This is a genomic window from Streptomyces longwoodensis, from assembly GCF_001514125.1.
Taxonomy (GTDB): Bacteria; Actinomycetota; Actinomycetes; order Streptomycetales; family Streptomycetaceae; genus Streptomyces; species Streptomyces longwoodensis.
The window spans coordinates 1-112,517 of record NZ_KQ948553.1; the positions used below are offsets into that span (position 1 = coordinate 1).

Annotated in this window: 110 protein-coding genes (1 of these 110 running past the window's edge); 35 read left to right on the forward strand and 75 right to left on the reverse strand. The window is 72.8% G+C overall.

The features are described from left to right. Positions 1 to 201 precede the first annotated feature (201 nt). The gene (locus tag AQJ30_RS14950) at positions 202 to 1,209 is read right to left on the reverse strand and encodes a stage II sporulation protein M (RefSeq protein WP_067233626.1); all 1,008 of its coding nucleotides are present in this window, start codon (positions 1,207 to 1,209) and stop codon (positions 202 to 204) included. A gap of 149 nt (positions 1,210 to 1,358) precedes the next feature. On the opposite strand from AQJ30_RS14950, the gene AQJ30_RS14955 reads away from it, so the two are divergent. Beyond that, positions 1,359 to 2,315: an RDD family protein gene (locus AQJ30_RS14955; protein WP_067233627.1), complete on the forward strand. Its 957-nt coding sequence runs from the start codon at positions 1,359 to 1,361 to the stop codon at positions 2,313 to 2,315. A 22-nt stretch (positions 2,316 to 2,337) separates the two neighbouring features. Here AQJ30_RS14955 and AQJ30_RS14960 read toward each other — a convergent pair whose 3' ends face one another. The 8 genes from AQJ30_RS14960 to AQJ30_RS14990 all read right to left on the reverse strand — a co-directional run bounded on the left by AQJ30_RS14960 (position 2,338) and on the right by AQJ30_RS14990 (position 10,823). Then, a complete protein-coding gene (locus tag AQJ30_RS14960) occupies positions 2,338 to 2,952 on the reverse strand; it encodes a hypothetical protein (protein WP_067233629.1) in 615 nt (204 codons plus the stop codon). 177 nt (positions 2,953 to 3,129) lie between these two features. Next, a complete protein-coding gene (gene ahcY, locus AQJ30_RS14965) occupies positions 3,130 to 4,587 on the reverse strand; it encodes an adenosylhomocysteinase (protein ID WP_067233631.1) in 1,458 nt (485 codons plus the stop codon). A gap of 295 nt (positions 4,588 to 4,882) precedes the next feature. Beyond that, positions 4,883 to 5,863, reverse strand: a complete 981-nt coding sequence (locus tag AQJ30_RS14970; protein ID WP_067233632.1) for a cation diffusion facilitator family transporter — start codon at positions 5,861 to 5,863, stop codon at positions 4,883 to 4,885. 144 nt (positions 5,864 to 6,007) lie between these two features. Continuing rightward, positions 6,008 to 7,159: a mannose-6-phosphate isomerase, class I gene (manA, locus tag AQJ30_RS14975; protein WP_067233634.1), complete on the reverse strand. Its 1,152-nt coding sequence runs from the start codon at positions 7,157 to 7,159 to the stop codon at positions 6,008 to 6,010. 44 nt (positions 7,160 to 7,203) lie between these two features. After that, positions 7,204 to 8,337: an SIS domain-containing protein gene (locus tag AQJ30_RS14980; protein ID WP_067233636.1), complete on the reverse strand. Its 1,134-nt coding sequence runs from the start codon at positions 8,335 to 8,337 to the stop codon at positions 7,204 to 7,206. Positions 8,338 to 8,497: 160 nt separating this feature from the next. Further along, a complete protein-coding gene (locus tag AQJ30_RS36925; protein ID WP_079084056.1) occupies positions 8,498 to 8,668 on the reverse strand; it encodes a Trm112 family protein in 171 nt (56 codons plus the stop codon). A 182-nt stretch (positions 8,669 to 8,850) separates the two neighbouring features. Continuing rightward, positions 8,851 to 10,215: a phosphomannomutase/phosphoglucomutase gene (locus AQJ30_RS14985; RefSeq protein ID WP_067234688.1), complete on the reverse strand. Its 1,365-nt coding sequence runs from the start codon at positions 10,213 to 10,215 to the stop codon at positions 8,851 to 8,853. 191 nt (positions 10,216 to 10,406) lie between these two features. Continuing rightward, complete coding sequence (locus AQJ30_RS14990) at positions 10,407 to 10,823, reverse strand: DUF3499 domain-containing protein (RefSeq protein ID WP_079084057.1); 417 nt, start codon at positions 10,821 to 10,823, stop codon at positions 10,407 to 10,409. Between the two features lie 294 nt (positions 10,824 to 11,117). Between AQJ30_RS14990 and AQJ30_RS14995 the strand changes: the two genes are divergently transcribed. After that, positions 11,118 to 11,567, forward strand: a complete 450-nt coding sequence (locus AQJ30_RS14995; protein WP_079084058.1) for a metallopeptidase family protein — start codon at positions 11,118 to 11,120, stop codon at positions 11,565 to 11,567. Positions 11,568 to 11,629: 62 nt separating this feature from the next. On the opposite strand, the gene AQJ30_RS15000 is transcribed toward AQJ30_RS14995, so the two are convergent. The 3 genes from AQJ30_RS15000 to AQJ30_RS15010 form a co-directional block, all read right to left on the reverse strand. Next, positions 11,630 to 13,195, reverse strand: coding sequence for a DUF5719 family protein (locus AQJ30_RS15000; RefSeq protein WP_067233640.1), 1,566 nt, complete (start codon positions 13,193 to 13,195; stop codon positions 11,630 to 11,632). Continuing rightward, positions 13,192 to 16,908, reverse strand: coding sequence for a glycosyltransferase family 2 protein (locus tag AQJ30_RS15005; protein WP_079084059.1), 3,717 nt, complete (start codon positions 16,906 to 16,908; stop codon positions 13,192 to 13,194). The genes AQJ30_RS15000 and AQJ30_RS15005 overlap by 4 nt, the downstream gene beginning before the upstream one ends. A gap of 215 nt (positions 16,909 to 17,123) precedes the next feature. Next, positions 17,124 to 17,387 (reverse strand): WhiB family transcriptional regulator, encoded by a 264-nt coding sequence (locus AQJ30_RS15010; RefSeq protein WP_003975777.1) that lies wholly within the window; start codon positions 17,385 to 17,387, stop codon positions 17,124 to 17,126. A 725-nt stretch (positions 17,388 to 18,112) separates the two neighbouring features. On the opposite strand from AQJ30_RS15010, the gene AQJ30_RS15015 reads away from it, so the two are divergent. From AQJ30_RS15015 to AQJ30_RS15030, 4 genes are all read left to right on the forward strand, one after another. Further along, complete coding sequence (locus AQJ30_RS15015) at positions 18,113 to 18,607, forward strand: cysteine dioxygenase (RefSeq protein WP_067233642.1); 495 nt, start codon at positions 18,113 to 18,115, stop codon at positions 18,605 to 18,607. Positions 18,608 to 18,731: 124 nt separating this feature from the next. Beyond that, positions 18,732 to 19,691 carry a 2-phospho-L-lactate transferase gene (cofD, locus tag AQJ30_RS15020; protein ID WP_067233644.1) on the forward strand — a complete coding sequence of 320 codons (960 nt, stop codon included), beginning with the start codon at positions 18,732 to 18,734 and terminating at the stop codon, positions 19,689 to 19,691. Further along, positions 19,688 to 21,025, forward strand: coding sequence for a coenzyme F420-0:L-glutamate ligase (locus AQJ30_RS15025; RefSeq protein ID WP_067233646.1), 1,338 nt, complete (start codon positions 19,688 to 19,690; stop codon positions 21,023 to 21,025). Before cofD ends, AQJ30_RS15025 begins: the two co-directional genes overlap by 4 nt. Positions 21,026 to 21,112: 87 nt before the next feature. Beyond that, on the forward strand, positions 21,113 to 22,120 hold the full coding sequence (locus AQJ30_RS15030; RefSeq protein WP_067233647.1) for a DNA-3-methyladenine glycosylase family protein: 1,008 nt from the start codon (positions 21,113 to 21,115) through the stop codon (positions 22,118 to 22,120). A gap of 103 nt (positions 22,121 to 22,223) precedes the next feature. Here AQJ30_RS15030 and manB read toward each other — a convergent pair whose 3' ends face one another. Both manB and AQJ30_RS15040 read right to left on the reverse strand, forming a co-directional pair. Continuing rightward, positions 22,224 to 23,306, reverse strand: coding sequence for a mannose-1-phosphate guanylyltransferase (gene manB, locus AQJ30_RS15035; RefSeq protein ID WP_067233649.1), 1,083 nt, complete (start codon positions 23,304 to 23,306; stop codon positions 22,224 to 22,226). 124 nt (positions 23,307 to 23,430) lie between these two features. Then, positions 23,431 to 24,924 carry a peptidoglycan recognition protein family protein gene (locus AQJ30_RS15040; RefSeq protein ID WP_067234693.1) on the reverse strand — a complete coding sequence of 498 codons (1,494 nt, stop codon included), beginning with the start codon at positions 24,922 to 24,924 and terminating at the stop codon, positions 23,431 to 23,433. 122 nt (positions 24,925 to 25,046) lie between these two features. Here AQJ30_RS15040 and AQJ30_RS15045 point away from each other — a divergent pair, with 122 nt between their 5' ends. The 4 genes from AQJ30_RS15045 (at position 25,047) to AQJ30_RS15060 (ending at position 31,096) form a co-directional block, all read left to right on the forward strand. Continuing rightward, positions 25,047 to 25,808, forward strand: a complete 762-nt coding sequence (locus AQJ30_RS15045; RefSeq protein WP_067233651.1) for a TIGR03089 family protein — start codon at positions 25,047 to 25,049, stop codon at positions 25,806 to 25,808. A gap of 358 nt (positions 25,809 to 26,166) precedes the next feature. Continuing rightward, positions 26,167 to 27,324 (forward strand): LCP family protein, encoded by a 1,158-nt coding sequence (locus AQJ30_RS15050; protein WP_067234695.1) that lies wholly within the window; start codon positions 26,167 to 26,169, stop codon positions 27,322 to 27,324. A 242-nt stretch (positions 27,325 to 27,566) separates the two neighbouring features. Beyond that, positions 27,567 to 29,324 (forward strand): LCP family protein, encoded by a 1,758-nt coding sequence (locus AQJ30_RS15055; protein WP_067233653.1) that lies wholly within the window; start codon positions 27,567 to 27,569, stop codon positions 29,322 to 29,324. Positions 29,325 to 29,455: 131 nt separating this feature from the next. Continuing rightward, positions 29,456 to 31,096 (forward strand): LCP family protein, encoded by a 1,641-nt coding sequence (locus tag AQJ30_RS15060; protein WP_067233654.1) that lies wholly within the window; start codon positions 29,456 to 29,458, stop codon positions 31,094 to 31,096. 24 nt (positions 31,097 to 31,120) lie between these two features. On the opposite strand, the gene AQJ30_RS15065 is transcribed toward AQJ30_RS15060, so the two are convergent. Next, positions 31,121 to 32,167: a glycosyltransferase family 2 protein gene (locus AQJ30_RS15065; RefSeq protein ID WP_067233656.1), complete on the reverse strand. Its 1,047-nt coding sequence runs from the start codon at positions 32,165 to 32,167 to the stop codon at positions 31,121 to 31,123. A 135-nt stretch (positions 32,168 to 32,302) separates the two neighbouring features. Between AQJ30_RS15065 and AQJ30_RS15070 the strand changes: the two genes are divergently transcribed. After that, positions 32,303 to 33,781, forward strand: a complete 1,479-nt coding sequence (locus AQJ30_RS15070; RefSeq protein WP_079084060.1) for an LCP family protein — start codon at positions 32,303 to 32,305, stop codon at positions 33,779 to 33,781. Between the two features lie 33 nt (positions 33,782 to 33,814). On the opposite strand, the gene AQJ30_RS15075 is transcribed toward AQJ30_RS15070, so the two are convergent. Continuing rightward, positions 33,815 to 35,098, reverse strand: coding sequence for an LCP family protein (locus tag AQJ30_RS15075; protein ID WP_079084115.1), 1,284 nt, complete (start codon positions 35,096 to 35,098; stop codon positions 33,815 to 33,817). Between the two features lie 119 nt (positions 35,099 to 35,217). Here AQJ30_RS15075 and AQJ30_RS15080 point away from each other — a divergent pair, with 119 nt between their 5' ends. Continuing rightward, positions 35,218 to 35,775, forward strand: coding sequence for an acyl-CoA thioesterase (locus tag AQJ30_RS15080; RefSeq protein ID WP_067233659.1), 558 nt, complete (start codon positions 35,218 to 35,220; stop codon positions 35,773 to 35,775). A 74-nt stretch (positions 35,776 to 35,849) separates the two neighbouring features. Here AQJ30_RS15080 and AQJ30_RS15085 read toward each other — a convergent pair whose 3' ends face one another. Beyond that, a complete protein-coding gene (locus tag AQJ30_RS15085; protein ID WP_067233660.1) occupies positions 35,850 to 37,007 on the reverse strand; it encodes an acyl-CoA dehydrogenase family protein in 1,158 nt (385 codons plus the stop codon). 223 nt (positions 37,008 to 37,230) lie between these two features. On the opposite strand from AQJ30_RS15085, the gene AQJ30_RS15090 reads away from it, so the two are divergent. Then, the gene (locus AQJ30_RS15090) at positions 37,231 to 38,577 is read left to right on the forward strand and encodes a UDP-glucose dehydrogenase family protein (RefSeq protein WP_067233662.1); all 1,347 of its coding nucleotides are present in this window, start codon (positions 37,231 to 37,233) and stop codon (positions 38,575 to 38,577) included. A gap of 361 nt (positions 38,578 to 38,938) precedes the next feature. On the opposite strand, the gene AQJ30_RS15095 is transcribed toward AQJ30_RS15090, so the two are convergent. After that, positions 38,939 to 39,442 carry a CGNR zinc finger domain-containing protein gene (locus tag AQJ30_RS15095; protein WP_067233664.1) on the reverse strand — a complete coding sequence of 168 codons (504 nt, stop codon included), beginning with the start codon at positions 39,440 to 39,442 and terminating at the stop codon, positions 38,939 to 38,941. 125 nt (positions 39,443 to 39,567) lie between these two features. Between AQJ30_RS15095 and AQJ30_RS15100 the strand changes: the two genes are divergently transcribed. Together AQJ30_RS15100 and AQJ30_RS15105 are read left to right on the forward strand one after the other, a co-directional pair. Then, complete coding sequence (locus AQJ30_RS15100) at positions 39,568 to 39,927, forward strand: VOC family protein (protein WP_067233666.1); 360 nt, start codon at positions 39,568 to 39,570, stop codon at positions 39,925 to 39,927. A 25-nt stretch (positions 39,928 to 39,952) separates the two neighbouring features. Then, positions 39,953 to 40,351 (forward strand): VOC family protein, encoded by a 399-nt coding sequence (locus AQJ30_RS15105; RefSeq protein WP_067233667.1) that lies wholly within the window; start codon positions 39,953 to 39,955, stop codon positions 40,349 to 40,351. Between the two features lie 31 nt (positions 40,352 to 40,382). Here AQJ30_RS15105 and AQJ30_RS15110 read toward each other — a convergent pair whose 3' ends face one another. The 4 genes from AQJ30_RS15110 to AQJ30_RS15125 form a co-directional block, all read right to left on the reverse strand. Beyond that, a complete protein-coding gene (locus AQJ30_RS15110; RefSeq protein WP_067233669.1) occupies positions 40,383 to 41,498 on the reverse strand; it encodes a dipeptidase in 1,116 nt (371 codons plus the stop codon). 137 nt (positions 41,499 to 41,635) lie between these two features. Further along, on the reverse strand, positions 41,636 to 42,814 hold the full coding sequence (locus AQJ30_RS15115; protein WP_067234701.1) for a dipeptidase: 1,179 nt from the start codon (positions 42,812 to 42,814) through the stop codon (positions 41,636 to 41,638). A 5-nt stretch (positions 42,815 to 42,819) separates the two neighbouring features. Continuing rightward, positions 42,820 to 43,347 carry a 5-(carboxyamino)imidazole ribonucleotide mutase gene (gene purE / locus AQJ30_RS15120; protein ID WP_245726935.1) on the reverse strand — a complete coding sequence of 176 codons (528 nt, stop codon included), beginning with the start codon at positions 43,345 to 43,347 and terminating at the stop codon, positions 42,820 to 42,822. Then, on the reverse strand, positions 43,344 to 44,483 hold the full coding sequence (locus tag AQJ30_RS15125) for a 5-(carboxyamino)imidazole ribonucleotide synthase (protein ID WP_067233673.1): 1,140 nt from the start codon (positions 44,481 to 44,483) through the stop codon (positions 43,344 to 43,346). The genes purE and AQJ30_RS15125 overlap by 4 nt, the downstream gene beginning before the upstream one ends. Positions 44,484 to 44,618: 135 nt before the next feature. Between AQJ30_RS15125 and AQJ30_RS15130 the strand changes: the two genes are divergently transcribed. Further along, positions 44,619 to 45,122, forward strand: coding sequence for a GtrA family protein (locus AQJ30_RS15130; RefSeq protein ID WP_067233675.1), 504 nt, complete (start codon positions 44,619 to 44,621; stop codon positions 45,120 to 45,122). 79 nt (positions 45,123 to 45,201) lie between these two features. Here the strand turns inward: AQJ30_RS15130 and AQJ30_RS15135 are convergent, their stop codons facing one another. Then, complete coding sequence (locus AQJ30_RS15135; protein ID WP_067233677.1) at positions 45,202 to 46,476, reverse strand: ATP-binding protein; 1,275 nt, start codon at positions 46,474 to 46,476, stop codon at positions 45,202 to 45,204. A 70-nt stretch (positions 46,477 to 46,546) separates the two neighbouring features. Continuing rightward, complete coding sequence (locus tag AQJ30_RS15140; RefSeq protein WP_064533465.1) at positions 46,547 to 47,224, reverse strand: response regulator transcription factor; 678 nt, start codon at positions 47,222 to 47,224, stop codon at positions 46,547 to 46,549. Positions 47,225 to 47,739: 515 nt separating this feature from the next. Between AQJ30_RS15140 and AQJ30_RS15145 the strand changes: the two genes are divergently transcribed. After that, a complete protein-coding gene (locus tag AQJ30_RS15145) occupies positions 47,740 to 49,245 on the forward strand; it encodes an oligopeptide:H+ symporter (protein WP_067233678.1) in 1,506 nt (501 codons plus the stop codon). A gap of 115 nt (positions 49,246 to 49,360) precedes the next feature. On the opposite strand, the gene AQJ30_RS15150 is transcribed toward AQJ30_RS15145, so the two are convergent. Together AQJ30_RS15150 and AQJ30_RS15155 are read right to left on the reverse strand one after the other, a co-directional pair. Next, positions 49,361 to 49,840 carry an ATP-binding protein gene (locus tag AQJ30_RS15150; protein WP_067233680.1) on the reverse strand — a complete coding sequence of 160 codons (480 nt, stop codon included), beginning with the start codon at positions 49,838 to 49,840 and terminating at the stop codon, positions 49,361 to 49,363. 360 nt (positions 49,841 to 50,200) lie between these two features. Further along, entirely contained in the window at positions 50,201 to 50,578 is a 378-nt protein-coding gene (locus AQJ30_RS15155; RefSeq protein ID WP_067233682.1) for an STAS domain-containing protein, read from the reverse strand. Positions 50,579 to 50,815: 237 nt separating this feature from the next. On the opposite strand from AQJ30_RS15155, the gene AQJ30_RS15160 reads away from it, so the two are divergent. From AQJ30_RS15160 to AQJ30_RS15170, 3 genes are all read left to right on the forward strand, one after another. Beyond that, on the forward strand, positions 50,816 to 51,706 hold the full coding sequence (locus AQJ30_RS15160) for an RNA polymerase sigma factor SigF (protein ID WP_067233683.1): 891 nt from the start codon (positions 50,816 to 50,818) through the stop codon (positions 51,704 to 51,706). Positions 51,707 to 51,861: 155 nt separating this feature from the next. After that, positions 51,862 to 53,409, forward strand: coding sequence for an RICIN domain-containing protein (locus tag AQJ30_RS15165; protein WP_067233685.1), 1,548 nt, complete (start codon positions 51,862 to 51,864; stop codon positions 53,407 to 53,409). Between the two features lie 122 nt (positions 53,410 to 53,531). Beyond that, the gene (locus tag AQJ30_RS15170; protein WP_067233687.1) at positions 53,532 to 54,530 is read left to right on the forward strand and encodes a DMT family transporter; all 999 of its coding nucleotides are present in this window, start codon (positions 53,532 to 53,534) and stop codon (positions 54,528 to 54,530) included. Here AQJ30_RS15170 and hutI read toward each other — a convergent pair. The 4 genes from hutI to hutU all read right to left on the reverse strand — a co-directional run bounded on the left by hutI (position 54,470) and on the right by hutU (position 59,974). Continuing rightward, positions 54,470 to 55,645: an imidazolonepropionase gene (gene hutI, locus AQJ30_RS15175; protein WP_067233689.1), complete on the reverse strand. Its 1,176-nt coding sequence runs from the start codon at positions 55,643 to 55,645 to the stop codon at positions 54,470 to 54,472. The genes AQJ30_RS15170 and hutI overlap by 61 nt on opposite strands. A 68-nt stretch (positions 55,646 to 55,713) precedes the next feature. Continuing rightward, positions 55,714 to 57,057, reverse strand: coding sequence for a formimidoylglutamate deiminase (locus AQJ30_RS15180; RefSeq protein WP_067233691.1), 1,344 nt, complete (start codon positions 57,055 to 57,057; stop codon positions 55,714 to 55,716). Further along, a complete protein-coding gene (locus tag AQJ30_RS15185; protein WP_079084116.1) occupies positions 57,054 to 58,256 on the reverse strand; it encodes an allantoate amidohydrolase in 1,203 nt (400 codons plus the stop codon). Before AQJ30_RS15185 ends, AQJ30_RS15180 begins: the two co-directional genes overlap by 4 nt. Positions 58,257 to 58,309: 53 nt before the next feature. Beyond that, the gene (gene hutU, locus AQJ30_RS15190; RefSeq protein WP_067233694.1) at positions 58,310 to 59,974 is read right to left on the reverse strand and encodes a urocanate hydratase; all 1,665 of its coding nucleotides are present in this window, start codon (positions 59,972 to 59,974) and stop codon (positions 58,310 to 58,312) included. 187 nt (positions 59,975 to 60,161) lie between these two features. Between hutU and AQJ30_RS15195 the strand changes: the two genes are divergently transcribed. The 5 genes from AQJ30_RS15195 (at position 60,162) to AQJ30_RS15215 (ending at position 63,891) form a co-directional block, all read left to right on the forward strand. Beyond that, on the forward strand, positions 60,162 to 61,565 hold the full coding sequence (locus AQJ30_RS15195; protein WP_067234703.1) for a type III PLP-dependent enzyme domain-containing protein: 1,404 nt from the start codon (positions 60,162 to 60,164) through the stop codon (positions 61,563 to 61,565). Positions 61,566 to 61,732: 167 nt separating this feature from the next. Continuing rightward, positions 61,733 to 62,125, forward strand: coding sequence for a hypothetical protein (locus tag AQJ30_RS15200; protein ID WP_079084061.1), 393 nt, complete (start codon positions 61,733 to 61,735; stop codon positions 62,123 to 62,125). 2 nt (positions 62,126 to 62,127) lie between these two features. Further along, on the forward strand, positions 62,128 to 62,961 hold the full coding sequence (locus AQJ30_RS15205; protein ID WP_067234706.1) for a hypothetical protein: 834 nt from the start codon (positions 62,128 to 62,130) through the stop codon (positions 62,959 to 62,961). Between the two features lie 34 nt (positions 62,962 to 62,995). Further along, complete coding sequence (locus tag AQJ30_RS15210) at positions 62,996 to 63,502, forward strand: roadblock/LC7 domain-containing protein (protein ID WP_067233698.1); 507 nt, start codon at positions 62,996 to 62,998, stop codon at positions 63,500 to 63,502. A gap of 14 nt (positions 63,503 to 63,516) precedes the next feature. Further along, positions 63,517 to 63,891 carry a roadblock/LC7 domain-containing protein gene (locus AQJ30_RS15215; RefSeq protein WP_067233700.1) on the forward strand — a complete coding sequence of 125 codons (375 nt, stop codon included), beginning with the start codon at positions 63,517 to 63,519 and terminating at the stop codon, positions 63,889 to 63,891. Positions 63,892 to 63,898: 7 nt separating this feature from the next. On the opposite strand, the gene AQJ30_RS15220 is transcribed toward AQJ30_RS15215, so the two are convergent. Next, positions 63,899 to 64,492 (reverse strand): hypothetical protein, encoded by a 594-nt coding sequence (locus tag AQJ30_RS15220; protein ID WP_067233702.1) that lies wholly within the window; start codon positions 64,490 to 64,492, stop codon positions 63,899 to 63,901. A gap of 113 nt (positions 64,493 to 64,605) precedes the next feature. Beyond that, positions 64,606 to 65,442 carry a MurR/RpiR family transcriptional regulator gene (locus AQJ30_RS15225; protein WP_067233704.1) on the reverse strand — a complete coding sequence of 279 codons (837 nt, stop codon included), beginning with the start codon at positions 65,440 to 65,442 and terminating at the stop codon, positions 64,606 to 64,608. A 178-nt stretch (positions 65,443 to 65,620) separates the two neighbouring features. On the opposite strand from AQJ30_RS15225, the gene AQJ30_RS15230 reads away from it, so the two are divergent. After that, complete coding sequence (locus tag AQJ30_RS15230) at positions 65,621 to 66,055, forward strand: hypothetical protein (RefSeq protein ID WP_107119592.1); 435 nt, start codon at positions 65,621 to 65,623, stop codon at positions 66,053 to 66,055. 333 nt (positions 66,056 to 66,388) lie between these two features. On the opposite strand, the gene AQJ30_RS15235 is transcribed toward AQJ30_RS15230, so the two are convergent. Further along, the gene (locus tag AQJ30_RS15235; protein WP_067233707.1) at positions 66,389 to 67,777 is read right to left on the reverse strand and encodes a cystathionine beta-synthase; all 1,389 of its coding nucleotides are present in this window, start codon (positions 67,775 to 67,777) and stop codon (positions 66,389 to 66,391) included. A 149-nt stretch (positions 67,778 to 67,926) separates the two neighbouring features. Here AQJ30_RS15235 and AQJ30_RS15240 point away from each other — a divergent pair, with 149 nt between their 5' ends. The 3 genes from AQJ30_RS15240 (at position 67,927) to AQJ30_RS15250 (ending at position 71,399) form a co-directional block, all read left to right on the forward strand. Continuing rightward, positions 67,927 to 68,949 (forward strand): SGNH/GDSL hydrolase family protein, encoded by a 1,023-nt coding sequence (locus AQJ30_RS15240; RefSeq protein WP_067233709.1) that lies wholly within the window; start codon positions 67,927 to 67,929, stop codon positions 68,947 to 68,949. Between the two features lie 167 nt (positions 68,950 to 69,116). Continuing rightward, positions 69,117 to 70,337: an acetyl-CoA C-acetyltransferase gene (locus AQJ30_RS15245; protein WP_067233710.1), complete on the forward strand. Its 1,221-nt coding sequence runs from the start codon at positions 69,117 to 69,119 to the stop codon at positions 70,335 to 70,337. A gap of 291 nt (positions 70,338 to 70,628) precedes the next feature. Then, positions 70,629 to 71,399 carry a hypothetical protein gene (locus AQJ30_RS15250; protein WP_211279006.1) on the forward strand — a complete coding sequence of 257 codons (771 nt, stop codon included), beginning with the start codon at positions 70,629 to 70,631 and terminating at the stop codon, positions 71,397 to 71,399. A gap of 78 nt (positions 71,400 to 71,477) precedes the next feature. Here the strand turns inward: AQJ30_RS15250 and AQJ30_RS15255 are convergent, their stop codons facing one another. Continuing rightward, the gene (locus AQJ30_RS15255; protein ID WP_067234709.1) at positions 71,478 to 71,789 is read right to left on the reverse strand and encodes a hypothetical protein; all 312 of its coding nucleotides are present in this window, start codon (positions 71,787 to 71,789) and stop codon (positions 71,478 to 71,480) included. 102 nt (positions 71,790 to 71,891) lie between these two features. Between AQJ30_RS15255 and AQJ30_RS15260 the strand changes: the two genes are divergently transcribed. Further along, positions 71,892 to 72,122 carry a DUF4287 domain-containing protein gene (locus tag AQJ30_RS15260; RefSeq protein ID WP_067233714.1) on the forward strand — a complete coding sequence of 77 codons (231 nt, stop codon included), beginning with the start codon at positions 71,892 to 71,894 and terminating at the stop codon, positions 72,120 to 72,122. Between the two features lie 144 nt (positions 72,123 to 72,266). Here the strand turns inward: AQJ30_RS15260 and AQJ30_RS15265 are convergent, their stop codons facing one another. The 27 genes from AQJ30_RS15265 to AQJ30_RS15395 form a co-directional block, all read right to left on the reverse strand. After that, positions 72,267 to 73,169, reverse strand: a complete 903-nt coding sequence (locus AQJ30_RS15265) for a Bax inhibitor-1/YccA family protein (protein ID WP_067233715.1) — start codon at positions 73,167 to 73,169, stop codon at positions 72,267 to 72,269. Between the two features lie 622 nt (positions 73,170 to 73,791). After that, a complete protein-coding gene (locus AQJ30_RS15270; protein ID WP_067233716.1) occupies positions 73,792 to 74,460 on the reverse strand; it encodes a class I SAM-dependent methyltransferase in 669 nt (222 codons plus the stop codon). Between the two features lie 61 nt (positions 74,461 to 74,521). Continuing rightward, on the reverse strand, positions 74,522 to 74,983 hold the full coding sequence (locus AQJ30_RS15275) for a glycine-rich domain-containing protein (protein WP_079084062.1): 462 nt from the start codon (positions 74,981 to 74,983) through the stop codon (positions 74,522 to 74,524). A 172-nt stretch (positions 74,984 to 75,155) separates the two neighbouring features. Beyond that, on the reverse strand, positions 75,156 to 76,289 hold the full coding sequence (locus tag AQJ30_RS15280; RefSeq protein ID WP_067234713.1) for a methyltransferase domain-containing protein: 1,134 nt from the start codon (positions 76,287 to 76,289) through the stop codon (positions 75,156 to 75,158). Between the two features lie 21 nt (positions 76,290 to 76,310). Beyond that, positions 76,311 to 77,249 carry a radical SAM/SPASM domain-containing protein gene (locus tag AQJ30_RS15285; protein ID WP_067233717.1) on the reverse strand — a complete coding sequence of 313 codons (939 nt, stop codon included), beginning with the start codon at positions 77,247 to 77,249 and terminating at the stop codon, positions 76,311 to 76,313. Between the two features lie 441 nt (positions 77,250 to 77,690). After that, positions 77,691 to 78,251, reverse strand: coding sequence for a DUF6415 family natural product biosynthesis protein (locus AQJ30_RS15290; RefSeq protein ID WP_067233719.1), 561 nt, complete (start codon positions 78,249 to 78,251; stop codon positions 77,691 to 77,693). Next, a complete protein-coding gene (locus tag AQJ30_RS15295; protein ID WP_067233720.1) occupies positions 78,241 to 78,801 on the reverse strand; it encodes a hypothetical protein in 561 nt (186 codons plus the stop codon). Before AQJ30_RS15295 ends, AQJ30_RS15290 begins: the two co-directional genes overlap by 11 nt. After that, entirely contained in the window at positions 78,801 to 79,040 is a 240-nt protein-coding gene (locus tag AQJ30_RS15300) for a hypothetical protein (RefSeq protein WP_067233722.1), read from the reverse strand. Before AQJ30_RS15300 ends, AQJ30_RS15295 begins: the two co-directional genes overlap by 1 nt. Positions 79,041 to 79,144: 104 nt before the next feature. Next, entirely contained in the window at positions 79,145 to 80,416 is a 1,272-nt protein-coding gene (locus AQJ30_RS15305; RefSeq protein ID WP_079084063.1) for a helix-turn-helix domain-containing protein, read from the reverse strand. Positions 80,417 to 80,583: 167 nt separating this feature from the next. After that, positions 80,584 to 80,970 carry a hypothetical protein gene (locus AQJ30_RS15310; protein ID WP_159052330.1) on the reverse strand — a complete coding sequence of 129 codons (387 nt, stop codon included), beginning with the start codon at positions 80,968 to 80,970 and terminating at the stop codon, positions 80,584 to 80,586. A gap of 774 nt (positions 80,971 to 81,744) precedes the next feature. Next, the gene (locus AQJ30_RS15315; RefSeq protein ID WP_245726939.1) at positions 81,745 to 82,098 is read right to left on the reverse strand and encodes a hypothetical protein; all 354 of its coding nucleotides are present in this window, start codon (positions 82,096 to 82,098) and stop codon (positions 81,745 to 81,747) included. 79 nt (positions 82,099 to 82,177) lie between these two features. Then, positions 82,178 to 82,477 carry a hypothetical protein gene (locus tag AQJ30_RS15320; RefSeq protein WP_245726940.1) on the reverse strand — a complete coding sequence of 100 codons (300 nt, stop codon included), beginning with the start codon at positions 82,475 to 82,477 and terminating at the stop codon, positions 82,178 to 82,180. A gap of 13 nt (positions 82,478 to 82,490) precedes the next feature. Then, positions 82,491 to 83,429 (reverse strand): peptidoglycan recognition protein family protein, encoded by a 939-nt coding sequence (locus AQJ30_RS15325; RefSeq protein ID WP_245726941.1) that lies wholly within the window; start codon positions 83,427 to 83,429, stop codon positions 82,491 to 82,493. A gap of 26 nt (positions 83,430 to 83,455) precedes the next feature. Continuing rightward, on the reverse strand, positions 83,456 to 83,692 hold the full coding sequence (locus AQJ30_RS15330; protein ID WP_067233728.1) for a hypothetical protein: 237 nt from the start codon (positions 83,690 to 83,692) through the stop codon (positions 83,456 to 83,458). Between the two features lie 55 nt (positions 83,693 to 83,747). Continuing rightward, positions 83,748 to 84,062, reverse strand: a complete 315-nt coding sequence (locus tag AQJ30_RS15335; RefSeq protein ID WP_067233730.1) for a hypothetical protein — start codon at positions 84,060 to 84,062, stop codon at positions 83,748 to 83,750. 12 nt (positions 84,063 to 84,074) lie between these two features. Continuing rightward, a complete protein-coding gene (locus AQJ30_RS15340) occupies positions 84,075 to 84,908 on the reverse strand; it encodes a hypothetical protein (protein ID WP_159052331.1) in 834 nt (277 codons plus the stop codon). Between the two features lie 12 nt (positions 84,909 to 84,920). After that, positions 84,921 to 85,589 carry a glycine-rich domain-containing protein gene (locus AQJ30_RS15345; RefSeq protein WP_245726942.1) on the reverse strand — a complete coding sequence of 223 codons (669 nt, stop codon included), beginning with the start codon at positions 85,587 to 85,589 and terminating at the stop codon, positions 84,921 to 84,923. A 126-nt stretch (positions 85,590 to 85,715) separates the two neighbouring features. Continuing rightward, complete coding sequence (locus AQJ30_RS39815) at positions 85,716 to 86,192, reverse strand: hypothetical protein (protein WP_067233735.1); 477 nt, start codon at positions 86,190 to 86,192, stop codon at positions 85,716 to 85,718. Further along, complete coding sequence (locus tag AQJ30_RS15355; RefSeq protein ID WP_067233736.1) at positions 86,192 to 87,223, reverse strand: hypothetical protein; 1,032 nt, start codon at positions 87,221 to 87,223, stop codon at positions 86,192 to 86,194. The genes AQJ30_RS39815 and AQJ30_RS15355 overlap by 1 nt, the downstream gene beginning before the upstream one ends. Before the next feature lie 2 nt (positions 87,224 to 87,225). Then, entirely contained in the window at positions 87,226 to 88,554 is a 1,329-nt protein-coding gene (locus tag AQJ30_RS15360) for a hypothetical protein (protein WP_067233738.1), read from the reverse strand. Positions 88,555 to 88,563: 9 nt separating this feature from the next. Then, positions 88,564 to 92,769 (reverse strand): phage tail protein, encoded by a 4,206-nt coding sequence (locus AQJ30_RS15365; RefSeq protein WP_067233739.1) that lies wholly within the window; start codon positions 92,767 to 92,769, stop codon positions 88,564 to 88,566. Positions 92,770 to 92,861: 92 nt separating this feature from the next. Next, on the reverse strand, positions 92,862 to 93,092 hold the full coding sequence (locus AQJ30_RS15370; RefSeq protein WP_067233741.1) for a hypothetical protein: 231 nt from the start codon (positions 93,090 to 93,092) through the stop codon (positions 92,862 to 92,864). A 26-nt stretch (positions 93,093 to 93,118) separates the two neighbouring features. After that, positions 93,119 to 93,634, reverse strand: a complete 516-nt coding sequence (locus tag AQJ30_RS15375) for a hypothetical protein (protein ID WP_067233743.1) — start codon at positions 93,632 to 93,634, stop codon at positions 93,119 to 93,121. 98 nt (positions 93,635 to 93,732) lie between these two features. Further along, the gene (locus AQJ30_RS15380; RefSeq protein WP_067233745.1) at positions 93,733 to 94,113 is read right to left on the reverse strand and encodes a hypothetical protein; all 381 of its coding nucleotides are present in this window, start codon (positions 94,111 to 94,113) and stop codon (positions 93,733 to 93,735) included. Next, complete coding sequence (locus AQJ30_RS15385) at positions 94,110 to 94,700, reverse strand: hypothetical protein (RefSeq protein WP_067233747.1); 591 nt, start codon at positions 94,698 to 94,700, stop codon at positions 94,110 to 94,112. The genes AQJ30_RS15380 and AQJ30_RS15385 overlap by 4 nt, the downstream gene beginning before the upstream one ends. Further along, positions 94,691 to 95,380 carry a hypothetical protein gene (locus AQJ30_RS15390; RefSeq protein ID WP_245726943.1) on the reverse strand — a complete coding sequence of 230 codons (690 nt, stop codon included), beginning with the start codon at positions 95,378 to 95,380 and terminating at the stop codon, positions 94,691 to 94,693. The genes AQJ30_RS15385 and AQJ30_RS15390 overlap by 10 nt, the downstream gene beginning before the upstream one ends. Positions 95,381 to 95,587: 207 nt before the next feature. Continuing rightward, positions 95,588 to 96,235 (reverse strand): hypothetical protein, encoded by a 648-nt coding sequence (locus AQJ30_RS15395; protein ID WP_245726944.1) that lies wholly within the window; start codon positions 96,233 to 96,235, stop codon positions 95,588 to 95,590. Between the two features lie 227 nt (positions 96,236 to 96,462). Between AQJ30_RS15395 and AQJ30_RS15400 the strand changes: the two genes are divergently transcribed. Together AQJ30_RS15400 and AQJ30_RS15405 are read left to right on the forward strand one after the other, a co-directional pair. Next, entirely contained in the window at positions 96,463 to 97,461 is a 999-nt protein-coding gene (locus tag AQJ30_RS15400) for an ATP-dependent DNA ligase (protein WP_067233752.1), read from the forward strand. Positions 97,462 to 98,114: 653 nt separating this feature from the next. Further along, the gene (locus AQJ30_RS15405; RefSeq protein ID WP_067233754.1) at positions 98,115 to 98,675 is read left to right on the forward strand and encodes a lamin tail domain-containing protein; all 561 of its coding nucleotides are present in this window, start codon (positions 98,115 to 98,117) and stop codon (positions 98,673 to 98,675) included. A gap of 221 nt (positions 98,676 to 98,896) precedes the next feature. Here the strand turns inward: AQJ30_RS15405 and AQJ30_RS15410 are convergent, their stop codons facing one another. Beyond that, on the reverse strand, positions 98,897 to 99,577 hold the full coding sequence (locus tag AQJ30_RS15410; RefSeq protein ID WP_067233755.1) for an HNH endonuclease family protein: 681 nt from the start codon (positions 99,575 to 99,577) through the stop codon (positions 98,897 to 98,899). Between the two features lie 366 nt (positions 99,578 to 99,943). Between AQJ30_RS15410 and AQJ30_RS38430 the strand changes: the two genes are divergently transcribed. Both AQJ30_RS38430 and AQJ30_RS38435 read left to right on the forward strand, forming a co-directional pair. Next, positions 99,944 to 100,468: a hypothetical protein gene (locus AQJ30_RS38430; RefSeq protein WP_159052332.1), complete on the forward strand. Its 525-nt coding sequence runs from the start codon at positions 99,944 to 99,946 to the stop codon at positions 100,466 to 100,468. A 1-nt stretch (position 100,469) separates the two neighbouring features. Then, the gene (locus tag AQJ30_RS38435; RefSeq protein WP_159052333.1) at positions 100,470 to 100,856 is read left to right on the forward strand and encodes a hypothetical protein; all 387 of its coding nucleotides are present in this window, start codon (positions 100,470 to 100,472) and stop codon (positions 100,854 to 100,856) included. Positions 100,857 to 101,016: 160 nt separating this feature from the next. On the opposite strand, the gene AQJ30_RS15415 is transcribed toward AQJ30_RS38435, so the two are convergent. From AQJ30_RS15415 to AQJ30_RS15455, 10 genes are all read right to left on the reverse strand, one after another. After that, positions 101,017 to 101,382 carry a hypothetical protein gene (locus AQJ30_RS15415; RefSeq protein ID WP_067233757.1) on the reverse strand — a complete coding sequence of 122 codons (366 nt, stop codon included), beginning with the start codon at positions 101,380 to 101,382 and terminating at the stop codon, positions 101,017 to 101,019. Further along, on the reverse strand, positions 101,379 to 102,209 hold the full coding sequence (locus AQJ30_RS15420) for a hypothetical protein (protein WP_067233759.1): 831 nt from the start codon (positions 102,207 to 102,209) through the stop codon (positions 101,379 to 101,381). Before AQJ30_RS15420 ends, AQJ30_RS15415 begins: the two co-directional genes overlap by 4 nt. Positions 102,210 to 102,283: 74 nt before the next feature. Beyond that, positions 102,284 to 103,954: a major capsid protein gene (locus AQJ30_RS15425; RefSeq protein WP_067233761.1), complete on the reverse strand. Its 1,671-nt coding sequence runs from the start codon at positions 103,952 to 103,954 to the stop codon at positions 102,284 to 102,286. Positions 103,955 to 104,079: 125 nt separating this feature from the next. Next, positions 104,080 to 104,286 (reverse strand): hypothetical protein, encoded by a 207-nt coding sequence (locus AQJ30_RS15430; protein WP_159052334.1) that lies wholly within the window; start codon positions 104,284 to 104,286, stop codon positions 104,080 to 104,082. 71 nt (positions 104,287 to 104,357) lie between these two features. Continuing rightward, positions 104,358 to 104,528, reverse strand: a complete 171-nt coding sequence (locus AQJ30_RS38440; protein ID WP_159052335.1) for a hypothetical protein — start codon at positions 104,526 to 104,528, stop codon at positions 104,358 to 104,360. A gap of 2 nt (positions 104,529 to 104,530) precedes the next feature. Next, complete coding sequence (locus tag AQJ30_RS15435) at positions 104,531 to 107,980, reverse strand: phage minor head protein (RefSeq protein WP_067233764.1); 3,450 nt, start codon at positions 107,978 to 107,980, stop codon at positions 104,531 to 104,533. Then, positions 107,967 to 108,170 carry a hypothetical protein gene (locus AQJ30_RS15440; RefSeq protein WP_067233766.1) on the reverse strand — a complete coding sequence of 68 codons (204 nt, stop codon included), beginning with the start codon at positions 108,168 to 108,170 and terminating at the stop codon, positions 107,967 to 107,969. The genes AQJ30_RS15435 and AQJ30_RS15440 overlap by 14 nt, the downstream gene beginning before the upstream one ends. Next, the gene (locus tag AQJ30_RS15445) at positions 108,163 to 108,360 is read right to left on the reverse strand and encodes a hypothetical protein (protein WP_067233768.1); all 198 of its coding nucleotides are present in this window, start codon (positions 108,358 to 108,360) and stop codon (positions 108,163 to 108,165) included. Before AQJ30_RS15445 ends, AQJ30_RS15440 begins: the two co-directional genes overlap by 8 nt. Beyond that, a complete protein-coding gene (locus tag AQJ30_RS15450; protein WP_245726945.1) occupies positions 108,357 to 110,141 on the reverse strand; it encodes a hypothetical protein in 1,785 nt (594 codons plus the stop codon). Before AQJ30_RS15450 ends, AQJ30_RS15445 begins: the two co-directional genes overlap by 4 nt. Before the next feature lie 14 nt (positions 110,142 to 110,155). After that, positions 110,156 to 110,488 carry a DUF1360 domain-containing protein gene (locus AQJ30_RS15455; RefSeq protein ID WP_067233771.1) on the reverse strand — a complete coding sequence of 111 codons (333 nt, stop codon included), beginning with the start codon at positions 110,486 to 110,488 and terminating at the stop codon, positions 110,156 to 110,158. A gap of 170 nt (positions 110,489 to 110,658) precedes the next feature. Here AQJ30_RS15455 and AQJ30_RS38445 point away from each other — a divergent pair, with 170 nt between their 5' ends. Then, complete coding sequence (locus AQJ30_RS38445; RefSeq protein WP_159052336.1) at positions 110,659 to 110,835, forward strand: hypothetical protein; 177 nt, start codon at positions 110,659 to 110,661, stop codon at positions 110,833 to 110,835. On the opposite strand, the gene AQJ30_RS15460 is transcribed toward AQJ30_RS38445, so the two are convergent. The 3 genes from AQJ30_RS15460 to AQJ30_RS15470 form a co-directional block, all read right to left on the reverse strand. After that, the gene (locus tag AQJ30_RS15460) at positions 110,832 to 111,131 is read right to left on the reverse strand and encodes a hypothetical protein (protein WP_067233773.1); all 300 of its coding nucleotides are present in this window, start codon (positions 111,129 to 111,131) and stop codon (positions 110,832 to 110,834) included. The two genes, AQJ30_RS38445 and AQJ30_RS15460, sit on opposite strands and share 4 nt — an antisense overlap. 725 nt (positions 111,132 to 111,856) lie before the next feature. Next, entirely contained in the window at positions 111,857 to 112,228 is a 372-nt protein-coding gene (locus AQJ30_RS15465) for a hypothetical protein (RefSeq protein ID WP_067233775.1), read from the reverse strand. Between the two features lie 43 nt (positions 112,229 to 112,271). Beyond that, positions 112,272 to 112,517, reverse strand: partial view of a terminase large subunit domain-containing protein gene (locus tag AQJ30_RS15470; RefSeq protein ID WP_067233776.1) — the 3' end only. The gene runs 1,314 nt beyond the window's last position; 246 of the gene's 1,560 nt are visible here — the last part of the coding sequence; its start codon lies beyond the right edge, outside the window; its stop codon occupies positions 112,272 to 112,274.

The following is a 112,517-nucleotide window of genomic DNA, read 5'->3' on the forward strand; positions in this document are numbered from 1 at the left end:
TTTGACCGGCGGCCGTTTTCCGATTTCGTCGGGGGGTCTCTCTGGAATCTGTGTTCCGTGAGACCTGTAGATACTAACCGCTGCCGACCGGATGAGATCCAGTTCCAGGCAACTGTTCGAATCTACCTCCCCACCGGATCCGTGTCAACAGCTCCTGCGGGGCGAAGAGGACACTAGCAGCTCAGCGGGCGTGACCGCACATCAGGCGGCCGTCGGCACGGTGGCGCTGCGCTCGGCCGCCTCCACGTCGCCCGTCTCCCCGGTGCGCGCGGCCCGGCCGCCGAGGACGTAGACGTAGGTGAGGAATGCCAGCTCGGCGGTCACGCCGATGGTGACGCGGGCCCAGGTGGGCAGGCCGGAGGGGGTGACGAAGCCTTCGATCGCGCCCGAGACGAACAGGACAAGGGCGAGGCCGATGGCCATGCCGACCGCCGCTCGGCCTTCTTCGGCCAGTGCGGTGCGGCGGGTGCGGGGGCCCGGGTCGATGACGGTCCAGCCGAGGCGCAGGCCGGTGCCGGCGGCGACGAACACCGCGGTCAGTTCGAGCAGGCCGTGCGGCAGGACCAGGCCGAGGAATGTGTCGAGGCGGCCCGCGGAGGACATGAGGCCGAGGCCGATGCCCAGGTTGAGCATGTTCTGGAAGAGGATCCACAGGACGGGCAGGCCGAGGAAGACGCCCAGGACGAGGCACATCGCGGCGGCCTGCGCGTTGTTCGTCCACACCTGCGCGGCGAAGGCCGCGGCGGGGTGGCTGGAGTAGTAGGTCTCGTACTCGCCGCCGGGGCGGGTCAGTTCGCGCAGGTCGCTGGGGGTGGCGATGGTGGCCTGCACCTCCGGGTGGGTGCCGATCCACCAGCCGAGGAGGACGGCCAGGGCCGTCGACAGGAGCGCGGTGGGGACCCACCAGTGGCGCGAGCGGTAGACGGCCGCGGGGAACCCCTGGGTGAGGAAGCGGGTCGCGTCGCGCCAGGAGGCGCGGCGGGCGCCCGTGACGGCGCTTCGCGCGCGTGCGACGAGTTGGCTGAGCCGGCCGGTGAGCTGCGGGTCGGGCGCGCTGGACTGGATCAGGGAGAGGTGGGTGGCGGTGCGCTGGTAGAGCGCGACGAGTTCGTCGACCTCGGGGCCGGTGAGGCGGCGCTGGCGGCGCAGCAGGGCGTCGAGGCGATCCCATTCGGCCCGGTGGGCGGAGACGAAGACGTCGAGGTCCATCGGTGTGCCTGCTCCTCGGCTGTTCGTCGGCTGTCGTCGGAGGGCGGGGGCGGCCGGCCCGGATGTCAGCTTGTCGTACTGCGGCGCGATGTGTGCTCAGCTTGGCAGACTGGCCGGTCGCGGGGCAGGTCAGGGGAGAGGACGCGGACGTGAGTGAGCTGGTGACCGGCGAGGCGGTGGCGCTGGAGCTGCAACCCGCCAGGCTGCCGAGCAGGGCGTTGGCCACGCTGCTGGACCTGACGGTGGCCGTGGTGGTCTACGTGGGCGTGTCCGTCGCGCTGGTCCTGGGGACGGCGTCGCTGGACGACGCGGCGCAGATCGCGCTGTCGATCGCCGCGTTCCTGCTGGTGCTGGTGGGTGGGCCGATCGCCGTGGAGACGCTGAGCCACGGGCGTTCGCTGGGGAAGGCCGCGTGCGGTCTGCGGGTGGTGCGCGACGACGGCGGGCCGATCCGGTTCCGGCACGCGCTCGTGCGGGGCGCCATCGGGGTGGTGGAGATCCTGCTGACGGGCGGGGTGGTCGCGTGCACCGCGTCATTGGTGTCGGCGCGGGGGCGTCGGGTGGGTGACGTGTTCGCGGGGACGCTCGTCGTGCGGGAGCGGGTGCCGGTGGCGCGGACCGGTTTCGTCGCGCCTCCCCCGCCGTGGCTGGCCGGGCGGTTCTCCGGGCTCGACCTGTCGGCGGTGCCGGAGGGCCTGTGGCTGGCGATCCGCCAGTACCTGGGACGGATGCACCAGCTGGACCCGCAGGTCGGCTGGACCATGGCCCAGCGGCTGGCCGGGGACCTGGTGGCCCACACCGGGGCGCCGGCGCCGGAGGGCGTGCCGCCGGCCGCGTACCTGGCGGCGGTGGTGCAGGAGCGGCAGGCTCGGGAGGTCCGGCGGGCCTCTCCGGCGGTCCCTGCTCCGTCGGGCACCCCGTACGCTCCCGTCCCTCCCGCGGCGCCCGCGTACGGTCCGCCGGCGAGCGCTCCGGCGGCCACCCCGACGTTCACTCCCCCGGCTGCGGAAGGTTCGGTCGCGCCTGCCCCCGGCTCCCAGGGCGACGAACCGCCCGAGCAGTCGGCCGGTCGGCGTCCGGGCACCGGATTTGTCCCGCCCGCCTGACGAGGCGCGATCGCGGTCCGGGTCAGGCGAACGTCGACGGCGGTGACTCCAGGTCCTCCAGTTCGATGCCGGGCGCCGAGAGGACCACGTCCCCGGCGATGTGCACGGAGTGCTGCTCCCCCGTGTCCAGGGCGCTGACCTGGTAGGTGTCCACGGTCAGGGGGCCGTTGTCAGTGGCGTGTGCTTCGCTGTCGACCAAGGCCCAGGACTGGTCCACGGTGCGGGGGGCGAGCACCGGGTCGGTGAGGGCCACGAGACGGACGCGGGTCGCTGCGGAGGAGGGGGTGAGGCGCAGGAGACGGGCCGTGGCGACGAGGAACGCGGGGGATGTGCCGGTGAAGGCGTGGGCGCGCACGGTGCCTTCGGTGGCGTGGGCTCCGGTGGGGTCGGTGCGGACCCAGGTGACGCCGTCGAGGGCGGCACCGCGCACCTGCCAGCTGCCCGCGTGCAGTTCGAGGCGGAGCGGGCGGCCGAGGTCGTCCAGGGTGAGGTCGACGGAGCCGGTGTGCTCGCCGGTGGGGGTCGTCCGTCGTGCGACGTAGCGCCATCCGGTGGGGCCGGGGGCGCACTGGAAGTGTTCCTCGGCGAGGGGGGTGTGGTCGTGCGGGTCGTGGAGGGAATAGCGGCCGCGGGGCATGGGGGTCCTGGGTCGTGACGGGCGGGCCGGGCGCCGTGACGGTGGCCCGGCCGGGACGGCCGACGGGGCAGGCCCCCGACACGGGGGTGCGGGGGCCTGCCTCGGAGGTGCGGCCGGTGGCCGGCCGTGGTGGTCGCCGGGGCGCGGGACCGCGCGGCCGGCGACCGGGTCACCGGCTCAGTAGCGGTAGTGGTCCGACTTGAACGGGCCCTCGACGTTCACGCCGATGTAGGCGGCCTGCTCCGGGCGCAGCGTGGTGAGCTTGACGCCCAGGGCGTCCAGGTGCAGGCGGGCGACCTTCTCGTCCAGGTGCTTGGGCAGCGTGTACACACCCACCGGGTACTCGTCGGGCTTGGTGAACAGCTCGATCTGCGCCAGCGTCTGGTCGGCGAAGGAGTTCGACATCACGAACGAGGGGTGGCCGGTGGCATTGCCCAGGTTCAGCAGACGGCCCTCGGACAGCACGATGATCTTCTTGCCGTCGGGGAAGGTCCAGGTGTGCACCTGCGGCTTGACCTCGTCCTTGACGATGCCCTCGATCTTCGCCAGGCCGGCCATGTCGATCTCGTTGTCGAAGTGGCCGATGTTGCCCACGATCGCCTGGTGCTTCATCCGCGCCATGTCCGAGGCCAGGATGATGTCCTTGTTGCCGGTGGTCGTGATGAAGATGTCGGCCGTCTCCACGACGTCCTCGAGGGTGGTGACCTGGTAGCCGTCCATCGCCGCCTGCAGCGCGCAGATCGGGTCGATCTCGGTGATGATCACGCGGGCGCCCTGGCCGCGCAGCGACTCCGCACAGCCCTTGCCGACGTCGCCGTACCCGCACACCACGGCCGTCTTGCCGCCGATCAGCGTGTCCGTGGCCCGGTTGATGCCGTCGATCAGCGAGTGGCGGCAGCCGTACTTGTTGTCGAACTTCGACTTCGTCACCGCGTCGTTGACGTTGATCGCCGGGAACAGCAGCACCCCGTCGCGCTGCATCTCGTACAGCCGGTGCACGCCCGTCGTGGTCTCCTCGGTCACCCCGCGGATCTCGGAGGCCAGCTGCGTCCACTTCTGGGGGGACTCGGCCACCGTGCGGGTGAGCAGCTCCAGGATGACCCGGTGCTCGTCGGACTCGGCGGTGTCGGGCGAGGGGACCTTGCCGTCCTTCTCGTACTCGACGCCCTTGTGGACCAGCAGGGTCGCGTCGCCGCCGTCGTCGAGGATCATGTTGGGTCCGCCGGTGGGGCTGTCCGGCCAGGTCAGCGCCTGCTCGGTGCACCACCAGTACTCTTCGAGGGTCTCGCCCTTCCAGGCGAAGACGGGGACGCCCTGCGGGTTGTCCGGCGTGCCGTTCGGGCCGACGGCGATGGCGGCGGCCGCGTGGTCCTGGGTGGAGAAGATGTTGCAGGACGCCCAGCGGACCTCGGCGCCGAGGGCGACCAGGGTCTCGATGAGGACGGCGGTCTGCACCGTCATGTGCAGGGAGCCGGTGACGCGGGCGCCGGCCAGCGGCCGGGCCTCGGCGTACTCCTTGCGGATCGCCATCAGGCCGGGCATCTCGTGCTCGGCGAGGGTGATCTCCTTGCGGCCGAACTCGGCCAGGGAGAGGTCGGCGACCTTGAAGTCCTGTCGGTTGTCGACAGTCGTCATTGCGAGCTGCTCCTCGGGGTTGGGGCGAGGTCTGGGTACGGCTGGTCTGCGCGGCGGCGGACACCGGGGTGCCCGAAGGAGGGCACAGGCATGCCCGCGTACGCGCAGCGCAGTCCGTCGGAGGCCCTCTCTCCCTCGGTCGGTCCGTGTCGGGACCGCCCGACCGCCATCAGCAGCGACGTCTGGCTCCGTTCCAAGCTACACCGGACACGGCGGCGGCCCCCAGTCCGCCCGCGGTCGGATCGAGCCGTTCGCGTGCGGTCCTGTAGCGGCGGGTGAGGGGGCGCCGTGACGGTCAGTGACCGGCCGCGTGGGGTGCGGGGCCGCCGGGGGTGGCCTCCGGGTCGGCGCCGCGGGCGGCTTCGGTCTCGCTGTAGATGTCCGGTTCGAGGTAGATGACGCGGGCGATGGGGACGGCTTCGCGGATGCGGGCCTCGGCGGCGTTGATGGCGGCGGCGATCTCGCCGGCGGTGTCGTCGTGCTGGACGGCGATCTTCGCGGCGACGAGGAGCTCCTCGGGGCCGAGGTGCAGGGTGCGCATGTGGATGATGCCGGTGACGGTGTGGCCGTCGACGACGGCGGCCTCGATCCTGCGGACCTCCTCCAGGCCGGCGGACTCGCCGAGGAGCAGGGACTTGGTCTCGGCGGCCAGGACCAGCGCGATGAGGACGAGCAGGACACCGATGCAGACGGTGCCGATGCCGTCCCAGACGCCGTCGCCGGTCAGCAGGGCGAGGCCGACGCCGCCGAGGGCGAGGACCAGGCCGATGAGCGCGCCGAAGTCCTCCAGCAGGACGACGGGCAGCTCGGGTGCCTTGGCGCGGCGGATGAACTGGGACCAACTGAGCTTGCCGCGGTGTTCGTTGGATTCCCTGATGGCCGTGCGGAACGAGAAGCCCTCGGCGAGGATCGCGAAGACGAGCACGCCCACGGGCCAGTACCAGTGCTCCAGTTCGTGCGGGTGGCGGATCTTCTCGTAGCCCTCGTAGACGGCGAACATGCCGCCGACGGAGAAGAGGACGATCGAGACGAGGAAGGCGTAGATGTAGCGCTCGCGGCCGTAGCCGAACGGGTGTTGCGGGGTGGCCTCGCGCTGGGCCTTCTTGCCGCCGACCAGCAGCAGGAACTGGTTGCCGGAGTCGGCGAGGGAGTGCACGCCCTCGGCGAGCATCGACGACGAGCCGCTGAACGCGAACGCCACGAACTTCGATGCCGCGATCGCGAGGTTGGCTCCGAGTGCCGCCACGATCGCCCTGGTGCCGCCTGACGCGCTCATGTGTCCGCGTTGTCCCTTCGCCGTCGTCCGCCTGGCCCGGCGGGGCCTTTGCCCGCTCTTTGCCGGTGGGCCATTCTTGCAGCCCCGTTCGCCACTGGCTTCTCAGGTATCCACAGACGCGGTCATACGATCCTGTTGTCAGGATCAGGCGATGACCGTGGCGCGGAACAGGGTGCCCGCACCGGACGCCTCGGCCTTCTCGCCCGCCGCGACGAACACCGACTGCCCCGCCGAGAGCTCCTCATCCCCCACCCGGACCGTGCCCGCGGTGCAGAGCAGGATCTGCGGGGTGGCGCGCGTCAGGTCGTGGGCGGCGGCGCCCCGGGGCAGGACGTACCGGGACAGGCGGAACTCGTCGATGGGCGTCTCGTAGACCTCTTCGCCGTCGGGGGCGGCCTCGGGGCGCAGCACACCCGGGTCGCGGGGCTCGAAGCGGACCACGCGCAGGAGTTCGGGGACGTCGACGTGCTTGGGGGTCAGGCCGCAGCGCAGCACGTTGTCGGAGTTGGCCATGATCTCCACGCCGAGTCCGCTGAGGTACGCGTGCGGGATGCCCGCGCCGAGGAACAGGGCCTCGCCGGGCTGGAGCCTGACGTGGTTCAGGAGCATCGCGGCGAGGACGCCGGGGTCGCCGGGGTAGTGGTGGGCTATGCCGGCGTAGGGCGCGTAGTCGCCGCCGAGGCGTTCGCAGGCGGCCGCGGCGAGGTCGACGGTGTGGGCCAGCTCCGTGCGGTCGGCGGTCAGCAGGGCGGTCAGGACCTCGCGCAGGGCGGCGTCCCCGGGGTGGGCGCGCAGCACGTCGACGTACGGCGTGAGGGAGGCGACGCCGAGGCCTTCCAGCAGGTCGGCGGCGTGGGCCGGGTCGCGGAAGCCGCACAGGCCGTCGAACTCGGTGAGCGCGCAGACCAGTTCGGGCTTGTGGTTGGCGTCCTTGTAGTTGCGGTGCGGGGCGTCGACCGGGATGCCGCGGCGCTCCTCGTCCTCGTAGCCCTGCCGGGCCTGGTCCAGGTCGGGGTGCACCTGGAGGGAGAGGGGAGCGCCGGCGGCGAGCAGCTTCAGCAGGAACGGCAGGCGCGGGCCGAACTTCGCCACGGCCGCGGCGCCGAGTTCGCGTTCCGGGTCGGCCTCGATCACCTGGTCGAGGGAGCCCCGGCCGGTGCCGGAGGGGGCGCCGGGGTGGGCGCCCATCCACATCTCCGCCTGCGGCTCACCGGTCGGCTCGACGCCGAGGAGCTGGGGGATCGCGGTGGTCGAACCCCAGGCGTAGGGGCGGACGGTGTTGTCGAGGCGGTCCATACCGTTCCTTGCGGGCTGTCGTAGTACGTGGGTCGGACCAAGGATCAGGCGCCGGAGGCGAGCGCCAGGTAAACGGCGGCGAAATCGGTGACGGCGATCAGCTCGGCGAGGGTCTCGAGTTCGTCGCCGGGTTCGGGTTCGAGTTCGCTGATCGGCGTGTCGTTGCCGAGGGCCAGGTCACGGGCGGCGGGGGCGGCGGTGAGGCCGCCGATGGGGCGGTCGCGGAGCAGCACCACGCGGGCGTGCAGCGCGGGCGGCTCCTCCACGCGGTCGCGGAAGAAGTCGTCGGGGTCGGCGCCGGCGGCGAGCGGGCCGGCGAGCAGCGCGCTGTGCTCGGCGAGCGCCTCGGGGAGTTCGGCGACGAGCGCGGGACGGCCGGACAGCTCGGCCAGTGCGGCGGCGAAGCGCCGGCCGGCGGGTCCGGCGGAGACGCCCTCGGTCCAGACGACGGGCAGCGTGTCGGCGAGTTCCGCGGCGAGGGTCTTGGCGGGGTTGCTGTACGTCGCGATGGCCGGGCCGCAGCGCTCGGCGACGCGGTCGAGGCGGTCGGCGACCTTGTCCAGCGCGTCGGCGGGGGCGGAGAGCAGCGCGATGCGGTCCAGGAGCGCCAGCAGCGGGGTGAGCAGGGCCCACAGGACGCCGGGGGCGGAGGCCGCGGCCGGCGGCAGGTCGTCCTGCTCGTACGGTGCGGTCGCCATGGGCACGAACAGGCCGTGCGCGACGCCGGAGGACTCGGTGAGCGGGGCGCCCGCGGGGGCGACGGCGACGACCGTGCAGCCGCGGCGGTAGGCCTGCTCGGCGAGGAGGGAGAGGCCGGGTTCGCTGCCGTCCGGGGTGGCGATGAGCAGCAGGTCGAGCGATCCGGCCCAGCCGGGGAGGTCCCAGCGCAGGGCGCCCGCGGCGGGGGCCACGCCGGTGGGGGCGAGGCGGGTGACCGGGCAGGCGGCGCCGGCGAGGGTGCCGAGCAGGTCGGCGGCGCAGGTGGCGGCGGCGCCGGGGCCGGCGATGAGGACGGCGCGGGGGCGGCCGTCCGGCTTGAGCTGCCCCACCCCGGCCTCGACGGCGTACCGGGCGGCGGTGCGCACCCGGGCACCGGCCTCGGCCGCGCCGCGCAGCAGGGCCCGGCGGTCGGCGTCGGCCAGGGCCTCCGGCGTGTCGAGCAGCGATTCGTCGAGCATGGCGTCAGGTCTCCGATCGCCGGTGGTCGTCGGGGGTGCGGGCGCCGGGTGGCGGGGGACGCGGATCCGTGCGGGAACGCCGGCCGCGGTCGGACGCCCGGCGGGGCGGGGCCCCGGGGGCGCGGCGGCCGCGGGTGGTCCCCGGCGGACCGCGCGGGGCTCACTCCGGGCGGCGGGCCTCGTCCACGAGGAGGACGGGGATGCCGTCGCGCACCGGGTACGCCAGGCCGCAGTCCTGTCCGGTGCAGACCAGCTCGGCGTCCTGCTCCTTGAGGGGCGCGTGGCAGGCCGGGCAGGCGAGGATCTCCAGAAGGCCGGCTTCGAGCGGCATGGGGCTGTCCCTTCGAGATGGGTCGTACGGGCGCTGCGCCGCACGCGTGCGCCGCGCTGTGCGGGCGGGTGCGGATGTGCCTGGTCAGCGTACCGCCGGTGGAACGGCCGACGCGGGGTGACGGCCACCTCGGCCGCCGCCCCGACCGTCGCCCCGGCCGCGGCCCCGCTCCGGGGCTGCCGTCAGGCGCGGATGACGGCCAGGACCTCGTCCCGCACCGCGGCCATCGTCGCCTCGTCGCGCGCCTCCGCGTTGAGCCGCAGCAGCGGTTCGGTGTTGGAGGGGCGGACGTTGAACCACCAGTCGGCCGCGGACACGGTGAGCCCGTCGAGCTCGTCCAGGGTGACGTCCTCACGGTCGCCGTAGGCCGCCTTGAGGGCGGCGATGCGTCCCGCCTGGTCGGCGACCGTGGAGTTGATCTCCCCTGAGCCGGCGTAGCGGTCGTACTGGGCGACCAGCGCGGACAGGGGGCCGTCCTGGCCGCCGAGGGCCGCGAGGACGTGCAGGGCGGCCAGCATGCCGGTGTCGGCGTTCCAGAAGTCCTTGAAGTAGTAGTGGGCCGAGTGCTCGCCGCCGAAGATGGCGCCGCTGCGGGCCATCTCGGCCTTGATGAAGGAGTGGCCGACGCGGGTGCGCACGGGGGTGCCGCCGTTCTCCTTCACCACCTCCGGCACCGTCCAGGACGTGATCAGGTTGTGGATGACCGTGCCCGTGCCTCCGTTGCGGGCCAGCTCCCGGGCGGCCACCAGGGCGGTGATCGCGGACGGCGAGACCGGGTCGCCGTTCTGGTCGACGACGAAGCAGCGGTCGGCGTCGCCGTCGAAGGCGATGCCGAGGTCGGCGCCCTCCACGGGGACCCGCTTCTGCAGGTCGACGAGATTGGCGGGGTCCAGGGGGTTGGCCTCGTGGTTGGGGAAGGTGCCGTCCAGCTCGAAGTACATCGGCACCAGGGTCAGCGGCAGGCCGGCGAAGACGGTCGGGACGGTGTGGCCGCCCATGCCGTTGCCCGCGTCGACGACGACCTTCAGGGGGCGGATCGAGGTCAGGTCGACGAGGGAGCGCAGGTGCGCCGCGTAGTCGTCCAACGTCTCGCGCCGGGTGAGGGTTCCCGGCCGCTGCGCCGGCTCGGGGGCGCCCGTGGTGCTCCACCGCTCCACCAGGGCGCGGATCTCCGCGAGGCCGGTGTCCTGGCCGACGGGCGCCGCGCCCGCGCGGCACAGCTTGATGCCGTTGTACTGGGCCGGGTTGTGCGAGGCGGTGAACATGGCGCCCGGTACATCGAGCGCGCCGGAGGCGTAGTACAGCTGGTCCGTGGAGCACAGGCCGATGCCGGTGACGTCGACGCCGCGGGCCGCCGCACCGCGCGCGAAGGCGGCGGCCAGGCCGGGCGAGGAGGGCCGCATGTCGTGGCCGACGACGATCGCGCGGGCGCCGGTCACCTGGGCGAAGGCCGCGCCGAACAGCTCGGCCAGCGACTCGTCCCACTGGTCCGGGACCACGCCGCGCACGTCGTACGCCTTCACGATCTGCGACAGGTCAGCAGCCACGGTCACCCTTCCTCAGGTCCACTCGGTCGCCACAAACTACAGGTACGGGACCGTCAACGGGCATACCGGAAGTGCACCCTGGAAGGGGACGGCGTCACCCTGGAGAGGGACGGGCAGCGGACCGGCCGAGCCGGAGGAAGGCGCCGGGGGGCGGACTGGCGCGCGGCGGGGGCCAGTTGTCAGGTGCCGGGTCAGTTGTCCGGGGAGCGCAGCACCCGGAGGTGGCCGCGGCGGGCGACCTCCATCGGGTCCGCCCCGCGGGAACCGCCGCCGGCCGCCCGCTCCTGGGGGCGGGCCGCCTCGCGCACCGCGTTGGCGAGCGCTTCCAGGTCGTCGCCGCTGGGGCGGGCGGGGGCCGAACCGTCGAGCAGGCGGACGACCTCCCAGCCGCGCGGGGCGGTGAGGCGCTCGGAGTGCTCGGCGCACAGGTCGTAGCAGTGGGGTTCGGCGTAGGTGGCGAGCGGGCCGAGGACCGCGGTCGAGTCGGCGTAGACGTACGTCAGCGTCGCGACGGCGGGTCGGCCGCAAGCGGTGCGCGAACAGCGACGTACAGGGCTCACGACGTTGGACGGTACCGCACTCTTGAGCGGGCCGCGACGACTCTCCACCAGGTCACTCCACCGTGTCGTGTTGTGAAACGCCCCACAGATCACTCCTGTCATACCTCTCTGACCTGGGTGAACACCAGCCCTGGCGGCAGAGGGGATCGATCCGGCCGGTCACTGATCGGTGCAAAGGCCATCAATTGCCACGAGTTCGCCGGTCCCGGAGGGATACGGAATCGAGCCCAACCTTGGCTGGAATGGTCATCCCGTGACACGCCGTGGGCGGAGTCGGACGGTGTCCGGTCCCTGGCGTCGGGCCGGGCGGCGGGGGGCGGCGACGGCTACGCTTCGGTAGTGATGGACAACCCCGTACCGCCCCGTGCCGCAGGCCCCGGGCCCCGCCGACGTGATCGCCACGGACGGGGCATGCGCGGGCCGATCGCACCCCCGCAGGTGCCGCTGGCGGCCAGCCGTGCCGACGCGTTCGCGGACCTGGTGCAGGACTCGGTGGAGCGGCTGGAGCGGCGGTGGCCGCAGCTCGCCGAGATGGACTTCATGGTGCTCGAGGTGCCCCGGCTGGACGGGTCGGGCGTCCCGTGGAACGACGAGGCCGTGCCGCTCGGCGGCACGATCCCGGCCCGCGACGGGCGCCGGGCGCGGGTGGTCGTGTACCGGCGGCCCGTCGAGATCCGCACGAAGGGACGGGACGAACGGGCCGCGCTGGTGCACGAGGTCGTCGTGGAGCAGGTGGCCGAACTGCTGGGCCTGACGCCGGAGACGGTCGACCCCCGCTACGGCGAGGACTGACCGGAACGGGGGCGCCCCGCTGGCACGCCCCCCTCGCGCCCAGCCCCGCCGCCGCGGCCCGGCTACCGCTGCAGCACGTCCAGGTTCTCGTCCGCCTCCGGCACGGACACCGTCCCGCGGTCGTCGGGGAGCGTCTGGATCGTGAAGCCGGGGGTGTCCTTGTCGGTGGACAGCAGGGTCCGCGCCGCGTACACCGGCGCCCCCGACACGTGCTCCACCGTGATCGCGTACGTGCCCTTCAGCCCCTGCGGCGCGGGGGGCACGACGTCCTGGGTCGTGCCGGGCTTGAGCGTGTACGTCTGGGACGCCGTCGCACCGCCCTCGCTGCCCGCCGAGGACGTGACCTTCACCTGGGCCGTGCCGGTGGGCGCCGTCAGGGAGAGCGTGGCGGCCTTGGCCCGGTTGTCGGCGACCGACGCCCGCGTGCCGACGTCGGCCGTGGCCGGGATGAACGCCGACTCCTGGTCGTCGCCCTTGCCACGCACGACCCGGACGGCGGCGACGACCGGCACGGCGTCGTCCGTCGGCGTCAGCACCAGGGAGCCCGCCTCGCCGCGCGTGACGTCGCCCAGGTCGACCGAGGCCGACATCTTGCCCTTGACGTGCAGCGTCTCGTGGCCCGCCGGGGTGATCAGCCCCGTGGAGGAGGCCAGTTGGACCTTCAGGTCGGCGTCGGCGTTCCCGGGTGCGAAGGCGACCAGCCGGACGGACACGGCGTCCTTGGGGATGCCCGGGATCACCAGGCTGCCCGCCGGGTCGCCGGCCGGGGCCAGCCAGTCACCGCCCAGCTTGTCGTCCAGCGCCTGGACGGCGGCCCCGACCCGCCCGCTGCGCACGTTGACGTGCACGGTGACCGCGTCCTGCTTCTCGGCGGTCAGCGTGGACAGCAGGATCGGGTCGCTCGCGTGCGGGGGGACCGTGATGCCCTCGCCGACGGTGGTCTGCAGGGCGCCGTCGGGGCCGTAGAGCTCGATGTCGACGACGGCGGCCGAGTCGTCGGGGTTGGTGAGGTGCACGTAGTCCGTGCGGTCGGCGGCCGTGCTGGCGCCGGGGAACCAGAACTCGGTGTCCGGGGCGGTGCAGTTGACGCCGAGCAGGCCGCGGCCGGTGCCCGCGGCGACCTGGGTGGTCTCCTGGAGGGTCCAGCCCGGCGCGTACGCGCCCTCGGCGGTGCCCAGGTACGCGGGCGTGGTGCCGCCGCTGGTGCTGCCGGTGGCCGGGGTGCCGGGCGCCTTCGGGGCGAGCACGGGCTTCGCCGCCGTCTTCCCGCCCTTCTCCTTGGACTTGCCGGTCTTGCCGTCCGTCTCGCCGGTCTTGCCGTCCGTCTTGCCGTCCTTGCCGTCGGTCTTGCCGGTGGCGTCCGTGGACTCCTCGGTGGCGGCCGTCAGCTGGGCGGTGCCCTTCGCGGCGGCGCCCTTGGTGACGGGCGTGAACGACGTGTACGCGGTCTCCGCGAGGTCGGAGGTGCTGGGCGCCGGGCAGACCAGGCCGGTGCGCTCCACGGGCAGTCGGGCGGCCGCCTTGGTGGTGTCCGCGCCGGAGGTGTCGGGCGCGTCGAGCGTGGCGAAGCCGGTGACGGCGGCGAGCGCGGCCACGCAGGCGATCAGGGACAGGGTCGTGCGGTTCACTGCTGGCTCCCGTCGGGGCGCTCATGTCCGTGGGGGTGCTGCGGCGCCGGGTCGTACGCGGGGTCGTAGCCCTGGCCGTACGCCGGGTCGTAGGACTGCTGCGGGTACGTCGCCGGGTCGTACGGCGCCTGCTGGGCCTGGCCGTCGTAGCCGTACGGGTCGTAGGAGCCGGCCTGGTAGGGGTCGTAGGTCTGCTGGTCGTAGCCGCCCGCGGGGTACTGCGGGGCGCCCTGGTAGGCGCCGTCGGGGTACTTCCCGTAGTCGGTGTCGGCGTACGTCGCCGCCGAGGTGTCCCACTCGTCGTACGGCCGCTGCTGCGGGACGGCGGGCGGGGCCTGCGGCGTCTCGGGCGAGGGGGCGTCGTCGTCCGGGGTGCCGGCTTCGGCGGCCTCGGCACGGTCGCGCAGGCGGCGGGCGCGGCGGCCCTCGCCGGCGACGGCCTGGGCCGGGACCGGCTCCTCCTCGGGGAGGTCGTCGTCGACGTCGCGGCGGCGGCCCGGCAGGGCGAGCACCACGAGGACGAGGGCGAGCAGGCCTTGCGCCCACAGCCACAGGGTGTGGGTGAACGGGTCGTCGTAGGTGACGTCCAGCTTCCCGCCGGAGGAGGGCAGCTCGAAGCCCTGGGCCCAGCCGTCGACGGTGGTGCGCTGCAGCGGCTTGCCGTCGAGGGTGGCCGTCCAGCCCTCGGCAGCGGAGTCGGCCAGGCGCAGGATCCGGCCGTCGGCGCCGTCGGGGACCGTGGTGTGCACCTCGACGGGGCCGGCCGCGACCGGGGTCGGGGTGCCGGAGCCGGAGGCGGTGACGATCGCCGCGCGGGAGACCTCGCGGTCCACCGCCCACAGGGCGCTGCCGTCCTGCTGGCTGAGCCGCTTCAGGCCCGGGGTGGCGTCCAGCACGCGCGTCACCTCGCGCGGGGCGCCCTTGTGGACCAGGACGTACGCGACGGCGAACTTGCCGAGTTCGTCGGCCTGGTCGGCGCCGGAGCCGGCGACGAGGCTGGCGACGACCTTGTCGAGCCGGGCGTTCTCCCCGTCGGCGGCGGCCAGTTCGGCGTCGCCGAGGCGGGCGCCGGAACCGCGCACCAGCATGTAGTCGACGTGGGCGGCGGAGCCGCTGTCCAGCACGAGGGTGCGGGCCTGGTCGCGGGTGCCGGCCTCCTCGGCGACGAACGCGGGCACCTGCACGGGGTCGCGGCGCTCCAGCGGCCCGTCGGCGCCGCCGATCATCCAGCCGGCGGCGACCAGCAGCGGGCCGGCGGCCGAGGCGAAGGCGATCAGCGCGGCGACCGGCTGGCGCCAGCCGAAGCTCTGCTCGGCGACCCGCGCGCGTGCTCCGTCGGCGCCGAGCGCGGCGGCGGTGAGCAGGGCGATGCCGTAGACGAGGGTGGCCGGACCGGCCCAGGTGGAGCCGTTGGACAGGACCGCGAAGACCAGGCCGACCAGGGCCACCGCCCAGGCGGTGAGGACGCTGCGGTGGCGCTCGGCGCGCAGCAGGGCGGCCAGCGCGGCCAGGACGATGCCGATCAGCATCAGCCCGTCCACCGTGCCGGGGCCGCCGGGGCTGGCGCCGAGCAGGTCCAGCGCGGAGGCCGCGGAGGCGCCGAAGTCGAGGCCTGCCTGGGTGAAGAAGCCGAACGGCAGCAGGGACAGCGACCAGGGCGCCAGGACCAGCAGGGGGGTGCCCAGCTGGGCCAGGAAGCGCAGGCCGTGGGCGGGGAGGTCGGCGCGGCGCAGGGCCAGCACGGCGAGGGCGAGGACCAGCGCGATCGGCCACACGATCGGCGTGAACGCGGTGGTGACGGTCAGCAGCAGCGCGTAGGCCCAGGTGGCGCGCCAGCTGCCGCGGGTGCCCGGCCGGTGGGCGAGGCCGCTCGCGGCGACGCCCGCGCGGGCGAGGAGCGGCAGCAGCACCGCGAGCACGGCGGTGCCGACGCGGCCGCCGGCGAGCGCGCCGGTGGCGGCGGGCAGGAAGGCGTAGACGACGGCCGCCCAGGCGCGCAGCAGCCGGGACTCGACGAGGGGGCGGGAGGCGAAGTACGCGGTGAACCCGGCCAGGGGCACCGAGCAGACCAGCAGGACCGTCAGGGCGAGGCCGGTCGAGCCGAACAGCAGGGTGGCCAGGGTGGCGACGACCGCGAGGTAGGGCGGCGCGGACGGGGTGCCGCCGGCGCCGACCGGGTGCCAGGCGTCCGCGTAGCGCGACCACAGCTCGGAGGCGTCGGCCGGGGCGGGCAGCAGGGCGCCGCCGGCGAGCGCGCCGCCGCCGAGGAGGTTGCGGCAGGCGACCAGGGAGACCGCGAGCAGGAGCAGGAAGAGCACCGGACCGGGCTTGCGGGCGATGCGCTTGAGGCGGGCGAACTGCTCGACCTCGAGGAAGTCGGCGTCGTCGCCGCCGGGCCCGGACTCCAGGCCGCCGCCGTGCCGGCCGGCCGAGGGCACCTCGGCGTCGGAGGAGCCGAAGAGGTCGCCCGCGGCCTGTTCGACGGTGGCCCGCACGGTCGCGCCGGGCGGCGGGAACAGCGGCCGCAGCTCGTCCTTGTCGACGGCCGGGCGGCCGCGCCTCTTGCGTCCGGCGACGATCCGCTCGGGCCGCAGCAGGGTGCCCAGCAGGCCGCGGATCTCGTCGAGGGCCTGGCCGGGGACCTTGCCGACGAGGTAGGCGAGGGTGCGCAGCAGCGTGCCGACGACCACGCGCACGAGGACCCAGGGCAGCGCCGCCGTACGGCTGTTGACGAGGAGGGTGTAGACGGCGCCCGCCTTGTCGACCTTGTGCGGGGAGGCGGTGGTGCGGCCCGCGCAGTCGACGGTGCGGCGCTCGCGCGAGGCCGCCTCGGCGTGCCGGACGACCGCCTCGGGGGCGACCAGGACGCGGTGGCCGGCGGCGTGCGCGCGCCAGCACAGGTCGACGTCGTCGCGCATCAGGGGCAGCCGGCGGTCGAAGCCGCCGAGCTGTTCGAAGACGTCGCGGCGGATCAGCATGCCCGCGGTGGACACCGACAGCACGGAGCGCACGTGGTCGTGCTGGCCCTGGTCCTGCTCGCGGCGGTCCAGGCCGGTCCAGCGGCGGCCGGAGGGGGCGATGCTGACGCCGACCTCCAGGAGTTGCCGCCGGTCGTACCAGCCGCGCAGCTTGGGGCCGACCACGGCCACGTCGTCGCGCCCCAGTTCGAGCTCGGTCTCGACGACCCGCAGCATCTCGGCCAGGGCGTCGGGCTCGGGCGCGCAGTCGTCGTGCAGCAGCCACAGCCACTGGACCGGTTCGCCGTACGGGAGTTCGGGCAGGTCGTAGGCGTCGTCGCGCCACGTGCGCGTGACGGGGTCCCAGCCGCTGGGGCGCTTGAGGTACGGCAGGTCGTCGGGGGTGAGGACCGGGGCCGTGCGGGTGGCCTCCTCGACGGCCTGGCCGAAGCCGGTGCGGCGGGCGAGGTGGAGGACCCGGTCGGCGCCGAGGGCCTCGGTGACCAGCTGGGCGGAGTCGTCGGCGCTGCCGGTGTCGGCGGCCATGACGGACTGCACGGGCCGCTCCTGGCCGAGCAGGCCGGCGAGCGCGTCGGGCAGCCAGCGGGCCCCGTCGTGGGAGACGAGGACCGCGGTCACCACGTGGCGCGGGAACTCGGGAGGGCGGGTCGGGTCGGATCCCGGCAGGTGGGTCGGGTCGAATCCCGCCGTGGCAGCGGCGTCGTGACGCGCTGTCGAGTGGCTGTACGCGGACATCGAGGTACGGGCCCCGGTTCGATGGACTGCGGTGGACGCCGGTGCCGCGTGCGCACGGCGGGGCGTCTCGGACGAGCGCCCACACTATCGGCTGGGCATGACGACGGCCCGCCGCCTGTGGACAACCCACGGGCCACGGGCCGTTCGCACCGGTGTGCGGACGCGGGCAGTGCCCTCGATGTGCGCGGTACGCGCGCGGGGACGGCGCCCCGGGGTCAGACCGCCGCCTTCTTCAGGCGGCGCCGCTCCCTTTCGGACAGACCGCCCCAGATGCCGAAGCGTTCGTCGTTGGCGAGGGCGTACTCGAGGCATTCGGAGCGGACTTCGCAGGCGAGGCAGACCTTCTTCGCCTCGCGGGTGGAGCCGCCCTTCTCAGGGAAGAAGGACTCGGGGTCGGTCTGGGCGCACAGTGCGCGCTCCTGCCAGCCGAGTTCCTCGTCCGCGTCGTCGACCAGCAGTTGCTGCACCAGCTCGGTCATGTGCGCCCCTCGTCCGTTTCGCGTCCCCGTGACGTTGCCGTTACCGATCCCGGCTGAACGACACGAGTGAAATTACAAGTGTGCTGCTCCGGGCGAGTCAAGCCGAGATCTGCTATTGGGCCCCTTATTCACTCTGCGGAACCAAGGCCATGCGTTAAGTGTTCAAATCGGCATAAACCTTGACACGCAGAGAGGGACCCCCGAGGGCCTCCTCCCCGGCTCGGCCCCCGCGGGGGCCTGTACGGAGGAGGACGTCCTGGGGATCGATCCCGTTCCGACGCGCGCGCCGAAGCGAACCGGATCACAGTCGGATCACGGGATCGCAACGGGGCTTGCGCCCGGCATGTGGCGCATGTGTCCCCGGTTCCCGGTGCACAAACCTTTCACCTGGCAGGTGGACCGGATGAGGTGAAACTCGTCCCACATTCCGGGTGCCGAGTTGACACCCCGGGTGTGAACCGCTGTCCTTGTGGGCATGCTCGCGAACTTGGCATCCACCTCGACCCGCTCCGCCGGGTCCGACGGTGCTGCCCGCGCTCGCCGTAGCTGTTGTTGCTGTTCCAGCTGTTGAGCCGACCGCGCTCCGGCTGACCCTCCCCTGAGTCCACCGCGACTCGGCTGTCTGTTCCCCGCCCCCACCAGGGCCCACCTGTCCCCCGTGACCCGGGCGGACGGCACCGCGACACCCAGCCGACCCCCCACTCCGCCGAGGAACCACCGCACCCATGAACAGCGACAGCGACCTCCAGATCGCCGGCGACATCCTCGAGGTCCCGCACCTGCTCCAGACCCCCCGCGAACACCCGGCCACCGTCGCCGAGTTCGCCGGTCTCGCCCGCTCGATCGCCGCCGACCGCTCCCAGTGGGCGCACCTGGTGCGCTACGACGCCACCACGCGCTGGTACCACCGGCTGCGCACGGGTCCCGGCTACGAGGTGTGGCTGCTGTCCTGGGTGCCCGGCCAGGGCAGCGGTTCGCACGACCACGGCCGCTCCTCGGGCGTGCTGACCGTGCTGTCCGGCACCCTGACCGAGCACACCCGCAGCGACACGCGCGCGTTGCGCGAGGGCGACCAGCGGGTGTTCGCGCCGGGCTACGTGCACGAGGTCGTCAACGACGCGCTGGAGCCGGCCGTCAGCCTGCACGTGTACTTCCCGGGGCTGACGGAGATGCCGATGCACACCGAGGCCCGCTGCGAGGCGAGTCCGGTCACCGCCTGACCCGCGAGCCGTGCGCCCGCGGGCGCGGGCCGGTCACCGCCGGAGGGCCGCGACCGCACCGCCGGGTGACCGTGACCGGTCACCGCCCCCCGTGTTGTCCCACCGGCCTGCAAGACTTGGGGCCATGCGCATTGTGGTTCTGGCAGGCGGCATCGGTGGTGCCCGGTTCCTGCGTGGTCTGAAGCGGGCCGCGCCCGACGCGGACGTCACCGTCATCGGCAACACCGGGGACGACATCCACCTCTTCGGGCTGAAGGTCTGCCCGGACCTCGACACGGTGATGTACACGCTCGGCGGCGGCATCAACGAGGAGCAGGGCTGGGGACGGGCGGACGAGACCTTCCACCTCAAGCAGGAACTGGCCGCGTACGGCGTCGGACCGGAGTGGTTCGGACTGGGCGACCGCGACTTCGCCACGCACATCGTGCGGACGCAGATGCTCGGCGCCGGGTTCCCGCTCAGCGCGGTCACCGAGGCGCTGTGCGACCGCTGGCAGCCGGGCGTGCGGCTGATCCCGATGACCGACGACCGGGTCGAGACGCACGTCGCCGTCGAACTGGACGGGGAGCGCAAGGCGATCCACTTCCAGGAGTACTGGGTGCGGCTGCGGGCGTCCGTGCCGGCCCAGGCGGTCGTGCCGGTGGGCGCCGAGCAGGCGAAGCCCGCGCCCGGCGTGCTGGAGGCCATCGCCGAGGCGGACGTCGTGCTCTTCCCGCCGTCGAACCCCGTCGTGTCCGTCGGCACGATCCTCGCCGTGCCCGGCATCCGCGAGGCGATCGCCGACGCGGGCGTGCCGGTGGTCGGGCTGTCCCCCATCGTCGGGGACGCGCCCGTACGGGGCATGGCGGACAAGGTGCTCGCCGCCGTCGGCGTGGAGTCCACGGCCGCGGCGGTCGCCGAGCACTACGGCTCCGGGCTGCTGGACGGCTGGCTGGTCGACACCGTCGACGCGGGCACAGTCGAGCGGGTCGAGGCGGCCGGCATCCGGTGCCGGGCGGTACCGCTGATGATGACGGACCTCGACGCCACGGAGCGGATGGCCCGGGAGGCGCTGGCGCTGGCCGAGGAGGTGCGGGGAGCGTGAGCGGGCCCGCCGCGCAGGAGTACCGGGTCTGGGCGCCGTCCGGGCTGCCCGAGGTGCGGCCCGGGGACGACCTGGCCAAGCTGATCGCCACGGCGGAGCCGGGGCTCGCCGACGGGGACGTCGTCCTGGTCACCTCGAAGATCGTGTCCAAGGCGGAGGGGCGGATCGTCGAGGCCGCCGACCGGGAGGCCGCGATCGACGCGGAGACCGTGCGCGTCGTCGCCCGGCGCGGGACACTGCGGATCGTGGAGAACCGGCAGGGCCTGGTCATGGCCGCCGCCGGGGTCGACGCCTCCAACACGCCCGCCGGCACCGTCCTGCTGCTGCCCGAGGACCCCGACGCCTCCGCGCGGGCCGTCCGCCGGGGCCTGCGGGACGCCCTCGGCGTCGACGTCGGCGTGGTCGTCACCGACACCTTCGGGCGGCCCTGGCGCGCGGGCCTCACCGATGTCGCGATCGGCGCCGCCGGCGTCCGCGTGCTGGACGACCTGCGCGGTGGCACGGACGCGTACGGCAACCCGCTCAGCGCGACGGTCGTGGCGACGGCGGACGAACTGGCCGCCGCCGGTGACCTGGTCAAGGGCAAGGCCGCCGGACGGCCGGTGGCCGTGGTCCGCGGGCTGCCGCACGTCGTCACCCCCGGCGAGGGGGACCACGACGGCACGCACGCGGACGACGACGGCGCCCGGGCCATGGTCCGCGGGGCGCAGGACGACATGTTCCGCCTCGGCACCTCCGAGGCCGTGCGGCTCGCGGTCACCCAGCGCCGCACGGTGCGCGCCTTCACCGACGACCCCGTCGACCCCGGCGCGGTACGGCGCGCGGTGGCCGCGGCCGTGACGGCGCCCGCCCCGCACCACACGACGCCGTGGCGGTTCGTGCTGCTGGAGTCCGCCGAGTCCCGGACCCGGCTGCTCGACGCGATGCGCGACGCCTGGATCGCGGACCTGCGCCGGGACGGCAGGAGCGAGGAGTCGATCGCCCGGCGGGTCCGGCGCGGGGACGTCCTGCGCAACGCCCCCTACCTGGTGGTGCCCTGCCTGGTCATGGACGGCTCGCACACCTACGGCGACGCCCGGCGGGACACCGCCGAGCGGGAGATGTTCGTGGTGGCCGCCGGGGCCGGCGTGCAGAACCTCCTCGTCGCGCTGGCCGGGGAGCGGCTGGGCTCGGCGTGGGTGTCGTCGACGATGTTCTGCCGGGACGTCGTACGGGACGTGCTGGGGCTGCCGGACGACTGGGACCCGATGGGGGCGGTGGCCGTCGGGCGCCCGGCGGAGGAACCGCGGCCCCGGGCCGAGCGGGACGCGGAGGCGTTCATCGAGGTCCGCTGAGACGGGAGGGACGCGGGGGGTGGTTCCGGTCGCGGGTGCGCTTACGCTCGTGGGGTTGCCTTCCTCGCTCTCCTAGGGACCTCATCCGTGGCTGGACGTTTCGCTCCGCGGCCCACGCGCACCACCGCGCGCGGCGGCGAGGTCGTGGTGCCCGCGGCCCGGCCGGCGGCGACCGCGCCGTCCGCCGGGCGGGTGCGGACGTACGCGCCCGACGGGCCCCTCGACCTCGGGCTGGTGCTCGGGCCGCTGCGGCGGGGGCCCGCCGACCCGACGTTCCGGGCGATGCCCGACGGCTCCGTGTGGCGGGCCAGCCTCACCCCCGCCGGCCCGGGGACCCTGCGGGTGTCGGCGTACGGCGGTGCCGTGCGCGGCGAGGCGTGGGGGCCCGGGGCCGACTGGCTGCTCGACCGGCTGCCGGAGATGCTGGGGGCGGCCGACGACCCGTCCGCGTTCGTGCCCCGGCACCGGCTGCTGGCCCACGCACGGCACCGGCGGCCCGGCCTGCGGCTCATCCGGACCGGGCTGGTGCTGGAGTCGTTGATCCCGTCGGTCCTGGAGCAGAAGGTGACGACCGACGAGGCGTACCGGGCGTGGCGGCTGCTCGTACGGAAGTTCGGCGAGCCGGCGCCGGGGCCCGCGGCCGGGGGGCGGCTGTGGGTGATGCCCGCGCCGCGGACCTGGGCGCTGATCCCGTCGTGGGAGTGGCACCGGGCCGGCGTCGACAACAAGCGGGCCTCGACGATCCTGCGGGCCGTGCGGGTCGCCGCGCGGCTGGAGGAGGCGGTGGGGATGGAGCCGCGGGAGGCTCGCGCGCGGCTGGAAGTGGTGCCGGGGATCGGGCCGTGGACGTCGGCCGAGGCGGTGCAGCGCAGCCACGGGGCGGCGGACGAGGTGACGACCGGGGACCTGCACCTGCCGGGGATCGTGGGGTGGGCGCTGGCGGGGGACCGGCACGCGGACGATGCGGTGATGCTGCGCTTGCTGGAGCCGTATGCGGGGCAGCGGCATCGGGCCGCGCGGTTGATCCTGCTGAGTGGGGCGGTGCCGGCGCGGCGGGCCCCGCGGATGCCTGTCGGCGACATCCGGGGGTTGTGACGCGGGGGCGCTCGTTGCCGGCCGGCTGCTGGGGGCTGTGCCCCCAGACCCCCCTTCGGCCCTGAACGGGCCTCGTCCTCAAACGCCGGACGGGCTGGGGTGACTACCGGTCGGGTGAGAAGCGCAGTGCGCCCGCCGGGATCCTCGCGTCGCACCACACCCTCGCTCCCTCGCGGAGTTCGTTGTCCGCGCCGACGACCGCGCCGTCGCCGATGACCGTGCCGGTGAGGACGGAGCGTTCGCCGACGCGGGCGCGGGTGCCGATGAGGGAGTCGGTGATGACCGCGCCGGGTTCGATCACGGCGCCGGGGAGGATGGTGGAGCCGAAGACGCGGGCGCCGCCGGCGACGAAGGCGCCCTCGCCGACCACCGTGCCGCCGGTCAGCTTCGCGTCGGCGGCGACCATGGCTGTCGGCAGGACCAGGCGGTCGCCGCAGCGGCCCGGCACCGCCGGGGACGGGGCGCGGCCGAGGACCAGGTCCGCCGAGCCGCGCACGAAGGCGGCCGGGGTGCCGAGGTCCAGCCAGTAGGTGGAGTCGACCATGCCCTGCAGGTGCGCCCCGGCGGCGAGCAGGTCGGGGAAGGTCTCGCGCTCGACGGAGACGGGCCGGCCGGTGGGGATGGTGTCGATGACCGAGCGGCGGAAGACGTAGGCGCCCGCGTTGATCTGGTCGGTGACGATCTCCTCGGGCGTGGTCGGCTTCTCCAGGAACGCCAGCACCCGGCCGGTGGCGTCCGTCGGGACCAGGCCGTAGGCACGCGGGTCCGTCACCTTGGTCAGGTGCAGCGAGACGTCCGCCCCGGTCTCCTCGTGGGTGGCCACCAGACGGCGGATGTCCAGCCCGGTCAGGATGTCGCCGTTGAAGACCAGGACCGGGTCGTCGGGGCCGGAGTGCAGGCGGGAGGCGACGTTGCGGATCGCGCCGCCCGTGCCGAGGGGTTCCTCCTCGGTCACGTACTCCAGGTGCAGGCCCAGCGAGGAGCCGTCGCCGAAGTGCGGCTCGAAGACCTCGGCGAGGTAGCTCGTGGCGAGCACGATGTGGTCGACGCCCGCGGCCCTCGCCCGCGCCAACTGGTGGGTGAGGAACGGCACCCCCGCCGCCCGCACCATCGGCTTGGGCGTGTGCACCGTGAGCGGGCGCAGCCGGGTGCCCTTGCCGCCGACCAGGAGGATCGCTTCTGTCACCTGTCGTCTTCGCTTCCTGCCGGGACCGGCCGAACTGTCTTTCGGCCGGTCAGTGTATGCAGACCGGTGTGCGACGCCGTCGACGGCCGTGCGGTTCCCGGCACGCCGGTCCCGGTCCCCGGTCTCAGCGCCCCTGGAGGCGCGCCGCCGACGAGCGGGCCGTGCCGAGCTTGCCGTAGAGCTGCCGCCCCGGGCATTCGGTGGCGAAGCCGTCGCGGTGGCCGGAGATGACGTTGAGCCGTACGTTCTTGCCCTTGCGGTAGAGGTTGCCACCGCCGGACTTCAGGTATGTCTTGCCCTTCGGATTGCCCCCGTAGAGGCCCAGCTTCCACGCCGTCAGCCGGGCGACGGCCGTCACCGCGGCGGCGGGCGGCTTGGTGCTGCCGAACGTGCCGATCACCGCGATGCCCATGCTGTTGGTGTTGAACCCGAGGGTGTGGGCGCCCAGGACCGCCTTCGCCACTCCCCCGGCCCGGCCCTCGTAGATGGTCCCGCACTTGTCGACGAGGAAGTTGTAGCCGATGTCCCGCCAGCCCATGCTCCTGACGTGGTAGCGGTAGATACCGCGGATGAGCGAGGGGGCCTGGGAGCACTTGTACGTGTTGCCCGACGCGGTGTGGTGGACGAAGGCCGCCTTGACCTTCGACGTGTAGACGAAGGACTTCTCTCGCAGCTTCTCGTCGGCGCCCCAGCCGCGGCGCGTGACGATGCCCGGGCGCGGGCCGATGTAGGGCTTCGCCTTCTGAGCGGCCGTCAGCCGGCCCGAGCGCAGGGAGAGCAGTTCGCTGCGGGTCTGCGCGCGGTCGAGCGCGGGGATCTCCAGGGCGCCCACGGGGGCCAGGTCGGCGTTGGCCGCGGAGGCCGCCCGCGCCTCGGCGTCCAGGGCGGCCGGCCGGATCTGCCGGGTCCCGGCGGCCTCGGCGGAGAGGTGCACGGCGCGGGTGTCCTCGGTGCCCGGGTCGATCAGTTCCAGGCGCAGGCCCTTCGGGAGCGCCGCCGCGGCCCCGGGCGTGGTGAGCGCGGCCCGGGTCGCGCCGGTCCGGCCGTGCCGGTCGGTGTCCTCGCCGTGGACGCGGACCTCGACGCCGTCGGAGTCGCCGACCCACAGGGGGGCCGTGCCGGCCCGGACGTGGCCGGAGGTGCGTTCGGCGGTGCCGGGGTCGGCGCCGTGGTCGTCGTTGTGGGTCTCCAGGTCCTGCCAGCCGGACCAGGCGTGGGTGCCGGCGGCGCGGGTGCGGACCTGGACGCGGCCGTGCAGGGGGGTGTCGGGGTCGTTCCAGACGACGCCGAGGAGGGAGAAGTGCCGTACGTCGCGGCGGGGCAGGCCCTGGTCGCCCGCGCCGCCGAGGGCCCGGTCGCGGGCCAGCGGGGCGAGGGGCAGGGACTGGGTGCTGCCGGGGAGGTCGGGGGTGGCCGAGGCGGCGCGGGGCGGGGCGCCGGGCACCTGGGGCGGGTCCGGGCGGGCGGCCCCGGCCACGGCGGCCGCCGCCTCCGCCATCGGTGCCGGGGGCTCCGGCGCCGCGCCGGCGGGTGGCGCCAGGGGCAGGGTGAGGGCGGCCGCACAGGTGACACCGAGTGAGGTAGCAAGCAATCCGTGCATGCCCCTGATCTTGGACATGGTCATACATATCTGTCCATCGGTGACTTGACGGTCAGTCGGGCGCCGTTCCGCCGAACCGGTGGCCCCCCGCCGGGCGGTGGCGCGGGTGGGGCGGGCGGGGGCGGCGTACGCTTGCGCGGGTGACTGCCACCGATCGCACCCCTGCCGACCTGCTGCGTTCCGCGCTCGCCGCGGACCCCGCGCGCCCGCTGGTGACCTTCTACGACGACGCCACGGGGGAACGGGTCGAACTGTCCGTGGCCACCTTCGCCAATTGGGTGGCCAAGACCGCGAACCTCCTCCAGGACGGGATGTCCGCCGAGCCCGGCGACCGGGTCGCGCTGCTGCTGCCCGCGCACTGGCAGACGGCGGTGTGGCTGGTGGCGTGCTCGTCGGTGGGCGTCGTCGCGGACGTCGCGGGCGATCCCGCCCGGGCGGACTTCGTGGTGGCCGGGCCGGACGGCATCGAGGCGGGCCGGGCCTGCAAGGGCGAGCGGTACGCGCTGTCCCTGGCGCCGCTCGGCCGGCGCTTCGTGCCGGCGCCGCCACAGGGGTACGCCGACTACGCCGTGGAGGTGCCGACGTACGGCGACCGCTTCGTGCCGTACGCGCCGGTCGACCCGGAGGAGCCGGCCCTGATCGTGGCCGGGGCGGAGTACACCGGCGCGGAGATCGTGGAACGGGCCCGCGGCGAGGCCGAGGCGCTGGGGCTGCTCGGCCCGGGTTCGCGCCTGCTGTCCGGGCGGGGCTACGACACCTGGGAGGGCCTGAGCGCGGGCCTGTACGCCCCGCTCGCCAGCGGCGGCTCGGTGGTGCTGTGCCGCCACCTGGACCAGGCGACCGAGGAAACCCTCACCCGCCGCATCGACACCGAACGCGTCACGGCGACGGCCCGCACGTAGGCCAAAGGGGCGCGGGGAACTGCGCGACCAGCCCCCACGGGCCGCATCGGACCGACGACAGCCCGCCCCACCTCCAGGGGCGCGGGGAACTGCGCACTCAGCCCCCACCCACCCGCACACGACCGACGACGACCCGCCCCACCCAAAGGGGCGCGGGGAACTGCGCGACCAGCCCCCACGCACCCGCACCCGGCAGACCACCCCGCGCCCCCTCACCGCCCCCGCCCACCCGCACCCCCGGCAGGGCCCGTCACCCGTTCGGCCCATCCCACGCCCCCACCCCACCCCACCCCGGTGAATGATCGAAGCGCAGAACTCCGCACTGACCGCGTGGACGACGTGAGGGGTGGTGGCGGGTGTGGTCGACGGACGGCGGTCCCCGCGGCCCCGGACGGGTCCGCCCACCGGGGCCCACGCCAGCCGCGCCGGGCTCGCACGCCGCCGGCGCCGCCGCTGGCTGTACGGCGGGGCCCTCGGCGCCGCCGTGGTGCTGATCGGCGTCACGGTCGCCGGGTCGATCGTCTACGCCAAGCTCAGCGCCAACATCACCCCCGACGAGGCCGCCGCCCGCGAGCTCGCCCGGTACGAGAAGGAGCGGCCCACCGCGCTGGTCAAGGGCGCGCAGAACATCCTGCTGATCGGGTCGGACTCGCGGGCGGGCGCCGGCAACGGCGAGTACGGCAAGGACTCCGGGACGGAGCGCTCGGACACCACGATCCTGCTCCACCTCAGCGCGGACCGGCGCTCCGCCACGGCCGTCTCCCTCCCCCGGGACCTGATGGTGGACGTGCCGGCCTGCCGGCGGCGCGACGGCAGCCGGGGCGAGCCGATGTTCGCCATGTTCAACTACGCCTTCCAGACGGGCGGCTCGGCGTGCACCGTGCGGACCGTCGAGAAGCTGACCGGCGTGCGGGTGGACCACCACGTGGTGGTGGACTTCAGCGGGTTCAAGGACATGGTCGACGCGGTGGACGGCGTCGAGGTCTGCCTGGACGAGCCCATCGACGACAAGGCGGCCAAGCTGCGGCTGCCGGCCGGCCGGGTCACCCTCGACGGCGAGCAGGCCCTGGGCTACGTGCGGGCCCGCAAGTCGCTCGGCAACGGCAGCGACACCGACCGCATGGACCGCCAGCAGCGGTTCCTGTCCGCGCTGGTCACCAAGGTGCGCGGCAACGACGTCCTGCTGAACCCGGTGAAGCTCTACCCGGTGCTGGACGCGGCGACGTCGTCGCTGACCACCGACCCGGCGCTGGCGAGCCTGCACGGCCTGTACGACCTGGTGCGCGGCCTGCGCGACATCCCCGCCTCACGGGTCCGCTTCCTGACCGTGCCGAGGGAGGCGTACGTCTACAACGCCAACCGCGACCAGCTCGTGCAGCCGGCCGCGGAGGACCTGTTCCGGCGGCTGCGCACCGACAAGCCCATCGCGGTGAGCGCGGCCTCGGCACGGGAGGCGGCCGACAAGTCCGCCGCCGCGTTCCGCGGCCGGACCGCCGCCGACGACATCTGCGGGTAAAGGCCCGCCCAAGCGCAGCGCAACGGAAGAACCGGGGTTCAGGGAAATGCGGCGTATTGCCCGCTTGTAGGGACGTGGAATGTGTCACCGTCGTCGCTCGACGGCGTACCGGCCGGATAGTGTGAGCGATCCGGTGCACCCGGCCAGAGGTCCGTCCTGGGGTCGTGCACTGTGTGACAAGACCCGAGCGCCTTTTGAGGGGGGAAGGCGCCGCGTGGCCCCTACGGAGGATTCGGACAACCGTGGACGCGCAAGGCCGTGGGCGGGCGGAGAACATCGACCCCGCAGACCAGTGGGTGCTCAATCCGGACACCGGCGAATACGAACTGCGACTGGCTCCTTCCGCAGCGCAACCGTCGGTCCCCGGACCGCGGGCGGCCGCCCCCGGCCGGACCGGCTCGTCGGGCCGGGGGACCCGCGGCCGTACGACCGCCCCCGACCGGGACGCGACGGAGCCCGAGGTGCCGCCGCAGCGCAGGCGCCGGGGCGCCCCCGCGCAGGAACCGCCGCCGGGCCGGCGCGGCCGCCGGCCGGTGAAGAAGAAGGCGAAGACCAAGAAGGTCCTGCTGTGGACCGGCGGGATCATGGCGTTCGTGCTGGTGGGCACCGCGGGCGCCGCCTACCTGTACCTGGAGCACCTCAACGGCAACATCAAGTCGGTCTCCGACGACGGCGCGAGCACCGGTGGCTTCAACAAGGACAAGGCCATCAACATCCTGCTGATCGGCACCGACAAGCGCACGGGCGCGGGCAACGAGGGCTACGGCGACGCGGGCAGCGTCGGCCACGCGGACACCACGATCCTGCTGCACGTCTCCAAGGACCGCACCAACGCGACCGCGCTGAGCATCCCGCGCGACCTGATCGTGGACGTCCCGGACTGCCCGACCGAGCAGGAGGACGGCTCCACCAAGGTCATCAAGGGCACGGAGGGGGCCCGGTTCAACACGAGCCTCGGCCAGGACGGCCGCACCCCCAGCTGCACGATGCGCACGGTGACCGAGCTGACCGGGATCACCCCGGACAACTTCATGGTGGCCGACTTCAACGCGGTCAAGACGCTGACCACGGCGGTCGGCGGGGTCGAGGTGTGCCTGGCCAAGGACATCGACGACGCCGACTCGCACCTGAAGCTGAGCAAGGGCACGCACGAGATCGAGGGCGAGCAGGCGCTGGCGTTCGTGCGCACCCGGCACTCGGTGGGCTTCGGCGGCGACCTGAGCCGCATCCAGATCCAGCAGCAGTTCCTCAGCGCGCTGATGCGCAAGCTGAAGTCGAACGACACCCTGACCAGCCCCACCAAGATGATCAAGCTGGCGGAGGCGGGCACCAAGGCGCTCACGGTCGACTCCCAGCTGGACAGCATCGACAAGCTGAAGGACCTGGGGATGGAGCTGGGCAAGCTCAACACCAAGAACCTGACCTTCACCACCGTCCCGGTCGTCGACAACCCGGCGGAGAAGGTGAAGGCCACCGTCGTGCTCAACGCGAGCACGGCACCCACCGTCTTCCAGATGATCAAGGACGACGTCTCCTTCACGGCGGTGAAGAAGAAGGCGCAGGCCTCCAAGAACGCGGCCGCCGCCGCGGCCGCCGCCCGGCTCAAGGGCACCCGGTCCGCGGCGTCCGAGGTGCGGGTGCGGATCCTCAACGGCGGGGCCGCGCCCGGCAGCGCACAGTCCACTCTCAGCTGGCTGCAGAACGATGCGGGCGTGACCAAGTCGGAGAACGCGGGCAACGCCCCGGCGCAGCTGGGCAGCACCACCCTCGAGTACGCCCCCGACCAGGCGGCCCAGGCACGCAAGCTGGCCGCCGTGATGGGGCTGCCCGGTACGGCGCTGAAGCCGGGCCGGAGCGTCACCAATGCCCAGGGGCTGCCGACCATGACCCTCACCCTCGGCAAGGACTTCAAGGGTCCGGGCGTCTCGCTGACGGCGCCGGCCGCGGTGCCGGACACGGTGCAGAAGTCCACGGCGGACAAGGTCGAGTGCGCCAAGTAGTGACCGAAACGGTCCGCCACGCGTCTAGGTAGACGCGGGGCGGACTGCGTACAACGAGAGAGCGGCCCCGCGCGTCTAACGCGACGCGGGTGGGAGACCCGTGTCTGGGTGCACGGCGGGGAGGGCAGGGGATGGCGCAGAGCAATGTGCGGGGGGAGGTTCCCGCGGTCGAGGACACGATGTCCCTCACACCGCAGGACCAGGAACCCGCGGAAGGCACGGAACCCGGCGGCCCGGACGGTGGCACGAGCGGCGGCGGCAGGCGCGGCAAGGGGGGCCGCCCCCGGCGCAGACGCCGCGTGCTGCGCTGGTCGGCGACGGTACTGGCGGTGGTGATACTCGGCACGGCGGGGGCCGGCTATCTCTACTACCAGCACCTCAACGACAACATCAGGAGCGACGACCTCAACCTCGGCGACGCCAAGGACCGGGCCGCGCAGACCAAGGCCAACGCGGCCGGGCAGACCCCGCTGAACATCCTGCTGATCGGCTCCGACGCCCGCGACACCGCGGAGAACCAGAAGCTCGGCGGCGCCCGGGACACCTTCGGCGGCCCCCCGCTCGCGGACGTCCAGATGCTGCTGCACGTCTCGGCCGACCGCTCCAACATGTCCGTGGTGAGCATCCCGCGCGACACCCTGCTCTCCCTGCCCAAGTGCACCGACCCGGACGACGGCACGGTCTACCCGGCGACCCGGGGCCGGATGATGGCCAACGAGTCGCTCGGCCGCGGCGGCCCCGGCTGCACGGTGGCGACCTGGGAGAAGCTCACCGGCATCCACATCGACCACTTCATGATGATCGACTTCTCGGGCGTGGTGTCGATGGCGGACGCCATCGGCGGCGTCCCGGTGTGCGTCGACGCCAACGTCTACTCGCACACCTCCGCCGGCAAGGGCTCCGGCCTGAAGCTGCCCAAGGGCACCACCGACGTCAAGGGCGAGCAGGCCCTGCAGTGGCTGCGCACCCGCTACGGCTTCGAGGACGACACCGACCTGGCCCGCGCCAAGGCCCAGCACATGTACATGAACTCGATGGTCCGCGAGCTGCGCGCCAGCGCCAAGCTGACCAGCCCCAACAAGCTGCGCAAGCTCGCCGAGGCCGCGACGAAGGCGATCACCGTCGACAACGGCCTGGACAGCATCAAGAAGATGTACGACCTCGCCGACGAGCTCCAGCGGGTGCCGACCGAGCGGATCACCATGACGACGATGCCCAACCGGTACGTCGGCAGCCGCGTCGAGCCCACCGAGGACGCCGAGACCCTGTTCCGGATGGTCCGCGACGACGTCGCGCTCGACGGCAAGGACAAGGCGAAGCCCGCCGCGACCGCCTCGGCCACCCCGACGGCCACGGCCGACGCGCCCGCCGCCATCGCGGTGCAGGTCCTCAACGGCACGGCCACCGACACCCAGGCGGCGGTTCGCGGGCGCGCGGGCACGATCGCGGACGTGCTGACCGGCAAGGGCTTCACCCGGGCGGTCGCGGACCACACCGCGGCCACGGCCGAGCCGTCGACGGTCGTGCGCTACCCGAGCGCCGACCTCCAGGCCGACGCGCAGGTCGTGGCCCGGGCCCTGGGCCTCCCGGCGAGCGCGGTGAAGAAGTCCACCGACGTCTCCGGCATCACGCTCGTCGTGGGCGCCGACTGGCGCTCCGGCACCGCCTACCGGGCCCCCGCCACGAAGGACACGACCCCCGACTCGGCGCAGGCGATCAACGCAGCCGACACCAGCCAGTGCATGCACGTGGACCCGGCCTACGTCTGGTAGGCCGGGCCCTGGATTACCCGGACGTCAGAGGGCGCCCTCGCTGCGGGGCTCGGCGAGCACCGCGGGGCGCCGCGAGGCGATGACCCGCCTGGCCAGCGACTTCGGGCTGGTCAGGAAGCCCCACCCCCACGACATGTGCATCGTCGCGAGGGCCACGGGGATCTGCAGCCGCGCCTTCAGGGGCAGCCCCTTGCCGGCCGGGAGCGACCCGGCGGCTATCGCCGCGAGGTAGCCGCCGGGGACGAGGAAGCCCCACGGGGTCAGCACGGCGCCGACCACGATCCCGGCCGCGATCACGCACACCGCGGTCGGCGGGGCGAGGTAGCGCAGGTTGATCGACCCGGCGTGGTAGCGGGCCACGACGTGCCGCCAACGGCCGTAGTCCTTGTACTGCTTGGCCAGGGCGCGCACCGAAGGGCGGGGCCGGTAGGACACCTTGAGTTCGGGCGAGAACCAGATGAGGCCGCCCGCCTCCCGGATGCGGAAGTTCAGCTCCCAGTCCTGGGCGCGGATGAACTCCTCGTTGTAGCCGCCCTGTTGCTCCAGCGCCTCGCGGCGGAAGACCCCCAGGTACACGGTCTCGGCGGGGCCCGCCTGACCGCCGGTGTGGAAGGCGGCGTTGCCCACGCCGATCCGGGAGGTCATCGCGGCGGCGACGGCGTGCTCCCAGTCGTTCTCGCCCTCGGCGTGCATGATGCCGCCGACGTTCTGCGCGCCGGTCTCCTCCAGGAGCCGCACGGCGGTGGCGATGTAGTTCGGGGAGAGCATGCCGTGGCCGTCGACGCGGACCACGACCGGGTGCCGGGAGGCCTTGATCGCGGCGTTCAGCGCCGCGGGCGTACGGCCCGTCGGGTTGGGCACGGTGTGCACGCGCGGGTCTTCGGCCACGAGCGCGGCCGCGATCTCGTCCGTGCGGTCCGTGGACGGACCGAGGGCGATCACGACCTCCATCTCGCCGGCGTACTCCTGCGCGAGGATCGCTTGGACGGCTCCGCGCAGGTGCCGCTCCTCGTTGAGGACGGGCATGATCACGGACACGGCGGGGAGCTGCACGTCGGACTTGGCGTTCATAGGGGGCTCACGTTACCGCGAACGGGGGACACGCCCGCGCCCCGCCGGGGTTGCTGCGCCGGTCCACCGATCGTATCGGCCTACCGTGCTCACGGCTCGCCCACGTACGGCCGCCGCCCGGAGGTGTCCCCCCACATGCCCGTCACGCCGCCCCGGCCCCCCGCCCGCCGGCCCCCGCGTCCCCCCGCCCGCCCCGGAGCCCGCCCGGCCCCGCCCGCGGCCGTACGGCGCCGCCGTCCGCGCTGGGCCCTGCGGGCCGCGATGACGCTCTCCGTGGTGGTGCTGGCCTCGGCCGGCATCGGGCACTCGCTGGTCACCAGCCTCGACTCCGGCATCGCCCGCGTCGACGCCTTCAAGGACATGAAGAACCGGCCGCGCGCGGGCCACGGCATGAACGTGCTGCTGGTCGGCACCGACGGGCGCGACCGGATCACCGAGGAGGAGCGGCGCAGGTACCGCCTCGGCGGGGAGCCCTGCCACTGCACCGACACCATCATGATCGTGCACATCTCCGAGGACCGGGAGCGGGCGAGCGTGGTGAGCCTGCCGCGCGACTCCTACGCCGAGACGCCCGAGCACGTCGACGCCACCACCGGCGAGCGGCACGCCGGGCACCCGCTCAAGCTGAACGCCGCGTACGCCGAGGGCGGCCCGCAGCTGACGGTCCGTACGGTCGAGAACATGACCCACGTGAAGATCGACCACTACCTGGAGGTCGACTTCACCAGCTTCATGCGGACGGTGGACGTCCTCGGCGGTGTGCAGATCTGCACGAGCGAGCCCCTGAAGGACGCCTACACGGGCCTGGACCTGGCGCCCGGCCGGCACACCATGCGGGGCGGCGAGGCCCTGCAGTACGTGCGCTCCCGGCACGCGGACGCCTCCTCGGACCTCGGCCGCATGAAGCGCCAACAGCGCTTCCTGGCCGCCCTGGTGGACCGGGCGACGTCCTCCGGCATCCTGCTCAACCCGCTGAAGTTCCGGGACGTGGCCCGCGCGGTGCTGGGCTCGGTGCGCGCCGACCGGGGCTTCGGCACCGACGAACTGCTGGACCTGGGCCGCGCGATGCGCACCTTCTCCCCCTCCTCCTCGGAGTTCACCACGGTCCCGATCGGTCAGCTGGGTTACGTGGTCAAGGGCATCGGCTCGACGCTGAAGTGGGACCCGGTGGCGTCGCGGCGGCTGTTCCAGGCGCTGCGCGAGGACCGGCCGCTGGCGGTGGCGCCCAAGGCGCGGCCCACGACGGCGCCGGTGGAGGTGCCCCCGCAGCAGATCCGGGTGCAGGTGGAGAACGGCACCCGCACCGCGGGCCTCGGCCGGCGCGTGGACGCGGCGCTGGCGGCCGCGGGCTTCCGCACGACGGGCCGTCCGGTCACCGCCGCCGACCAGGCGGCGCGGCGCACGGTCGTGGCCTACGACCCCCGCTGGGACCGCTCCGCCAGGTCACTGGCGGCGGCCCTGCCGGGCAGCGAGCTGCGAGCGGTGAAGGGGCTCGGGCCGACCCTGAAGGTGATCGCCGGGGCGGACTTCCGCACCGTGCGCGCCGTGCGGGTCGTCAATCCGGGCGAGACGGACACCGCGGTCGTGCGCGGGGACGAGGCCGGCTGCTCCTGAGCGCCGGCCCCGCCCCCGCGGGTGCGTCGTCGGTCAGTTGCCGCTGACGGTGACCTTCTCGTCGTTCTTGAGCTGGTCGACCAGGGTCTTGACCTTGGCCTTGTCCCAGACGAGGTTGCCGCCGGAGGACCCCGAGATCGGCATGTTCATCGAGGTGCCGTCGCCGCCGTTGACGCCCTTCATCGCGAAGAACATCGAGCCCAGGTCCCACAGGCCCATGTCCTTGTCGACGATCAGGGAGTCCAGGCCCGCGCCCATCACCGGGTAGAACTTGAAGGGGTTCAGCACCGTCGACGGGGTGGCCACCTGGTGGGCGAGCGCCGCGAGGAACTTCTGCTGGTTCTTGGTGCGCTCCAGGTCGGAGGCGGCGAACGCGTGCCGGGTGCGGACGAAGGCGAGGGCCTGCTCGCCGTTCAGGGTCTGCTTGCCAGCCTTGAAGTCGGCGCCCGAGTACTTGTCCTTGAAGCCCTTGTCGATGGTGATGTCGACACCGCCCACCGCGTCCACGATGTTGGCGAACCCGGCGAAGCCGATCTCGACGTAGTGGTCGATGCGCAGCCCGGTGTTGAACTCGATCGTCCTGACCAGCAGTTCGGGGCCGTCCGTCGCGTACGCGGCGTTCAGCTTGATGTGCCGGCCGGTGCCCTTGTAGGTCTTGCCCGACTCCGAGCCGACGAAGGTCGGGAGCTCGACGTCCGAGTCACGCGGCAGCGAGATGAGGGTGTCGCCGTTGTCGCCGACGTGCAGGATCATCATCGAGTCGGTGCGCTTGCCCTCGGCGGAGCCGGTGTGCAGCTGCTTCTTCTCGGCGGCGGACATGCCCTCGCGGCTGTCGGAGCCGACGATCAGGTAGTTGGTGCCCTCGCCGCCGGACGGCCGGTCGATGACCTTCGACAGGTCGACCTCGCGGCGCAGCTTGGAGTCGGCCCAGAAGTAGGTGGCGACGCTCGTCACGAGCAGGACGGCGACCACCGTGACCGCCGTCCACTTGATGCGCCTGCCCCAGTTCGGCGCGGGGCGCCCGGCACCCGTGCCGGTGCCGGCCGGGCCGCGGCCGCCGGGGCTGCCGTAGACCTGGCCCGTGTTGTAGCCGCTGTCGTACCCGGGGTCGGCGCCCGGGGTGCCGGCGGGGTCGCCGTACCCCCGGCCGTCGACGTACGACGGCTGCGGCGGGACGCCGGGGCCGTGCGGCGGGGCGGCCGGACCGCGGCGGACCTGTCGCATCACGCGCGCGCCCTCGGGCTGATCGCTCGCACTGCCACGTCCGTACCGGGAGCCGCGGTTGTCGTCGGACCATCCCTGGGGCCAATCATTCATGGCCACAGTGTGCCGGGCCCAGCCAGGTGCCTTACAAGAGTCGTCGGAAAATCATCGCGGCGCTGTGGCCAAGCTGACACAAAGTCCCGGAATGTCGCCGGCCGCATAAGGTGGGGGCCATGACGGACCAGGCCACCACGGCGGAGTCGGACGCCCCGGAGATCCCGGGCAAGCCGACGTCCGCGTCCCGCACGACCCTCAGCCACATCATGACCCACAACGACACCAACCTGCTGGGCACGGTGCACGGCGGGGTGATCATGAAACTGGTCGACGACGCCGCGGGAGCCGTCGCCGGGCGGCACAGCGGCGGGCCCGCGGTGACCGCGTCGATGGACGAGATGGTGTTCCTGGAGCCGGTCCGCGTCGGTGACCTCGTCCATGTGAAGGCCCAGGTCAACTGGACCGGCCGGACCTCCATGGAGGTCGGGGTGCGGGTGCTCGCCGAGCGCTGGAACGAGTCCGCGCCGGCCACCCAGGTCGGCTCCGCCTACCTGGTCTTCGCGGCCGTGGACGCCGACGGCCGGCCGCGCCGGGTGCCGCCGGTCCAGCCGGAGACCGAGCGCGACGAGCGCCGCTACCAGGAGGCCCAGATCCGCCGCACCCACCGCCTGGCCCGCCGCCGCGCGATCAGGGAACTCCGCGAGAAGCGAGCAGCAGAGGGTTTCGAGGACTGAGCCGGCCCCCCACCGCTCACGACACGAGCCCCCGGCGGGTGTCCGTCGGGGGCTCTGTCGTGAGTGGCGGGGGCTTACGGCAGGTTGCGGGCCATGACGATGCGCTGGACCTGGTTCGTGCCCTCGTAGATCTGGGTGATCTTGGCGTCGCGCATCATGCGCTCGACCGGGTAGTCGCGGGTGTAGCCGTAGCCGCCGAGGAGCTGGACGGCGTCCGTGGTGACTTCCATCGCGACGTCCGAGGCGAAGCACTTGGCGGCGGCGCCCAGGTAGGTCAGGTCGGCGTCGCCGCGCTCGGAGGCGGCCGCGGCCTGGTAGGTGAGGGCGCGGGCGGCGGAGATCTTCATCGACATGTCGGCCAGCATGAACTGGATGCCCTGGAAGTCGGCGATGGCCTTGCCGAACTGCTTGCGCTCCTGGACGTAGTTCTTGGCGTAGTCGAAGGCGCCCTGGGCCACGCCCAGCGCCTGGGCGGCGATGGTGATGCGGGTGTGGTCCAGGGTCTGCATGGCCGTCAGGAAGCCGGTGCCCTCCTCGCCGATCATGCGGTCGGCGGGGATGCGGACGTTGTCGAAGTAGACCTCGCGGGTCGGGGAGCCCTTGATGCCGAGCTTCTTCTCCGGGGCGCCGAAGGAGACGCCCTCGTCGGACTTCTCCACCACGAAGGCGGAGATGCCCTTGGAGCGCTTGGCCGGGTCGGTGACCGCCATCACCGTGTAGTACTCGGAGACGCCCGCGTTGGTGATCCAGCGCTTGACGCCGTTGAGCACCCAGTGGTCGCCGTCGCGTACCGCGCGGGTCTTCATGCCGGCCGCGTCGGAGCCCGCCTCCGGCTCGGACAGGCAGTACGAGAACATCGCGTCGCCCTTGGCGAGCGGGCCCAGGTACTTCTTCTTCAGGTCCTCGGAGCCGGACAGCACGACCGGCAGCGAGCCCAGCTTGTTCACGGCGGGTATCAACGAGGAGGACACGCAGACGCGGGCCACCTCCTCGATGACGATGACCGTGGCGAGCGCGTCGGCACCCGTGCCGCCGTACTCCTCGGGCACGTGCACGGCGTGCAGGTCGCTGGCGACCAGGGCGTCGTGGGCCTCCTGCGGGAAGCGCGCCTCCTCGTCCACCGCGGTGGCGTACGGGGCGATCTTCGCCTCGGCCAGCGAGCGGATGGCGTCGCGGAGCATGTCGTGCTCCTCCGACGGTCGGTACAAGTCGAAGTCAGCCGATCCGGCCACGTTCCCTCACGCTCCAAAGACGCTCTGCTGCTGACGCTAACTACCGTTAAGTAACCCTAATTTTAGAGGCCGCCCGCCCGGCGTGAAGACGTGACCTTGACGACAAGCGGGAACGACCGGGAGGAACCCCGCGCGGAACCCGCCGATCCGCCCGGCTCGGGGTCGTGCCGCGCCCCGGATATGCTCGGGCGCGCAGCGAACGACGTCCACCCCAGGAGCATCCATGGCCGCCCTCAGGATCACCGTGATCGGCACCGGCTACCTCGGCGCCACCCACGCCGCCGCCATGGCCGAGCTGGGTTTCGAGGTGCTCGGGCTGGACGTCGTACCGGAGAAGATCGCGCTGCTGGAGCGCGGTGAGACCCCGATGTACGAGCCGGGCCTCGACGAGCTGCTGCGCCGGCACGTGCCCGGGTTCGAGGGGTCCAGCGGGCGCCTGCGGTTCACCACCGACTGGGCCGAGGTGGGCGCGTTCGGCGACGTGCACTTCCTGTGCGTGAACACCCCGCAGAAGCACGGCGAGTACGCCTGTGACATGTCCTACGTCGACTCCGCCGTGGCCTCCCTCGCGCCGCACCTGACCCGGCCCGCGCTGATCGTCGGCAAGTCGACCGTGCCCGTCGGGTCGGCGGACCGGCTCGCCGCGTACCTCGCCGCGCACGCGCCCGCCGGGGAGGACGCCGAGCTGGCCTGGAACCCGGAGTTCCTGCGCGAGGGCTTCGCCGTCGAGGACACGCTGCACCCGGACCGGATCGTCGTCGGCGTGCGCAGCGAGCGCGCCGAGCGGACCCTGCGCCAGGTGTACGCCACGCCGGTCGCCGAGGGCTCGCCCTTCGTGGTCACCGACTTCCCGACCGCCGAGCTGGTGAAGACGTCCGCCAACTCCTTCCTCGCCACCAAGATCTCCTTCATCAACGCGATGGCGGAGGTCTGCGAGGCCGCGGGCGGTGACGTGGCCAAGCTCGCCGAGGCCATCGGGTACGACGACCGGATCGGGCGCAAGTTCCTGCGGGCCGGGATCGGCTTCGGCGGCGGCTGCCTGCCCAAGGACATCCGGGCCTTCATGGCGCGCGCGGGCGAGCTGGGCGCCGACCAGGCGCTGACCTTCCTGCGCGAGATCGACTCGATCAACATGCGCCAGCGCGGCCAGATGGTCGAGCTGGCCCGGCAGGCGCTGGGCGGCGGGCCGTTCCTGGGCCGGCGGGTCGCCGTGCTGGGCGCCACCTTCAAGCCCGACTCCGACGACGTGCGGGACTCGCCCGCGCTGAACGTCGCCGGGCAGATCCACCTCCAGGGCGGCCAGGTCACCGTGTACGACCCCAAGGGCATGGACAACGCCCGGCGGGTCTTCCCGACCCTCGGCTACGCGCCCACCGCGCTGGACGCGGTCCGCGGCGCGGACGTGGTGCTGCACCTGACGGAGTGGCGGGAGTTCCGCGAGCTGGACCCGGCGGCGCTGGGCGAGGTCGCCAAGGCCCGCGTCATCCTCGACGGCCGCAACGCCCTCGACCCCGAGCTGTGGCGCAAGGCGGGCTGGACGTACCGGGCGATGGGCCGCCCGACGGCCTGACGGCCCTCTGTCCTGACGACCCGACGGCCCCACGACCTGACGGCTGACCCCTGACCGCTGACGGCCCGACCCCCGGAAGCCCGACCGCGAGCGCCGGACGGCGACCGGTTCGGCCGAGGCTCAGTCGGCCGAACCGGCGCCTGGCTGCATTCTGCACCACCGCGCTGGGCCGTAGGCCGTGTCTTTCGGATCACCCCGGGGCCGCGGGGCTTGGCACGCACATCTGCCGCGTTGTCGTCGGTTGCCGATGCTCCGCATCGACGCCCTCCTCCGCCTTGCAGCTGCACGCACCAAGCCACGCTCACCGGCACTGTCAAGGCGCCGTCGGTCCGTGTCGGGCTGATCCGAAAGACACGGCCTCTCAGCGCACCTTCTCCCGGTACCGGCGCATCTTGGCGCGGGCCCCGCAGACCTGCATGGAGCACCAGCGGCCGCGGCCGGCCGGGCTGCGGTCGTAGTACGCCCAGTGGCAGGTGTCCGCCTCGCACGCCTTGAGCCGGGTCCAGGTGCCCGCGACCAGGGCCTCGGCGACGGCGCCGGCCACCCGGGACAGCAGGGGGCCGTCGTCGGCCCGCAGCGCGGCGGAGCCGTCCCGCTCGTCCACGGCGAGGTACAGGGGCGCGGCGGCCAGCAGGTCGCCGAGCGGTGTCACCGCGCGGTGGGGCGGATGGCCGGCGTGGGCGAGCAGGGTGGCGCGCAGCGACTCGCGCAGGGCGCGCGCCCCGGCGAGCCCGTCCGCGCCGATCCCGAAGCGCGCCCGGACGTCCTCCCGGTCGAGGGCGTCGACGTCCGACTCGATGTCCAGGGTGTTGACCAGGGCCTCGACCAGCGCCAGCCCTCCCGGTGCGGGCGATCGCTCACTCATGGCTGCACGCTACCTTCCGCGTTTCCGCGTTTCCCCTTGCGACGTTACCTGCCATGGGCCAGCATGGGGTAACCGTTACCGGTTGCCCGCGTTCATGGGTAACCCGCGACTTCGAGGAGGAAGTCATGGCTCTCGCCAAGCTGGGCGCCGTCGTCCTGGACTGTCCCGACCCGCACGCGCTGGCCGGTTTCTACGCCGAGGTGCTGGGCGGCACGCCCGAGGGCGACGACGCGTGGGTCGACCTGAAGGTGCCCGACGGGCCGACGCTGGCCTTCCAGACGGCGCCCGGGTTCGTACCGCCGCGCTGGCCCGCGCCGGACCACTCCCAGCAGTTCCACCTGGACGTCACGGTGGAGGACCTTGACGCGGCGGAGAAGGCGGTTCTGGCACTCGGCGCGAAGCCGCTGGACGCGGAGGACCGCTCGCGCACCTTCCGGGTTTACGCGGACCCGGCCGGGCACCCGTTCTGCCTGTGCGCCTGCTGACCCGACCGACCTGGAGGTCCCCGAGATGCCGAGCGCGGTACGCCTGCGGAACGTCGTGATCGACTGCCCCGACCCCCTCGCCCTCGCCCGGTTCTACGCGGCCCTCGCCGGCGGCGCCCCGGAGGCGGAGGACGACGAGTGGGTGACGCTGCGGGTGCCGGAGGGGCCGCGGCTGGCCTTCCAGCGCGCCGAGGAGTTCGTGCCGCCCGAGTGGCCGAGCGGCGACCGCTCCCAGCAGTTCCACCTCGACTTCGACGCGGGGTCGACGTGGGAGGAGCTCGACGCGGCCCACGAGAAGGTCCTGGGGCTCGGGGCGCGTGCGCTGGACGTGGAGGACCGGGAGAAGAAGGACTTCATGGTGTACGCCGACCCGGCCGGCCACCCGTTCTGCCTGTGCCGGATCGACGTGGAGAACCGGCTCTAGGAGCTGTCCTGGGTCCGGGTCCAGCCGCCCGTCAGCCGTCCAGTTCCGCGATCGTCGCCGTGGACGGCTCGCGGCGCTCCCGGGCCGAGCGGGCGACGAAGTCGGCGGTGCGCAGCACGCGCTGGACGTTGCCCCAGGTGAGCAGGGCGATGTCGGACTCCGGCCAGCCCCGCCGCAGGAGTTCGGCGATCAGCCGCGGGTAGCCCGAGGCGTCGGCGAGCTCCTGGGGGTGGGCGACGCCGGCGTCGTAGGTGCCGGACAGGCCCACGCAGTCCGGGCCGGCCAGGGCGCGCACGTGGTCGAGGTGGTCGGCGACGTCGCGGACGGTCGGGCCGGTCTGCTCGGCCGTCAGCGGCACCAGGCACAGCCCCTTGGCCGCGCCCAGCCCGGTGAGCAGGGAGTCGGGCAGGTTGTCGGGGTGGGGGCGCAGGGAGCGGGCGGCTGAGCGGGTGCACAGCACCGGGGTGCGGGACAGCGCGAGGACGCGGGTGATGGTGGCCTCGGAGGCGCCGGAGAGGTCGGCGACCACGCCGAGCCGGTTCATCTCCCGCACGACCTCCTCGCCGAACCGGGTCAGCCCGGCCCCGCTCGCCCAGGAGGTGCCGGCCAGCGTCAGCACGCGCAGCCCGAGCGTGTGCAGGGCGCGCAGGATGCCGAGGGAGTCGTCGAGCGCGGCGGCGGTCGCCGGGCCGAGCAGGACGGCGATCCGGCCGCAGTTGCGGGCGTCGATGACGTGCCCGGCCGAGCGGGCCAGCCGCAGCCCCTCGGGGTGGGCCTTGATCACCGAGCGGACCAGGTCGAGCTGTTCCAGGGTGGCGCCGACGGCCCGGTCGGCGGCCAGGCCCTCGGGCAGGTGCAGCGACCAGAACAGCGCGCCGACGTGGCCCTCGCGCAGCCGGGGCACGTCGGTGTCGACGGCGCTCTCGCCCTCCTCCAGGTCGTACCAGGGCAGGTGGCGCAGCACCCAGGGCAGTCCGGTGTAGCCGTCGGCGACCGGGTGGTCGTCCAGGAGGGCGTGGGCGCGTGCCAGGGGGTCGCCGGAGGGGCCGGGTGCGTCCAGGAGGTCCAGCGGGTCCGCGAACGGGTCCTCCAGCGGCAGCGCCGCGACCTCGGTCATGGGGTGCACTTCGTCCTGGAGGTCGGCCATGGCGGTCTCCGTACGGGTCGACCGGCGCCGCCCTCCGGCGCCGTGATCAGCAGTACCGACACCGTCGCACGGGGGCCGGGCGGCTTCCTGGTGGGTGGAGCCGTTCGGGTGCTCCGCCTCCGCCCACCAGGCAGCGGTCAGCCGTCGAGCGCCTCGAGGGTGGCGTGGGAGGGGGCGCTCGTCTCCCGCAGGGCGCGGGACACGTCCTCCGCGGCGCCCAGCACCCGCACCGCGTTCTGCCAGGTCAGCTTGGCCAGGTCGGCCCTGGACCAGCCGCGGTCGAGCAGTTCGGCGAGGAGGTTGGGGTAGCCGGAGACGTCGGCCAGGCCCTCGGGGGTGAAGGCCGTGCCGTCGTAGTCGCCGCCGATGCCGAGGTGGTCGACGCCCGCCACCTCGCGCATGTGGTCGAGGTGGTCGGCGACCGTGGCGACGGTGGCGACCGGGCGCGGGTGGCCCTCCTCGAAGGCCTGGTGCACCTTCATCGCCTCGGCGGTGCCGTCGAGGTGGTGGAAGCCGTGGGCCCGCAGGTTGTCGTCCGCGGCGGCGGTCCAGTCGACGGCGGCCTGGAGCACGAACTTCGGCACGAACGTCACCATCGCCACACCGCCGTTGGCGGGCAGCCGCTCCAGGACGTCGTCGGGGATGTTGCGCGGGTGGTCGCACACGGCCCGCGAGGAGGAGTGGGAGAAGATCACCGGGGCGGTGGAGGTGTCCAGCGCGTCCCGCATGGTCGTCGGCGCCACGTGCGAGAGGTCGACCAGCATGCCGAGCCGGTTCATCTCCCGCACGACCTCGCGGCCGAACGCGGTCAGACCGCCCGCCCTCGGCTCGTCGGTCGCCGAGTCCGCCCAGTCCACGTTGTCGTTGTGGGTGAGCGTCATGTAGCGCACGCCGAGCGCGTACAGCCCGCGCAGCACGCCGAGGGAGTTGGCGATGGAGTGGCCGCCCTCGGCGCCCATGAGGGAGGCGATGCGGCCCTCGGAGCGGGCCGCCTCCATGTCCGCCGCCGTCAGCGCGGCCCCCAGGTCCCGCGGGTGGCGGTCGATGAGCCGCCGCACGCAGTCGATCTGCTCCAGCGTGGCCGGCACCGGGTCGGGCAGGTCGGACCGCACGTACACGGACCAGTACTGGGCCCCGACCCCGCCCTCGCGCAGCCGCGGCAGGTCGGTGTGCAGGTGCGCGTCCTGGCGTACGGCGATGTCGCGGGCGGCGAGGTCGTAGTGGACCTGCTCGCGCAGCGCCCAGGGCAGGTCGTTGTGGCCGTCGACCACGGGGAACTCGCGCAGCAGCTCGCGGGCCCGGTCCAGGGAGGTCACCGCGGTCACTTCCCCGTGCCGAAGCCGAAGCCGCCGGCGCCCTCGGCCTTGGCGCGCAGGCGCTTGCCCTTCTCGGTGGCCTGGTCGTTCAGGTCCTGCTGGAAGTCGCGCATCCGGTTCAGCAGGTCCTCGTCGTGGGCGGCGAGGATGCGGGCGGCCAGCAGGCCGGCGTTGCGGGCGCCGGCGACGGAGACGGTCGCCACGGGCACGCCCGCGGGCATCTGCACGATGGACAGCAGGGAGTCCATGCCGTCGAGGTACTTCAGCGGCACGGGCACGCCGATCACCGGCAGCGGGGTGACGGAGGCGAGCATGCCGGGCAGGTGGGCGGCGCCGCCCGCGCCGGCGATGATCACCTTCAGGCCCCGGTCGGCGGCCTGCTCGCCGTAGGCGACCATCTCGCGCGGCATGCGGTGCGCGGAGACCACGTCGACCTCGTAGGCGATCTCGAACTCGTCGAGGGCCTTGGCGGCGGCCTCCATGACGGGCCAGTCCGAGTCCGACCCCATGACGATGCCAACAACAGGGCTCATTCGGTGATGGTGCCTCTCAGGTAGCCGGCAGCGTGACGGGCGCGCTCCAGCACGTCGTCGAGGTCGTCGCCGTAGGTGTTCACGTGACCGACCTTGCGGCCGGGCTTCACGTCCTTGCCGTACATGTGGATCTTGAGCTGGGGGTCGCGGGCCATGCAGTGCAGGTACGCGGAGTACATGTCGGGGAAGTCGCCGCCGAGGACGTTGACCATCACGGTCCACGGGGCGCGCGGGCGCGGGTCGCCGAGCGGCAGGTCGAGCACGGCGCGCACGTGGTTGGCGAACTGGCTGGTGATCGCGCCGTCCATGCTCCAGTGGCCGGAGTTGTGCGGGCGCATCGCCAGTTCGTTGACGAGGATGCGGCCGTCGCGGGTCTGGAACAGCTCGACCGCGAGGTGGCCGACGACGCCGAGTTCCTTGGCGATGGTCAGCGCCATCTCCTCGGCCTCCAGCGCGAGGGCCGGGTCCAGGCCGGGCGCGGGCGCGATGACCGTGTCGCACACGCCGTCCACCTGGCGGGACTCCACCACCGGGTAGGCGACGGCCTGGCCGTGCGGGGAGCGCACCACGTTGGCGGCGAGCTCGCGGACGTAGTCGACCTTCTCCTCGGCGAGGACCGGGACGCCCGCCCTGAACGGCTCCTCGGCCTCCTCGACGGTGTCGACGACCCACACGCCCTTGCCGTCGTAGCCGCCGCGGACGGTCTTCAGGACGACCGGGAACCCCGCGCCCTCCTGGGCGAAGGCGGCCACGTCCTGCGCGTCGCGCACGATGCGGTGCCGGGGGCACGGCACGCCCAGCGCGTCGAGCCGCGCGCGCATCACGCCCTTGTCCTGGGCGTGCACCAGCGCGTCCGGGCCGGGGCGCACGGGGATGCCGTCCGCCTCCAGGGCCCGCAGGTGCTCGGTGGGCACGTGCTCGTGGTCGAAGGTGATCACGTCACAGCCGCGCGCGAACGCGCGCAGCGTCTCCAGGTCGCGGTAGTCGCCCACGACGACGTCGTGGACGACCTGTGCCGCGGAATCCTGCGGAGTGTCACTGAGGAGCTTGAACCTGATGCCCAGCGGAATGCCCGCCTCGTGCGTCATGCGCGCGAGCTGGCCACCGCCGACCATGCCGACTACGGGGAACGTCACACGCCTAGGGTATCGGCCACGCCGGACGGCCTGAATCAGTGCCTCCCGCACCGCGGCCACGGGAAACGGACACGCCCGGTGGTTAGCATGGCGGGGTCGAACCATTCGCTGACCCGGACGGGGGCCTGCACGACCATGGGACATGGTGCCTCGGGGCTCCGCCGGCTCGTCCACGAGCTGGCCAAGTTCGGCGCGGTCGGCGGCGCGGGCCTGCTCGTGAACCTCGCCGTCTTCAACCTGGTCCGGCACGTCACCGACCTTCAGGTGGTCCGGGCGAGCGTGATCGCCACGGTGGTGTCGATCGTCTTCAACTACGTCGGCTTCCGCTACTTCACCTACCGGGACCGCGACAAGAGCGGCCGCACCAAGGAACTCACCCTGTTCCTGCTGTTCAGCGTGGTCGGCCTGGTCATCGAGAACGGCGTGCTCTACGCGGCGACGTACTGGTGCGGCTGGGACAGCCCGCTGCAGAGCAACGTCTTCAAGTTCGTCGGCATCGGCGTCGCGACCCTGTTCCGCTTCTGGTCCTACCGCACCTGGGTGTTCCGCGCCCTGCCCGCGCGGGACGCCGTGGCGAGCGCGGAGTCCTTCCTGGAGGCGGACATATCGACCCCCACGGCACAGCAGCAGATGAGCTGAACCGGGGTCCCGACGACCGGCGGGAGTGACGGGCGGCCACGGCCGGCCCTCTCCCCCGCCTGGTCCCCCGCCCGACCTCTCACCTGACCGTGGGCTCCTGGTCCTGCGCCGACCGCTTCGCCGGCGGGGTGCGCGAGAGGAACAGCCCGAACACCGCAGGCTGCGCCTGGAGCATCTCCAGCCGCCCGCCGTCCGCCTCCGCCAGGTCACGGGCCACCGCCAGGCCGATGCCGGTGGAGTTGCGGCCGCTGATGGTCCGCTCGAAGATGCGGGCGCCGAGGTCCGCCGGGACGCCCGGCCCCTCGTCCGTCACCTCGATCACCGCCTGGTTGCCGGTGACGCGGGTGCGCAGCGCCACCGTGCCGCCGCCGTGCATCAGGGAGTTCTCGATCAGGGCCGCGAGCACCTGGGCCACCGCCCCCGGCGTCCCCACCGCCCGCAGGTGCCGCTTGCCCGAGCTGACGATGGCCCGCCCGGCGCTGCGGTAGGCGGGCCGCCACTCGGCCAGCTGCTGCTGGATGACCTCGTCGAGCTCGAAGGAGACGGCCGAGCCGGTGCGCGGGTCGCGGGCGTTGGTCAGCAGCCGCTCCACGACGTCCGTGAGCCGCTCCACCTGGGTGAGCGCGATCGTCGCCTCCTCCTTCACCGTGTCCGGGTCGTCGGTGAGGGTGATCTCCTCCAGCCGCATGGACAGCGCGGTCAGCGGGGTGCGCAGCTGGTGGGAGGCGTCGGCGGCCAGGCGCCGCTCGGCGGTCAGCATCCGCCCGATGCGCTCGGCGGAGGAGTCCAGGACGTCGGCGACCCGGTCCAGCTCGGGGACGCCGTAGCGCTTGTGGCGCGGGCGGGGGTCGCCGGAGCCGAGGCGCTCCGCGGTCTCGGCGAGGTCGGTGAGCGGCGAGGCGAGCCGGTTGGCCTGCCGGATGGCGAGCAGGACGGCGGCGACCACCGCCAGCAGCGCCACCAGGCCGATGATCAGCAGGGTGCGGCCGACCTCGCGGGTCACGGTGGAGCGGGGCTCCTGCACGACGACGGTCTCGCCGCCCTCGCCCTTCTCCGTCGCGGTGATGACGTCGCCGTGCGGCGCGGTGCCGATCTCGATGGGCGCCCGGCCGGGCACGGTGATCACGGCGTGGCGGTTCTGGGTGACCTGGTCGCGCAGGATCTCGGTGGTGACGTCCTCGTGCCCGAGCAGCCGGCTGTCCACGATGCCGACCAGCCGCACGGCCTCGGAGTCCACCCGCTCCTGCGCGCTGTTGCTGATCGTGCGGCTCTCGACGATGACCAGGGAGACGCCGAACACCGCGATCACGACGAGGACGACGGCGAGGGTGGACTGGATGAGACGGCGGCGCACGGGCTTCTCCGGACGGTGGCTGCGGGGCTGTCGTGTCGGTCGGGCCCCGGGAGGCGGCGGACCGGGCCGCTCAGCTCTTCTCGAAGCGGAAGCCGACGCCCCGCACGGTCGCGATGTAGCGGGGGTTGGCCGCGTCGTCGCCGAGCTTCTTGCGCAGCCAGGAGATGTGCATGTCGAGGGTCTTGGTCGACGACCACCAGGTGGTGTCCCAGACCTCGCGCATCAGCTGGTCGCGGGTGACGACCCGTCCGGCGTCGCGCACCAGCACCCGCAGCAGGTCGAACTCCTTCGCCGTGAGCTGGAGTTCCTCGTCGCCCATCCACGCCCGGTGCGACTCGACGTCGATGCGCACGCCGTGGGTGGCGGGCGGCTGCTGCGGCTCGGCGGCGCCGCGCCGGAGCAGGGCCCGGACCCGGGCGAGCAGTTCGGCGAGCCGGAAGGGCTTGGTGACGTAGTCGTCGGCGCCCGCGTCCAGACCGACGACGGTGTCGACCTCGTCGGCCCGCGCGGTCAGGATCAGGATCGGCACGGCGTGGCCCTCGGCGCGCAGCCGGCGGGCGACCTCCAGGCCGTCCATGCCGGGCAGGCCGAGGTCCAGCACGACCAGATCGACGCCGCCCTGCATCCCGGCGTCGAGCGCGGTCGGTCCGTCCTCACGCACCTCGACCTCGTACCCTTCCCGGCGCAGGGCGCGGGCCAGCGGCTCCGAGATGGACGCGTCGTCCTCGGCGAGCAGTACACGGGTCATGAGCCGATGGTAGTCCGCCTGACCAGGGGGCCGAGGTGTGATCGGCCCCCTCGTCTCTTACTCAGGACAAGCCGGACATCCGCCGTCCGGGATCACCCGGCGGCTTGGTACGGACCTGCGGTCCAGGGATGTCATCCTGGATGGGACCTTCGGAACCATGCCCGTGGTTCCGTGTACACCTGTGATCCGCGTCTCAAGTCCTTCCATATGCGGCGGTGTCCTGCCGTATGGTGAAGAAACGCCTGTAGTACGCGGGGACCTTCGGCGACGTCTGTGACGCTGAGGGTCTCTTTTGTGTGCGGGCTGGTTCTCCCCAGCCTTGAAAGGAATGACCTGTGGCCGGGCCTCGGCGCGACGCGCGCCAGGCGTGGATCCCGGTGGTCGCCGTCCTCCGCTCCGCGATCCGGAGCGGCTTCCCCCCGGGCGTGGGGCGGACGGGCCGACCCGCCGGTGCCGGCCGCCCCACCGGGCGCGCAACGCTCCGCTCGCGCGTCCCGAACCAGCAAGGAACGACCATGGCGTCCAGCCTGACGAAGGACTCGGTCCGTCCGGACACCCCCGGAACCGGGAAGACCTTCTTCGGCCACCCCCGCGGACTGGCCACCCTCTTCATGACCGAGATGTGGGAGCGCTTCTCCTACTACGGCATGAGGGCTCTGCTCCCGCTGTACCTGGTGGCCCCCGGCGGCCTGCACCTGAGCGCGGGCACGGCGACGGCGATCTACTCCGTGTACGTGTCGCTCGTGTACCTGCTCGCCCTGCCGGGCGGCTGGGTCGCGGACCGCTTCCTCGGCCCCCGCAAGACGGTCGCCGTCGCGGGTCTGATCATCATGCTCGGCCACCTGGCGCTGGCCCTGCCGGCCGCCGCGACCTTCTTCGTCGGCCTCGGCCTGGTCGCCATCGGCTCGGGCCTGCTGAAGGCGAACATCTCCACGATGGTCGGCCACCTCTACGACGGCCCGGACGACCCGCGCCGTGACGCCGGCTTCACGCTGTTCTACATCGGCATCAACCTGGGCGCCTTCGTCGCGCCGCTGGTCATCGGCACCGTCGGCGAGAACGTCAACTGGCACTTCGGCTTCGCGCTGGCCGCGCTCGGCATGGCGCTGGGCCTGGCCCAGTTCCTGCTGGGCAGCCGCCACCTGAGCGAGCGCAGCGACGTCGTCCCCACCCCGATGTCCCCGGCCGAGAAGTCCGCCACCCTGACCAAGGGCCTGGTGTGGCTGGCCATCGCCGCCGTGTTCTACGGCATCGTCGGCTTCACCGGCCACTTCACGCTGAACTGGGCGCTGATCCCGCTGACCCTGATCGGCCTGATCGTCCCGATCCTGGTCATCGCCCGCATCCGGCGCGACAAGGACCTGGACACCGCCGAGCGCACCAAGGTCTCCGCGTACGTCTGGTTCTTCGTGGCCGCGGCCGTCTTCTGGATGATCTACGACCAGGGCGGCTCGACCCTGTCGCTGTTCGCGGACGCCAGCGCCGACAACACCGTCTTCGGCTGGGAGTTCCCGGTCTCCTGGTACCAGTCGGTCAACCCGGTCATGATCATGGCCCTGGCGCCGGTCTTCGCCTGGATGTGGCTGTGGCTGAACCGGCGCGGCAAGGAGCCGAGCACCATCGTGAAGTTCGCCTCCGGCCTGGTGCTGGTCGGTGCGTCGTTCTTCCTGTTCCTCGCCCCGCTGTCGATCGCCGAGGGCGGTCACAAGGCCGCGGCGATGTGGCTGGTCGCGATCTACTTCGTGCAGACCGTCGGCGAGCTGACGCTGTCCCCGGTGGGCCTGTCGGTCACCACCAAGATGGCGCCGGCGAAGTACGCCTCGCAGATGATGGGCGTGTGGTTCCTCGCCGTCACCGCGGGCGACTCGGTCACCGCGCTGCTGTCGAACCCGGCCGTGGGCGGGGTGAACCTGGACCGCATGGGCTTCGTCGCCCTGGAGGCCGTGCTCGCCGTGGTCGCCGGCTTCGCCGTGTGGATGTACCGCCGCAAGGTCAACGCCCTGATGGGCGACGTGCGCTGAGCGGGTCCCGGCGGGCCCGCGCGGCCTGACCGACCACGGCCGGAGGGCCGCCGCATCCCGGGGATGCGGCGGCCCTCCGGCCGTGTGCGCGCCTCTTTGTTGCGCCGGAGCGGCCTTACGCGGGGGCGGCGCCCAGTTCCGCCCAGACCGTCTTGCCCGCCACTCCGGGCGTGCGGACGACGCCCCAGTCCAGGCACAGGCGCTGCACGATGAACATGCCGTGGCCGCCGGGGCGGCCCGCGCGGTGCGGGGTGCGGGGGGAGGGCTGGCCGGTGCCGTGGTCGGCGACTTCGACGCGGATCACCTTGTTGTCACAGGCGAGCCGCATCTCCTGGGGGCCCTCGGCGTGCAGGCAGGCGTTGGTGACCAGTTCGGACACGACGAGCAGCACGTCCTCGGCCGCGGCCCGCTGGTCGGCGCCGTCGGCCGGCAGCCAGCCCCACGCGTACAGCGCCTGCCGGGCGAAGTCACGGGCGAGCGGAACGACACCGCTCGCTCCGTCGAAGTTCAGGCTGCGGACCTGACGGCCCGCCGTCGCCCCGGAAGCGCCGCTGGGCTCCGGGGAGCCCGGCGGGACAGGCCGGGTGGTGCTCATCAGCGCTTCACCTCACCGATTCCCCAGTTCACGATGGCAACAGTCCCCGTCAGAGTCGTCGAAAGCATCCACAGCGTCCACGTCAGCGTTCCCGAGAGTCTTCCCGCAACGGTCCCCGCGAGGTCCCGGGATCGTCACGGTCCGTGCACCGCCGCCCGGGCCGCCGTACCGGCGGGTCCCGGCGCCGCGGCCGTACCGTCGCACGGGAGCCGTCCCGTCCGTCCGCATGTCCTCCCCCTCGACTCGCCGCCGACCTCTCCAGGATGACTCCTGCCCGACGCACCCGGCGGAACACCCCTCGCTTCCCGCCGATGCGGAACGCGCCACGTCGGCCGGCTGCGGCGTGTGCGGGCGGACCGGTCAGCCGTCGCCGTCGGCGAGGGCGTCCTCGACCGAGTCGTGCACGGTGAAGACCGCTTCCGCACCCGTGATCTCGAACACCCGCGCGACGACCGGCAGCATGCCGGCGAGGTGCACCCCGCCGCCCGCGGCCTCCGCCTTCAGGCGGGCGCCGAGCAGTACGTTGAGGCCGGTGGAGTCGCAGAACTCCAGCCGTGAGCAGTCGACGACCAGCCGGCTGAAGCCCTTGGCCAGGCACTCCTCCAGCGGCTCGCGGAGCAGATCGGCGGTGTGGTGGTCCAGTTCACCCGCCGGAGTCACGACGGCGCTGGTGCCGGCTTCCCGAACCTCCACCAGAAGCCGGCCCGACTGTGCGCTGCCGACCGTCCCGTGGTCCATGCCGTCATCTCTCCCGGTGTCACTCGCTGGTTGCTGACGCCCTCGCACACTACGCCTTCGTTCCGCACTACGACAGCCGAACAATCACCCATAAACGGACACAAGAGCACAGAGTGTACTTGCGGCGGCCTCGGTGGAGCGGGTAGGGCTAGGAGGACACGTTGACGACACGGCCGGCTCGGAGGCGCCGCACACCGCAGTGCACGTACTGGCTTCGGCAGCCTGATGCCGAGAACGATGGAGGACATCATGTCACCGCGGCTCGACGCACCGCACGTTCACGGGGCGACGTCGACCCCGACCCCGGCCGGCGAGGCCGACGCCCTCGCCGGGCTCCCGGAGATCCCCCCGTACGACGAGGTGGGTGCCGTGGACGCGCGGGCGCTGTCCCGGACCCTCTTCGAGCGTCTGGAGTCGCTCGAGGAAGGCACCCCCGAGCACGCGTACGTCCGGAACACCCTCGTCGAGCTGAACCTCGCCCTGGTCAAGTTCGCCGCCTCCCGGTTCCGCTCGCGCAGCGAGCCCCTCGAGGACATCATCCAGGTCGGCACGATCGGCCTGATCAAGGCGATCGACCGCTTCGAGCTGTCCCGCGGCGTCGAGTTCCCCACATTCGCGATGCCCACCATCATCGGCGAGATCAAGCGCTTCTTCCGCGACACCTCGTGGTCCGTGCGCGTCCCGCGCCGCCTGCAGGAGCTGCGGCTGGACCTCGCCAAGGCGGGCGACGAGCTGGCGCAGACCCTGGACCGGGCGCCCACCGTCGCCGAGCTGGCCGAGCGGCTCGGCCTCCCCCGCGACGAGGTCGTCGAGGGCATGGCCGCGTCCAACGCCTACACCGCCGCCTCGCTGGACGCGCAGGCCGAGGAGACCGACACCGAGGGCACGCTGGCCGACCGCATCGGCTACGAGGACCACGGTCTCGAGGGCATCGAGTACGTCGAGTCCCTCAAGCCGCTCATCGCCGAGCTGGCGCCCCGTGACCGCACGATCCTCTCGCTGCGCTTCGTCGCCAACATGACCCAGTCGGAGATCGGCGACGAGCTGGGCATCTCCCAGATGCACGTCTCGCGCCTGCTGTCGCGCACGCTGGTGCGGCTGCGGCGGGGGCTCACGGTCGAGGACTGACCCCCTCACCCGGGCGGGGCCGGAGCCCCGGCGCTCCGGTTCCCCACCGTGTTCCCGCCGTTACCCCGGGAAACCTCCCCAGGCGCCCCCTCGGCCACTAGGGTCACCCCCGATTCGGACTGACCAGTACGTCAGCGCCCGGTGAGGAGGGGTCCATGGCCCGAGGTGAGCGCGCCGGTGACGGCGTGCCCGTGGGCGGGTCCGACGCGCGGCTCGTCGCACTGCTCCGGGCCGCGCCCGGGACCGCGTACCCCGCGCTGCGGGAGCTGCGCGCCCGGCACGACGCGGCGGTGCTCGCCTACGCCCGCCTGTGCACGAGCGGCGACCCCGCCGCCCGCCGCCTCGCCGCCCAGGCGTTCACGCTGGCCGCGCGGGAGACCGCCCGCGGCACCGACCCGGGCCTGCCCTGGCGGCACCAGCTCCTGCTGCTGGCGGCCCGGGTGGCCGGCGAGTGGGCCGCCGACGAGCGGGCGGCGGGGCTGGACCCGGGCCTGCTGCTCGTCCTGAACACGGCCGGTCCGCGCGGACCCGTCCCGCCGCTGCTCACCGCCTTCCAGTCGCTGCCCTCCCGCGACCAGGGCCTGCTCTGGTACGGCGTGGTCGAACGCGAGCCCGTGGAGCGCACGGCGGCCCTGCTGGGCCTGACCCCGGCGGACGTCTCCTACGGCGTCGCGCCCGCCCTGCAGTCGCTGGCGGGTGCCGCGCTGCGACACCGTCTCGCCGCCTCCGACGACCCGCGCTGCCCGGACTTCCGGCGGCTGATCGAGCAGTCCGTGCGCACCGACGCGCCGCGCCCGAGCCCCGACCTGGACGCCCACAAGGCGCACTGCCCGCACTGCGCGACCGCCCACGAGGAGCAGCGCGCCCTGCGGGACGCCCCGCGCGGCACGCTCGCCGAGGGTCTGCTGCCGTGGGCCGGGACGGCGTACGCCGCCGAGGACCGCGACCGGCCCGCCCCGCACTCCCCCGACGCCCTCGAAGCCTCCGGGTCCGCCGCCGACCGGCCGCCCGCCCGTCGCCTGGCGCTGGTCTCGGCCGCGCTGGGGGTGGCGCTGGCCCCGCTGCTGGTGCTGCTGGTCGTCTCCGGCGACCCGTCGGACCAGCACGCCGCGGGCACGGCGAGCAGCGCGCCGCCGAGCGTGCCCCCGGTGACGGTGACCGCCACGGTGTCCGTGCCGGCGCCGGTCCCGACTCCGAGCCGTACCTCCGCCTCCCCCTCCCCCTCCCCCACGCGCACGACGCGCCCGCCCGCCCCGCGGCCCACGCCGAAGCCGACGCCGACCCCCTCGCCGACGCGGGCGCCCGGCGCGGCGTTCGCCCAGGTCGTGAACGTCGCCTCGGGCCGCTGCCTGGAGGTGGCCGGTGACTTCTCCAACGGCACGGACGTGCTCACGGTTCCCTGTTCGTCCTCGGTGAGCCAGCGCTGGCGGTTCGACGCGGGCCGGGGCGTGCTCCAGTCGGCCGCCGACCCCGACTTCTGCCTGGACAGCCGCGGCTCGGTCGACCGGGGCGTGGGCGTGTGGTCGTGCTCGTCGGTGTACGGCGACAACGGGGAGAACCTGACGTTCCTGGTCGACCCGGACGGCACGGTGCGCCCGGCGATCGCCCTGGAGACGGCCCTGGCCGAGGACGGCTACGGCGGCCTGACGTTCGCGCGGCTGGACGACGGCGCGGACCAGCGGTGGCGGGCCGGGGCGCGGTGACCCACGGGCCGGCCGCCGGGCCCCGCGTTCACCTGGTGGAACACGCTCGGCACGCGCGCGGGGCGCGGCTACGCTGACCCGGCCTTCCGACTGTGCGGGGGCCCCGACCCCCGAGGAGTGCGATGTCCGCCCCCGCCGCCCGACCCGGCCGTGCCGTCGTCTCCGGCCGACTCGCGGACCTGCCGGTCCTGCTGGTCGCGGTGGTCTGGGGTTCCAGCTACCTCGCCGCCCAGGGCGTGACCACGACGGACACCGTGCTCGCGGTGCTGGTGCTGCGGTTCGCCGTGGCGCTGCCGGTGCTGGTGGTGGCCGGCCGGCGCGGGCTGCGCGCGCTGAGCGCCGTGCAACTGCGCGGGGCCGCGCTGCTGGGCCTGGTCCTCGCGGGGATCTTCCTGCTGGAGACGTACGGACTGGTGCGCACGTCGGCCACGAACGCGGGCCTGATCATCAGCCTGACGATGGTGTTCACGCCGCTCGCGGAGAGCCGGGTGCGCCGGACCCGGCTGCCCGGGTCGTTCCTCGCGGCGGCGGGCCTGTCGGTGGCCGGCGTGGTGCTGCTGACGCAGGGCGCGGGCTTCACGGCGCCGTCGGGCGGTGACCTGCTGATGCTGGGCGCGGCGGTGGCCCGTACGGTGCACGTCCTCGCCATGGCCCGCATGGAGTCGGTGCGCGGCGCGGACGCGCTGTCGTTGACGACGGTGCAGCTGGGCAGCGCGGTCGTGGTGTTCGCGCTGCTGGTCGCGGTGCCGGGCACGGGCGCGTCGCCGTGGGCGGCGGCCTCGGCGTTCGACGGCGGCGACTGGCTGGGCCTGGTCCACCTGGCGGTCTTCTGCACGCTGTTCGCGTTCTTCGTGCAGATGTGGGCGGTGCGCCGTACCTCGCCGTCCCGGGTCAGCCTGCTGCTGGGCACCGAGCCGGTCTGGGCGGCCGCGGTCGGCATCGCCCTGGCCGGCGACCGGCCGGGGTGGCCGGGGTACGTCGGCGCGGTGCTGGTGCTGGCCGGCACGGCGTGGGGCCGGTCGGTGGCCGACCGGGAGCGGCGCGCGCCCGTACCGCCCGCTCAGACCACCCGCACGCCCCGGCGCCAGACCCCGGACACCAGCGGGACGCCCGGCCGGTAGGCCAGGTGGACGTGGCTGGGCGCGTCCAGGAGCGTCAGGTCGGCGTACGCGCCGGGGGTGAGGCGGCCGACGTCGGTGCGGCGCAGGGCCGCGGCACCGCCCGCGGTGGCCGACCAGACGGCCTCGTCGGGGGTCATGCGCATGTCCCGCACGGCGAGGGCGATGCAGAACGGCACCGACGAGGTGAACGACGAGCCCGGGTTGCAGTCGGTGGACAGCGCGACCGTGACGCCCGCGTCCAGCAGCCGGCGTGCGTCGGGCCACGCGGCGCGGGTGGAGAACTCGGCTCCGGGGAGCAGGGTGGCGACGGTGCGGCTGTGGGCCAGCGCGTCGACGTCCGCGTCGGTGAGGTGGGTGCAGTGGTCGGCGCTGGCCGCGTCGAGTTCCACGGCGAGCTGGACGCCGGGGCCGTGGGAGAGCTGGTTGGCGTGGATGCGCGGGTGCAGGCCCTTGGCGCGCCCAGCGGTGAGGATCGCCCGGGCCTGGTCGCCGTCGAAGGCGCCCTGCTCGCAGAACACGTCGATCCAGCGGGCGTGCGGGGCGCAGGCGTCGAGCATCTCGCCGGTGACCAGGGCGACGTAGGCGGCCGGGTCGTCGGCGAGCTCGGGGGCGACGATGTGGGCGCCGAGGTAGGTGACCTCGTCGGTGTGGGCGGCGGCCAGGCGCAGTGCGCGGGCCTCGTCGGCGACCGTCAGGCCGTAGCCCGACTTGGTCTCCATGGTGGTCGTGCCCTGGCGGAGCGCCTCGCCGAGGTAGCGGGTCAGGGTGCGTTCGAGTTCCTCGTCGCTCGCGGCGCGGGTGGCGGCGACGGTGGTGCGGATGCCGCCGGCCGTGTACCCGCGGCCGGACATGCGGGCGTTGAACTCCTCGGTGCGGTCGCCCGCGAAGACCAGGTGGGAGTGGGAGTCCACGAAGCCGGGCAGGACCGCCCGGCCGCCGGCGTCGACCCGGTTGTCAGTGGCGGGTGCTTTGCTGGATGCACCGGTCCACACGATGCGGTCGCCGTCGATGACGACGGCCGCGTCCCGGACCAGACCGAGGGGAGAGGTGTCGCCGAGGGAGGGGTCGTTGGTGACCAGCGTGGCGATGTTGGTGATGACGGTGCTGCTGCTCATGGTGTCCTCGTGGCGGGCGGCGGCGGGGGCTGCGGGAGGGGCGACGGCGGGGGCGGCGCGGGCGGGCGTCAGGCGCGCAGGGCCGCGACGGCCTCGGCGAGGGCCCGCGGCACGTCGGGGACGAGCGCGTGCGCCCCGTCGCGCACCACGTGCCGTCCGGCCACGACCGTGTGCCGCACGTCGGCCGCCGACGCCGCGAATACGGCCGTCTCGGCGCCGAGCCGGGGCACCGGGCCCGCGGTCCTGACCGAGTCCAGCGCGATCGTGGTGAAGTCGGCGAGCGCGCCCGGCTCCAGGGTGCCCGCGTCCGGCCAGGCGAGCGCCGCGTGGCCGTCGGCGGAGGCCGCGCGCAGCAGGGCGGCGGCGGTCCAGTGACCCCGGGTGCGGGTGCGCAGCCGCTCGTCCAGCTCCATCGCGCGCGCCTCCTCCAGCAGGTCGATCACGGCGTGGCTGTCGGAGCCGAGGCTCAGCGGGGAGCCGGCCCGTTGCAGGGCGACGGCGGGGCCGATGCCGTCGGCGAGGTCGCGTTCGGTCGTCGGGCACATGCAGGTGCCGGTGCCGGAGTCGCCGAGCAGGGCGATGTCCTCGTCGGTGAGGTGGGTGTTGTGCACGCCGGTGGTGCGCGGGCCGAGGACGCCGTGGTCGGCGAGCAGCCGGGTGGGCGTGCGGCCGTGGGCGGCCAGGCAGGCGTCGTTCTCGGCGGTCTGCTCGGAGAGGTGGACGTGCAGCGGGGCGCGCCGCTCCTCGGCCCAGCGGGCCACGGTCGCCAGCTGCTCGGCGGGTACGGCCCGCACCGAGTGCACGGCGGCCCCGATCCGTGCGTGGTCCCGTTCCTCGAGGAGTGAACAGCGTGCGGCCCAGGCCTCCGCGGTGCCGTCGGAGAAGCGGCGCTGGTGGGCGTTGGGGGGTTCGCCGAAGCCGGAGGACAGGTAGCAGGTGTCCAGGAGGGTGATGCGGATGCCGGCGTCGGCGGCGGCCTGGATCAGCGCCTCGCCCATCGCGTTGGGGTCGGCGTACGGGGTGCCGTCGGGGGTGTGGTGCACGTAGTGGAACTCGCCGACGGCGGTGACGCCCGCCAGGGCCATCTCGGCGTACACCGCGCGGGCGAGGGCGTGGTAGCGCTCCGGGGTGAGCCGGTCGGCGACGGAATACATGACCTCACGCCAGGTCCAGAAGGTGCCCGAGCCGACCTGGACGGTGCCGCGCAGGGCGCGGTGGAAGGCGTGGCTGTGGGCGTTGGCGAGTCCTGGCAGGGTGAGGCCGCGCAGCACCTCGGCGCCCGGGGGCGGGGCGGGCGTGTCCGTGCGGACGGCGGTGATGCGCCCGTCCCGTACGTCGAGGGCGACGCCCGGCTCGACGTGGGTGTCGAGCCAGGCGTGCTCCAGCCAGTACGTCCGCTGCGGGGAGGTCACGTGCAGGCCAGTCCTTCCAGTACGTCGGCGAGGGCGCTCACCCCGGCCAGGCAGTCGTCCTCGGCCGCGTGCTCGGCCGGGGAGTGTGAGACCCCGGTGGGGTTGCGCACGAACAGCATGGCGGTCGGGACGCGGTCGGACAGGATCCCGGCGTCGTGTCCGGCGCCGGTGCCGAGGACGGGGACCCTCAGCTCGGCGTCCCGGCCCAGGATGCGGGCGAGTTCGTCGCGCAGGGCGTGGTCGAACTCGACGACCGGGGTGAACGACTCCCGGACGACGTCGAGGTCGACGCCGTGCGCGTCGGCGTACGCGCGGGCGGCCTTCTCGACGCCGGCGACCACCGTGTCCAGGGTGTCCTGGTCGGCGGCGCGGGAGTCGAGCCAGCCGCGCACCAGGGAGGGGATGGCGTTGACGCCGTTCGGCTCGACGGAGATTTTCCCGAACGTGGCGACGGCGCCCGCGAGCTGCGCCTCGCGGCGGGCGGCGAGCACGGTCTCGGCGTACGACAGCATCGGGTCGCGGCGGTCGGTGAGGCGGGTGGTGCCGGCGTGGTTGGCCTCGCCGCGGAAGTCGAACCGCCAGCGGCCGTGCGGCCAGATGGCGCTGGCCACGCCGACCCGGTCGCCGCTGAGGTCGAGGGCGCGGCCCTGCTCGACGTGGAGTTCGACGAACGCGCCGATGCGGGCGAGCCGTTCGGGGTCGGCGCCGATGGCGTCGGGGTCGTGCCCCGCGGCTTCCATGGCCTGCGGCAGGGTCACGCCGTCGCCGTCGGTGAGCCGGTGGGCCTGCTCGGCGGTGAGCCGTCCCGCGGTCAGCCGGGAGCCGACGCAGGCGAGTCCGAACCGGGCGCCCTCCTCGTCGCCGAAGTTGACGACGGCGAGCGGCTTGGTGGGGCGGGCGCCCCGGGTGAGCAGTTCGTCGAGCGCGGCGAAGGACGACACGACGCCGAGGGGGCCGTCGAAGGCGCCGCCGTCGGGGACGGAGTCCAGGTGGGAGCCGGTGACGACCGCGTCCCCGGCCTCCGGGTCGCCGAGCCAGGCCCACTGGTTGCCGTTGCGGTCGAGCTCGTGGACCAGGCCGCGGGCCTCGGCCTGCTCGCGGAACCAGTCCCGGCACTCGGCGTCGGCGCCGGTCCAGGCGAACCGGCGGTAGCCGCGGGAGTCGGGGTGGCGGCCGACGGGGAGCAGGTCGCGCCACATCTCCTGGAAGGAGGTGCCCGCCCGCCACCCCGCCGGGCCGCTGCCGTGCTGGGTCACGCCGGGTCACCCTCGCGCATCGGCACCCGCACGCCGCGCTCCCCGGCGACCGACTCGGCGATGTCGTAGCCCGCGTCGACGTGGCGGATCACGCCCATGCCGGGGTCGTTGGTGAGCACCCGGCGGATCTTCTCGCCGGCCAGCGCGGTGCCGTCGGCGACGGTGACCTGTCCGGCGTGGATCGAGCGGCCCATGCCGACGCCGCCGCCGTGGTGCAGGGACACCCAGGAGGCGCCGGAGGCCACGTTGACCATGGCGTTGAGCAGCGGCCAGTCGGCGATGGCGTCGGAGCCGTCGAGCATGGCCTCGGTCTCGCGGTACGGGGAGGCGACGGAGCCGCAGTCGAGGTGGTCGCGGCCGATGACGATCGGCGCGGCCAGCTCACCGGAGGCGACCATGTCGTTGAACCGCTCGCCGGCCTTGTCGCGCTCGCCGTAGCCGAGCCAGCAGATGCGCGCGGGCAGGCCCTGGAAGTGGACGCGCTCGCCGGCCATCTTGATCCAGCGGGCCAGCGACTCGTTCTCCGGGAAGAGCTCCAGGATCGCCTTGTCGGTCTTCGCGATGTCGGCGGGGTCGCCGGACAGGGCCGCCCAGCGGAAGGGGCCCTTGCCCTCGCAGAACAGCGGCCGGATGTAGGCGGGGACGAAGCCGGGGAAGGCGAACGCCCGGTCGTACCCGGCGAGCCGGGCCTCGCCGCGGATGGAGTTGCCGTAGTCGAAGACCTCGGCGCCGGCGTCCTGGAAGCCGACCATCGCCTCGACGTGGCGGGCCATGGACTCGCGGGCGCGGGTGGTGAAGCCGGCCGGGTCCTTGGCGGCGGCGTCGGCCATGTCCTCGAAGGCGGTGCCGACGGGCAGGTAGGCCAGCGGGTCGTGGGCGGAGGTCTGGTCGGTGACGATGTCGATCGGCGCGCCCATGGCCAGCAGCTGCGGCACGAGTTCGGCCGCGTTGCCGAGGACGCCGATGGACAGCGGGCGGCGGGCGTCGCGGGCCTCGACGGCCAGCCGCAGCGCGTGGTCGAGGGAGTCGGCCTTCACGTCGAGGTAGCGGTGCTCGATGCGGCGGTCGATGGCGCGCGGGTCGCAGTCGACGCAGATCGCGACGCCGTCGTTCATGGTGACCGCGAGGGGCTGGGCGCCGCCCATGCCGCCGAGGCCGGCGGTGAGGGTGATGGTCCCGGCGAGGGTGCCGCCGAACTTCTTCGCGGCGACGGCGGCGAAGGTCTCGTAGGTGCCCTGGAGGATGCCCTGGGTGCCGATGTAGATCCAGGAGCCCGCGGTCATCTGGCCGTACATGGTCAGGCCGAGGGCCTCCAGGCGGCGGAACTCCTCCCAGGTGGCCCAGTCGCCGACCAGGTTGGAGTTGGCGATGAGGACGCGCGGGGCCCACTCGTGGGTCTGCATGACGCCGACCGGGCGGCCGGACTGGACCAGCATGGTCTCGTCCTGCTTGAGGGTGCGCAGCGTGCGGACCATCGCGTCGAAGGAGCGCCAGTCGCGGGCCGCCTTGCCGGTGCCGCCGTAGACGACGAGCTTGTCGGGGTGCTCGGCGACCTCGGGGTCGAGGTTGTTCTGGAGCATCCGCAGGGCGGCCTCCTGCTGCCAGCCCAGGGCGCTCGGCTCGGTGCCGCGCGGTGCTCGTACGGGGCGGGGTCCCGACATCGTCTGCCTCCTCCGGTTACTACTCCTATTCACATCCTGTCGCCGTGAATAGACCTAGTCAATACCGGGCCCGGCCCGACACCTCCCGGACACGGGTGTTTGGCTGGATGCAGGCCGACCCCGGTCCGATGGGGCCGACCTCGATAAGGACGACGGGACGGGAGACGACGTGGGCGACGTGGGCGAGCTGCACGACGGGCACGAGCACCGGGACGGCGAGCGGGCGCACGGCGACGCCGGGGCCGACGGGCGGGCGGCGCGGCGGGACGAGGCGGTGCGGGCCGCGGTGGAGCAGGGCCTGCTCGGGCCGGACGCCCCGCTCGTCGGACTGCTGGACGTCACCGGCGTCGGGCAGGCCGCGGCGGGGCTGCGCTCGGCGTTCGAGGCGGTCGTCGCACCCGGGACGCCCGTGCTGCACGCCTTCGCGGTGAAGGCGGCCCCCCTGGTGCCGGTGCTGCGGCTGCTGCACGAGGCCGGTCTGGGCGCCGAGGTGGCGAGCCCCGGCGAGCTCGCGCTGGCCACGGCGGCGGGCGTGCCGCCGGAGGCGATCGTGCTCGACTCGCCGGCGAAGACCCCGGCCGAGCTGCGCGAGGCGCTGGCGCTCGGCATCGCGGTCAACGCGGACAACCCGCAGGAGCTGGCACGCCTGGACGCGCTGGCCGCGTCGGGCCCGGTCCGATCCCCGGTCGGGCTGCGGGTCAACCCGCAGATCGGCGCCGGGTCCATCGAGGCGCTGTCGACGGCGACGGCCACCTCGAAGTTCGGGGTGGCGCTGCGCGACGAGGGGGCCCGCGAGTGGGTGCTGCGCGCGTACGAGGAGCGGCCCTGGCTGACGCGGCTGCACGCGCACACCGGGTCGCAGGGCGTGCCGCTGTCGCTGATGGTGCGGGGCGCGGCGGAGCTGTACGCGCTGGCCGAGGAGATCAACGCGCGCGTGGGGCGGCGCCAGGTCGACACGCTCGACATCGGCGGCGGGCTGCCGGTGAACTTCGCCTCGGAGGCGACGACACCGACGTTCGCGCAGTACGCCCGGCTGCTGCGCGAGGAGGTCCCGGGGCTGCTGGACGGGCGGTACGGGCTGGTCACCGAGTTCGGGCGGGCACTGTTGGCCGAACAGGGCACGGTGGTGGCACGGGTGGAGTACGCCAAGAGCGCGGGCGGGCGGCCGGTGGCGGTGACGCACGCGGGCGTGCAGGTGGCGACCCGTACGGTGTACGACCCGGGCGCCTGGCCGCTGAGGATCCTCGCCTACGACGCGAAAGGACGGCCGAAGGAGGGTCCCCCGGTCGTGCAGGACGTGGCCGGGCCCGCGTGCTTCGCGGGCGACCTGCTCGCCGAGGGGCGCGCGCTGCCGCTGCTCGCACAGGGCGACTACGCGGCGGCACCGGACACGGGCGCGTACTACTTCGCCCACCACTACGGGTACAACTCGCTGACCCGGCCGGGGATCTACGGTTTCGCACCGGACGGCGCCGGGGGCGTGGCCTTCGCGACGGTGCGCGCGCCGCAGACGCTCCAGGAGCTGGTGGCCGAATCGGGAGGGGCGCACGCGGACGCCCTCGCCACCCTGCGTGCGCCCGGGCGCCGTTGACGTACACCCCCGCGGGGTGTTCAACAGACGGGTGCCCGGGGGCAGTTGGCACACCTTAGTGGCTCCGCGCATGTTCCACTGGAAAATGCCAGAAGACACTCCGTTCGCACGCACCGTGCGTAACCTCTTCCTCACTCAGCCGAACCGCAGGCGGGAGGGGAGCCACGGTGCCCGGAATCGACGAGTGCCTACTGGAGGCCATGCGACTGCCCGGAGCCCGGGGCGCCGCGCTGGTGGACTGGACGAGCGGGCTGGCGCTAGGCACGGTCGGCGAGTTCCCCGGCGGTGACCACGAGGCGGCCGCCGCCGAGGCCGCCGAGATCGCCCGGCTCGCCGCCGAACAGCGGGCGTTCGCGCCCGTCGAGGACGACGTGCCGGCCGACCCGCCGCTGGAAGACCTGATCATCAGCAACCGCGACAGCTACCACCTGCTGCGGTTCGTGCCCACCTCGTTCGACAGCAGCGTGTTCCTGCACGTGTGCCTCGGCCGTTCGGACGGCAACCTCGCGCTCGCCCGGATCCGGCTGGGCGAGATGGCCGGACGGCTGGTGCTGGGGTGATCATGACGCACGCGGTCCCGCCGCCCCGGCTGCCGGTGCGCGACCGGGCGGCCGTCCCGGACCCGGCGGGCGGCGGCGGGGTCTCCCCCATGCTCACCCGGCTGGCCGCCGAGCGGGCCACCGGCGTGCTGGAGCGCGAGCACGGCACGCTGCACCTCGCCGACGGCCAGGTGGTGCACGCCGAGAGCCCCTTCGCCCCCGGCCTGGCCGACCTGCTGCTCGCCCACGGCACCCTCGCCGCCGACGCCTGGCGGCAGGCGGTGGAGCGGGCCGACGAGGAGCACGGCGCGGGCCGGCTGCTGGTCGAGGCCGGGCTGGTCGCGCGCGGCGCGCTGGAGATCTGCCACCTGGGCGCGCTCTACGACGCCGGGTACTTCGCGCTCGCCCCCAGCAGCACACCGGGCCGCTTCCACTACGGCAGCGGCCAGTTGCTGGGCGCGGTGCGGCCGGTGACGGTCGCCGAACTGGAGCGCGAGACCCTGCGCCGCCGCGCGCTGCTGCACCGCCTCTGGCCGCAGCCGCTCGCGGACACCGCGCCCCTGCTGCGCACCACCCCCCGGCAGGCGCCCGTCCCGGCCACCGCGCCCGACGCGCGGCAGCGGGCGGTGCTGGCCCTGGTGGACGGGGTGCGCACCGCCCCGGACATCGCCCGCGCGCTGGGCCGGCGGGCCTTCCCCACGCTGGCCGACGTGCGCCGCCTGGCGGCCGCCGGACTGGTGGCCGCCAAGCCCCCGCCGTCCGCCCCCGACCCGCCGCCGGGCATCACCCTGCCCCCCGTCACCGACCCCGACATCACCCTCCTGAAGAGGCTCAGGGATGCGCTGGAGGCCCTTTGAACGCCTACGACCCCTCGGCGAGAGGAGAGCGCTGATGGCGGATGAGCCCGCGCTGCTCGAGGAACTGCACCGGCTGCGCGCCCGCGTGCCGCAGCTGACCGGAGCGCTCGCGGCCAGCGTGGACGGCCTGGTGCTCGCCCACGACACCCCCGGCGTGGAACCGGAGGGACTGGCCGCGCTCACCGCCGCCGCCCTCGGCGTGGCGATCCGCACCACCGACGCCACCGGCCGGGGCGAGCTGCGCGAGCTGCTGCTGCGCGGTCACCTCGGTTACGTCGCCACCTACGCGGCCGGCGCCCACGCCGTGCTGACCCTGCTCGCCCAGGACCGCGTCAACGTCGGCCGGCTGCACCTGGAGGGCCGGCGGGCGGGCGCCCGCATCGGCGAGCTGGTGGACGCCGCGGCCCTGGCCCCCGCCCGGCCCGCCGTCCGGCCCGCGCCGCGCACCCGCACCGCCCGCACGGCCGCCTCCCCCGCCGCGGGTCCCACGACCACCACCACACCGCGCGGCACCACACCGCGGACCACCACGGAAAGTTGAGAGGACACCCCGTCATGGCCAACACCGAAACCGCCCTCAAGGAAGCGCTCGCCTCCATCGAGGGCGCGACCGGAGCCGCGCTCGTCGACTACACCAGCGGGATGGCGCTGGGCACGATCGGCGGCAGCAAGACCTTCGACCTGAACGTCGCCGCGGCCGGCAACACCGACGTGATCCGCGCCAAGATCCGCACCATGGAGCACCTCGGCCTCAAGGCCGAGATCGAGGACATCCTGATCACGCTCACCGACCAGTACCACCTGATCCGGCTGCTCACCGGCCGCGGCGGCAACGGGCTCTTCCTCTACCTGGTGCTGGACGCCAAGCGGGCCAACCTGGCGATGGCCCGCCACCAGCTGAAGCGGATCGAGGAGTCCCTGGAGGTCTGACCGGCCCTCAGACCAGCGCCGCGGTGCGGCGGCGCGCCCCGCCCGGGGCCGCGTCGCCCGCCGCGATGCCGGTGCTGCGGTAGCCCTTGACGGCCTTGCCCGCGGGGCGTCCGCCGCGCCGGCCCAGCCAGTCCACGCGCACCCACAGCAGCGCGTCCGCCTCCCGCTCGCGGCGGCCCAGCCAGGCCGACTTCAGCCACAGGCCCACCGCGCAGCCCGCGAGCAGTCCTCCGCCGGCCGCCGGGACCGCGAAGGACGAGCCCAGGGCGGCCGCGAAGGCCACCAGGAGCCACCAGCGGTGGCCCCGCCGCCAGTTCCGTACAGTGACGGCCCGGTCCTGGAGCACGTCGTGCCGGCCCGCGCGGGCGGCCCCGCGCGCCAGGGTCCGGTAGCGGCGCCGCCCCCGGTACGCCACGACGGCCGCCGTCACGAGGAACAGCGCCGCCGCGGCGAGCACCCCGATCCGCCGTCCCGTGATGCCCGGCACCGGTACACCGACGCCCGCCGCGACCACCCCGCACCACCACAGGGGGGCCGCTCCGGCCCGTACGACCACGGCCACCCGGGCCAGACCGTGCGCTCTGCGATCCGCGCGTGCCACCTTCCGCCTCCTCGCCGTCTCGGCACGAACACGTCAGCCGGGAGCGTAGCGAGCGAACGTGAGACGACTCTGAGAAAGGACACCCCGGATCCGCGCACCGCACACGCCGCGGCTCACTCCACGAACAGCCCCCGGGCCACCGCCCGCGCGTCGAACTCCTCCAGCCGCGCCTGGGCGTCGGGCAGGTCGTCGCACATCGCCTCCAGCAGCACCCGCCCGAGCAGCATCGGCGCGCAGGCGGTGTCGAAGGCGAGGCCGGTGCCGACGGCGGCCGGCAGCAGCAGGTCGGACACCTTGGCGACGGGCGCGAACGCCGAGTCGGCGACGGTCACCACGGTCAGCCCGGCCTCCCGGGCGTGCCCGAGGGTGTCGACGACCTCGCGGGGGTGCCGGGGCAGCGCGAAGCACAGCAGCGCCGTGGCTCCCGCGCGGACGGCGGCGTCGATCCGGTCGTGGACCATCGTGCCGCCCTCGTGCAGCAGCCGTACGTCCGGGTGGACCTTGGCGGCGAAGTAGGCGAAGCCGTACGCCTGGGAGGCGGCGGCCCGCAGCCCGAGGACGGGCAGCGGCCGGGACGCGGCGAGGATCCGCCCGGCCCGGTGCACGGGCCCGGGGTCGGCGAGGGCGTCGGCGAGGTGGCGCAGGTTCTCGATCTCGGCCTCGACGGCCTGCTGGTACTCGTTGAACGCGCCGTTGCCCGCGTCCTGCCCGGCCGGGGCGACCTCGCGCAGGTGGCGGCGCAGCGCCGGGTAGCCGTCGAAGCCGAGGGCGACCGCGAAGCGGGTGACGGAGGGCTGGCTGACGCCGGCCAGGTCGGCCAGCTCCACGCTGGACAGGAAGGGCACGTCGGCGGCCCGCCGGACCATGCTGTGCGCGATCCGCCGCTGGGTCGGCGTGAGCCGGTGCCCCTCGAAGAGCGCCTGCAGCCGCGCGGCCGGGCTGTCCGTCATGACCGTGCTCCCCCTTGCGTCGTATTCAGTCTCCCTGAACTCTGCATGAGGTCATACAGCGGAGCAAGGGAGCCGAGGGGGGGCAGGGGTGGCACGGGCCGGCACGGGCGGTCGCCGGAGGGCCGACAGGGGGGCTACCCCCAGTGCGCCGGGGCGCGGCGCTCCCTAGCGTGGACGCATGACCGGAATGGACGCGCGGGACACCGAGCTCAAGAAGGAACTGAACGCCACCCTGCAGGCCCGCAGGGAACTCGGCGAGGAGTACGACTCCGCGCTCGTCGAATCCTTCCTGGAGAAGGTCGACCAGCGCATCGACGGGGCGGTCGAGCGCCGGGTCCGCCGGCAGCTGGCCGAGCACCAGATGGTCGCGGCCCGCGACGCGCGCTCACCGAAGGCCACCGACTCCTGGGGCGAGCGCTTCGGCTTCGGCATCGTCTCGCTGGTGCTGGCGGTGCCGCTCTCGGCGATCGGCGCGGGCACGGCACACCTGCCCGGCCTGATCGTCTCGTGGTTCGGCATCGTCGGCGTCAACGCGGTCCAGGCGGCGCGCACCCACCCGGGCCTGTTCGGCCGCCGCGGGAAGAAGGACACCGGGGACGACTGGACGGACTGAGCGGGGCGGTGTGCGCGGGGACCGCCGCACCCCCGTGAACGGGGGGCGGGACGACGGCGGTCCCCGCGAAGGACGCGGGCCGGGTCAGGCCGGGTCACGCGTCCGTGGCGTCCATGGAGGTCCGGGAGCCGCTCCGGAGGTCCGTGACGCCGTTCGCCGCCGGCCGGAACGGGGAGCCGCTCCCGTCCCTGCCGACATCCCTCAATCTGCCGGATGCGTGTTAAGCGTGTGCTGCGTGGACGTGACGCCCTCGTACCAGTTGTGCGCCGTCGCGATCGGCCCCGGACACCGCACGTTCGCCGCGTACACGGCCGGTTCACCGCAGCTTCGCCGCTACTTCCCGCCCTTGGCCAGGAAGGCCAGCAGGTCCTGACGGCTGACCACACCGGTCGGCTTGCCCTCCACCAGGACGATCGCCGCGTCCGCCGCGCCGAGCACGGACATCAGGTCGCCGACCGGCTCACCGGAGCCGACCTGCGGCAGCGGGGCCGACATGTGCTTCTCCAGCGGGTCCTCCAGCGAGGCCCGCTTGGTGAACAGGGCGTCCAGCAGCTCGCGCTCGACGATGGAACCGACGACCTCGGCCGCCATCACGTCCGGGTGACCGGCGCCCGGCTTGACCACGGGCATCTGGGAGACGCCGTACTCGCGCAGCACCTCGATGGCCTCGCCGACCGTCTCCTCGGGGTGCATGTGGACGAGGGACGGGATCGCGCCGTGCACCTTGTCGCTCAGCACGTCGGCGACGCGGGCGCTCGGGCCGTCGTCCTCGAGGAAGCCGTAGTCGGCCATCCACTCGTCGTTGAAGATCTTGCTGAGGTAGCCGCGCCCGCTGTCGGGCAGCAGGACGACCACGACGTCGTCCTCGGTGAGCCGCTCGGCGACGCGCAGCGCGGCGACGACGGCCATGCCGCAGGAGCCGCCGACGAGCAGCCCCTCCTCCTTGGCCAGCCGCCGGGTCATCTGGAAGGAGTCCTTGTCGGACACGGGGACGATCTCGTCCGCGACGGTGCGGTCGTAGGCGGTCGGCCAGAAGTCCTCGCCGACGCCCTCGACGAGGTACGGGCGCCCGGAGCCGCCGGAGTACACCGAGCCCTCCGGGTCGGCGCCGATGACCCGGACCCGGCCCTCGCTGGCGTCCTTGAGGTAGCGGCCGGTGCCGGAGATGGTGCCGCCGGTGCCGACGCCGGTCACGAAGTGGGTGATCCGCCCCTCGGTCTGCTCCCACAGCTCGGGGCCGGTGGAGTGGTAGTGGGAGAGCGGGTTGTTGGGGTTGGAGTACTGGTCGGGCTTCCACGCGCCCGGCGTCTCACGGACGAGCCGGTCGGAGACGTTGTAGTACGAGTCCGGGTGCTCCGGGTCGACGGCGGTCGGGCAGACGACCACTTCGGCGCCGTAGGCCCGCAGGACGTTGATCTTGTCCGTGCTCACCTTGTCCGGGCAGACGAAGATGCACTTGTAGCCCTTCTGCTGGGCCACGATGGCGAGACCGACGCCGGTGTTGCCACTGGTCGGCTCGACGATCGTGCCGCCCGGCTTGAGCTCGCCGCTCTGCTCGGCCGCCTCGATCATGCGCAGGGCGATGCGGTCCTTCACGGAGCCGCCCGGGTTGAAGTACTCGACCTTGGCCAGGACGGTCGCCTTGATGCCCTTGGTCACGCTGTTGAGCCGCACCAGCGGGGTGTTGCCGACGAGGCTGATCATCGAGTCGTGGAAATGCACCGTTGTCTCCGGTTGCTTGCAAAAAGAGTGGTCGTCGTGGTCCCGCCAGCCTAAAGCGTGGACGGGTCGTTCACTCCCCGTCGGGATTGGGCCACCGTGCGTGCGGGGCAAGGAGTGGGTGTACGGGTTCGAGGAGGTGGCGGCGACGCATGACGAGCATGGCGAGGGCGAGGGTGGCCCGCCGCATCGCGGCCGGCGCGGCCTACGGCGGCGGCGGGGTCGGTCTGGCCGGGGCGGCGCTGATGGGGCTGCTGGTGGCGGAGGCGCAGCTGGCGCGGCGCCAGGTGTACGGCAACGGCGCGCAGCCGCACGTGCCGCAGGCGGACGGGGTGTACGGCCGGTCCTACGCGGTGCCGGGTGAGGACCCGCTGCTGCTGGTGCTGCTCGGCGACTCCACGGCGGCCGGCCAGGGGGTGCACCGCGCGGGCCAGACCCCGGGCGCGCTGCTGGCGTCGGGGCTCGCGGCGGTGGCCGAGCGGCCGGTGCGGCTGCGCAACGTCGCCCTGCCCGGCGCCCAGTCGGACGACCTGGACCGCCAGGTCGGCCTGGTGCTCGGCAACGGCGGCCGGGTGCCCGACGTGTGCGTGATCATGGTCGGCGCCAACGACGTGACCCACCGGATGCCGCCGACCCGCTCGGTGCGCCACCTGTCCTCGGCGGTACGGCGGCTGCGCACGGCGGGCGCCGAGGTGGTCGTGGGCACGTGTCCCGACCTGGGGACGATCGAGCCGGTGCAGCAGCCGCTGCGGTGGCTGGCGCGGCGGGCCTCGCGGCAGCTGGCGGCGGCGCAGACGATCGGCGTGGTGGAGCAGGGCGGGCGCACGGTGTCGCTGGGCGACCTGCTGGGACCGGAGTTCGAGGCGCACCCGCGCGAGCTGTTCGGGCCCGACCTGTACCACCCGTCGGCGGAGGGGTACGCGACGGCGGCGATGGCGGTGCTGCCCACGGTGTGCGCGGCGCTCGGCCTGTGGCCCGCGGAGGAGGAGCGCCCGGACAGCTTCCGGCGCGAGGGGTTCCTGCCGGTGGCCCGGGCGGCGGCGGAGGCCGTGGAGGAGGCCGGCACCGAGGTCACGGCGGCCATGCCGACGGGCCCGCGGGGTCCGTGGGCGCTGCTCAAGCGCCGCCGGCGCCGGCGGGTCACGGAGGCGGAGCCGGTTCGCCCGACGGTCTGACGGCCCGGCGGGGGGCGGCGGCGCCGGGCCCACCCCCACCGCGACAAAGCAAGCGCTTGGAAAGTGCGGTCAGGGTCACACGACCGCAGCCGTGACCCGGGCCATACGTACGGGTAACTTCCCAACCAGCCCTGCCCATCCTTCCGACGTACCGCCCTGGAGCCGTGATGCCCGAAGCCGTCATCGTCTCGACCGCCCGCTCCCCGATCGGCCGCGCCTTCAAGGGCTCCCTCAAGGACCTGCGCCCGGACGACCTCACCGCCAAGATCATCCAGGCGGCCCTCGCCAAGGTCCCCGAGCTGGACCCGCGGGACATCGAGGACCTGATGCTCGGCTGCGGCCTGCCCGGCGGTGAGCAGGGCAACAACCTGGCCCGCGTCGTGGCCGTGCAGATGGGGATGGACCACCTGCCCGGCTGCACGGTCACCCGCTACTGCTCGTCGTCGCTCCAGACCTCCCGCATGGCCCTGCACGCCATCAAGGCCGGCGAGGGCGACGTGTTCATCTCGGCGGGCGTGGAGACGGTCTCCCGTTTCGTGAAGGGGAACTCCGACAGCCTGCCCGACACGCACAACCCGCTGTTCGCCGAGGCCGAGGCCCGCACCGCCGAGGTCGCCCAGCAGGAGGGCACGAGCTGGCACGACCCGCGCGAGGACGGCCTGCTGCCCGACCCGTACATCGCGATGGGCCAGACCGCGGAGAACCTCGCCCGCCTCAAGGGCGTCACCCGCGCGGACATGGACGAGTTCGGCGTCCGCTCGCAGAACCTCGCCGAGGAAGCCATCAAGAACGGCTTCTGGGAGCGCGAGATCACCCCGGTGACCCTGCCCGACGGCTCGGTCGTCGCCAAGGACGACGGCCCCCGCCCCGGCGTCACCCTGGAGGGCGTCGCCGGCCTGAAGCCGGTGTTCCGCCCCGACGGCCTGGTCACCGCCGGCAACTGCTGCCCGCTCAACGACGGCGCCGCCGCGGTCGTCATCATGTCCGACACCAAGGCCCGCGAGCTGGGCCTGACCCCGCTCGCGCGGATCGTCTCCACCGGTGTCTCCGGCCTCTCCCCCGAGATCATGGGCCTCGGCCCGGTCGAGGCGAGCCGGCACGCCCTGCGCCGGGCCGGCCTGACCATCGACGACATCGACCTGGTCGAGATCAACGAGGCCTTCGCGGCCCAGGTGATCCCCTCCTACCGCGACCTGGGCATCGACCTGGACAAGCTGAACGTCAACGGCGGCGCCATCGCCGTCGGCCACCCCTTCGGGATGACCGGCGCCCGCATCACCGGCACGCTGATCAACTCGCTCCAGTTCCACGACAAGCAGTTCGGCCTGGAGACGATGTGCGTCGGCGGCGGCCAGGGCATGGCCATGGTCATCGAGCGCCTCAGCTGAGGCCGTTGACCACCCCAGCGTGACCGTCGCGGTACCTGCCGTGACGCCTCGGCCCGGAGTTCGGAACACGACCGAACTCCGGGCCGATTTGTGATCCAATTTCCCCCAGGATGTGACCTATCTCGCTCGCATCAGGGAACGCGCAGTTCAGAGGCGCTGCATCACCGAACCCCAGGTCCAAGGTCCTGCCCGTTTCGTGACGTTACGCACTGACAGCTGGATAGTCCGCCCTTCAAGCTGATGTAGGAAGTCGGGGGTCGACTTTGAACCGGGAGTACGTCAGTGAGCGCCATGCCGATCGCCCTGCTGGTCACCACGGCCGCCACCGGTGCCGTGGGCGTCGCCGTCCTGCGCACCCTGCTGAAGCTGCGGCGGCAGGTCACCGCGCTGCACGCCCAGCTCGCCGAGAACCACGCCGCGATGACGCGCGGCCTGGTGCCCGCCGCGCGCACCACGTCTGACGCCGCCGAGATACGGGCGGCGGTCGCCGAGGCGCTGGCCGAGGAGCGGGAACGCGAGCTCGCCGAGGCACGGGCGTTCTGGGCCGCCCAGGAGACGCGGGACGCCTCCGACGCGCCCACGCTGCTCGGGCTGCCCGACAGCGAGCTGTTCCTGCCCCGGCAGGCCGACTTCGCGGGTCTGGAGCCGCTCGAGCCGGTGACCGAGCCGGACGAGTTCGCCGCCGACTCCCCCGAACTGGCCGCGGCCCGCCGCCGCCACCCCTCCCACCCGGACTTCGTGCCCGTGCAGTCACCGGTCGTCAACGACCACGAGCGCACGGTGGCGACGCTGGAGGAACTGGCCGCGTCCCGGGTGGAGCTGACCGACGTGCGCCCCGGTCCCCTCGGCACGCTGGACGTCTACGTCTTCGCCGACGGCACGACCCTGTGCATGACGCCGGGCCACCGCGAGACCGCCGAGCGCCTGGCGGCCGCCCTCACCGCGGGCGAGGCCCCGGTGCTCCTCGGCGGCTCGGGCATCTCGGGCGCGTACACCCTGACCTTCGCGTGCGGCGAGGAGAACGTCTACATCCTGGCCGACCGGGTCATCGCGTCCCTCTGAGCGGGGCGGGCCGGTCCGGGCCGGCCCTGTCCCGTCCGATCGGGAGCCGGGCCCCGCGGCTCCGCCGGGCGGTAGGTCTCAGACGCCCGCCCGCTTCTGGGCTTCCTCGATCACCCGCACCGCCCGCTCCACCTCGTCGTCGGCGGACAGCACGACGGCCAAGTCGTTGGCGGCGACGGAGAGTTGGTCGGCGGCGGCGAACATGCCCGCGTCCGGCATGATCCGCGGCTCCGCCCCGGGCCGCTCCAGTTCCTGCGCCCACCGCGCGAGTTCCCTGGCCGCCGCGAGCGCCTCGGCGGCGGCCCCGCGCTGCAGGCGCGACTGCGGTGCCGCGCGCAACCGGTCGGCGAAGTGATCAACGGCTCGGCTCAACGGCGTCGTATCCACCACGGGCCCGAGCGTACGCGCCGCTGCCGCACTGTTGCCAACGGGCGGACGCTCAGGCACGGTGACCTGAAGGACCGGCTCACACCCCAGCATCCGGAGGCGCCGATGTCCCAAGTCTTCTCCGAGGAGACCCATCGCAACATGCTCGCCCGCATCCCCCACTGCACCGGTCGTGAAGTCTCCGACTGGCTGCGCACCGTCGACGAAGGCCCGGCCCTCTTCCGCTTCGAGGAGAAGGTCAGCTGGCTGCGCCACGAGCACAACCTCGCGTACGGCCACGCCAAGGCGATCATCCACGAGTACGACCTGAGGAGGGCCGCGCGCAAACTGCTCTAGGCGCGCACGACGACGGACGACGACCCGGAACGACGACGGGGGACGACGACGGGGGACGACGACGGGGGACGACGACGAAGGGCCCCGGGAGAACCCGGGGCCCTTTCGCCCGTCCGTGCGCGCGTGGGCGCGTGCGGTTCTTCGCTAGTCGTTGCTGTTCAGGATCGCGATGAGCCGCAGGAACTCGAGGTAGATCCACACCAGCGTCATGGTGAGGCCGAAGGCCGCGAGCCAGGCCTCCTCGCGCGGGGCGCCGTAGGCCACGCCGTCCTCGACCTGCTTGAAGTCCAGGGCGAGGAAGAGCGCGCCGAGGATCACGCCGATGACACCGAACACGACGCCGAGCGCGCCGCTGCGGAAGCCGAGGCCGTCACCGCCGCCGAAGACCGCGAACAGCAGGTTCACCGCCATCAGCAGCACGAAGCCGAGCGCCGCCGCCATCACGAAGCCGTAGAAGCGCCGCGTGACGCGGATCCAGCCCGCCTTGTACGCCACCAGGACGGCGGTGAAGACCGCCATGGTGCCGATCACGGCCTGCATGGCCGCGCCGCTGGCGATGCGGTTGTCGACGATGCTGGAGAGGACGCCGAGGAAGACGCCCTCCAGCGCGGCGTACGACAGGATCAGCGCGGGGGCCGGCCGGCGCTTGAAGGACTGGACGAAGGCCAGCACCATCGCGACCAGCGCGGCACCGATGCCGATGCCGTAGGACCGGTTGATGTTGGCGTCGTCGACCGGCAGCAGCGCCCAGGACAGCGCGGCCGTGACGACCAGGATGCCGAGCGTGGTCGCGGTGCGCGCGACGACGTCGTCCATCGTCATACGGCCGGCGGTGGTCACCGGGGCCGGGGGCGCTCCGGCGCCCTGCTGGGCGTAGGGGTCCGTGGCGTACGGGTTCTGCGCGTAGGGGTTGCCCGCCTGCTGTGCGTACGGGTTGCCCTGCGTGGCGACGGCGGGTCCCCCGGCCTGCGGCGCGGCGTCGAAGCCCGCGTAGCCGTTGTCGCGGCTGAACCCCCGTCGCGAGAAGACCGGGTTTCTGCTCCTCATTTCACTCCTCCATGGCCACCTCGCGTGGCCTTGGGCTCAAGAGTAATGGAAAGGCAAAGGATTGACTCTAGTGCTTGAGGAGGATCTTTCCCTGCCCGTGTCGCGGAACACGCTACGCGTCCGCGTGATTCCCGGCAGCGGGCGAACGGCGGTCATGACCGACCTGGAACACGTCCGGGACCGACCGGAGACCCGCCGTCGGTCCGGCGGGACGGGTGGCGACAGCCCGCGCCCGTGTTCATCCCCTGTCGGCGCTCGGGGGGCGGTGCGGTCAACGCCTGAAGGGAGGGTGCAGTCACCGCGCCGGTCGGAGGTGCCCAGAGCCGGACTTGAACCGCTGCCTACAACCGCGCTGACCTGCACTTTTCTCGTGACCTGCTCGTTTGCCCGCCGCTTCGGCTCGTTCGGAGCCGTTCCGAGCCGTTGTCACCCGTCCCGCGCGTCCTGCCTGTTCCCACGGGAACACGCCGGGAACAGCGTGCACGGTCCCTTTGTCCGGAACCCGCCCGCCGGCCGCCGACACGGCAGCGGCCCCGGCCCTCCGCCACGGGGGAAGCAGAGGAGCCGGGGCCACACCCCCGAAGCGTCACCGTCGCGCGCTCCAGGGGGGCTCAGGGAGCCGTCACGCGACCGCGCGCACCAGGATCGTGCCGATCGTGCGCGGCCCGGGCGGCGCCGGGAGGATCTTCGTCCGCACGTCGCGGAACCCGAAGCCGGCCAGCAGGCCGTGCCAGTCGTCCAGCTCGTAGTCCCACCGCCGCACGACGAGGGGGTCCTCGTCGTCGCCGCGGTTGATGTACGACGCCTGGCAGCCGTAGCAGCCCTTGACCGGCGGGCGCTGCGAGAAGGCGAGCACGCCGCCCGTCCGCAGCCGGGCCCGGACCGCTGGCAGCAGCCGGACCGGGTCGGTGAACCACATGGCACCGAACACCGAGTAGACCGCGTCGAAGTCTTCGCCGGTCTCCGCGGTGAGGAACTCCAGTGCGTCCCGCCGGTGAAGCGAGAGCCCCGCGCCCGACCAGCGCTCGCGCGCGGCCTGAAGCTGAGCCGGCGAGACATCGACCCCGACCGCGCGGGCGCCGAGCGTCGCCAGGTGAGCCAGGTTGCCGCCCTTGCCGCATCCGAGGTCCAGCACCCGGTGTCCTTGCTGCACGCCCAGCACCTCAGCGCCGGGGCCGTGGTCCGGGTACTGCGTCCAGTTGAACCAGGTGGTCTCACCAGCCGCATTCACCGGTCGCCGCTCGGGCCGCTGCTTCGAGTACGTGTCCCACGCCACGGTGCTCGTCGTCATGCGTTCATCCTTCCAGGGCGTCGGCCACCCGGCCCGGTGGACCGGGCGGCCGACAGTGTGCCTACCTCTTCCCGGAGTTCGGGCTGTCCGTGCACCCGGCGTGGCACTGCGTGCAGTCCCCCGATGCGGCCGGCCACAGCTCCAGGTCCGGTGTGTTACCGGTGTCCCGCATCACGGCGAGGGTGTCGTGGCGGACCGCCTTCTTGTCGCCGCTGTCGTCGCCGGGCAGTTCGGGCACGTGGTGCACGACGCCGCCGATCCGCTTCATGAGGGCGTCGCGGTCGGTCGTGTGCATGAGCCAGGCGTGCCAGCCGATGTCAACCAGCAGGCTCGGCGCCATCCGGACGTCGGGCCGCGCGGCGCTGGCGGCCTGGAACTTCGCCGACTCGACGACGAGGCGCCCGGCGAACTCGACGGTGAACTCGGGGTGCTCCTTGACGATGTACTGCGCGAGCCGGTCGCGGACCTCGTCCGGGACCAGCGCAGAGACGGGGAGCGCCTCGCGCTCCAGCATCGTGGTCACAACGTGCCTCCTGTACGGACAGCTCCCGTGCCGGGAGCGATGACCGGCCCCAGGTGAGGGGTCGGAGACTTGCCGTAGTCCGTGGCCCCGGCCATCCGCCACGGGGGAGGAGCGGACGTGCCGGGGCCACTCCCCCGAAGCGTCACTGTCGCGCGCTCCAGGGGGTCTCACGTCACGCGACGGCCACCGACCAGCTGCCGCGTGACAGAGTCATCACACCGTCGGGCTCGATCCGCACCCGCGCCCCGTACACCGGCAGAGTGCCCGACCGGTTGAGGCGGTTGCGGATCCGCTCCAGCGCATCCCACAGCCGCCGCGGGCCGCCCTGGTGCACGACCGGCGCCTCGAGGAACCCGGACGCCGTCGCCCGCGCCCACGACCCGTCCGCGTGGAGCAGCCACACCGTCCGCCGGCCGCCGTCCTCGCTGACGCGGTGCTCGATGCCGGGCTCGACGAGCGACAGCATCGACCACACGTCCCACGCGTCCGGCACGTACAGCAGCGGGTACCGGCTGGTGCTGACGTCCTCGCCGTCGAGGTCGCGCACGATCTGCCACAGGGCGTCGGCCGGCCGGTCGTAGTCGTCGCCGTGCCGCGTCTGCATGAACCCGGCCGGGTCCGGCTCGACGCGGCCGACCGCGCCGCCGTCGTCGGTCCTGTCGGCCGTGATGATCAGCCCGGTACCGGCGAGCGTCGTCACTAGCCGGCCGTGCGGCCGCAGCGCGGCCAGCCACGACACCGGGACGGGCCGCACCGACACCGTCGACACGATCCGGTCGTACTCCCCGGGCAGGGGGCCGGTCACGTCGCACACCGCCATCTGCGGGTGCATCCCGAGCCCGCACGCCAGCCGCGTCGATGCCGCCTTCACCAGGTACGGGTCGACGTCGACGCTCGTGACCTGCTCGGCGCCGAGCCGCCAGCACGCCAGCGCCGTGCCGTACCCGCTGCCGGTGGTGACCAGGACCCGCGAGCCGTCCGTGATCGACGCGTGCCGGTACATGGCGACGACCAGGCCCGGCAGCGTCGACGACGATGTCGGCAGACCCTGGCCAGCCGTACCGGGCTCGACCTCGTCGGCGTGCAGCGGCCCGACCCGGGTGACGAGCGTTCTGTTCGAGTACGCGGCGCTCATCCACGCCTCGGGATCCTCCGCCCCGTCACGCACAGTCCAGCCGTCGCCGTCGCGCTCCCACCAGCGCGGCACGAACACGTGCCGCGGGACGTACGAGAGCGGCTCGAACCACCGCGACTCGCGGCGCACAAGCTCCAGGGCGAGGGGCCGCGAGTGCCTGTGCCAGTCCACGTCCAAGTCCACGAAGGTCTCCTAGTCGTAGGCCGGCTCGCAGGCCGGCGTCTCTGCCGGCGAGCAGTCCGAGCCGTCCAGGTCCGGGTTGCACCCCATCGTGGCCTTGCCCGGCGAAGGCATGCACGAGTCCTCGTCCGGCGTGCACCCGGCCGACAACGCGTGCCGCTGCCGCGGGATGCTCGCCGCGACCCGCCCCCACGCCGCCCCGGCGAACACCGCCGCCAGACCCTGCTCCTTGACGCTCCCGGCGGGCAGGAACCGGCCGAGCACGCACGGCGTCACCGTGCCGTCCGGGAGGATCGCCGCCTTCCCGTCCGCGCAGCGGCCGCACAGCGCCGACGTCGACGGCAGCGAGCCAGCGGCCCCGTTGCCGACCGCGCGCACGTGGTCGATCCGCACCCACTTCACGCCCAGATCGGCCAGCTCCAGGCGGGCCTGCTCGCTGCGCTGCTCGGCCCGCATGTGGATGATGCCCACCTTCAACGGGATGCCCCGGCGCAGTGCCTCCACGATGGCCGCGCGGGTCCTGGCGTGGCTGCCGCGCCGTCCCGTGATCGCGTCGTGCTCGCGCGGGTCGTCGCTGTAGTACGACGTCGCCAGGCTCACCCCCGGCCGCGAAAACAGCAGCCACAGCCGGTCGCTCATCCGGTACAGGTTGCTGTAGACCTGCACCCGCAGCCCGCGCCCGAGGGCGTAGTCGACCAGCTCGATGAACTGCGGGTGCATCGTCGGCTCACCGCCGATCATCTGCACCGTCTGCACGCCGAGCGTGGCGGCCTCGTCGAGCACGCGCAACCAGTCGTCGCCCGACATGCTGCCGTGGCCCTTCGTCGGGCCCGCCTCGGCGTAGCAGTGCGACGAGCAGGTCAGCTGGCAGCGGCCGGTCAGCTCCAGTTCGAGGAACGTCGGCGCTGCGGGCGCTGGGGCTGGGGCTGGGGCTTCCGGGGCGATCGTCACGCGTCCTCCAAGACGTCGTCGTTGACGGGGAACCGGTGCGGGGCTCCTGGCCCGCAGGGGGTACGAGCCGTTCGAGGGCGTCCCCCGCACCGGAGACTGGGCGGGGATCGGCGAGCGAGCGGGGCGCGGGCCAGCGGCTCATCCAGTAGGCGATCGTCTTCGCCTTGAAGGCCTCAAGGCACGGCCCGCAGAAGAAGATCGGGGCGTGCTGCCCCTCCCACTGCACCGGCCCCACCCACGCCACGGGCACGTCTTCGTCGTCGCAGCGCCAGCAGGCACCACGAACCCACTCGACTCGCATGATCCCTTTCCTGCACGCCGCCCCGGACCGGACTGCCGGGGCGGCGGATCTCAGGTGGTGCCCGGCCGGCCCATGGACGCGAACCATTCCCGGCCGAGCACCTGCCCCGCGGTATCCGACCGCAGGGCGCCTACAGCGGGTCAGCTGACGGTCGGTGCGGGAACGGGGCGCAACTGCGCCCGCCTCACCGCAGCCAGGACGTCGCAGCTGTCCCGGTGGACGTAGCCGTTGAGTGCGGGACCGGAGCGGCTGTTCAGGATCGCCCGCCGCCACTGCTGGCCCTCGCTGATGGGATTCCCGCATCTGCCGCACTGACGCGCCCTCATCGCCGCTTCGATCTCGTCGCTTTCGAGGGGCTCGCCGAGCGGCCCGGGCCGCTCGTACAGGTCGAGCAGCGTCTGTGACGTCGACATGAGGTCCCGCACGTGCAACCAGGCGGTCACGCGCGTCCTCTTGTAGTCGTCGAGGTCCTCCAGGACCTGGTGCCCGCGGGTCAGGCCGTGCAGCGCCACCGTCCGCTTGAGCCCCCGCATACAGGGCGCCATCTCCAGGACGACGGGCATGAGCTGCTCGACGTGCTGCCGCAGCCCGTCGCACAGGCCGGCCAGGGCCTCGTCGTCGCTTTCGCGCGCGAACAGCCAGTCCCGGGCGACCGCGACGGACTCGCGGACCGTGTCGGCGTCGATACGGCTACCGGACATCGAGCGCGGTCTCCCTGAGCAGCTTGTTCCGCCCGGCGGTCACGAGGACGGCCACGTTGTCCGGCGAGCACAAGTCGCCCGGGCCGTGCATCGGCACCACCCAGTGGCAGAACGACACTTCGGGGTCCGTCACGTCCGTGCGGGGCACCCCGAGGAACGTGGCGCGGCCCAGACACTCGGCGTGCCCCTCGAACCTGCGGTCGAGCCACTCGGCGCGCTGCCCGGTCGAGACCGGCACGAGCACGTAGTAGTTGCCGTTGGCCTGGTCGGCGAACACCGGCCCGTCCAGCAGGTTGGCGAGCACGCCGCTCACCAGCTCCGGGTCGTCGGTCTCCACCGCGGCGTGCACGACGGCGCGGCGGATCCTCACGGCGGAGAACAGGCCGCCGAGCCGCAGCAGCGCGACCGTCGCGGTCTGCCACTCGGTCAGCGCCAGGTCGCGGGAGTCGGCAGCCGCCAGCAGCCAGGTCTGCGCGGAGATCGCCCGGTCCCGGGCGGTCTCCACTAACACCTCGCCGGCGTCCGGGTCGTACAGGTCGAGGTCGGTCATCACGCGACCTCGCGGGGCCGGCCGTGGAGGGCAGTCTCGGTGGCCGCCGCGAGCGCGGCTCGGACCTGCTCCAGGTGCGCCTCGCCCTCAGCGCGCGTCATGACGAGCTCTATGTCGCTGACCGGCTCGTCGACGGCGAACAAGGTCAGCGGGACGCGGACCTCTCCGGTCTGCCGGTCGCTGTACGGCGCGGCGCCGCGGCGGGGCGAGGCGTGCCAGCGAGGCGGGGGCGTATCCACGGGGTGACCTCCGGTTACGGGAACGGTCTGTGCAAGCGCCGTCACCGTAGGACGTCTACCGGGCAGTAACAGGTACACGCTGTACCCGTTGCCCCCGCCGTCCCCTAGCTGGGGGCGCTTACCCCCACCGTTTCGGCCAGCCGCTGCGCCTCGGGCCGCAGCGCACGCGGAGCCTTTCGCCACAGCTCAGCGGCCACCCCGCGCGCCGACGGCGTGTACTGCACCGTCTCGATGCCCGTCTCGCACGCGATCTTCATGACCATCAGGGCCGCGGTGCGGTCCCCGCGCTGGAGATGCCCGCGCGCGACCTCCACCCACAGCCTGGCCTGCCGTTCTACCGACGGCATGGTCTCCGGGTCGATCTCGTCGGCCATGTTGAGCGCCTGCCCCGACCGCATCAGGTCGGTGTGCACCGACACCGCGTGGAAGTCGCAGTTGGCTCGACCGAAAACCGTTGACGGATGCACGTACGACACCGGCAGGCTCTTGGCGACCTGGTTGCCGCGCTCCCAGTACCGCCAGGCGTCGCCCTCGGCTCCCTCCCGCGCGTGCGTCACCGCCGCGTGCAGCTGGAGCGCCCCGTACACGCCACGCCAGTCGTCCGGCGCCGTGTCCAGGTGCGGGCGGAGCAGGTCCGAGGCCTCCGTCACGACCCGCAGCGCGTCCTCCGGGTACGACGTCTCCCGCAAAATGTTGCCCATGTTCCACGCCGATGCCGCGATCGCCGCCGGGTCGTCGGCGTCCTGCGCGGCCGTCAGCGCACGGTCCGCGACCACCCACGCCAGCTCCGCCGGGGCGACGTACGCCGTCGCCTGCCCCGTCAGCCGGTACACGTCCGACAGTGCTACCAGCGCACGCCGGCGGTCCTGCCCGTCGAGCGCCCGCGTCGCCGCCTCCCCGTCGCGGATCAGCCCGGGCAGCAGCGCCCCCACCTCGGTGCGGTTGTGCTCGGAGGTGTGCCACAGCCGCCATGCCTCGTCGACGCGGCCCTGGAGCCGCCCCGCGTCGGGCGGCACCTGCTGCTGCACCGACACGGCCAGCGGCCGTGTCATGACCGCCGCCCAGATCGCCGGGAGCGACGGGTGGTTGAGCCGGCCGAGCGGCACCGGCGCCGTCACGTCGCTCGCCGCGCCCGTGATGACGGACAGGTCCGGCACCTGGAGCGCGGCCGCCAGCCGCAACAGCAACGTGTACGAGTCGATCTGCCGCTCGCCGAGCTCAACCTTCTTCAACCACTCGACGCCGCGACCGCACTGCTGGGCCAGGACCGGGCGGGACATACCGCGCGACTCCCTCAAAGCCCGGATGCGCTCGCCCATGCTCAAGTCTTCGGGGAATTCCACGATGTGCCCCTCACGTCCACGATGAGCCTTCATCGCCAATGTACGGGCGTCGGCGTGCCTCTGGCAGGGCGTCAGGCATACCGCAGGCCCCGGCCCAGGGACGGGGGGCAGGGGCCTGAGGGCTTTCCCGGGTCAGCCAGCCAGCCACACGGAAAATGACCCGTCCAAGGTAACCCCGGGCACTGACAGCTCAGGTCCACTCATCCGGCGTCCGGGTGCGCCTGCGCCCAGTGCTCGGCGACCGCAGCCTCCACGCGCGCCTGGTACACCTCCGCGCGCTCGCCGGCGTGCGCGGTCAGCGCCGCGTCCAAGTCCGCGCGGTCGCCGACGGGCAGGAGGATCGGCCCGAACGCCTCGGCGCCCGGCTGCTCGTCGTGATGCCAGCCGCAGCCCAGCGGGCACGCGTACCGCACGAGCCCGAACTCGGGGAAGTCCGGCATCGGCACGATGCTCGGCGGCGCCCAAGCCGACGCGCTCGCACGCCGCGCGGCCTCTATCTCCGCCAGCACCTCCGCCGGGGTGCGGCGCGGCAGCCGTGCGAGGACCTCGCGCAGCTCCTGGTCCTCGTCGTCAGGCTCGTAAGTCATGCCCGCCAGCATCCCAGAGCGCGGCAGAGCCCCCGTCCTTCCTCCGGAGCGGGGGAGGAAGGACGGGGGCCCGTTTGGGGGGTCAGCGCGCCGGCTACAGGTACTGGCGTCGCTGCGGGTCGAGAGCCAGACTCCGCAGACTCTGATTGTCGTCGTGCGGGTCGGGCTGCGGACTGCCTGTCCTGCGGCAGACCAGCGCGTCGGGGTCGTACGACGGGACTTGCGGGCTGTACCCGTCAGGGCAGGCGGGCCCCGGCGGGCCCGCTACGCCCTGCTCGCCCGGCTCGCCCTCCGGTCCGGGCGGTCCCGGCGGCCCGGCGTCTCCCTGTGGTCCCGGCGGCCCGGCGGGACCTGCTTGACCGGCAGCGCCCGCCTGGCCCGGCTCGCCCGCGCTGCCGTCGTTGCCGTCGGTGCCGGGAGTTCCGTCGCCGCCCGGTGCCCCCGACGGTCCCACCGGACCTACGGGGCCCACGGGTCCGGCTGGGCCCGTGGGGCCCGCCGGACCGCGGTCGCCTTGCGGGCCGGACGGCCCGATCACGCTCTCGCCCGGTTCCCCGCGGCTGCCCGGCGGGCCGGCGACCGGACTCGCTCCTAGCTCCTGCACCTGCGTGGCGAGAGCGTCCCGCGCGTCGTTCGCGGAACGCAGCTCGTTGGACAAGGAAACGACCTGGACGGCGAGCCAAGTGAGCAGTACCAGGACAACGACGGCAGTGAGAGCGACCAGCCACTCGGCCCGCGGCAGCCGGACGCGAGGGTACTTCCTGCACACGCCGGTCACTTCGCCACCACCGCCCAGATCGCGATGGCCGCCGCGAGAAGCCCCATCAGGACGGGCACGATGGCCTGGTAGAGACGGGCCTGCCGGTCCTTCTCCCGGCGGTCACGTTCGTCGAGCTGGTACTTCTCGAACGCGGCCTCGATCGCTTCCCGCGCACTGATTTCCTTCTGCAACTCCTGGGACAGAGCGGCGATGCGCTGGTCGGTGTGAGCCGACTGCAGCGTGTAGACCTCGGCCGACACGAGCCTGTCAAGGCGGCTGTTCAGGCCCGCCATGCCGTCGCGGAACTCGCGGCGCATCGCGTCTACCGTGCGCCCGAGTTCACCGACGCTCAGTTGGTCATCGGGCACGGGTAGCACTCCCTTCAGTTCCCAGACGCCGCGCGGCGGACCACCGCCGGTAACCCGTCCACCCGTGGTGACAGCGCGCTCACGAGCGGCTTTGCCGGATCAGGTCGCCGACGTCGTCCGTGGGCCGGTAGCGGGGCGGGCGGGCGTAGCCGAGCAACGCACCCGCCGCGCCCTGGATCCACGGCGGGCCGCCGAACTTCTCCACCGCCCGCTCCAGCAGCCGGAACAGCAGGTAGTAGGCGCCCGCGACGAGGAGCGTCACGGCGGCCTGCGCCGTCTCGCTGTCGAGGGTGAACCCGAGGTGGGTGAGGGCGACGATGGCCCAGCCCGCGACGAGCGGAACGACCGTACGCAGTACGGACGGGAGCAGGGTTCCCACGATGGGCCTCCGATCAGGCGACGTAGTCGCCGGTGACGAACCGATGGGTGAGGGTGACGGGCGCCCCGTCCGGGGACACCGCGCGCACCATGAACCGCAGGTGACGCTCCGCGGGGACGTCCACGTTGTGGAGGAACTGCACGGCGCCGCCCGCCTGGAGCGGCAGCGGGCCGACGTCGCCGTACCCGGACTCGTCCTTGCCGCTGGTGTCGGTGGCGTAGAAGCGGCCCGTGACGAGGGTCCCCGGCGGGGTGTCGGCCGCGAACGTGAGCTGGACGTACGTGGGGCCGACCAGGCGGCGCGGACCGGAGTGCAGTACCGCGTCCTCGAACGCCAGCCGCGTCCACTCCCCCGACTTGAGCGTCACGTCGAGCGGGTTGGCTTCGTTCAGCTTGCCCAGGGTCATGCCGTCGTTCTCCTGCGGGTGTTGGGGCTCGGTGGTCGTGGTCTTGCCGGTGGCGCGCGCCACGATCTCCGGGAAGATCACGTCTCGGAACTGCCGTATCCGCGCGTCGCCCGGGCACGAGTGCGCGTTCGGGTTCCACGCGTCGAACTGCCGGTGCCAGCCGAACCCGGGGTCGGACGCCGACCGGCACAGCCGCAGCGGGATGCCGTGCTGCTGGTGCGCCCACACGCCGAGCCGGATCAGCGACTCGACCTGCGCAGCCGTCCACGGGTCCGACGCTTCCACGTTCGACGCCGTCTCCACCGACAGGGCGCCGGACCCGTCCGCGCGGAGGTTGGCCGCCGCGTTGGCGTCCGCCCGCGTCTGGGTGCCGATGTACTGGCCGATCCGGCCGTCGTACCCCACCCCGAAGTGCGACTCGAGGTTCGTTCCGTCCCGCCAGAATGCGTAGATCCGCTCGATGGTCCACGGCGCGGCGAGGCTGTGCACGATGAGCTGCGTCGGCCGGATGGCCGGCTGCGCGTCGGACTCCGGCTGAAGCTCCATTTTCGTCGCGAACGGGCACCAGGCCATCAGTCGTCGCCCCCGGCCTGCATGTCGGCGACCGGCACACCGGTCACGTAGGGGGCGGCCGAGGCGGGCACGAACGGGCCGTCCGCGTCGATCGTCAGCGTGTTGCCGGGCGTCGAGGAGACCTTCGCTCCGACGACGTACGGCTTGGTGGCGGTTCCCGCCCCGGCGACCGCCGTCTCGGGACCATCCGTCACCACACAGTGGCAGGCGCCACCGCCGCACTTGCAGCTCGCCATGAACCCCTCCGGGTTTCGAGTCGAGCCAGGCCCTGAACCATGCGGCACGCTTAGCTTACGGTTCGTCTGCCGGGGTCACGGCCTCTTCGGGCGGGTGGTAGCCGGTGAGGCGGCTCGCCACCTCGTTGGTGATCCCAGGGAGGGCCCGCAGCATGTCGTAGGCGCCGTGCGCTTCCGCCTGTTCGGCTGCCTCCTGCTCTCGCGCCCGGCGTTGCTGCTCCGCGCGGTGCGCTGCCACGGCCCCGTCGAACTCCTCCTTCGTGATCTCCTGCACGCCTTCGTCCTCGTACAGCGGCGGCGTAAAGTTCACGCCTCCCAGCATCCGCACGGTGCCGTCGGGGTTGCGGTAGTACCGCTTCGTCTCCTCCACGGGGGCGACTCCTTAGTTCGGCAGCGAGAAGACCCACGCCCGCTGATACGACTGGATCTGCGAGTAGGTGGCGCCGCCCGAGCCGCGGCCCATGGTGACGTTGAGCAGGAAGTTGACCGAGTCGCCCGCGGGGATCACCGCGCGCAGCATTCGCCCGGTCTGAGTGTGCGTCGCCGTGATCGCGCTGCTGCCTCGGTTCGCCGAGTACCAGGTGTCGTCGGTGCTGATTCCGTACATAGCGCCCGAGTTGGCCGGCAGGTTGATCTCGACGTCCAGCTCCTGCCACACCATCGCCATCGCCGGACGGCACGGGTCGACGTTCGGCAGGACGAGTGTGTAGCCGACCACGACCGTCTCCGATGCAGGCACGGCCACGTTGTTGTACGTCTGGCTGAAGATGGCCTCGTAGTAGTTCATGCGTGGCATCGGGTCGCCCCGCAGCCGCCCGTTCGCGTCGCTGTACACGCCGCCCGCCTGCGCGTCCACGTCGCACGGGAACGGCCACTCCATCGTGTTGGCCTCGACCGGGTTCGAGGCCGACCCATTACCGACCAGCCCGCGGCCGGCCGTGATCGTCGCGGACCCCGTCGGCACGAACAGGCCGTCCGACCGGACCGCAAGATTATTGCCCGCAGCGCTGGACACCTCGACGGCTATCTCGCCCGTCGCCGGGTCGTACGCGATACCGTCACCGGCCGACAGGCACTCGCGGACCTCGTCGCAGTTCGTCACCGCGCTCACCGTGAACGGCGCGAGCGCGGAGCCCGTCCCGGTCACCGTCGCGTTCTCCCCGGCCTGCACCACGCACTGGCAGTCGCCGCTTCCGCCGCACTGGCACCTCGCCATGACCCGACCCCCTCAGCCGTAGAGCTCGACGATGACGATGCCGCTGCCGCCGGGCTGACCGGTCTGCGGCGAAGCGTTGATGGACACGGCGCCGCCCGCGCCCGCCCCGTACCCGGTCGGCGGCTGCCCGGGCCCGCTCGTGCGACGCTCCTCACCGCCGCGGCCGAGGACAGAGTCGCCGCCGCGCCCGGACACGCACTGGCCTGCGCTGAGCCGGATCGAGGCGCCGCTGGCCCCGCCGCCGATGATGATGTCGCCGGTGCCGGACGATGAGCCGGCCGGGCCGCGCGCGGTCTCCAGCGCTGTCCCGGACAGCATGTTCGCGGGCCCGCCGTCGCCGCCATCTGCGGACACCAGCCCGCCGAAGCTTGATGTGCCGCCTGGGCCGCCGGCGTTGTTGTCCTGGCCGCCTATCCCGCCCTTGCCGACGACGACGGCTTCCGCCGTGCCGAGCGCGCTCACCTCGATGAGGGACTGCGCCCACGCCCCCGCAGGGGCGCCCGGGCGGGCGATCAGCTCACCCGCATCCGAGAAGGCGCCCGCCGACCCTCCGCCGCCGCCCTGGCACTGCACCCGCACCCGGGCCAGCCATGGGTAGGACGCCTTCGTGAAGCTGTACGTGCCCGGCTTGTCGTAGTAGAGGACCTTCCTCAGGCCGAGCGAGCCAGGGATGATCGACAACTCTCCATTGTCGGTGAGCTGGAAGTACGTGCCATCGGCACACGATCTCGCCACGGGACCTCACATGCTCGATTCCGTAGCCAGGCCCTCAACCATCCAGCTCCGACACCAGGGTAGCCACGCCGGTCAGGCGATCGTGCCGACCGCCGTCACATGCACCTTCACCCCAGAGCCTGCCGGTACGGCCGTCTGCCCGCCCGTCGCGACCGTGGTGGACTGCCACACCCTCATGGTGGCCTGCGTGGTGCTAACCGCCTCCAGCGTCACCCACGCCGCGCGCACGTCGGCGGGGTCCGGGTCGACGACGAGAGCGCCGATCACCGGCGGCTGCGTGAACGGCTGCTGATACACCCACGTGACGCGGCCGTCTGCCGAGGTGCTGATGATGCTCGCCGCTGGGGGCCCGCCGGGCGCACCGGGCGGCCCGGGCTCGCCGGGCGGGCCCGGCACTCCCTGAACGCCTTGAGGGCCCTGCTCGCCGCGGGGGCCGCGCTCGCCCTGGCGGCCGCGCGGCCCCGGCTGCCGCGCGGCGCGCTCGGTCTCCCGCAGCACCCCCGCCAGCGGGTTGTCGGGGATCAGCCGCATCGCCGGCCTGCTCGCCATTACACGTCCTCCACGTTCGAACCGACTGGACCGACCTGGACCTTCACCGACTCGCCGTCGCCGTCGGCCTCCACCGACAGGCCGGTCAGCTTCATGCGCTGCGCGATGTTCCGGCACGTCGCGGTGGTCGCCACATCCACACACCAGCCCGGCACCAGGTGGGCGATGTCCACGTCGGCGTCCGGTGACAGCGTGACCTCCGAGGTGTCGATGTAGACCGGCACCTGCAACGACGACGCCAGCCGCGCAGCCGCGGAGGCGTCCGCCGACGCCTGGTCGGTGATGGTGGAGTCCTGCACGGACCGCTCGATCAGCCCGTAGTACGGGTCGACGCCGCCGGCCACACCGATGATCCCCGAGCCTTCCTCGCCGTACACGTACCACTTCGTGACGACCGCGGTGCCGTCCTCGGCGACGCTCAGCCCATCGGGCAGGTCCGCGTCCGTGATCGTGCCGACGCTCGCTGACCAGTCGTCCGGCATGAGCAGCAGCTTCTCCCCGTATGCGGTGAAATCCAAGCCGGTGTCGGCGAGATCGCGAAGCTTGTCACCGGACTGCCCGATGCCCTGCGTGTACGAGCGGGACACCCGGATCCCCGACTTCGCGAGGACCTGCACGCTGTGGCCCGGGTCGTCCGGGAAGAAGCCGTCCTCGATGAGCCACTCGGCGATGTCGGTCAAATCGGTGTCCGTGAACGACTTAGGCTCGTGCGGGGAGCGCCGGTTGAGGACCGAAACGATGTCGGCGGCCGACACGGTCACCGTGCCGACCCCCCACGTCGGCTGGATGATCTGCCCGCCCCACACGTACTGCTCGTTGCGGAACACGTGCAGCCAGTGCCTCATGCCGCGCATCTGCCCGAGCTTCCCGCAGCAGTCCATGTCGGGCTGGATCGTCACGACGGCGGTCGACGCGTCGTTGAGGATGCGCCCCCACCGCACCCGGGTAAGGGTCTCCGCCTGCGCGAGGATCGACCCGCCCCGGTCGGCGATGAACGCCGTGTACTCGGCTGCACACCCGAGCCCCGCCACGGCTACAGCACCTTCCCAGCGACGGCGAACTGCACCCGCGCGTCCGGCGCGGGCGGCAGGATGCCGTCGCTCTCCAGCAGCAGGCAGTACTCCGCGCAGCCGAGGACCGGCCAGGACGGCGGCGCCCCGTCCCGCCCGAACACCGAGCCAGCCGACTGGCAGACGCCGCCGCAGTACACCACCGCGCGGCCCGTCTGCCCGTCAAGGACGAGTTCCGACCCGGCCGCCAGGAACGCGACCGTCCACTGCGCGTACGGCTCGCAGCGGTGCTTCTCGGCGACCTCGGCACACGTCAGGCCGGCGTCGACCGCGGTCCGCTCGTACAGGGTGATCGTCAACCTGCGCAGGTCGCTGCTTCCCGCGTACACGCCGATGACCGGCACGTCGTCGATCAGTCCGGGCCGACTGCTCAGGTCCAGCGCGTACGCGGCGTCGTTGACGGCGATCGCGTTGCAGAAGCACGTCACCGGCCCCGATGGGACCGGCGGCGCGGCGGGCGCGCACGCCGGATCAGCGCAGCCGTCCCCGGCCTCCACACACTTCGCGAGGCGGCACCCCGTGCAGGGGGCGCCGCCCGGCGGATGAATGCACCAGTCGACGCACGTCCCGTCGAGGTCGCCGGGCACCAGCACATCGAGCAGCTCCACCTGGTCCATGTACGCGAACGGGCTCGCGGCGGTGAGCGTGAACTCCACCTGGATGATGTCGGCGCCCATCTCGCAGGCGCCGCCCGCGCAGTTCCCGCCCCCGTTGCGGGCCGTCACCCGCGGCCCCTTCGTGAGCGCCACCCGCCGGAACGAGCGGCGGTGCTGGGCGTTGAACTCGTCCCGGGTCATCGTCCCGCCCGGGCAGCACGCGTACATCTCCACGCAGTCGCCGCCGCACTGCGAGCCGGTGCAGCCCTGCAACGCCGACTTGAGCCACTGGTACCCGTACTCGACGCCGCAGCAGGTCGCGCCGAGCAGTAGCGCCGTGAACGTCATCGCGCGGGGCTGCACCCGGGCGGGGCCGATGGCGCCGCCGCCGGTGACGGCGGTGCTGACCGACCGCTCCACCGGGTAGTCGTCGACCCCGTCGACGCTCAGCAGCAGTACCCCGGCGAACTCGTCGCTCTCCGGGGCGTCCGGGTCCCACCACGGCGCCGGCGTGTCCGGGTCGTCGGGCGTCGTGTACGGCAGCCCGTCCGGGTCGAGGACCGCCGCGGTGAGTGCCTCGCACGAGCAGATCTCCGATCCGGAGTCCAGCGGCGACCCGACCGTCTGCAAGTACTGCCTGAGGCGGGCGTGGTTGACGACCTCCACGCCGCCCACCGTCACGTAGTCGACCAGCACTCCAACTCCTCAGGTCAGGTTCGCCGTGGCGATCTGGCGGATGACGGCGCGAGCGGTCTGCTCCGGGTCGTTGGCGGCCTGCACGGTGATGTTGAAGTTCGTCGTGGCGCCGCCGACGTTGCTGACCGTTGTCATCCCGCCGGCCAGGCCCGCGCGCCCGCCGGCGGGCTGGCCCGCGCCGCTGAGGGTGCCGAGCGTCGGCTGCACCACCGGCCCCGGCACCACCGTGTTCAGGGCCGCGAGCTGGCCGCTGACCGCGTCGGCCATGCCGCGCGCCTGCGCCCGCACCGCTGCGGTGACGTCCTTCAACCGGCCCACGATCCCGACGTGCAGGCCGAGCCCGGTCAGGTCGCCGATCTTCCGGAACACGGTCGACGGCGAGTGGATCCCGAGCGCCTTGCGGATACTGGTCTGCATCGCTTTCGCGATGTCCAGCATGAGCTTCTCGATGTCCTTCTGCTGGCCCTTCAACCCGGCCAGGAAGCCCTTCGAGGCCTGCTTGCCCGCGTCGAACAAGCTGTCCGCCGCGTGCTGGCCGAGCGCGTTCGACGCGGTCACGAGCTGTCGCTGCAACGCGTTGATCTCCGCGATCGTCGTCGACGACTGGGAGGCGAGGACCGACGCCAGCTCGGCGCCCTGAGCGGGGCCGAGGCCGATGACCTGCGACAGCAGGTCGGACCGCAGCCCGCGCCGCTTCAACGCGTCTATCTGCGCGGTGAAGTTCTTCACCTGCGACACCGCGTCCTGAAGCCCGCCAAGGAGGCCCTCGCGGGTGATGTCGCCGCCCTGCGTGAGGTTCTGGAGGCTGAACGACTGGAGCGCCGAGGCCGCGGTGTCCGTCGCGAACTTGTTGGCGTCGGCAATGCGCTTGGCGAGCGCGTCGCGCTGGTTGGCGAGCGTCACCAGCCGCTTGTTGCCGTCGGCGATGACCGCCAGGAGCCGGTCGTCGAGCCGGGTGTTCTTCCCCTTGAAGGCCTGCGTGATCAGCTTGGCGATCTTCTCGGTGGTCTGCTTGATCTGGTCGACGGTGCCGGTCAGGCCGATGACGAAGCCCTGCCCGGTCCACTTGCCGATCTCGATGAACACCTTCGACGGCGAGCCGATCTTCAACACGCTCTTCGCGGCGCTGATCGCCGAGCCGACGACGTCGCGGGCGGCGTCCGCGGCGGCGCCCGCCATCGACCGGATACCGCCGATGAGGCCGCGCACCAGGTCCATGCCGACGCCGGCCAGCACCGAGCCCGCGCTGGACATGGCGCTGCCGATCCGCCCGGGCAGCGCCTGGAAGAAGCCGAGGACCTGTGAGCCCGCGCTGCGGGCCGCGCCGAGCATCGACGAGCCCGCCGACCGGAAGATCCCGCCGAGCCGGGCGGGCAGCCCTGCCAGGAACCCGGCGATCCGGCCGGGCAGCGCCTGGAAGAACGCGGCGACCGTGGAGGCGCCGCTCGAGGTGGCGCTCGCCGCGGCGGAGAGCGCCGCCGAGAACCGCGACACCAGGAACCCGCCCAGCGATGCCAGCCCGTTGTAGATCATCACGGGCACGCGCGTGAACAGCAGGATCAGCGCGCCGATGCCGGTGCCGATGGCGATGCCGGTCGCCACCAGCGCCAGGTGGAACGCCTGAGCCAGCAGCCCGGGCAGGGCGGCCAGGGCGGCGAGGATCATCCCGGGGAGCCGCTGGAAGAACCCGACGACCGACGTGAACGCGGTGGAGATCAACCCGCCCAGCATCGACAGCCCGGACACGATCATGGACGGCAGGTTCGTGATGAACGTGACGACCGACGTCAGCCCGGTGATCAGCCCGCCGAGCGCGGTCGCGATGCCCTGGATGATCGGGATGGCGACCTTCGCGGCCAGCCACGTCTGGAAGCCGAGCCCGATTTGGAGCAGCGGCGCCGCGAGTTGGATGACGAGGTCGGCCAGCGGGGCGAGCGCGGTCGCCAGTTGCAGCACCGGCGGCACCACCGGCAGGACCGCGGTGGTGAGTTGCAGGAAGACGCCGACGAGGTCGGGCAGGACCGGCAGCAGCGCGTCGACGATCTGCCCGACCAGCGGCACCAGCGCGGCGACCAGCTCGGTCGCCGCCCCGGCGATCTGCGGCAGGACCGGCTCCAGCGCGGACAGCTGGTCGACGACGGCCTGGCCGAGGCTCTCCGCGATCGGCGCCAGCGCCAGCGCCAGCTGTCCGAACGAGGTGGCGAGGGAAGGCAGCAGCGGCGCGAGCCGGGCGATCACCCCGGCCAGGGCGTCACCGATCCCAGCGGCGATCGGCGCCATCGAGGTCGCCAGTTGCACGAACGCGCTGGTCAGCGGCGGCAGGACGGGCATCAGGGCGCCGACCAGTTCCTCAATGATCGGCCCGAACGCGGCCGCCAGGGTCGACAGCACGGGCGCGAGGGCCTGCGCGAGGACGTTGACGAGCTGCCCGGCGAGCGGCAGCAGCGGCGACAGCGCGGTCAGCACCTGCGCGATCGACTCGCCGAGCGGCGCCAGGTCGATCTGCGCTAGGCCAGCGGCGAGGGCCTGCGCCACGGTGGTCAGGCTCGGCGCGATCGCAGCGAGCGCCGGGCCCAAGCTGTCGATCACGCCGACCAGGGCGGGCCCCAGGGCGGTGAACACGGGGCTCAGGGCGGGCGCGATCGCGCCGATCTGCGTGACCAGCGCGCCGAGGTTCGGCCCGAGCTGCGCCGCGATCGTCGCCACGGTGCCGAAGAGGTTCCCGATCGCCTGCTGTCCGGCCGCCGACGCAACGAACTCGCGGAACGAGCCGGTGATCTCCTGGAGGTTGTTCAGCAGCCCGCCGCCCGCGCCGTCGGCGGCGCGGAACACGTTGGCGATGATCGCGCCGACGTTCGCGGCGATCGAGCCGAGCTGCTGGAACACCCCGACCGCCGTACGGACGACCTCGACCGCGCGGCCGGACGCGGCGAACCCGGACAGGAACGTCCCGAGCTGCGCGCCGAGCTGGGCGATCGTGCCGCCCACCTGCCCGCCGAACGCCTGCGCCACCGCCGCCGCGACGTCCAAGAACCCCTTGGCGAGCGGCTGGACCACCACCTGCAACCCGGACGCGGCCTGCGTCGTGCTCTGAATGATCGTCCGCAGCGGGGCGAGGGCCTCCTTCGACGCCGCGAACTTCAAGCCCTGGCTGGCGGCCTTCCCGAACTCGCCCGCGAGCCCGGACAGCTGGGTCCGCAGCGGCAGCAGGTTCTTGATCGACGCCGTGACGTCGCCCGCGAATTGGCGGAAGAACGACTGCTGCACGGACTGCTGCAACCGCTTCAGCTGCGGCTGGAGCTGGTGGACCGCGGTGACGGCCTGCCGCGCCGCGGGGGCGAGGTTCTTCACCGCTTCGGTGAAGTCCTTCGCGTCGCTCTGGACGGCGGCTTCCAGGGCGTCGCCGACGCCGAGCGTGGCCAGCTTGAGCGTGCCCATCGCCGCGGCGGCACCGGCGATCGCGGCGGGGATCGCGGCGATGATTCCGCCGGCCGGTGCCAGCGCCGCGAGCAGCGCGCCGACGCCCTGGGCGGCCCCGGCAGCGGCGATCCCGACCGCGCCGAGCTTGAGGAGCCCGGCGAGCTGCGAGCCGACCCGCCCGGCGATCCCGCCCAGCCCGGCCAGGGACCGCCCCAGCCGTCCGGTGTCGACGTCGGCGGTCACGTTGACGTCGGGCGCACGGTGGGCGCGGACCCGGTCGTCGAAGTCCCCGAAGTCGGGGACGACACGGATCGCGATCTCCTCGCCGGCGAGCGCGGCCCGCAGCCGGGCCATGAAGTCGCTGACGTCGGGCGCCACCGGGATGTTCAGCGAGTCGATGCTGCGCAGTCCGGTCAGCAGCGCCGAGTCGAACCGGCGCAGGTCCGGCACCACGGGGATCTCAATGGCGTCGATGTGGCCGAGGCGGGTCAGCAACATCGAGTCGAACCGGCGCAGGTCCGGCACCACGGGGATCTCAATGGCGTCGATGTGGCTGAGGCCGGTCAGCAACGCCGAGTCGAAGCGGCGCAGGTCCGGGTCCACCTGGATCTGCACCTTGACGCCGCGCAGGGCGTTCTGCAGATCGTTCTTGATCTTGTTGGCGATGCCGCGCGTCGCCCGGTTCAGGGCGGCCTGGATCCGCTCACCGAGCGCCCGCGCATCGGTGACGACCCCGGTGTCATCGAGGTCGATGGTGATGTGAGCTGACCCGAAGTCCTCGTCTTCGCCGGCCACCAGGCAACCCCGCTCTCGCGTTGGTTGCCCGGCCCTGAACCAGTCAGCTGGTGCTCGCCCCTCCCCCCGGAAGGGGCGACCACGTCATCAGATTATCGGCCGCGTCCGCCCATGAGCTGCGCGTCCTCAGCGGCGAACGCCGCCAGCATCGCCTTCGCGTCGCCCACGCCCATCGCCGCCGCTCTCGGGCGGGCCGGCTGCCCGGGCGCCGCCGGACGGGGCCGGTAGCCCTTCGGCGGCGCGTACAGCTCCGCCTTGATCCGCGCCCGCTCCGAGTCGTCCTTCGCGCCCTGGTACAGCTGCACCTCGGCCGCGTTCAGCATCCGCTTCAACGGCCACTGGTGCGGGTCTACGCCCTGGAGCGCGAGATGCCCGTCCCACGACTCCCACCAGGCCGCGACCTGGGCGCAGAGCCGGAAGACGACCCAGTAGGGCGGTTACCGCCCCCGTACCACTCCACCGTGGTCTCCAGGATCTCCACGATGGCGCGGGTGGGCAGCCGCACCTCGTCGCGGAGCACCGAGCCGGGGTTCTGGTCGGCGAGCGCCCGGGCCTCGTCGACGTCCTGGAAGGAGCCGAGCGTCTCGGCGCCCTTCATGACCTTCACGGTCAGGAACGACCGCGCCGAGTCGGGCAGCATCTGCCGGGCGATGAACACCCTCAGCGACCGCAGCGTCTGCCGCAGCACGTCCGGGTCGCTGTCGTCGAGGCGCTCGAGGTCGACGCCCTTCGCCTGGTGCACCGCGTTCAGCTCCGCGTACGCGTCCACGAACTCGTCGCCGAACTGCTCGGGGACGAACTCCAGCACGTAGGGGCCGACGTTGATGGTGTGCGGGTCCTGATGCAGGGCGATGGTCTTCTGCACGGGTGATCCTCTCTCCGCTCCTTCGCCCGGCCCTCAACCAGTCAGCGCACCAGGAAGGGTAGTCGCCCGCACGGCCCGCACAGGGCCTCACCAGCGGCTCAGCGGCCCATCCGCAGGGCCCGCGCGAGGAAGTTGTTCGGCCGCGTCCCCGGGTGCCGCACGAGCCGCGTGTAGACGACGTCGCCGCCGACCTCGAACCGCAGCACACCGCCGCGGCGGCGCGGCCGGATCAGGTGCGGCCGCGTCCCTTGCACCACGTAGAGCACCGCGGGGTGGTCGCAGGTGATGACGCCCTCAAGGCCGCGCGGCCCGGTCTCGATGTGCCAGTCGACGTAGCGGCCCATCGACCCGGGCGCCTCCGCCGCGGCGATCCGTGCGACGCGCTCGGTGCGCTCACGCAGCTTCCGCTCGACGCGGCCGCCACGCAGCCGCAGGAAGCGGGCGATGCGGCCGGTCTCGATCCTCACGTCCACGCTCACGGGGTGTCCTCCGGGCACGGGTTGCACGCGGGCAGGGCAACGGTGACGGTCTGCTCGATGCCGACGCAGCCGCCCTGCGGGCCGACGGCGCGCTGCTGGCCGAGGACGAACCGACGGCCACGCCGCCCGGACGCCGTCTTCGGCAGGCAGCACAGCAGCGCGTTGTAGACGGCGAGGGCGTCCACGTGGAGGGTGCGGGCGGCGTCGGCGAGCTCGTCGCACGTGGGCGGGCAACCGTCTTCGGTCGGGCCGGGCGCGCACCGCAGCACGGTGACGACCAGCTCGACCGCGGTCACCGGCGGCGGCTGGCAGTTCCGGGCGTCGCGCACCGCCTGGTCCTGCCGGGGGAAGTCGCTGACGGTCGAGGGGAAGATCCGGGACACGTTCACCGACAGCTGCCCGCCCGTGCTCCCAGAGCAGGGGTCTTCGCAGCCGTCCCACGCGGCCGTGCCCGGGACGACGCAGCGCCGACAGTCGGGGCAGCCCGGATGCCCGGGCACCTCCTCGGCGACCTGGTCCAAGGCCGCACACACACAGCCGAGCACGGACTGGGCAAGGTCGTCGATCGCAAGCGGGCTCAGGGCCATGTCGTCACCCTCGGCTGCTTGTAGTCCACCGACCACACCCGCGACGGGGCCGGCTGCCTGTACGGGTTGACCAGCACCAGCCACTGGTCGACCTCCGGCAGCCCGGTGCGCATGTCCGCGTACATCGCGGTCCGGTCCTCGAACTCCAGGTCGACGCCCTGCCTACTCACACGCGAGAGGTTGCGGTTGCGCTGGAGGTTGCAGCCGCACGAGCCGCCGCCACAGCCCTTGACGAGGTGGCACACCAGCGCCGAGAACGCGGCGATCGCCGCCTCGTCCAGCGGCAGGCCGGTCCGGTACGTGACGCAGAACGTGCCCGGCTCCCCGCACGGCGCGGCCATGTCCTGGCAGTCCGGCCAGCAGGCGCCGTCCGCGCGGACCAGGAGGTCGCCGTTGTCGACCCGGTATGAGGCCGGGTCGAGGGTCTCACCGCCGATCTGCACGGACACGATGTCGTGCACGGGCCCGTCGAGCCGTACCTCGCACAGCTCGGTGCACGAGCAGTCCGTCTCGCAGCTGCACACGCGCGCGTTCCGCCACTTCCCGTCCCTGCCCAGGTACGGGATCCACGGGCCGGCGGTCCCCCACCGGACCGCGCCCGAGTAGTCGTCCAGGCAACTGCGGCGGCACGGCCGTACGGTCACCGGGCAGCTCGGTCCCCAGCGCCGCCCGGACGCCATCCACAAGATGCTCGTTGCGACGCGCCGCCACCTGGTGATCGTCTCCTCGCTGGTGTCCTCGGGTAGCAGGCAGCAGCTCGGGTCGAACGGCCAGAGCTCACACGGAGTTGGCTGGAGCATTCAGCGCCTCCCGAAGTCGGTGTGACACGGCGAGGCAGCCGCACACGCGGGTGCGGCTGCCTCCAGGCCCGAGGGCGCCACCCGCGGTCAGGGCGTGGCCGGCACGGGTACGGGCACGTAGTCGCACGACGGGACCGGCGGGGCCACGTCGGTGATGAAGATGCGCCGGTGGCAGGTCGGCCCGAGCGGCGTAAGCATCGGACTCGGCGCCCCGCCGGCGTTGCGGGTGACGTTGTACGGGCCCGCGCCCCAGTTGCCGCCCGCCCGGGTTGCGCCGGTCACCTGAAGCGTGACCGCTTCGCCGCCGATCTCCATGTCGCCCAGCAACCCGTTGGTGATCCACGGCAGCACGAAGTAGATCCACTGCCCGGTGGACCCCTCGTCGCAGTCCTCGCCCAGCACCTCGGCCCAGAGCTCAAGCGCGAAGCCCGTCTTGCACTGAAGGGAGCAGGTGTCGGTACCGATGACCTCGCCGGACGCGTCCAGGTACACCGGGTTGCCGGTGAGCAACTCGATCAGCTCGGGAGACACCGCGAAAAAGTTGATCTCGACGTCGAATCCGCGGAAGGTCGGGCAGCCGCGTCGGTATCCGCACACCTTGCCGTTCGCGGCCTTGTACTCGATGTCGTCGCCGTCATCCACGTTGTTGTTGAACGCGATCGAGCTGAAGCACTCGGCGACGAACGCGTTGTCGTTCCCCTGGACGGGGTTGCCGCATCGGTCGACGCGGGTCACGCGGAAAACGTCGGCCGTGGCGATCAGAGGACAGGACACGGGCCAGCTCCCTCATATTCAAAGGAGCCAGGCCCTAAACCATCCGGCGGTGAGTGAGTCTATCCGCCTGCGACCAGCGTCAAGGCGTCATCTTGTTGCAGGAGCCGAATCGTCGAGTCGCCCGGCTGCCGGGTGAGCGGCCGCCTCCGTACAGGTCATCTCGTGGCTGAGGTGGAAGGCATCACGTCATGACGTGGTCGTTGCCGCAGCCGATGCTCACCACCGCCGTGGACAGCCCTGCCCTGCCTGCCGGATGGGCAGCGGAGCCGAAGTGGGACGGCTACCGGGCCCAGCTCGCCGTACATACCGGCGGCCGCGTGCTGCTTCGTTCGAGGCAAGGCACCGACATGACGACCGCGTTCCCCGAGATCCGAGCCGCGTCCCTCGCGCAACTGCCGGCGGACACAGGCCTGGACGGCGAGCTGGTGGTGTGGGAGCAGGGCCGGCTCGCGTTCGAGCGGCTCCAGCAGCGCCTCGCGCGGCGTGGCAGCGGCTCAGCCCACGGGGCGCGGCAGTGGCCGGCGCACTACGTGGTCTTCGACCTGGTCCACGCGGACGGAACTGACCTGACCAGCTGGCCGTACGAGCGGCGACGCGCGGCGCTGGAGGCCCTGGTCGCCGAACGCCAGCTGGAACCGCCGTTGACGTTGTGCCCGTCGACGACCGATCCGGCCGTCGCGCAGGGGTGGCTGGAGTGGACGGCGGCTGGGCTGGAGGGTCTCTGCTTCAAGCGACTGAGTGACCCCTACACCGGGGGCGCCAGGGCTTGGCGCAAGTACAAGGTGCGCATCACCACCGAGGCCATCATCGGTGCCGTCACCGGCACGCTGGGGGCGCCCAGGGCGGCGCTGCTTGGCCGCTACGACACTGCGGGGCGCCTGCGGTACACCGGGCGCAGCACGACCCTGTCCGCGCATCTCGCGCGGGCCCTGGGCGACGTCCTAGTCCGGCCGGCGCACGTGCACCCGTGGGAGGGGTGGACGTTCTCGGCGGGCTGGGGAACACGGCGCATGCTGGACGTCGTCCTGGTGGAGCCCGCAGTGGTGCTGGAGGTTGCGGTCGACGTCGCCCGGGACGCTGCGGGACGGTTCCGCCACCCTGCCCGCCCGCACCGCATCCGCACGGACATCGACACGGCGCAGGTGCCGCGGTTCGGTGAGCCCGGGGCCGATTCCGCCGGGCCGTAACCCATGCGCTCAGGGAGCGTTGGGCAGGGCACGCGTGAAGATCCGAACCCCCGCGGATACGCGAGTGAGCCCCGGCCTCCCCGGTTCCGGGGCTCACGGCGTTCTCAGCGCCGTGGTATTCGAACACATCTTTGGCGCCGGTCGTGAGAACTAAGAACTGGCCGGACTGCGCTCAGCGAGCTCAACCCAGCCCGCGGCCAGCATCTGCCGCGCACCACTGCATCGGCTCAGACGAGATCGCCCGAGCCGGGCCATCGAGGAGCACACCCATCACACTTCCCGCACCGGCGGCGTAGGCCCGGTGCGGGGGCGCGTGCGCAGCCTTGAGGCTGTTACTCACTTTCGGGTGATAGCGAGGCAGGTTCCCCGGGTGGCGCGGACTGGCGACCGCGGGACGAGCGCCTTGCCCGCACTGAGCAGGCCGACCTGCCGGACCGTCAACATCGTGCATACGGGACATACATGGAGAATGCAACTGAGAGTTACTGAAACATGAGCAGCAAGTAACAGTGCTCATGTTTTGCCCTTCATTCCTGCCCGACGTGGACAAAGTGTGTGTGCGGCCAACCGGTCGCAACCCACACACCGCACCACCTCCGGGCGGCCGTCACGGCCGTTGACCGGGGGGTGCCCGCACCCTTCAGGGGGACTTCTTGTCCGCTTCCGCTCTCGTCACCGGTCGCCGTCTCGCCGCTGCCGTCCTCGCAGCCGGCGCTCTCATCTCGGTGGCCGCGCTGCCGGCGTCCGCCGACGACCACTCCCGCGCGCCGCGCCACCGCGTGGAGATCTCGGCCGTCCAGTACAACTCCCCCGGCCCGGACGACCGCTCCAACCGCTCACTGAACAGGGAGTGGGTGGAGGTCACCAACACCGCCCGACACGGGATCAACCTCGACGGCTGGACCCTCGAGGACGAGGACGGCCACACCTACACCTTCAACGACTACCGCCTGGCCGGCCGCGCCACCGTCCGCATCCACACCGGAGTCGGCCGCGACAACCGCACCGACCTCTACCAGGACCGCCGCAACTACGTGTGGGACAACCGCTCCGACACCGCCACCCTGCGCAACGACCACGGCCGCTTCATCGACAAGGTCTCCTGGGGCTACGACCGCGACCGCGGCGACCGGGACAACCGCGGGGACCGGGGCGACCGCGGCAACCGCGGGGACTGGGACGACCGCGGCAACCGCGGCGACAACCGCCGCTGACACCACAACCGGGTACAGGCGGCATGCCGCCCGCACCCGGTGACCAAACTGCGGCGCGTCCGGCCCCTTAGGCCTGGCGCGCCGTCGTCACGACGGCTGGCACGGCGCCCCGTCAGGTGTTCGGGCGGCCCGGGTCCCGGCCGCCGTCCCCGCGACCAGGCGACCGCCGAGTGCGGCGACTTCGGGTGGTTCTCCTGCTTCCGCGAGCGGCCCCTTGGACTTCATCGGGCGAGGGTGACCGTGACCGGCACGTTGGAGCAGCGGCTCAGGATGTCCGTCAGGGCGGCCGCTTCTGCCTCGTCGGCGGACAGGCGCCAGCGGAGTTTGTCGGCGATCCAGTCGGTGGCGTACTGGCAGCGGTAGCCCTCGGCCGGGGGCATCCATGTGGTCGGGTCCTGGTCTGCCTTCGACCGGTTCGACGCGGCCGACACCGCGATCAGTGCGCGGTCGTCGCCCAAGTCGTTGGCGTACGCCTCGCGTTCGGCGGCCGACCACCTGGAGGCGCCAGAGTCCCAGGCCTCTGCAAGCGGGACCAGGTGGTCAATGTCCAGCCCGGTCGGGCCCTGGATGTAGCGGTCGTCGTACGGCGAGTACCACCGGCCACCGGTCAGGGCGCAGCGCGGCCCCTGCTCGGGTGAGATGACGGCCTCCGCCTTGAGGACCTCGGCGCGGGTGCTGCAGCCGTCCCGGTCCGCGTCGACCCAGTGCTTGAACGCCGAGCGCTCGTAGCCGGTGCGGTCCTCGCCGGCCACCAGGATCTGCGTCAGGGCCTCGCGCACGGGCAGGGTGATGCTCTGGCCGGGATCGCGGTGCGGGACGTGGGCCGGGGCGGCGTGGGCGGCGGCGGGCAGCAGTACGGCCGCGAGGGCGGCGGCGGCCGTGAAGGTACGGGCGAAGAGCACGAGCGTGTCCTTCCGGAGATCACCGACTGGTCGGGATCTTCGTAGCTGCCCCGCACAGCGACCCGCCCGAAGACGGCAGCGCCTCTACCCGATCGAGGGGTAAGTGCGATGGTCGGCAAGGCGAAAGGGGTGCAGCGCATGGCGTGGGACATGGTGGTTGGTGACGCCGCTGGGCACATGCCGGCTGTCGGTGCCGCACACATCGGTCCGACCGTCTGCAACCATCCTGGGCCACGGCATATGCCAAAGAGCTGGCCGAGCCGCCAACCGCCGTGAGCTGCTGCTTAACTGGAGAGGTAGAGAGCCGAGCGCGCCACCGGGGGGCCAGTGGAGAGATACCCGCTCGAATCGCCATATCCGCGCACGATGACGACCTTGACGCGAGTTGCAGTACGTTTTACAGCAGAACTCGGAATTGGGGTCGGCCTTTCCATATTTTCACTATTTGCTTCGTCACCTATTCCGCCCGTAGCCACCGCCGTGGCAGGCACAATCTGCATCGCAAAGGGCCTAACCACAGTAGTCGACTACTATCTCCAGAAGTCGCTTAAAGCGGGGGTAGACGAACTGCTGTCCATTGGGTTTGACGCCCCGGAGTCGATGCCCTGGGACGTTGAGCCGCGGCTGCCACGGGAGAGCAGTCAGGCGCGGGCCCTTGCGATTGCAGCAGAAGAAATTGAGCGGGAAGAGTGGGAATTCGCTCAAGAAATGCTGATCGACGATTCCCCGGTTGATGCCACACCGGAAGAGATTGTTCCCGCTGCCGCTGAGACCGTACAGGGGTTGACCCACATGTTCCTTGCTCTCGGCCCACCGGGCCAAGCAGCAGGCGACCAGCCACACAACACTGCGGGGCCGCACGGCGGTGTCGATCTGGGGCCGGGGGGCTGAGATGGCGGATGAAATTCGAGCACCCGAAGAACTCGCCCTTTCCTATGCCAAGGAGTGGGCTCAGCTCCCTCCCGCCCATTTGCGTGTGGCACTGAAGCAACTAGAACCGATGATGGTGCGCCAGCATGAACTCATGGTCGCTCGCGATCGACGCCGCCACGTATTGGACATGATCGCGCTGTGCGGAGGAACGCTCATTTCCGTCTGCTCCGTTGCTGCCGCTTTTTACTTCGGACTAGAGAACGATTACGTGATGGCAGGCATCATGGTGAGCCCTAGCGTTCTCGCCATGGCAAAGCTCTTGGTGCTCCGCCAAAGCGATGCAAAGGATTCACGGGCCGCTGGCGCCGCGCTTAACGCGGCAACCCAACTACCGCCACCGCCGTAACGGCTGCGACGGAAAGGCAATTCGAGACTTCGGAGCACCGCCCAGTTTGACGTGGTCCCCCAGCCTCGGGCGTGCCCGGCCACAGGCTGATATGCGGCGCCACGGGCGTAGCGCTCCACCGTGGTCCCGGCCCGACGGGTTCCGAGGCTGTGGGGCGGCGTCAGCTGCCCTGCCCAGGCGTCGTCTTGCGGCGCGCCCCGCGCGCGGGCGTGCGCCGCGCCCGTCCGCTCGCCTCAGCTTCGACACCCTCATCAGGCACAGGCGCTTCGTCGGCTCGCTGCACAGCCTCGGGTGTCTCGTCGCGGCTGGCGGTGTCAGGGGGCGAACCGAGCGCGTCGGATGGACGGTACGGCTGATCGTCGACCAGTGCACCGGCCAGCAGGTGCTCCGGGACGTCGGCGAACTGGTCCTCTGGCACACAGAACTGGTCGTGAGAGCACGTGTTCACGCGGGCGTCCTGACTGACCGCCCACCGCGCGAACTCGGTCCGCAAGGCGGAGGCCGGCTTCACCTTGATCAGCATCACGTCGAGATCCTCACTGCCGCCGCCTCACAGCACGCCGTCTCGATCACGGACGTGCGCTCGGCCAGGACATAACGGTCGTTCAGGCGAGTGTCGATGGACTGCGCCTCGGTGGTCGGGTTGATGTCGAGCGGCCCCCGTCGCACCCGCACTGGGCCGGTCACGTACAACCACAGCTCGCCAGCGGGCGCTTGCGTGCAGGTTGCACCCCCCACGTTCGCGGCGTAACCGGCGCCGAAGACGACGCCGTTGCCCATCAGCGTCTGGGGGCAACCAGTGCTGGAGGTAGGAGCGGTGACGACGTTGCAGCAGCCGAGCAGGGCCGCCGCCCCCGCCGGCACGTGGAGAAGCCCCTTGCCTCCGTACTGCTCGGCGAGCCAGCCTTCCAGCACCGCGATGCCTTGGGCGACCTGGAGGGGGCCCGCCGCGGGGGTGAGGTCGTTGCTGGCGGCCATGGTGCACAGCGCGTTCACCATGAAGTGCTCCTCCAGAGCGCGCTGCTCGCCCATGCGGAGCGTTTCCGTGGCGTGGGCGACCGCCTCGTCCTGGGTCATGCCGAACGTGGAGCAGGTGGCGCCGGCGTACACGGTCACCGGGTCGAACTCGCACAGCCCGGGCCGGTCGAACGTCTTGCTCGCCGGGTTGGGGGTGGGGGGAGGCGGGCAGTCCCGCTGCCAGGTGTGCGCTGCGGTGCACGACAGCGGCACCATCTGCGTCCCGTTCAGCTCGTGCAGATCGTCGGCGTCGATGACGTCGACGCACCTGCCCAGGAGACCGAAAGGACTGGGAGTGCCGCGGATTGCGCTCACGGTCTTGGAGAGCCCTGCCATCTGCCTCACGTCCTCTCAGTGCGCCGGCAGCCCCGGCCGGGCAGAGGCCCGGGGCTGCGATCGGAGCGGCTTGGTCAGGCGGTCGGGCAGACGGGGGTCTTGCGCGGGCCGACGGAGCCGTCGGCGCACACCGGGATCGTGACGCGGCGCGCCTCGGGACCGCGGTAGATGAGCGCGTTGCACGACTCGAACCACAGCGCCGTGTGGTCGTTCGTTGCCATCAGGGTGCTGTCGTGGACGACGCCGAGGTTGACCTCGGGGCCACGGCCCATCTGGAAAGCGCCGGCCGGGTACAGCAGCACCTCGATGGTGTCCGGCCAGTCCGTGGCCGGCGTGACGGCACCGATCTGCGTGGGCACCGCGGGCGGGATGTTCTTCACCCAGTTCACGCGGACGCCGATCTCGGCGAACTTGTCCTCGATGCAGCGGGCGGGCAGGTCACAGATCTGCGAGCCGCTCCTGCGCGCGATGTCGGCGAGGAACATGTTCCTGGCCCACCACGGCATCGCCACTTCCAGGTTAATGCGGTCGCACAGGTGCCACCGCTCGACCATGTCGGCGACCTGGAGGGCGAGCGCGCCGTACACGGCGGTGAAGCTGGCGAAGCTCGGCGCGGTGGTGACGGGGGTGGCCTTCGCGCGGGCCTGCGCGTACATGGCGCCCTTGAGGCGCATCTCGTAGGCGACCATCGCGCGCCGGATGTAGAAGGTGTTCAGCTCCGGGAAGAACCGCTGGCTGAGGATGCCGGACTGCACGCAGACGCCGTACGCGGTGCAGCGCACCTCGACCGGGTCGACGCACGGGATCTTGAAGCAGGGCTTCGTCGGGTCTCCGTCGACGGCGCTGATGTCGTCGGCCTCGGTCCACTCCCACGACATCGCGTTGATGTCGAGCTCCGGCGTCATGTAGTAGCGCAGCCCGCCCCGGGACAGGGACACCTCCGGGAGGTCCCACAGGTTGTCCGGGCACGAGTACTCGACGAAGTCGTAGATCGTTTCGCTGGGCGCACACCATCCGCCGCTCGCGACGAGGTCACCGCCCTTGAGGCGCCGCTGGTCGGAGGCGGTGAGCACCGTCATGGTGCCTTCCTCGACCGAGCCGGCGTCGTTGACGATGAGGTCCTTCGCGAACGGCAGCTGGTAGCTGGCCGCGAGGGCCTTCCCGCCGTTCGCGACGAGGCCGGCGACGCGCGTCACGGACTCGGTGAGCCCGTCCATGTCGAGGGTGGAGCCGAGCGTCGACCCGGGCACCTCCGCCGACGCGGTGATCGTGATACCGGTGCCGCCGTTGCGGGGAACGATCTGCCGCGGCGCGTGCTGCCGCACCAGGCCGAGGGACAGCCGCGGCTTCGGCACCACGACACCCGCCGAGGCCGTGACCGGCTCCTCGCCGCCCGGCTCGGCGGCGGGGTCCTCATCGCCGGCCGGGGGCTCCACGGTGGTGTCGGTGTCGGCGGCGAGCTGCTGCGGCGCGGCGGGGGCGTGGTCGTCGAGGCCGATCTCCGCCGCGAGCGTGTCGAGTTCGGCGAGGGCGTCCTGCACCTGCGACAGCCGCGCCGTCCGCTCGGCCTCCATCGCCTTGATGCCGGCCGCGAGGGCGCGCACGGCGGGCATGGACTCCAGGTCCAGGTCGGGGTTGGTGCGCATCGCCTGGAACGCCTCGCGCGCCGCCGCGATCTGCGTGTCCAGGTCCTCGGCGGACAGGGTGGCGATGTCGTCCGGCAGCTCGTACGGCTGGTCGGCCATGAGTGACTCCTGTGTGATTCGCAGGAGCCAGGCCCTAAACCATCCGGCTGAAAGGGCATATTAGCTGCCCACACGGCCGGGCCGGGCCCTTGTGCAGGGCGAACGGCCTGGCCGCGCGGGCAGGGTCAGGCGGTGTCGTCGTCCGCGGGCGCGGCTTCGGTCGCTTCGGTCGCTTTCACCGGCTCGCCGTCGGGGGCGGGTTCGGCTGGCTCGGGCGCCGGGTCCGGGTTGGGGTCGATCACGCTGCCCGGGTAGTTCCCGTTTACCGTGCGGGCCTTCGCCACGTCGTGGGTCTGGAACACGACCGCGCCGTCACCTCCGTTGAGGATCACCCGGTACAGCGTGGCCGGGACCCGGCCGCCGGACGCGCTAACGGTCGTCTTGTTCTTCGAGCAGCCGCACATCAGCTGGCCCCCACCTCACGGACCTCGCGGCCCGCGACCTTGTTGGCGACGGCCTGCGCGGTCGCCTTGTACGGGGTCGGCCCGAAGACGCGCCGCCCGCCCTCGACGACCTCGTACTGTGCGGTCTTCGCGCCGGTCGTCTGGCGCTTGCTTCCGCAGTTGCATCCCATGGTCAGTTCCCTCCGGTGGTGGCGGTGGTGGGCTCGTCGAGGAGAGTGGCGAGCTGCTCGGCTTCGGCGCGGGCGGCGGCCCGCTCGCTGAGGCGCCGCTCGAGGGCGGCCGCAAGCCCGTCGAGAGCGTCGGGGTCGGCGAGCACCGTGGCGAGCGCGCCCACGTCGGTGGCCGGCGACTCGACTGTCCGCTCGTGCACCGGCTCGGGGCCGGTGTCGGCCGTAGCGGGTTCCTCGAGGGCCGCCGCGGCGGCGGTGATCGCGATGTTCGACCGGTCGATGACGGCGGCGACCTGCTCCAGGCCCGGCTGCTGCGCCGACGCGGCGAGCCGCGACGGATGCCCGGGACTCGGCACGGACAGGACGGCCTTCAACTGCCAGCTGCCGTCCCGGGCCTGCGTCATGTGGTAGCTGGGCTGGCAGGCCCGGTACACGAGGCTGTCCCACGCCGACAGCCACTCGCCGGCCGCCCCGGAAAACCACATGCCGCGCTCGTTGATGCCGACCGTGACCACGGCGCCAACGGTGCGGGAGTCGTCGAACTGGCAGACGTCAGTCTCGCACTCGAAGCCGTCGCGGTGGTGGCCGACGTTCATCGTCATCGGGCCGACCGCGACGGTGCTGCCGTCGTCGAGCTGGAGCTTCGTCCGCAGGAAGTACGAGGTGTCGATGCCGCGCTTGGCGAGCTTCTCGATGGTGACCTTCCGGCCGTGCAGCTCGTGCGGCACACCGGCCTGCGCGACCCAGCCGTAGGCGCGGCCGTCGACGACGTGGACGCCGCCGCTGTCCGGGGGGAGTTCCTCCTCGGTGGGCTCCCGGAACCAGGCGGCGGGGAACGGCTCGCGGGCCTGGACGACGCGCAGCGCCGACGCGACGAGTTGCGCGCCGTGCTGCTCGTAGCGGGCGTCGAGGGCTTCGACGGCGGCGCGCTGTTCGTCGGTCAGTTCGCTGCTGGCCGCGATGTCGCCTTCGGGGAGGGTGGACGCGCCGACGTACTGGCCGCGCGCGATCCGCACGATCCGCCCCGCTTCCAGGGCGCGCGCGAAGTGCGAGTGCACCGCGGCCGGGTCTAGGCCGAGCGCTTCGGACACCTCCCGCGCGGTGACCGGGGTCGGGCTGGAGCACACGTACGCCACGACCTGGTCGTGCTCGTCCCCCGAGGCGGCGGCCACGGCGGGCGCGGACGCCATCTGCTCGGGCGGGTCGAGGACGATGCGGGCGTCCGCGAACGCGGGGATGCTGACGAGGGTCGCGCCCCGCACCCGCGCGTCGGTGATCCGCAGCAGGTAGTCGCCGGCGGTCTCCTCGTGGACGACGACACCGTCCTCGGGGTCGGGGTCGTCCGCGGCGGCGGTGAGCTGCGCGCCGAACACCTGCCGGGCGGTGGCGCGGGAGATCGCACCCCCGCTGCTGGTGAACACGCTGATGGTGCGCGTGGAGTGGGTGAGCTCCACCCCGGACGCGGTCACCTCGGGCCGGGTCTGGGCGGTGATCTGCCAGGCGCCGTCGTCGAGGCGGATGATGCTCGCCGACGCGAACGACGCCGCCAGCATCAGCGGCTCGTCCTCGTCGTCGCCGTCGGTGGCGGTGTTGTCGACGACTTGGATACTCACGTCGTCCAGGTCGACGCTCACGCCGAGCGCGGCGGGCGGCTGCTGGTCGAGGAGCGAGCACACCTCCCACCCGGCCTCCGTCGTCGGGTACATGGGGCCGCGGCCGGTGAGGCGGTCGCCGTCCCGGCCGAGTTCGGCTATCGCGCCGGCGAGCCGGGCGCCTTCGTGGGCTTGCCCCAGCCGGTCGGCGTAGTTGAGGGGCCACGGGCCGGTGTCCCAGCGCAGCGCGCCCTCCGCGAAGATCCTGCCGTCTCCGGTGCGGCGGCCTTCGTAGGCGAGCGCGCTGTCGTCGGGGGTGGTCCAGGTGCGTACGGGCGGCGGCGCCGGTTCGACCGCCTCGGCCTGAATGCTGTCTGCCATCGGTTCCTCCTGGGCGAGGGCGAGCGGGATGTCGACGTGCTCGCCGGCGAACGCGACCCGCAGCCGGTCGAAGCGGATCGGCCCGACCCGGTCGATCAGGTCCGCGAACCGGTCGGTGTCCGCGCTGTAGATCGCGGTGACGTGCGGGTGCCACGACGAGTGCTGGTCGGGGATCTCCGGGAGCGGCTCCAGCGCGTCGAACACGGCGTAGGCGGCCGCGTACCGCATGTCCTGCAAGGTGAGGGCGTCCGGGTCGCGGTTGTCGCGGTCGTCGCCGACGGACCACACCCACACGGGTTCGTCGCCGTGCGGGTTCCAGTGGGCGGCGCCGAAGACGTGCGCGGCGATCGGCGCGGTCTGCGCGTAGTCCGTCACCGACTCGGCGAGCGACACCCGCTGCTCGCTGGACCAGTCGTCGGCGTCGCCGAGGAACATCAGCGTGCAGTGGAGTTCGTCGGCGAGTTCCCCGTCTTCGAGGGCCAGGCGCTGCGCGTCCTCTTCGGCGGGGATGAGCGCGATCATCGCGCCGGTGTGGGTGGTGGCCGCCGCGGTCAAGGTGGGGGCGGGGCGGCGGTCGGCGGGCCCGACCAGCAGGCTCGCGGGCAGGCCCATGCGGTCTCCGATCTGCCTGCGCACCCTGTCGGCCTTCGATTCGGAGACGCTGGGGCGCGGGCGGTCCTTCACTCCTACGGATGCGGTGCGCTGCTCGGGTGCCAATCGAAGGACGCACCGGCAGTTGACGGTGAGCGCGGCCGGGGCGAGGGGGTCGCCGGGGTAGCGCATCGGGAGGCCGCCGACGGTGAACGCCTCGTCGACCAGGCGCAGCGCCCCGTCGACGTCGTTGTGGGCGTGCCGCACCCGCGCGTCGTGCCGGGTCACCCACTGCTTCACCAGCGGCCGGTCAGGGGCGGTCAGCGCCTGCCCTGCGGCGAGGGTGGCGGCGTTCCAGGCGCGAGTGGCTTCGGTGCGGGCGATGCGTTCCTCCCGCATCTCCCCCAGCTCGGCTCCCTCGCGGGAGAACGCTTCACGCAGCCGCGCCCGCAGCGCGGGTATGTCCTCGCCGGCGTCGAGGCCGGCCGCCAGTTCGGCGACCGCCGCGGCGGTGAGCCGGTCCCCGACGGCGCGGAGCAGGTGCTCGGTGTCGGTGACGTACGAGCCGAGCGACGCCGGTAGCTCGTCGCCCTGGTCGTGCCGCTCGGGGAGGTCGGTCCAGCCGTCGGGGAGGGTCTGCCCGCTGTCGGTGGCGGCCTGCTGGGCTGCTTGCTCGGCGACGCCGAGGAGGCGCCGCACGAGGCGCGGCATCCGGGCACGCCACATGCGGCCGATCGCGGACAGGGAGAACCGGGCGGCGACGATCTCCATGGCCGTGGCGAGTTCCCTGCTGATCTCGGCGGCGACCTCGTCGAGGACCTGGCGGACTTCGTCGGCTACGTCCTGCTCGGCCTGGTCGAGGCGGGCCGCAAGGTCAGGCCGGGCCATCGGGCACCTCCCGCCGCGGGTTGGGGCACGGGTCCGGGAGCGGGATCACGGTGACGGTGGCCTTCCCCCGGTACGAGATGTGGTCACTGCCGTCCATGTGCACGGTGACGTCGCTGATGCGGGTCGCGGGCAGCACCCGCACGCCCTGGCAGTCCGGGCACAGGTCGACGTGGTCGACGCGTTCAGCCACGGCGGTCCTCCTGGTCGTCGGGGTCGTCGTGAACCTCGCACACGCTGACCTTGCTGATGCGGGTGACGCCGGTCGGGAACAGGCCGAGCACGTCCACCGAGACGCCTGTGTTGGCCTTGCAGCGGCCGCACCAGGCCGGGCGGCCCGGGCCGGCGACGACGGTCACGTTGACGCGCAGGCCGGCGCTCACGCGGCGAGCCCCAGGCACTTGGAGAACCGCAGCACGGCCTCGGTCTCGTCGTACTGGTGGGACTTGCGGGCGGCGATCAAGGCCCGCGTGTAGTCGTCGAGGGCGAGCACGAGGCAGGGGCCGTCGACGCCGTACCGCTCGGCGACCTCGGGGACGCGCACCCACACCCCATCGAGCAGGTGGTAGACGTCGATCATGTCCGGGTCGACCGGGTACACCGTGTGGAGCTCCCCGGCCTTGATCTCGCGGGCCCGGCCGCGTTCGCTGCGCGGGCACGGCGGCTTGTTCCGCAGCCGCTCCCCGGCGGTGACGAGGGCGGCCCAGATCAGGGCGTCAGCGGCGGCCAGGAGGCCGTCGGGGATGCGGGGGCCGGACGAGGCGGGCAGCGTGTCCGGGATGCTGGTGGTCTCGTCTACGGGCAGGTCGCTCACGTTGTCCTCGTTCTCCTCACCGGGGGGCGTGTCTTGCGCGTCGTCGTCGGCCGCCTGCTTGCGGCGGGCCTGCTCCTCCTGGGGGGTGGGGGCGTCGGCCTCGTCGAAGCCGGTCTCGCGGCGGGCGGCTTCGGCACTGATGAGGCCGGCCTGGAACGCCTCCAGCGCAGTCTGGGCGCGGTTGGCCTGCACGCGGAGCTTGCTGGTGTCGAACCAGACGATCCACTCGTTGGCGTCGTCGACGCCCTGCGCGCGGAGCATGGGGCGCAGCCACTGTGTGGTGAGGGCGTGGCACACGATCCGCAGCCGCGGTTCGACGCCGAGGCGGATCGCTTCGGCGGTGAGCGCCCACGCCCCCCAGTGGTTGACGTCGCCGAGGCCGAGGAGGATCTCCGCGGGGACTTCGAGGCCGTTGGCGAACCGGCGGATCGTCTCGTCGCGCAGCTGGATCGCCAGCTCGTCGAATGTCGACTCGAACGTCTGCCACCGGATGTCGCTGATCGACTCGGCGGGCACTTCCAGGATGATCGGGACGGTCGCGGCGGCCGAGTCGGGTTCGCGGATCGCGGTCGCGGCGACTTCCAGGAAGATCTGGATCAGGTCGTCCTCGGCGTCACCGGCCTGCCCGGGCTGAGTGGGGAAGCGGGTGCCCTTGGGGACGAGGAGGACACCGCGGCCGGTGATCCGGGACCGGGCGATCGCCGATATCGCCGCGTTCAGCAACTGCAACTGCTCCAGCAACTGGAGGCTGGCGCGCACGGGCGAGTCGGCTTCGATGTGCCGCCAGGGGGCGGGCTTCCACACGCGGATCGCGATGGGGTCGGTGGAGTCGGGGTCCATCGCCTCGTCGAGGGCGGGGATCTCGAGTTCTTCGCCGTCGACCTCCGCGACCAGGCTGCCGCCCTGTTCCTCGCGGACCTCCAGCGTGGACAGGACGTGCCACGAGTACGAGGTGTTCTCCCCGTCCGTGGCGTCGTCCTCGTCCTCGCTGAGGTCGTCGTCTTCGTCGCGGGGACGGATGACGATCCATCCCTCGCCGGCGGTCACGAGCTGCGGCCCGAAGTCGCCGAGGAGGTTCGACTGGCCGTCGGTGCCGCCTGCGATCTCGCGGACGATCTGCGTGGCCAGGTGCTCGTCGGGGGCGCGTTCCACGGTGTCGTCGTCGGTGCGGCGCCCCGCGTACAGGGTGGCGCCGGACATGGCGTTGCCGACCCACTCGCCGGCGAACCGCACCTCCGGGGTGTCACGGAACGCTTCCCAGGCGCCCGCCTGCCACTTCTCGTCGGGCTTGCGTCGGCGGCTGTTCGCCGAGGACGTCTTGACGCTGTACCGCGCGGCTGCCGCGCTCACCTCGCGGGGCATGGTCAGTGGCCCAGCGAGTCGTCGAACCGGTTGGCGAGGGCCTGCGCGCCGGCGACGGCGAACCACTCGATGCCGTGCACGAGCCAGGGCGCGTCACCCCAGCTGTCGGTGGCGAGGAGGTAGACGAGGAGCGTCAGGCCGGACAGCCAGAACCCGAAGCAGTAGATGCACGACACGAGCTGCACGATGAAGCCGCGCGCCCGGCTGTCGACCTTCTTCGCGTGCCAGAGGCCGAGGCGCTGCCGCGGGCCGTCGAGGATCGTGTCATGGACACCAAGTTGTGTCGCTCGGTACGCGGCGAAGCCGAGCAGTGCGAGCACGGGCAGAGAGATCACGGCCGCCTCCGGTGAAGATCCCCAGGTCAAGGACGGCGGCCATGGTACTTCGCACGAACTGCTGCGAAGTGCCGCGAAGTGCACGACAGCTCGGGAGGTCGTGCGGTCCCTGAGGGCGTCGGAGTACGACGGCTTGACCTCCATGTAGGTGCAGAAGTTCTCCGCACCCGGTGCAACCTCTGGGCCGAGGCCGCCGCTGGGACATGGAGGCGTTGTTCTTCGGGGACGTCCGCGACCAGATGGAGATGGTCGACCTGGACCTCGACGACTTCGAGAAGGTCTTCGCGGAGCTGGCCGAGATACCGGTGCACAGCGTGTTCCACGACCCGGCGGGGGTGCGCGGCTAGAACAGGGGCAGCGTGCCGAGCCCGCCATCATCAACACCCGCGACGAGCCGCACACCCTCCTGTCGGAGGCTGCTGGCCAGCGCCTTCTCGTTGTCCTCGAACTCAAGCTGATCTGCGGAAACGGGCAGGTCGACAATGTCGAGGGAGCCCGGGCACGACACGAGCGCGGTCCCGTACAGGCTCACGCGCTTCGGCGGGTCGTGGCGGGCCAGACGGCCCTTGCTGAGGCGTCCGGCGACCGGGCCGGCCGCGATGTGGCGGCCGCAGTCCTTGCACTCGATGCGCGGCAGTTTCACGCGGTCCAGTGTGCCCGCCGCGCAGGTCAGCGGGGGGCCTCGAAGTACTGGGAGGCCACCAGCGGCCAGCGAGGGAGCCCAGGACCCTTGTCCGGCAAGGCCAGGCAGTGCACTACGAGCCGGGTAGCCACTGATGTCGGAGGCCGCAGATAGGGTCTCCATTCGTGGGGGCGTTCAGTTCGGCTGCCGCGCTTTGTCCACAGGCCCGTCATTTAGATCACGGAAAGGCGATATACATGGGGCGCCCGGACGCAAGGGTGAAGGCAGCCATGATCGGACACTAATTCGCGATCAAGGGGTTTCATTAGCCCACCACCCAGGTAGGGTCTCGAAACCCCCAGAGAACACCCGTACGACAAGTCACTGCTTTGTATCTGGCCGTATGGGTATTCCTCTGGGGCATGACGCCCTGGTCGCCCTTCACGGGCAGTGCGGGGTGGGCCGCTTGGCCGAGCAGCCCACCCCTTGTTGATCTATCCACCTGTGCAGAGGAGAGATCTGGTGGAAGAACGTACCACCGAGGAACAGGAGTGCCCCGACAAGGGGTGTCCTAACCGGAATCCTCAGCCGATCGGCTGGCGGACTCGAATGGTGAACCGAGCGCGAACACACGGCCCTCTCGCCGTGATCATTTCGCAGGTGATCTATTACGGGCTGCGAGTGGCTGAGGAAGTGGCGAAGATCGTGAGCCACGGCGGATTCGGCGGAATCACGTAGAACCACGATCAGCCGGATTCCCCGCTTCGGCGGGGGCCGGCCTCGACGGGACCTCGGTGGGGCATGTCGCCCTGCCAGGTCTCGTCGACGCGTTGCGTCGGCTCGTGGGCGCTGCGCCGCGCTACTGCGAGGCCGGGCTGTGGCCACTGGTACAGGGCGATCCGCGTGGCGGTGTCGCCGCGCAGGTCGACCTCCACCTGGTAGCGCACTGTGCCATCCGCCCAGTCCTGGCGTGCGATCACGGAAGCGTGACGCCACTGCCCGCCGGACATCACCCGCAGCGCCGGCCGGTCGGTGCGGGGCCACGTCCACACCGTCGGCCGGGGCCCGTCCTGGGGTCGCCAGGGGCGGGCGGGTTCGGCGTCGGGGATGCTGCTCACACCCCCGATGTTGCCTCACTGGCCCGGGGGGCGCGCGGGCAGGTCAGCGGATGCGCTGGGAGTACGGGGAAGCCGGCCGGTTGCCGGTGGGCTGGGGGGCCGTCGGCAGGGGTGCGTGGGCGATCGCCCCGGCGTTGGCTTCGGGGATCAGGCCGTACACGAGGACGCAGGAGGCGTCGATGCGGCCGGGGCTGTCGGGGTCGGTGGGCTGCCAGGTCGCCCACTCGCGCTCCAGGTCGGGGAACACCCCCCGCAGCCGGACCTTGTCCTGCACCATCTGCTGCGCGAT

Bases quoted from the DNA above. Each gene is read 5' to 3' on its own strand.
- AQJ30_RS14950 (WP_067233626.1), bottom strand. From the start codon at position 1,209: ATGGACCTCGACGTCTTCGTCTCCGCCCACCGGGCCGAATGGGATCGC.
- AQJ30_RS14960 (WP_067233629.1), bottom strand. From the start codon at position 2,952: ATGCCCCGCGGCCGCTATTCCCTCCACGACCCGCACGACCACACCCCC.
- ahcY (WP_067233631.1), bottom strand. From the start codon at position 4,587: ATGACGACTGTCGACAACCGACAGGACTTCAAGGTCGCCGACCTCTCC.
- AQJ30_RS14970 (WP_067233632.1), bottom strand. From the start codon at position 5,863: ATGAGCGCGTCAGGCGGCACCAGGGCGATCGTGGCGGCACTCGGAGCC.
- manA (WP_067233634.1), bottom strand. From the start codon at position 7,159: ATGGACCGCCTCGACAACACCGTCCGCCCCTACGCCTGGGGTTCGACC.
- AQJ30_RS14980 (WP_067233636.1), bottom strand. From the start codon at position 8,337: ATGCTCGACGAATCGCTGCTCGACACGCCGGAGGCCCTGGCCGACGCC.
- AQJ30_RS36925 (WP_079084056.1), bottom strand. From the start codon at position 8,668: ATGCCGCTCGAAGCCGGCCTTCTGGAGATCCTCGCCTGCCCGGCCTGC.
- AQJ30_RS14995 (WP_079084058.1), top strand. From the start codon at position 11,118: ATGGACAACCCCGTACCGCCCCGTGCCGCAGGCCCCGGGCCCCGCCGA.
- AQJ30_RS15005 (WP_079084059.1), bottom strand. From the start codon at position 16,908: ATGTCCGCGTACAGCCACTCGACAGCGCGTCACGACGCCGCTGCCACG.
- AQJ30_RS15010 (WP_003975777.1), bottom strand. From the start codon at position 17,387: ATGACCGAGCTGGTGCAGCAACTGCTGGTCGACGACGCGGACGAGGAA.
- AQJ30_RS15015 (WP_067233642.1), top strand. From the start codon at position 18,113: ATGAACAGCGACAGCGACCTCCAGATCGCCGGCGACATCCTCGAGGTC.
- cofD (WP_067233644.1), top strand. From the start codon at position 18,732: ATGCGCATTGTGGTTCTGGCAGGCGGCATCGGTGGTGCCCGGTTCCTG.
- AQJ30_RS15040 (WP_067234693.1), bottom strand. From the start codon at position 24,924: ATGTCCAAGATCAGGGGCATGCACGGATTGCTTGCTACCTCACTCGGT.
- AQJ30_RS15060 (WP_067233654.1), top strand. From the start codon at position 29,456: ATGGCGCAGAGCAATGTGCGGGGGGAGGTTCCCGCGGTCGAGGACACG.
- AQJ30_RS15065 (WP_067233656.1), bottom strand. From the start codon at position 32,167: ATGAACGCCAAGTCCGACGTGCAGCTCCCCGCCGTGTCCGTGATCATG.
- AQJ30_RS15070 (WP_079084060.1), top strand. From the start codon at position 32,303: ATGCCCGTCACGCCGCCCCGGCCCCCCGCCCGCCGGCCCCCGCGTCCC.
- AQJ30_RS15075 (WP_079084115.1), bottom strand. From the start codon at position 35,098: ATGAATGATTGGCCCCAGGGATGGTCCGACGACAACCGCGGCTCCCGG.
- AQJ30_RS15080 (WP_067233659.1), top strand. From the start codon at position 35,218: ATGACGGACCAGGCCACCACGGCGGAGTCGGACGCCCCGGAGATCCCG.
- AQJ30_RS15090 (WP_067233662.1), top strand. From the start codon at position 37,231: ATGGCCGCCCTCAGGATCACCGTGATCGGCACCGGCTACCTCGGCGCC.
- AQJ30_RS15095 (WP_067233664.1), bottom strand. From the start codon at position 39,442: ATGAGTGAGCGATCGCCCGCACCGGGAGGGCTGGCGCTGGTCGAGGCC.
- AQJ30_RS15100 (WP_067233666.1), top strand. From the start codon at position 39,568: ATGGCTCTCGCCAAGCTGGGCGCCGTCGTCCTGGACTGTCCCGACCCG.
- AQJ30_RS15105 (WP_067233667.1), top strand. From the start codon at position 39,953: ATGCCGAGCGCGGTACGCCTGCGGAACGTCGTGATCGACTGCCCCGAC.
- AQJ30_RS15110 (WP_067233669.1), bottom strand. From the start codon at position 41,498: ATGGCCGACCTCCAGGACGAAGTGCACCCCATGACCGAGGTCGCGGCG.
- purE (WP_245726935.1), bottom strand. From the start codon at position 43,347: ATGAGCCCTGTTGTTGGCATCGTCATGGGGTCGGACTCGGACTGGCCC.
- AQJ30_RS15130 (WP_067233675.1), top strand. From the start codon at position 44,619: ATGGGACATGGTGCCTCGGGGCTCCGCCGGCTCGTCCACGAGCTGGCC.
- AQJ30_RS15140 (WP_064533465.1), bottom strand. From the start codon at position 47,224: ATGACCCGTGTACTGCTCGCCGAGGACGACGCGTCCATCTCGGAGCCG.
- AQJ30_RS15145 (WP_067233678.1), top strand. From the start codon at position 47,740: ATGGCGTCCAGCCTGACGAAGGACTCGGTCCGTCCGGACACCCCCGGA.
- AQJ30_RS15150 (WP_067233680.1), bottom strand. From the start codon at position 49,840: ATGAGCACCACCCGGCCTGTCCCGCCGGGCTCCCCGGAGCCCAGCGGC.
- AQJ30_RS15155 (WP_067233682.1), bottom strand. From the start codon at position 50,578: ATGGACCACGGGACGGTCGGCAGCGCACAGTCGGGCCGGCTTCTGGTG.
- AQJ30_RS15160 (WP_067233683.1), top strand. From the start codon at position 50,816: ATGGAGGACATCATGTCACCGCGGCTCGACGCACCGCACGTTCACGGG.
- AQJ30_RS15165 (WP_067233685.1), top strand. From the start codon at position 51,862: ATGGCCCGAGGTGAGCGCGCCGGTGACGGCGTGCCCGTGGGCGGGTCC.
- AQJ30_RS15170 (WP_067233687.1), top strand. From the start codon at position 53,532: ATGTCCGCCCCCGCCGCCCGACCCGGCCGTGCCGTCGTCTCCGGCCGA.
- hutI (WP_067233689.1), bottom strand. From the start codon at position 55,645: ATGAGCAGCAGCACCGTCATCACCAACATCGCCACGCTGGTCACCAAC.
- AQJ30_RS15185 (WP_079084116.1), bottom strand. From the start codon at position 58,256: ATGTGGCGCGACCTGCTCCCCGTCGGCCGCCACCCCGACTCCCGCGGC.
- hutU (WP_067233694.1), bottom strand. From the start codon at position 59,974: ATGTCGGGACCCCGCCCCGTACGAGCACCGCGCGGCACCGAGCCGAGC.
- AQJ30_RS15205 (WP_067234706.1), top strand. From the start codon at position 62,128: ATGACGCACGCGGTCCCGCCGCCCCGGCTGCCGGTGCGCGACCGGGCG.
- AQJ30_RS15210 (WP_067233698.1), top strand. From the start codon at position 62,996: ATGGCGGATGAGCCCGCGCTGCTCGAGGAACTGCACCGGCTGCGCGCC.
- AQJ30_RS15215 (WP_067233700.1), top strand. From the start codon at position 63,517: ATGGCCAACACCGAAACCGCCCTCAAGGAAGCGCTCGCCTCCATCGAG.
- AQJ30_RS15225 (WP_067233704.1), bottom strand. From the start codon at position 65,442: ATGACGGACAGCCCGGCCGCGCGGCTGCAGGCGCTCTTCGAGGGGCAC.
- AQJ30_RS15230 (WP_107119592.1), top strand. From the start codon at position 65,621: ATGACCGGAATGGACGCGCGGGACACCGAGCTCAAGAAGGAACTGAAC.
- AQJ30_RS15240 (WP_067233709.1), top strand. From the start codon at position 67,927: ATGACGAGCATGGCGAGGGCGAGGGTGGCCCGCCGCATCGCGGCCGGC.
- AQJ30_RS15245 (WP_067233710.1), top strand. From the start codon at position 69,117: ATGCCCGAAGCCGTCATCGTCTCGACCGCCCGCTCCCCGATCGGCCGC.
- AQJ30_RS15250 (WP_211279006.1), top strand. From the start codon at position 70,629: ATGCCGATCGCCCTGCTGGTCACCACGGCCGCCACCGGTGCCGTGGGC.
- AQJ30_RS15260 (WP_067233714.1), top strand. From the start codon at position 71,892: ATGTCCCAAGTCTTCTCCGAGGAGACCCATCGCAACATGCTCGCCCGC.
- AQJ30_RS15265 (WP_067233715.1), bottom strand. From the start codon at position 73,169: ATGAGGAGCAGAAACCCGGTCTTCTCGCGACGGGGGTTCAGCCGCGAC.
- AQJ30_RS15270 (WP_067233716.1), bottom strand. From the start codon at position 74,460: ATGACGACGAGCACCGTGGCGTGGGACACGTACTCGAAGCAGCGGCCC.
- AQJ30_RS15290 (WP_067233719.1), bottom strand. From the start codon at position 78,251: ATGTCCGGTAGCCGTATCGACGCCGACACGGTCCGCGAGTCCGTCGCG.
- AQJ30_RS15295 (WP_067233720.1), bottom strand. From the start codon at position 78,801: ATGACCGACCTCGACCTGTACGACCCGGACGCCGGCGAGGTGTTAGTG.
- AQJ30_RS15305 (WP_079084063.1), bottom strand. From the start codon at position 80,416: ATGAAGGCTCATCGTGGACGTGAGGGGCACATCGTGGAATTCCCCGAA.
- AQJ30_RS15310 (WP_159052330.1), bottom strand. From the start codon at position 80,970: ATGACTTACGAGCCTGACGACGAGGACCAGGAGCTGCGCGAGGTCCTC.
- AQJ30_RS15325 (WP_245726941.1), bottom strand. From the start codon at position 83,429: ATGGAGCTTCAGCCGGAGTCCGACGCGCAGCCGGCCATCCGGCCGACG.
- AQJ30_RS15330 (WP_067233728.1), bottom strand. From the start codon at position 83,692: ATGGCGAGCTGCAAGTGCGGCGGTGGCGCCTGCCACTGTGTGGTGACG.
- AQJ30_RS15340 (WP_159052331.1), bottom strand. From the start codon at position 84,908: ATGGCGAGGTGCCAGTGCGGCGGAAGCGGCGACTGCCAGTGCGTGGTG.
- AQJ30_RS39815 (WP_067233735.1), bottom strand. From the start codon at position 86,192: ATGGCGAGCAGGCCGGCGATGCGGCTGATCCCCGACAACCCGCTGGCG.
- AQJ30_RS15370 (WP_067233741.1), bottom strand. From the start codon at position 93,092: ATGCTGAACGCGGCCGAGGTGCAGCTGTACCAGGGCGCGAAGGACGAC.
- AQJ30_RS15385 (WP_067233747.1), bottom strand. From the start codon at position 94,700: ATGGCCCTGAGCCCGCTTGCGATCGACGACCTTGCCCAGTCCGTGCTC.
- AQJ30_RS15390 (WP_245726943.1), bottom strand. From the start codon at position 95,380: ATGGCGTCCGGGCGGCGCTGGGGACCGAGCTGCCCGGTGACCGTACGG.
- AQJ30_RS15400 (WP_067233752.1), top strand. From the start codon at position 96,463: ATGACGTGGTCGTTGCCGCAGCCGATGCTCACCACCGCCGTGGACAGC.
- AQJ30_RS38430 (WP_159052332.1), top strand. From the start codon at position 99,944: ATGACGACCTTGACGCGAGTTGCAGTACGTTTTACAGCAGAACTCGGA.
- AQJ30_RS38435 (WP_159052333.1), top strand. From the start codon at position 100,470: ATGGCGGATGAAATTCGAGCACCCGAAGAACTCGCCCTTTCCTATGCC.
- AQJ30_RS15420 (WP_067233759.1), bottom strand. From the start codon at position 102,209: ATGGCAGGGCTCTCCAAGACCGTGAGCGCAATCCGCGGCACTCCCAGT.
- AQJ30_RS15425 (WP_067233761.1), bottom strand. From the start codon at position 103,954: ATGGCCGACCAGCCGTACGAGCTGCCGGACGACATCGCCACCCTGTCC.
- AQJ30_RS38440 (WP_159052335.1), bottom strand. From the start codon at position 104,528: ATGGGATGCAACTGCGGAAGCAAGCGCCAGACGACCGGCGCGAAGACC.
- AQJ30_RS15435 (WP_067233764.1), bottom strand. From the start codon at position 107,980: ATGGCCCGGCCTGACCTTGCGGCCCGCCTCGACCAGGCCGAGCAGGAC.